This is a genomic window from Citrobacter sp. Cu231 (assembly GCF_030332265.1).
Classification (GTDB): domain Bacteria; phylum Pseudomonadota; class Gammaproteobacteria; order Enterobacterales; family Enterobacteriaceae; genus Citrobacter; species Citrobacter meridianamericanus.
In genome coordinates this window covers 1-85888 of sequence record NZ_JAOWIE010000016.1, presented here as the reverse complement: position 1 = coordinate 85888, position 85888 = coordinate 1, and the positions used below count along the sequence as shown (strand labels likewise).

Here is an 85888-nt window from a genome sequence, read left to right as displayed (position 1 = left end):
GTTTCTACTAAACCAAGGTATTGGATAAGGCCTGCTACGTCTTTTCCGCTCAGGTTCGTTAACGTATTGTCTAACGGCTGCTTCCCTGCCAGCTTATTGAGCATCGTCGTTGCAAAGTTGGGATCATTGCCTAATGCATCAGCTAACTCAGCCAGCGTATCCAGAGCTTCAGGGGATGAGCCAACTAACGCAGCGACCGCAGCCTGAACGTACTCAGTATTCGCAACTTGTTTGTTGCTTACACTTAAAGGCGGCGTGGGTACGGTTGGGATTCCCGTCAGCGCTGGGCTTTCCAGTGGGGCTTTAAGTTTCAAAATAGCGGTGAGCGTATTGAAGAAATCAGGATCATTGTTAATTGCAGCCGCAATTTTCTTCAACGTATCCAGACTCGCTGGCGCACCATCTACCAGTTCTTCAATCTGTTTTTCTGTTTCGTCACGCGCTGCTTTGACTGCTTTTTTTACCGCGTGAGATGATGCCGCAATATGATCGGCATCGCTGTCTATCTCGCTGCTTAGCGTAATACCAACCGTTTTATTCAGGCGGCGAGATACATCGATCATCTCTTCGGTAAGCTCTTGCGCGCCTGCAGGTACGGTAACGGTGCAAAGCTCCAACTGATTTTGACGAAGCGCGGTCCCTTCTTCCAGGAACTTAATTTCGGCCGCTTGAACTGCGGATTTACAGTTAACCTGATATGTTTCTTGTCCCAAAGCATAGGTTGCTTCAAGAACGACAATAACCTTTTTACCTGCGGTCACAGGCATAGTTACGTCAGCCTGTTGGCGAACCGTCATCTGGTAGTACTTATCGATGTTAATCGATGCGGTGCCGCCCTCTTCCCCTGATGAAATTTTTAAATTTAGTCCACCAGCCGGTGACGGTAAGAATCCACCATAAAAGCCGGGATTGACTATCCCTCTAAATTTTCGGTTAAGGGCCGCTGAGCTATACGGCTCGTTGAACTGCAGATCGCTAACGAGCGCCAGACTCGTCGCATCCGGGAACGACTTGATTGAGGAAACTACAACATCAGCAACCATTAGCTCACCATCGTATTGATTTCGGTGACCGTGACATATGATTTACCGAGGTAAAGGCTGTCCTGTTGGCAGCAAAGAACAAGACATGCTTTACCTAAGTTGTCGCAGACTACCAGGGTGTTAAAGGGATAGCTGACGTTCGCCTCCAGTTTCGAAGAGTCCAGCTCTGCGCGCAGCGTTATGATTCCCGAGTCGTATGACGTGAGGAATTTCTTGTTGGAGTTACCGCCAGGATCACCTTCTTTGGTCGACGTGGCCACCTGAGAAGTGAGGTCGGATAGATCAAAGTCTGCTGGGATATCAGCAATGTCATATATCCCTGAAGGATTGCTCGTAACGAGGCTTGAAGTGCCAAAAATGGCAGAGGTCAGCTCGAAGCGATCGCCGATGCCTATAGACGACTCTGCGCGGCGTTGGTAGTAATAATCCAGCAGTTTGACCTTAGATAGTTGGTCAGAAACATTCATTCAGATCCAGCTTCCTCATTAAGGCCCCGGCGCGTATTGCAAGCGGGCGCAGGGGCATGTTGATTCTTAATGCGAGTCTACTGAAAGTTACATTTAGCCTGGGTGCTGTTTTTCTTTCTTACCTGCCCTATTCGATGGGTTTATGGCTGCCTATATCCTCACGGTCGCGAAGCTTGGTAACGATATCAGGAGCCGGGGCCTCGAAATCGAGGTGATAAAGCGTATCGAGTACAGCGCCGTCATGACGGGTATGATCGAAACGTCTGATTCCTCCAGGTACGGTTGATGTAGGCTCAGCCATCAGCGGTGCCATTTCTGTGCCAACACTGACCAATACAGGTATGTCAGCGAGATCCTGACTGGAATAAACCATCTCGGACGTTGAATAGGCATGCCAGCCAATATCCGGCGTTTCATCGATATGCAGTTTCAGCATCAGCTGCATGCCATCGAAAACGATATGTAATGGCAGCAGCGGTTTAACCACTTGCTTAAATTTGTTCAGAGCTATTTCCGTCAGCTCTTCGGTAGTTTTGGCCTCACCTAATATCAGGATCAGCTTCTGCAGGTCGACGATCGACACGCTGATAACGCCGCGGCTCGTCATAAATAATTCCCCGAACGATTCACCAATCGAATTCAGGTCATTTTCAGCTATGAGCTGTGAGCCATAAGGGTATTTTTCAACGTCTACCGGCGCGAACAACGGTTGCCAGGTAACGGGAATCCCATTGAATTCACGATAGAACGTCTGGGTTATTGGCTGCGCTGTGCCCTTAAAGTGGATTTCGTCCAGTCGCTGCTGCAGTAACATGGGTTTACTGGAAGCATCAGATACTCGGATCGTGAAAAACTTGCCCATTTCACCGATACGGGTATCGAGGTCTTCATCTGCCATTGTGAAAAAGGATTTTCGGGCTGATATCCTGGAGAGAATGGGCTCCACGACCTCTTCGAAGATATCCTGGATGATGTCAGCAAGGCTGCCATACATCTCCGATACGCGTTTCGAGGGCGTAAGCTGGTTTTTGAACCAACCGGGTTTCATCAGTTATCCTCCGGCTCCGGGAAAGTAGAGTTTTCGACATCGAGGTAAACGAAATCGTTGAACCCGTTGGATTCCTGCATACCGTTTACCTCGATCTCGAATTTCGAGAAATAGCCCTGCTGGTCGATGAAGGACCAAAGATCCTTCACTTTGATCACCTCGTAGCTGCCTATGTCGTCGGGGTCGAAGTATTTTGAGTCTTTGCCGAAACGCGTTTCCAGAGCCTTTTTGAGTTCAGAAATCACGACGCTCAATGTCAGGTTGCTTGGAATAGTGCCCGAGAGCGTGATGGTGAATGGTTTTTCTGCGGCTTCGACGTAGACATAGCGCTTATTCAGCGGGTTTGGCACATTCTTCAGCGTTGTCATTATCAGTTCGCGGAGCTCCGCCTGGGTTTTCCCCGGGAACCAGCCAGAAATGAAGATCCGGTTGATGAACTTAAGATCCATTTTTCCCGCTATTTTTTCCTGCTGTTCCTCGCCCCAGGCCGCTAACCAGGTGGTGGCTGGCAGGTTTCGCTTCAGGTAAAACGTGTAGTCTTCTGACCAACACACCTGGTTGTCGTAGGACAGGTAATACATCGCCCGATTGCGAGTTGCTTCAATCGACTCAACATCGGTACCGCCGGTGATAGAGGTTTCCGTTTTCGCCGTGATGTAATCAGCCAGGAAAGCATGCTCGTTTGACGGGGTAAGGTCCTGGTTGGCCAGCAGGGTTATATCGCCATTGCTGCACCAGACCTTCAGTTTTATCGTCGCGCCAACGGGTAAGATCATGCCAATAGTGCCATCACCGAAGCGCACACCGAGCTGATCTGTTGGTTTGTAGAATTCGACATAGACTTTACTTGTCGATGTGGCCATGCGGAATTGAGTACTTTTGGTCCACTGAGTTTCAACGCCATCAATAGTGATCAGCACGTCGAGTTTGTAACAGACTTCAGTCAGCGCGCGACTGAGCAACACGTGATAAAAAGCCTTTTCTTCGGTGACAGTAGTAACGACATCAATAATTTCCATTTGGGTCAGACCAACCGTCGCCATCCCGCCTACCGGTACAGTAACGACATCATCAGTCATATACGGGTACTGGTCATCGGATAAGAAAGTTGTGTACTGAGGCAACGACATTGCTTGTGTCGAGGTGTTGGTGACTAGCGCCCTCCCCTTACTGGGAGTTACTCGCGTACCAACATAGTTCCTGTCTTCTGACGCCGCCAGTATGCTGGCGCGCTTTGTCGCTGTAGAGATGAAGCCCTCTGCTAACGATGCGGAAGCGAATTGCAGGCAGCGATATACCATTTGCCAGATAAGAGTGGCCAGCATGTTGACGAACTGAGAACCGGCGAACTGGGACCACCAGCTGTTACCGGCGATGAGCTTGTTAAGCTTATCTTTGATTGTTGAGAGATCGAGTGTTGCCATTATTTTGATACTCCTGAGCTGATAGTTCCCTCGGGAAGGCGAATAGAGATAATGGCAAGGTCAAATTCCTGGCCGGTAAGTGAAATGCCGTTGATCTTGAGCGAGGGTAAGTCTTCGGCCAGCTTTTGAAGGAGTTTGCTCTCTATTGCCACCTGAACATGGTCTGAACCGATGGGATCATGCTTGAACTCTGAAAGGATGTTTCCCCAACCCGGGCGGCCATAAATGGAGCCCATAGGGGTATCGATCCATTCTTTCAGCATGGCGGCCTTCGCTTCGAGTGGGGTGTCGTATGTCCGTAATCCTGTTGATGTGAGCGTCATCAGGTAGTCGATTTCGTTATTCATTGCTTACCCTGAGCGGTAAATTGAATTGCCTGAGTTGACCTGAGCCAACCTAATCCTGGTGTGATTGTATGGATAGTTACTTTTGGATTGTGCGGCTGAGCGGATTTCACGTGATTTAGCAGTGTGAGCAGATGCTATAAAGGCCCCGAAGGGCCTTTAGGATGATGCCGGTGTTAGTTATTCGCGACTGGATCCTTGATAGATAATGGAACGCTCGTTTTCGGGGCTGGCTGTGGCGTATTGGTTTTAGGATACCTATCTCTTAAGCTTTTGCCTTTTACATATACATATCAAAAAAACGATACCATATCTTATAAAACCCACCCTGATTTAGAAAAAAAACCACATTACGTGGCTTTAAAACCACGTAATGCGTTATACTAATGAGCCAGTAATTCCCACTAACGAACCGAAGGAGGCTACCATGACCAACTCAGTTGAAACTGTGCTTGATCGCTATTGGGACAAAATGTTGCCTGTCGATCCGTTAAAAATCGCCGAAGCGTGGGGAGCTCGTGTTAAAGCTCTGGAAGATTCAGACTTTAACAACGAAGGCTTAAGTGGTTTGGCTGTTATTAAAAACGGCGAGCCCCGTATCTATTTCGACTCGAACGAGCATCCTAACCGCCAGCGCTTTACCATCGCGCATGAGCTTGGACATCATGTGCTCGGGCATACAAAGGACGGTGAGTATCACCGCGATCGAGCGAGAGATTATTACACAGGTGCGCCGCTGTTCAGTGAGCGCCAGGCAAACCAGTTTGCTGCCGCTTTGTTAATGCCGCAGAATGCAATTCTGCATTACGTTGAACGTGTAGGCATTGAAAGCACGCTTGAATTAGCTAAGATTTTTAACGTATCTGAAGCCGCAATGCGATGGCGGCTGAAAGAAATCGGAGTGTTTGAATAATCTCCTTTTCTTAAACTGTTTATTGCAATATAAATCACCATCATACAAACAAAATGATGGTGATTTTTTTTATGGCTGATAATGATGACCGAGATGTAGATTTAGCCGCGCCGGGGGCTGGTGAAACGAATGAACCTCCCCAGCCAAGAAGGGAGTCAAACACAAGTTCTGGTAGTGACGGAGGAGGTCGCGGGCCATTACCTCCACCAGAATTGCTTCTCTATCATGAATCTGAATATTTTAAACGATCGCGTCACGATGCTTATGAACGTAGGTGGACGCGTCTCATTATGTACACAGTCGTGATGCTCTTTGCGGTGCTATTTCTTGCTTCAGGGCTGAGTTTTGCCTTAAAAGTAGGTGATGGATTACTTACAGCCAAACAAACTATTGTAAAGGCTCTTACCAGCGACAGATTAAATGAGTGCGTTGTTCCTCTGAAGTGCATTACTGAAGATGTGAAAGCTACGCCGCCTGCTGCTGAACAAGCTAGGAATTCCGCCATTACAGCTAACCTTAACGCTGATTGGCTATCTGCCAGCTCACTGATTGCCATCGTGGCGTTTATCCTTGGTGTCGGATTAACTTTAATCCTAACGCTACTAAAAGCGACTTATCAACATCCAACCGATAAGGATATCAAGCGTAGCGAAGATAGTTCGACGACAGAGCTTGCTACACCATTAAGCCAGTTGTTTGAACGAGCGATAGGTTACCTTAAAGAGAAATTCTCAAAGTAAAACATCCTGATATTCTTCTCGCGCTGAATAACGAGGATATAAGCGTATCTGATAAATATAGAAAAGCCGCCTATTTTTGTAGGCGGCTTCATAGCTAATTGTTAGCGACTTCGTTTATCAGTGGGTCCTCGATAGATAATGGAACGCTCGTTCTTGGGGCTGGTTGTGGCGTATTGGCTTTAGGTGAGCTATCTCCTGTTTTCTCGGCCGTATCTTTAGTGTGGCCAGCTATTTCATCCAGGCGTTTAAGGATCATGTCCCAGGTCTTCGTAAGCGATTTTGGTAATGCCACTTCGTTAGCGACATTCACTGTCGGTTTCATCTGGCTTGCTGTCATATCCTTAACAGACGGAATTTTTGACGGTATGGCCATCGCTGCCGGTTGCACGTTCTGTTTGGATGGTGTCGCTTTTGCAGGTGCAATGCCTAATTGCATATCCTGAATTTCAGAGGCTGACGCCTGGTGACGCAATCCCTCAGCATTAGCAATTTTATCCCCGCCATACTCACTGATGATCTTCCCTATGAACTCACCGCCAGGGATATCTTTTAGCGACTGACTATCTGTAGGGAGTTTTGCCCGGGAGAACATTGAGCCAGTGGCTACGGCAGTGGCCTGCGCTGTGGCTTCTTTTGCCTCCTGAACTTTTTGCTGACTCTGTGGTGTTTGGCCACTTTGCAACGCAAGAATTTCGGCCGCGGAAATCTGGTGACGGTTGCCCTCGGCATTACGAATATTATCTCCACCAAGCTTATCAACGACGGCTCCGATTGGCGTATCGCCGATAAGTGATTTTGCTCCCGCTTCGTCTGTAGGTAACTTACCGGGGGTAAATAGAGGATTATTCCCAGTGGAAGCAACGGGCTGAACCTGTTGAGCTGGTGCTTGCTGTGTGGGATCAGTTGTAGCTGCAGCTACAGTGCTATCGTTGGCGCCAGTCGCCTGAGCATAGTTAATTGCTGTGGATGGTGCAGCCGCGCCAGCCGCCTGCATCGCTGCAAATACTTTAGGTGCGTACTCGCGGGTTTCCTTTGGTGCAGCCCCCATGCCCTTACGCTGGATATTACCTTCGCCCCAGTTGTAGGCAGAAAGCGCCAGGCCAACATCTCCGTTATAAAGCTTAACCAGGCCGCTGAGTTTTTTAGCTGCAGCAGCTGCTGACTTATCAGGGTCGTAAACGTCCTCACCAATTAGGCCGTATTCTGCAGCAGTTTTTGGCATAAACTGGAACATGCCTTTAGCGCCAGCACGTGAAACAGCTCCATTATCTCCGCCTGATTCAGTTGTCGCTACAGCTCTCAACAATCCCGGAGGTAATCCGTGCTGCTGTTCGAGTGCGGCGAACTTGCCAGCCATAGTATCCAGCTGCATCTTGCCGGTCGACGACGGCCTTGGGACCTTAATATCGCCTACAGCGACCGGGCCGTTATTCGGTTTACCTGTGAATATCTGGCGAGTAGCTGAAACTCCGTTGTCCACCAGCCGGTTAATAGCATCGATGGTATCTGATGCACCCTTCTTAACGGTTTCGACGAGAGTCTTGTTGCGCTCATCGGCATTTTTATCTGAATTAGTTATCCCGATAGCATCAGTTACTGACTTAACTACAGAGATTGAATCCCCTACCCCTTTATCAATCAGTTTGGCGATATCTGAGGTGTCAAAGTCCAGTGCTTTGGCAACACCGTCCAGACCGATCGCACTGGCACCGGATGACAGAAGGCCAGCAGCACCTGATACAAGTCCTCCCATATCCAGAATATTGGCAGCGGTGTACTCAGTTTTTTGGCGTGCAGATACCTTCTGATCTGGTTCCAGGCCGAAGGTATTTTGCTGGGCTTCCGTATCTCGCCAACCGGAAACAGCATCAATACCAGCACCAACTAATGGTCCCAATATGGGGATAGACCTGAGCGCTACCTTTCCCGCTGATTTTGCAGCAACTGTAGCCCCAGCCTTAACCGCTAATTTCTCCCCGCCCTCTTCCGCAGCTTTTAACGCGCCCTTTTCAACTGCCTTACTTGTCCCTTCTTTCGCAATTGCAGTCGCCTCTTTACTGGCAACCTTTTCTGTTTTAGCTGCTGTAGAGGCCTCTTTCGCTACCGTTTTTTCTGCCGGTTTAGCCCGTCCAGGTTCTTCCTTCGCTACTTTATTCTCGGTAGTTTTCTTTGGGGCTTCTTTGCCCTCACTCTTGTCTGCAGCATTAAGGTGGTCCATTGCCTCAGAAGCTGCATAGCCGGTTGCTGCGGTGGCTGTTACGCCTGTCGCTATCTGTACTCCTTTGTTTCTAAATAATTTATTTAGTAAACCTGGCTTCTTCGGTTTCTTTGGTGCGCGGGGTTTCTTTTTCTTGCCGTGACGACCGTTACCATCGGGCAAACTGCCATCGGCAACATCAGACAGTGTGCCTGCTGCACGGCTCCTGGTTGCCAGCGCAATGACTTCAAGAAGGATTTTTTTACCCAGCGTAAACGCCGATTTCATGACGGCGGCCGCTACTATGAATGGCGCAGTTATAACCGCACCGAGTAGTTTTCCAACGGTCTTTATTGGCTTGATGAACGCTTTGCCGAACAAGGCTCCCATCGTGCCCCAGATACCCTTACCGCCATTGCCGCCGCCCTGCTTATCGACCAGTTCATCGAGACGGTCAATAATTTCTTTATTGCCTTCCTTAATCTGTTCCGTCTGCTTTTCGGTTGCGTCGACCTGCTGTTTCTGGACCTGACGTTCTATAACATTTTTGCTGCCGTCTTTTTCTTTTCTGGAGAATGCCCGGCGCAATAAACTTGGTTTCTTCTGCCCTTCGTCGTCTTCACCCTCACCCGCGAGAAAGTCTTTCATCTTTTTCCCGGTATCGAGAGTCCCACCGCCGACATTTTTAGCCATTGAGTAGACTTCATGACCGGCTTTCCAGAATGAGCCGCCCGCAGCCGTCCCTGCTGCATTTGTGGAGTCCGCTTCCATGGGGTCGCCCAGTTCGGACATCATCTTCCCTACCCGGGTTAAAAGAGCATTTTCTTTTCGGTCATTCTCTTCCTGGGCCTGGTCTCGGCGCTGGCGGCTACGCGCCTCCTTATCGTCATTTACTTTGTCTTTAGAGGTAAACCGCCCTTTTTGGTCGCGTGTCGCTTCCTGGCGTACTGGTGAACGTAATAACTTCAGCGCGTTCTCACCATCCTGTTTTAAGTTTGTCGAATGGTTGTTATCTGATTGCTCTTTGGTTGGTCTGTCGGTTTTTACTGAGTTTTCTGCTTTTTGGTTGGTTATTGGTTGTTGAATGGTTGTTTTTTGTTTCTCTTTCTGAGGTTTAACCTCAGTTGATTGGTTTTTTTGATTTATGTCTCTCTTATGGTTGTCATTTGCTTGGGTTTTGCCTTTTCTGCGCCTTACCGCATCTTGCTGAGCCTTTCTCTGCTGGTTCAATACAACACTTCGTGGAATATTCGTATCTGGCGCTGGTGCTGTGGTACTGGCTCCATTCTTCGCCAGCCCCTCGGACAGGCTTTTCTCGATGCGTGCAAGTACGGCCAACTCCTTAGAGCTGGCGCCATCAACCGAGTCGATTACTTCTTTAAAGCCGGGTATCTCTGGCTTATCCCCGTTCATACTGCCTCCGGTTTGGGGGTTGGTTTACCTCACGGAGTGTATTGAAAGTTACATCCCAACCCGTCACATTGGCTTGCTGGGCTGCACTGTATTGACAGATACCTAAAGTATGTCCCTTGGCTTTCCATTAGACGTATTAAGTACATCCTTAATACATCCATGGTGCATCTTCAGGATGCCGTGAAATTGACGACTTTTACTGGGCTTAAGCCGATAATCTTTCTGTGATAACGGTTTTATGTGGGATGTACTAAGGATTTACTATGGATATCTAACAAAAACACGATGGATGCCTGTTGTACGCATCATGGATTTATGTAGTATGTACATGGGAAATCAACTAATAAAGCGAGTGTGATAATGGCAATTTACGCTATAGCCCATAACAAAGGCGGCGCGGGTAAGACCACCAGCTCGGTGCATATCCTCGGCGAGCTAGGGGCTGATGAAGTATTGGACCTCGATATTCATACCGGCATTTCTGTTATCAATACCCTACGGCCAGACGATAAAAAATGGTCTGTTACGGTCGTTAAGAGCAAAGAGGAACTGCTGCAGCTACTGGAGCAGTTCGACGGTGAAGGTAAAGACGTCTTTATCGACTGCGGTGGTTTTGACTCTGATTTGAGCCGTACAGCCGTCGCTGTCGCCGACCTGGTTATTGTCCCTGCAAACGACAGCGTTCCTGAGCAAATTGGGCTGGTTACGTTCGATCAGACGCTTGAGGAAGTAAGTCAGCAAATGGGTAAAGACATCCAGGCCTATCTGCTGCTTTGTAAAACTCACCCTAACCAGAAGAACTTCGCTAAGTTGGATGATGTGCTATCCAACATGAAGCACATTAAGCAGCTTGAATCCAAATTGCCGTGGCGTACCGGCCAGCATGGTTTTCAGGATAGCCTGTCCTTTGGGTTGGGTATTACCGAGATCAAACATGGCCGCAGCTCGACCGCCGGTAAGGAAGTTGTTGCCCTGGTTAAAGAACTGAAGGCTTTAGTCAAAGAAAACATGGCTGATTGATAGGATGTATTAAGTACATCCATTGTGCATCCTTTGTGTGTATAATAGATTTACATTAGATGTATTTTGAGAATCTTTGAGGTATCCGTAATGGCTGATAAAAAATCGATATTTGATGCCGTCAGAAACAACAACGTCGGCGGTGATGCCAAACTGAAAGTAAACCAAGCGGCAGCTCCAGCGACGGAACGCAGAACCCGCGCGAAGACCATTAAGGCCATAAATGAAGAACTCTTCGAAGCTCACGCGCGACTGGTTAAGAAGAATAAGACGAACCTGGACGTGTCCAACTACATGAAAGAGGCCTTTCGTGAAAAGCTGGAGCGAGACGGGGCGTTTGAAGAATAACATCAAGTAATCCATAAGGCATACATTGAACCTCCTTTGAATGCCTTATGGATTTCCTTTATACATCCCTTGTATATCCTTTGTATTTCCTATCTTTTCCTCGGATTGTTCTTCGCATATAGCGCATCAGCAAAACGTAACGCATCATCAACTGACATGCGCAGTATATCGCCGCGCGGTTGCGGGCCATATAACGCCAGGTTGGAGACTAATGTCTGCAAGGAGTCCAGTCCCAAGGTTTGGAATGAAGAGTGAATTCCGAAATCGGGTCAGCAGGCGCGTAGTAGGGCGTTCTGCTGACTCCTTATATTTCTCTGAGGTGCATTGGTGTGGCGGCAACACAAGGTCCGATTCGCCTTTGTCGAAACGAATATAGAGGCCGTGCTGCAGCTCTTGCTGCATGATTTTGATGTTGGCGGCCAGCTGCATTAATTCGGTGCCGACTGACATCTGGCCAATGAGTTCGAAACGAGTTTGCGCGGACGTATCAAAGTCAGGTTCGAGGTCATACACGAGTTTTGCCTGGTACGTCAGCTCCCATTTACGCAGTTGGGTTATCGCCTGTTTGTACTCATCCTGTTTGCTGGTAGGGGGGAGGGCGGCGCGCATAATTTCAAGGCGCTCCATCGCGTAACCGTCCAGAGGTGACAGCGACCATTCATAGGGTTTTCCATCGACAGGTATCGTAACCTCCCGGTATGGCTGAGTAGTTAACACGCTCAAGTCTTTAGTCAGTTTGAAGACGTCGCAGTTATACCAGTGGTCCTCTCCGCAATGTTGGCAGGTGTAACAGAAGTCGATCACTGTATCAGCGCGTGAGTTAATGAATATCCACCATAACGCAGTTCGCCGGTCGCTGGCCGTCCACGTCCGGCAGTCGGAAAAGTTTTCTTTCTCCTGCAACATGTTCAGGTATTCGGTAGTGTCACGTTCTTCCGTCGCTTCGGTTGATTTACAGAAGTAGATGGCATCGTCGACTGTTGGCCCTCTGAACGCGATATGTTTACGCGGGCGGGAGGGTAGGGGAAAGGCAGGGATTAACAAGTTTTACTCCTATACCTGCGGAAGGAAAATATCGGAGAAATCACCGAATGTTTTCCGTTGAACGAATGAGAGGGGAAACGACATATACTCGCTGACCTGATCTTTCGAAAAGGTCATTTCACCGCATTGTGTCGGGATGACGCTGAGTGATTCCATCAGTGTTGGTACGCCGGTGGTCTGCAGCCTGTATATGCGAATATCCATTAGATAGGCCGACTGAAGGTTTATCGTTCCGTCATCGTTAATGACGTTCGCCAGGCAGCTTTTAAACGTGTCATAGATAAGACCGGCATTGGTGTCACGGACCACCATGGAAATGGGCTGTGCCGTCCTGGCAATTGGCTGGTTATACTCATTTGCCCCGAACCGCTTAGGCTCCGTCTCGATGGTGTATGTGCCCCAGGTGATGTCCTTCATGAAGAAATCTATCCCCATGCCGCCAATACCATCCACTTCAACGGCAAACATCCATCCCTGAGCAAACAGGATTTTGTTCAGCGCCAATGCTGTGAGCTTGTTTATCTGGGCCTCGCCAAGACCGGCGGCGAACATAAACGACGGCAGCGCGCCAACCATCGACTTTGCCGCAGTGGCGATCAAATCACTTACGGCCATCAGTTAGCCCCAGCTTGAGAAAACGGAAATAGCCTGCGGGATAGCACCGCGCGTCGACATTTCGTTTTCCAGGTCTGTTCTACGCTGCACGAGTGCTGCTTCGTCCGGGATGTTTGAGGCATCAAGCTTACCCGCTATGGAGACGCGGCGATCGAGCTCTGAGTTGGGAATGGCGATAAGGATCTCCAGGTAATCCTTAATGATGCCCACGGCCACCGGCGGAACGGTTCCTTTATCGAGGTCTAATTCCGACAGGTGAACGAGGTATTCCATCCGGAGTGGATACTTAAGGTACTGGTCAGTGCTTATCTCGACGGTACTGTTGAAAACGTCGCAAGATACGTAATTGCCGGTCGCATCTTTGACGACCACCAGCTCAAGATAGTCGTCAGGGCAGGGGATGCTGGTCCCTTCCTTTATCTGAATAGCTTTTATGAATCCAGCGCGGTCCTGGTACTCTGTCAGTGCCTTAATGAGCAGAGAGTCGAGCAGGTCTTTTTGGTTTTCAACCAAGAGGGTGAGGAAGCGTTTCTTCACTTCCTCCAGTAGTTCGCGAGGTGTGGCCATAGTGCCTCCTGTTTAAAGGCACTATGTTAGGGAAAGTTACATCTGAGGTGGCTAAAGAGCTGTTCTTTTACTTCTTTGTTTCCTTAACAATTTTGTGTTTCTTTAATACCCTTAACAGAGCTTGTCCGCGATAGTGCTCGAATATGCCTAATTGATCTGCATGTTCAAATAATTTAATGAAATCTTCTGGCGAGTTGATCCTATGATGATCGTAATATAATTCATCAACTTTTTTAAGAAACTGGTCAAAATTATCTTTTTGTATTTGACGTGCTGCAATATCTTGTACTAATTGATCGTGCTGACTCCTTACAGTATTTAAAGAACCTCTGGCACGCATCAGTCGGCGCACTTGTTTCTGTTGCTCATTAGATACGCGCATTTTAAATATAGCCCATATCTTGTTACCGAAGCTCGTACTATCCTGTTTGATGCTATTAAATAACCCCATGTAAAGATTATATATGGCAACTATGATAGGCATTACGAATGCAGCTGCCATTCCATAAATGATGGGCATCCACAGAAATCTGTAAGCGAAATCTTTTTGTGCATAGATATATATCAAAGTTAACTCAATATCGTTTTTTGACTTAATTATTAAGACAATATTTTCCCAGTTAACGATAAGGAATGAGGCTATTACATATCCATAAAAACCATCTTTAAAACGTTCTGGAGTATTATTTGCTAAAAATTCAATTACTCCATTACCCGCTTCCTTTGTACTCACTTTGTCCCTCCATTCTGATTGTGCAAAACACTCATTCGATAGCTAAGGCGCTGAATCGGTATCTACTTCTGTCATAAGTAAAAACCCGCCGAAGCGGGTTGTTATGATTATGCAGCAAGTATGTGCTGTATGCCTAAAAACATTGGAACAGCGCCATAGGCATTTGGCGGTTCCGGCAACTGGACGAACCCCAACCGCGCATAGAAATTTATGGCATCAGGGTCGGCGTCCAGGTAAACACCTTTGATTGGTAATGACTGGTGAATGACTTTGACGTGCTCGAAAAAATCGCAAAGCAAATCTTGGCCATAACCTTTCTTCTGGTAGTTGGATGCTATTCCAAGCATTACCAATCTCACGACACCGATTTCAGAGGGCAGGGAGCCATGCAGAACACCGGCAACGCGCTGTCGTTCGAGTGAGTACGCTGTGAATGTACACACACCGATAAGCTCACCGCTTTCAGAGTTGATAAGGGCTTTCGCGGCGCAATCGCCGTTGGCCACACTTCTCTTTAGCGAAGAGCGTACAAATTTGTCGATTACGGGATTACCGCACTCGAAGTGCTTCTGACTTTTATAGGTGATGTCTGCTTGATAGTTGCAGGACATCACCTGATTCACTTCATCACTACTGTCATGCTGATCGGCCATGCTGGTTTTTCCTTCTCATTAACGCTTGTAAAGCGAGCGTAGGCTGAGCAGGTTCAGACATGAGCTGATTCATTAATTCCCAACTCTGGTTCGAAAGCTGTCGGCGGCGCTGGTTGTCCAGTACACTTTCAGCTCGTTCCATCGCAGCACTGAGAATGAATGCACTCAGATCTAATCCCACAGCTTCAGCTGCTTCGCGAAGCACGTTTTTGGCGTCCGGGCTGGTTTTTAATTCAACCCTTGCGTTTTTCAGTGCTTTTTCAGCACTAGGCAGTGTTGCTACTTGATTTGACATAATTGAACTCCTGTTGAGTATTTGATGAACCTCCTTTGTTAGTTATAAATGGGCCGGACAGGGGGCTGCGGTACCTACTTGAGGTTTTTCCATTTTTTAAGCTCCGCTTTTGTTTTAGTTGTTATCTAAACTCAATACACATTAGATTATTTGCATTTAAAGACGGCTATTAGCCGTATGCTCAATCTATACTCAATTACTCCTCTCGTCAACTGGTACGGCTATCAGCCGTATGTAAAAAGCAATAAAAAACCCGCCGAAGCGGGTTATCTGCACATCCTCGATAGCGTTATCGAGTTGATTACTCGATAAAGTTATAGATGATACGCAGGTTAGGGCGCACCATGGCGGTGACGTCTTCGGTCGAGAGGTCGGTGCCATCCATGTAGATTTTGCAGTCGTACAGGTTGACCTTCAGAGAGTCCGGAGACTTACCACCCAGTGATTCCGGGGTGGCTTCAACACGAACATCGAAGTAGCTTTTGTTTTTCACCGCGTCCACGATGAATTTCAAAACAGGGCCCTGGATGGTCTCAACAACCTGGCATGGCATCTCACCCCAGTTACGGACCGGACCGTGCTGGTTGAACTTCATGCCATTAGGACCGAAATCTTCGACATCTTCACGAGTGCGCTCAGGGAACTGGGTGGTACGGAACAATACAGAAAGATGCTCAGCACCGATGATCGTTAACTTAAACTCGGAGCCATTGAGCTTTTCACCCATTGAGCGGTTGGCAATGTATTGTTCCTTCAGGAACGCAACGTTGCCAACGGCATTAGCATGACCAGGCATAAGGTATTTTCCTCATTAAATAAATAGTTTCTCGATCTCTGAACGGTTTTGCACCGCCATACCAGAGAGTTGAAGGTTGACTACGTTGGAGATGTAGTTGCCGTCAAAGGCTTTGGGTGCATCGATGTTGTATGAGACATCCTGAATAACGACGTCGGCCAGAATGAGGCGACGGCCAATATTCAGCGTGACAGCGTAAGGGCGGCGTCCACCTGGTGTCGTATCATTGAGCTCCGGGGAGATCATTTGACATAACCGGGTGATTGCGCCGTTTACTTCTATCGCTGGGTTATCAATAGCCAAAAATTCGAGTGGCAGGGTAAAGGCGGGCGGTTGTGATCCTTGCCATACCATAAGGCTGTTCCATCGAGAAACAGAGGTTGTTGCCGTCACGGATTGAGCCATGTTTGCGACGGTCTCTATCCCGGCAATAGAACCTGCGTTATCGCCTTCGAATGGGCTATTCCACGCAGACGCTATCTGCATTGATGCACCCTGTCCGATATAGCCAACCACGCAGTATTTATCTGACGTGATATAAGCTTTCAGAAAAGGGCTCACGCCATCTGGATTAATCGCACCAAAGTACTCCATTGATACCCCAAATAGGCCACCATTGCTGGTGGCCGTATCCGTTAGCCAATGCGCTTGGCGCGCAGTTTCATGGATTTTTTACGGTGCAACTTGCCTTGGGCCGTATTGGCTTTACGCTGAGCTTTCTTAAGAGCCATGCGCTGTGCCGATGTACGACGATGCTTTCTGAATGGTTTGCGGATCAGCTTCACCTTACCGTTGCGCACAACCTTTTTCAGCGCTTCGGTCATGGTGTCGTCGCCGCTTACGGAGTAAGTGGCCACCAGCTCATCCTGTTCATCCGGATCGATGTCGCTCAGTTGGGAAGCAATGCTGGCGCCCATCTCATCATCAGCATCATCAAAGAACGTTGTCACAGCATCTTCATCGATGCCGACGCTGACCATGAAGTTGGCCATCTCAGCCAGGATGGTGTAGTAATCATCCATTTCTTCGTCGGTTGGCTCATCGGTATTGTCATCAATACCGGCCAGAGACTGCGCGAATGCGTCCAGGTTGTCGTAGGACGAATCCTCACTGCTCGCCCAATCAAACACGGCTGTCGCAGAGTCGGCGAGGCTGGCGCTGGTCACCTGAGCTGCAACGGCCTCAAGAATCATCTGGTGGGCCTTGTCCGGAGTGAGTTCAACCGCGGGCTGTTTAGGCTCTTTTCCTGAACCATCAGTGTCGGGCTTATTGCCGCGATTCTCCATCATGATAGAGGTATGAGGTTTGCCACCCATTGCGATAGTAGTCAGTGCATCAGCCTGGCTACCGCCATTTTGAAAGTAATTATTAGCCATAATATGCCTTATCGAATAACAACAGGTTTGCCGAGTAAACGACGTGCCGAACCAGTCGGGCATGCCCACCAAGTGACGGACCAGTAATCGGACTCAACTTGCTTAACAACGAGAATGAATGGAGCGGTACCGTCGGTTTCAGGATCACGCGGAGTGACCAACGCACCGGCAGCATGGAAGCGCTCTAACACTTTCGTCATTTCACGCGTCAGACTGTCCTCGGTTACACCGTCCGGTTGGTGCTTCAGTTTGCGGCCCAACTGGAAGAAGAAGCGGCTGATCGCATCAAAGGTCGAAGGTACATGCTGGAAGCGCAGGTAGTTCTCTTCACTGTAGGTGGTCAGGGCGTCGTCAATAATCATCTGGCCGGTAGAACTGGTGGCCACCTTATTGATGCGTGCGGTGTACATCGCATCGAAATCAGGAGTACCGATACCGTCGATCGGTTCGATCTGGGCACGGTTGATGAGTGCGCGAGTTTCGCCCGCTGGGGAATAGTGCCAGCCACCAACGTCAGTGTTGAGTGCAATACCGCGTGCTTTTGCCGCGTATGCAGCACCAGACAGGCCGTAAGCGATACGGGCTTGTGTCCACTTGTCTTTGCAGGTGAAAGGGAAGTGATACATTGAGCAGGACGTGTAATCGACGCCAAGAAGGCCGGTTGATTCCGACTCGGTCACTGCTTCCGCATAGGTCAGCGTTGGTTTTAAATCGAAGAAACCATCGATACGACGATCTTTGCAGATATCAGCCAGCAACGTATAGGATGGCGTGCTGTAGCAGCCAAGCCCCAGAACGGCGGTATAGTTCACGTTGGCGTTGTTCAGGACTTCGATTGCTTTTGCATACTGCTCGTCAGTGATATTGGCCTGATCACCATTGGTGCCGCCAATAAACTTAACGTCTTGAATGTTGCCGAGGTTAACACCTTCTGCAGCAGTCAGATCACAAGTCGCACCAAGATACGCGGAACGGGATTCCAGTGCCGTAGTAATAAAGCAAGGACGGCCCATTGCATCCATCTCATCAGAATTGAGAGATACAACAATGTTTTCCAGAACGGTCACGGTACCGAGTTTGCTGGTTTCTTTCAGTGTCAGGGTTAAACGGTTTGGGTTGGTTTTATCCGGAGTGAAAGAAATGCTGCGGTTCGTAGATGGATCGCCGTCGACCGGATAGATCATCAGGAACTGTTTATCTTTCAGCTCGGTCTTCTGGCCATATGCTAACGCGCTGTTGGCAGGAACCGCGTTGGTTTCGCCGGAGGATGCGGATTCCTTAGTGAAGCTGATAATCGGGAATTTTGCATCGGTCGGGACCACTCGCACAACATAGCCATCGGTCTGCTGCACAGCTTCATAGACGTGGCGCATTGGCTCGAAGTGACTACCTTCCTGCGGGCGAATAGGATCGCCGAGAACGTCCATATAGTTGGATTTGGTGACTTTTAACGCCTTGAACGGTTTCCCGCGAGCGAACACACCCACGCCAGCCCATAAGGACTGATTGAGGTTAGAACCCACAGTCGCTGTTTTGCTTGCGTCGATAGCGGCAACCGCAACAGCAGAAACGTTAGTCAACGTAAAAGGGATACTGTAGTTAGAATTCATTCAGTACGGTCCTGATTAGCGCCCCAATGGGGCGCGTTGGTTGAAAGCGTTTGATTAGTTGCTGGAAGAGGACTCAATCACGCCGCCGGTGCGGAAGTTCAGGCCGCCAACTTTGAGGCTGGTGAGGGTGAACAACGTGAAGTAGTCCTGGCCGTTTCGCGGATGGATACGGTTGATGGACGAGCCCCAAAGGGTGGTACGGTCCACCAGCGCCGGTGTGGTCGGATGCTTGAACGGAATAACCGGAACGGCATCGCCGGTGATGAAGCCAGCTTTGCCCGGGTTTTCGTCACGGCAGTAACACAGGATGTCGTAGGAATGGAACTCGATACCGCTGGCGGTGAATGCGGTGCAAACGCCAGACGGGATTTCGAACACTTTGATGCCGTTGAACAGCGTACCGATGAAGTGAACGTACGGCACCTGCGTGTAGTTCTCCGCTGCGGTAAACATGGTCGGCGGCAGCATTTTGATGAAACCAGCTGCATCCGCGCCCGCAAACATGCCAACGGAGCCGGTAGTACGAGTACGTTCTGCGATGTCGCGGAATACCTGCTGCACCTTACCTTTGAACATCATGGTCCAGACATCCAGGTTGGTATCCTGCGGGATAGCCACGTCGTAGGTGTCAGTGTGCTTGCAACGGCGGATCATGGTGCGGAGGCGCAGCATGTCCTGTTCGTGGGACAGGTAGTCTTTCAGCGTACGATACTGCAACGAGCCAAGGTCAATGCCGAATTCGCGTTGCGCATCGTATGCTGCCATCACGCTATGTTCTGCAGCCAGAGCATACTGTGATGGGAAAACGGTCCATTCCCGCATTTCCTGGTTGATAACCGGAATGTATTCAGGAGCCGCTTCGATGTTGATCTCAACTTCAGCTTCCAACTCAATGCCTGAATCGAGTGGCTGGGTGAAGGTGAGGGTGATCTGACCTTTGCCGTAGTCGACAACGCCAGTCAATACGTTCTGCTGGCCATCTGCGTTGGCAAAGCTGTAAATGATCTTCCCGGTATTACCGCTAGCGGTATCTACATCAGTTGATTCGTTATTGACGTAGATGACGGAACGGCCCTTACGAATAGGGATTTCTTTACCGTTTTCAAAGTCAGAGATTTTGAAGGTGAAAGAGGTTTTTACACCGTCGCCTTTGGTTTTCAGGACATAGTTACGGCGCATCTGCGCGTACTGGCCAACGGACTGCATGTCCAGCTGGTCGCCCTGTTTGAAATCACCGAAAGTGGTACCGGCTACGTTGATGATTTCATAAATCTTGGATTTATCGCGCGGTACCGGAATGAAGGTACATGCATCACCGGTTTGTGCGCCCAGGGCGACTGGCAGAATCATTGCCAGGAAGATTGGCTGACGGATGATACCGTCCTGACTGGACATCACTTCTGCGTTGATGGATTCCAGCATGATATCGTTCAGCGATTTCTGGCCGGACTGGACGTTTTCCATCAACAGGCAGTTTTCGAGAGTCTGGTGAGCAGCTGCCAGTACTTCAGGACGGGGTGAACAGCGGTGTTTGTTGGAGTATTCCGCGATCGCAGAACCCCACGCAGACAGTACAGAACGCTGTACGGACTCAGGAACCCCTTCGAAGATCGGATCTGCTTTCGCTGCTTCCATCATGGAGGTGATACGCAGCTCAGGGTCCTGGATGTAGCCGTTATGGTCGAATTGCGCATCGGAACAATAGCTGGTTACGAGATGAGCATTCTTCGAGATCTCGGCAATGCGTTGGCGAAACTCTTTGTTGTCGGACATAAATCAAGCCTTTGTGGTTTTCAGTCGGCTCAATTATCCGGAAAGTTACATCTCGATTATCTATTGCTTAGTAGATTCTGTAAGAAAAAGGCGCTTTCGCGCCTTTGGTTTTGCCATGTACCGATTAACGCCTAATGCTTAAGAGAAAGGCGTCTTAATAGACGCCTTGAAGGAACTTGCTACGGTTGCTTCCGCTAGGAAACAGGCAAGAGCTGTGAGAATACTCTAAAAGACATGCAACGAAAGTAATTTAAATTAGTATTTATTGTTTGTCTACTGTGGCCGCTCCATTAAGACGGTTCACTGTGATGTTATGATCGTTTGTGATCTCCAGTCCCAGCCGTATTGCTTCAATGTAGACCGGATAATCGCCATAAAGATTTACATCGTAGGCGGGCATCTGACACATCGAGGCGCTAACACCCGCTGGTGCTGCATTAACGTGAATACTTGGCGTTGAAGGCGTCGATTGATTCCCGCTGCACCCGGATAACATCATCGGAAACAGGAGCATTAGCACATACGTTGTTATCCTGAAGTTCCCGAAGTTTTTGCTGAAGAACGTTACTTTTTTGCTGATATTCTTGAGCATGTTTTGCATTCATTTGACTCTCTTGGTTAAGTATCTCGGTTCTGGCCGCATAGAATTCAGCTTTCTTTTCAGCCGCGAGGCGGGCAGTGTCGAGGGTTGATATCTGCTGATCTTTGCTTCCAATGGTTTTATTGAGGTTATTTATGGCCGTGGTTTGCGTCTCTACAGTAGTGAGAACGTCATCAAGCCAGCGCCATCCTAAATAGGTCGCGATACTCACCATGACGATCAGGACCAACATCGAGACGCTTTTCAGGCTAGGGGTCCCAACCCATCCTTTAATCAAAGCCCACACTATGAACCTCCTTTCAATGCGTTAAGCACAGTAGCCGGTGTAATCGCTGTAATGGCGCTGGCGACCGTGCTGTCATTAACTGATGCGTTTACCAACGCAACGGAAATCGCATTGCTATAGGCTGTCTGAGCCGTATTGCTGCTGCTGGCCACGTCCTCATAGATGGTTTTCAGTTCATCACCTGCAGCAGTGACATTGGCCACTGGAATGGTGAATCCCTCAACCGCATCGTTTAACGCTTTGATCTGGTCATCAGTTACCGTTGGGCTGGTGGTCCCTCCAGTTTCTCCGCTACCAGCTTCTTCACCTCCGGCGCCAGCGGATAATGCCGTATTGATTGCATCCATTGCTTCTTTAAGAGGGGCGGTATTGAGCGCAGAAAGAGCAGACCGGAGGTTTTCCGGATGAGTTTCGTCAGCTATGGCCCGTGATACCGGTAGTTCGGTTGCTGCGAGATCATTAGCGCGGCAATACACATCCCAGCCGATAGATAGCTGAATAAGTGCAGACGGATCGGCGTACTCACGTAAAAGCTTCACGTGCGCGTCAGTGGATTTTGCTAATTCAGAAAGAAGGGAGGCCCAGCCGGTGATCTGCGCTGTGCTTGTGCTGATTGTCTCGGGGTATTCAACGGTCGACAGGAACAGGCCAGCCAGTAAGGTACTAATTGCTGTTGCATTGCTGACTACCTCGACGCTTTTTTCAATACTTGGCGGTGTGGTCATCCCACCGGCAGCGGTGAGCGCTTTGTAGGCATCAAGTTGATTTGTCGTTGAGAGCATAATTTATCCAACCTTAACGAGCGGATCACCGCTGGTGACAGTCGATCCACAAGACACAGGGTCGCCCTCACATACAACCGGCTTGCCTCCGATAGTGAACCAGGGGCGGGTAGAAACGGCATTACCTGGATGAGATGAATTACCGTCTGTATGCGCGGGGTAGGCGTTACCGTCCACCAGCACGCCAATACCGTTTACCTTAACGAATTCGACGGCCTCAGCTGGTGGTCTTGAAGGGAACCCGCCGTGCCCGGAACAGACAGAGTTTTTTACTGCGATGTTCGACATAAAAAAGCCCACAGATTGATGATTCTGTGGGCAGTGTATGGAAAGTTACTTCTCAATTAGGGCGTTATTTCTCGCCGTTAACCCGGCAACCTCGCGCCACGCTTTCGAGATCTGAAACGACAGGGATGAAGCGCGGATCATCATCAATCCAGATGTTAGGTTTCCAGCCGATCTCTTCGCAGAATGCTTCTTTCTGCTTACCTTCGGTGAAAATGACCGGCACATTAAGTCGTTCGCCCCAGGTAATAATGTCGCTGTTATTACCTGTCGAAAAACGGAACGTCACAATGCGCACGTCGGCACCGTATTTAAGCATCGATCCGACCAACTGACAGAAGAGAGCTGTGTTAGCCGTAAAGGTCCCGTCGAAGTCGACCGCGATATTCAGCGTCTCTGTTGCGGGCTCTTGAGACGATTCGCTATCCCTATTTTGCATCATATCTCTACTTTAAATCCCCGCAGCTTCGCCATTGCCTTATCCAGTTCGGCCATTCCATCCACCATCGTATCGAAGGCTTTTGTCACTTTCTGATGTGCCTGGAGCACTTCACGGCGGACAGGTTCCAGCTGTTTGGTGATGGCATCGCGTGCGGTTTGGGCTTCTTTCGCTTCCTTGGCGCGGGATAGTGCCATTTCAGAGATTTTTAGTAACTGCTCAGGCGTAAAACCGGCGAGAGGATCGGATGATTGTTGATGAGTGGAATGTTTAGCTAACATGGTTTCTTCTCTAAGACGTTTAAGGCATTGACTGCAAGTTTCCAGTGGCTTGCCGTAGTTATCAGGAAATTCAGAAAGAGGTTTGCTTGTGCCGCACGACATGCACTGATGTTTAGGGGGAGCTTCCTCCCTCCATGAATTCACGACCTCTGCAACTGTCGGTTGTGCTGGGACGACGCTTGCGGCCCCCTTGTCCTCTGGGATACCGGCGAATCTCATATGCTGGAACCAGAGCTTTTCCTTCCCTGGTTTACCTGAGCGAGTTACATGGAGTGCGCTGGTGGATTCGATAATGCCCACCAGCTGCTGTCGTTCTTTTTTACTTAGTACTGAAAAGGAATCCACCTTATACAGATCGGACTCTTCTACGCCGTTTGGGTAACGCAATACGTATGCTTTTACCCGGCTAAGAGCCCGCTCTAAATGAGGCGGGGTTTTTCTGGCCATGGGTCTCAGTCCTCCACAAATTGAGCAAGTATTTTTATCCGATAATCGCGACTGTCTCTGCCACCATATTCCTTCTGCTTTTTATCAAGATAGGCAGGGTGAACCAGGGGAGAGTCTTCTGCACTTAATGTAATGGCTGTATAAATTCCCCTTGGGTTATTTGGTCCTATTGCTAATTTTTCATGCTGAGAATCGTAAAAGTGACCTTTGTTTTTATCGGGAATTGAGATCAACAAAATCCGGTTATCTGAATTGGTCAGAGTACCTCGGATCGTACCAAGTCCACGCTCAGGCATTCGCGATGCGTCAAGAACGATGAACATCAGATTTTCACTGCATTCACCCGCAAGATTTTCCTCTTTGCCTGTGCGGTACGAAACACTCTTGCACTGCCAAAGATGTTTGTTAGTCCGGGCCTGAAGTTTGCTGATTTTTAATTCAAAGTAGTTATCAAGCCACGGTTCATTTTTTAATATCTTTTTCCAGAGACATTCAATACGTCGCATTATATGCAAGTACGTCTGGCCGATTCCGCTACCCGTAATAATTACTCTGGAATCGCGGTATAAAATAGTTCTCAAAATGGTAATGACTGCTACTAATTCGATATACCCAACACCATTTGTAGCGACAGCTACTGAAGTGCTCGAACTTTTTACTTCTGCACTCAGCAAAACTTTTTCCTGCTGGTGAGTAGCTTCAATACCAAACAAATCTTTCATTGCCTGGGTCCAATTACCCTGGTATTTGTCACTGAGCGCTTGCCAGCGAGGGTCTGTATCTGCTGTAACCATTAATCAAGTACTCCTAAAATATCAGTTGTTGTCTCGCGTGAGCTGCCATTGCTGGCTATCGACTGGCGGCGAGGTATGTGATGAATAGTGAACCCCGCGTCACGGTAAAGCTGTTCAATAGCTGGCGCGCTGGAATTAGAAATGACAATTTTGGCTCCCCGCCGGTGAGCTGCGCGGCAGGCCTCAACGACTCCTAATTGATCTTCCCATTTAAAACCGTCAGGTGTGTAATTGGTGAATCCCGCCTGGCCTGGCATCGGTTCATAAGGTGGATCGCAGTAAACCACGTCACCCTCTCTCGCAAGGCCAATGGTTCGCCGGAAATCACTGAGCATGAACACGTAGTTATGCGCATATTTCGCGAAGGCTTTTATTTCTTTTTCTGGGAAATATGGGGCCTTGTAATGTCCAAAGCTGGTGTTGAATCCACCTGAATTGTTGTACCTCATGAGCCCATTGAAACAATGCCTGTTCAAGAACAGGAATGCAGCGGCGCGCTCAGGACCGGATAACTGCTGCTCGTTGAAGTCACTGCGGATGGCAAAATATCCTCTTTCAGAGTTCATCTTGTCGAACATTACGCGAGCCAGCTGGAGAACAAGCTCCGGCACAACGGTGAGCATTTGATACATGCTGATTAGGTCAGGGTTAACATCGGCCAACAGGAATGAACCGTGCTTATCAGAATTGGTGAATACAGAACCTCCACCAACAAAAGGCTCAATTAAGCGAAGACCTTCAGGCATGAGGGGAAAGATATGCTGAAGCTGACGCTGTTTGCCACCAGCCCATTTCAGGATCGGATTAAGCATGTGGCGCGGTCCTTGTTTGCTTCGAATATCGCTCTTGCGAATCCTTCAGGTGTTTCGCTGCGGAGGTTCGCCCGTTCAGGGCCTGGCGCCGCTGTATGGATACGGTTATCGGGATAGTCTGTGTAACCGGGGAAGGTTACCGGGAGTTTTCCCTTTGGGATCATCCGGCCATATTCAGCGATCACCCCTTCGATCGCTGCACTTACCGCGGGCAAAAGCGCCGGAAAGGGCATTTGCATGCCTTGCCCCGTCCATAAGCAGGTGCGTTTGGTGTAGTTATCTTTGGCTATGTACGCAGTGAATTCATAGGGATCAAACAAATGGTCTGGCTTGCGCCAAAAAGTCGATATTCTGCTGACCGGGTTTTCAATCAGGAAAGGGCATCCAATGAAGCGGGCAAGGTCATAACACTGCCAGACAACCTGCATAGCCTTAAATTGAAAGGCTGGATCTTCCTCTGCCTTTGAAGCGAACCAGCGAGAGCCGGAAGTGGCTAAATTTGTGCAAGGAGGAAAGCCAGCGAGGAATGTAATACGGTTCAGGTTTTCCCTGATAAAAGCATATACCTCAGAGCTATCGATGATGGCGCTGATGCGCGTCAAAGTAGCTCCAGAGGGGTGTAATTCATCGCTCGTGACCTGGTGCTGTGGATCAACTATTACAGCATCGCAACCGGCTTCCAGCCATGGACTAACCATTTTCCCCGTAAAATCGCATAGGCTAACCACCAGCGCGCGATTACTCATCGAGAGGCCTCGCCTCCGAGGGCCGCTACAATTTTAGAGGTCAGGCTATCCAGCTCACCGGCCAGCAGAATGATATCCGCAGAACGGCGCTGCAATTCGTCTTCAACATCGATATCAGAGTTTTGATCAAGTAATTCGTCGGAAAATTTAACCCCGGAGAATCCAGCGCCATCATTAATAGCGAAGTTTACCCTGTCAGTGCAAAGCGACAGTTTTGTGACCAGCTTTCCGGCCGCAATCATTGTTTTAACTTCATCACTGGAAAGATCCTGCTTATTCAGCTTGGCAGAACCTCCGTCCTCCAGGATGGCTTTAAGATCGGCTTTTTCACCCAGGGTGTAACCAGCTGGTGGAGCATCATTACGCACCCATTCGGTCAGCGTCAGTTCAATAGGGTTTTCGAGCGTAAGTGGCACAACCGGGAGAGAACCCAACGCTTTGCGCAGCATAGCCAGCGCATCCTCAGATTTGCGAGGGCCGCTGTTGATATACAGCAGGTTTGTTTCTGATGAATAGAGTATCTGGGTCCGGTCGGTGGCGGTAAAGGCGCGCGGAAGTAGTGAGTGGATCACTTCGTCTTTGAGCGAGTCCTTCTCGGTTTTTTTGAGCTTTCTGCCTTGAGTGGCTTCGAGATTACCAATTTTTTGGTTGAGTTCAGCTTTGATGACATGCCCGGGAAGTAATTTCTTCTCACGCTGAACGGTTAATGCAATGAAGCCGCTGGCCGCAAAATACAGCATGTCGGAACCCAGTGGACTGGTGAAGCCGGTGCGAGCCATATCCTGGCTTCCACATGGTGAGAACTGGTAGTCAGGTAGTGCCGTTTTGAGCGCTTCCTCATCGAGCTTCATATCGCGGCTAAGGCGATAAACACTGAAGTTTTTGTATTGCTTAAACATCAGGAGGACGCCTTAAGGTACTGGACATGGAAGCTGAGAACGCCGCATTCACGCAGGAAATCAGCGGGAGGAATTATGTTGGACCAGGTGCGGCGATCGTAACCGATTGTGCCCAGCACCAGTTCGGTGCCATCAGCGCAGCGGGCGACGATGTAATGCTCTTTTCCTTCAACATAGATTATGTATTCGTCGAACTTCCCGGCTGTCATTTCACGGATGAAGTTCGCCCGATTTAGAACGATTTGGGCCATTTAGCATTACTCCGATAAATAGAATCTACAGAGTATACTAATTTATTGAGAAAATGATATTGATTCAAACGGTAGCTGCTTGCTTTTGCAGGATAATGACGGGTTACTCTCATGGTGGTTAACGGTCATAACGGAAGCTGATTCCAGGTGGTTGGTACGTGTTGTATCGTACTCGGTGATTACTTATGGATGTATAAAGGATTTACCATGTAAGTACAAAGTACACCTTTTGTAAATCTATTGGATGCACTTTGTACGCTATCAAGATTAGCCTTTGTCAATGGCGACTTCTGCACCCTTAATGGATATTTTACCCGCGGCGCTCATGTTGATATTGGCATCTGATTTGATCGTCATATCATTAACAGAGTGTACGAAAAGCGATAGCTGACTACTAATGTATAACTGACCTGAATCATTCACACCCATGGTGGAACCCGAGGCTTTATGAGTGATGGACCAAGATCCGCTTTGGTTCCTAATCTCTAATAACCCGTTCCTGTCGCTCACATAGTCTTTACCCGGTGTAGTTTTACCGGCTGCGGGCGCACCTTCTACAGCTGGTGGTACATAAGGTGAACCTTGCCCGGAGGCTTCTGGGGCTGTGTTAGGAACGCCGCCAGGGGCATCTGTAGCGCGCCCAACAACACGCGGGCGTGTACTATCCCCGCTATATGGGAAGTCCACCCAGACATCATCACCGGCGAGCAACGGAATGAATGCGCCATCATCCGGAGGCATACGCTCAGCCCATGGTAGATCTCCGTCAGGAATGCTATCCCATATGCCCACCAGCCGCACAGACACTCTAAGCAGACCGGCAGGATCGTCGACCGTTACCACCTTCGCCCGCTGCGGGCCGTTAATTGGTGCCGTCATAAATCACCCCTAACAATGCGCGTGTTACATATCCAAATCGGTCTTCCTGATGAGCTGCAAGCTTAACTACTAATTTGGTAGGCACAGATTCATCAAGTCCGCTTTCAGTGTTGTAGTTGTGGATCAGGACCTTCATCGGCAGCCCGGGAGTAATAGCTGAGTTGCCGGTAACCTCGATATCTATTTTGGGTAAAAGGAACGTCGAAAGGTTATTGAGTGCTGTCTGATCATCAACGCTCACCATCTTTACTGGCCATGACTTATCTCCGGACGTCAGGAGGCCTTTAGTTGGGCTGTATGCCATTAGCCGGTATTGGCGTGAGCGGAGGTATTGATCGTCATTGTTTAGCTTGGCGAAGCGGTTAATGCGTAACGCGGCCTTTGGGTTATTCGCTTCATACGTTAGTACCGGTGATTGCCTGGATAACGTGGCCATGCTTTTAACGTTAATCGAACCACGACACACCCAACAAAGGGCACCGGCTTCCTGAGCCATCTGCGCCAGCACTCCGCTGGGTTTTTGCCCCATGTTCAGATGATACGTACCCAGCTTTTTGAAATTGTCAGCGTTAACCGTCAGGCCTGTGGCCAGAGCGCGCACGATATTAGCCGGTTGCTTCTTAACAAAAAACTGAGGCTTTGAAGCCGGAACTTTGAGTGTTTTCACCTTTTCACTGAAAGCAATAATCGTGACGATATCCGCCGACTGGGGGGCTTTCAGGACCTCAAATGTATCGGTCCAGGTTGTGTTGCCTATACCCTGTGGATCACCAAAGCTGCAGGTAAGAATCGTGCCTTTTTTAACGCCTAATTGATCTACTACGTAACTGGAATTATCGCGAACCTCCAGCTGCAATTGCGGACCGGTCAGATCGGCTACCTCAATGTAAAGGCAGCGCGCAATCATGGAGCGGGGGATTTCTGTTTTCCCAATCTTTACGGTCTGTAGGAAGAGCTGGGAACGCTTCTCTGATGAATTGCTATTAGCGGCCATTGGTCACCCTACCTGATTCAGGCATAACGCCAGAATCATTACCAGAGAGGACATCGATGGTTTGCGATAATGGCGTACCTTTCCACGCGGAATAGAGTGGGGCGATAACAGTGAAGGATATCGCCGAGGCGAACACTCTGTTCGACGCCAGCGGTAACGATAAATTGTCGACAATGGCTGACTTGGGATCACGTATCAGGCAATTTAGCTGTAACGCAGCTCCCGCCAGCACGGTCTGGAAGGTGAAATTTGTATTCCCAAAGTTGGAGAACTGGCGGAACCAGGACGCATAAATACCGGTTAACGCGTTCAGGACCTCTTTTTCGTTGGCTAAAACCATCAGAGAGTATGAGATCTCTATGGGGGTGTTGCTGAGTAGAGCTGTAGGCTTCCCATCCTTATCGGTGATATACCCGGCATCATATTCATCTTTCACTATGGTGTTATCGTGTAACTGGAATCCCGGTGTGCGCCCCAGGTTCAGTACTGGCAGAGAATTGGTATTCACGTCCGGTCTGTTCGGGGTGAGGCGACGACCGGCGCCAGCGGAACGGTATGCCCGGAGAAAAGCCTCCACATCATCAAACTCGCCAAATTTAAGCTGATCGCTCTTTTTCCGGGACAGGAATTCGACAAGGGGCTTGGACCACGGCCGTGTGTCGGTTACTTCAATGTCTTCCAGTGCCGATAAAAGAGCATTGCCCAGACCGGCATCCACATCGCTGGTGGATGAGAGTTCACGCTTACCTGTGGGCATCAACATAGCCCTCTTGAAGCGCATCAATAATTTATCGTTATTCACCATCAGATACGGATTCCTCAAAAGTGCGGCATGGTATGCAGACGAATAGCGTGCCCACTGCTGCTGTTCCATAGTTAAATTTGCGATGAACGTACCACCAGCGCCGGACCATTTCTCCGGATGCCAGTTCCTCATTCCATTCGAGGATCGAACCTATTGAGATATCAAGGGCGGCCACACGGAGTATCAAAGAGTCTTCCTGATAGCCGGTGTTGTCGTCCTCTTCGTTCATGCTCAGGAAGCTGTCCATTTCGTCCGGACAGTCCAGGACTTTCACGATTTCAGGCTCGCCGTAGGAAAGCGTTTCCTGGTTTGGATCAAGGCGTTCCGCCTGCATTACCTCAAAACCCTCATCATCAATAGGCGCGTCTATCGAGTTGGCGCGATACAGGAGCGCGTCGAACGACAATGGGTCTTTGATGATGGCTAAAGCCCACGCTTCGCGGTAAAGGTCGTTGAAGCCCTTGTGGCCAAGAAATCGAGCGCGCATATCACTGTTAGCAGGACGGGAAAGCATTGCAGCAGTAATTGAGACAGGCGCTTCAGTAGGCTCTTTGGTTTCGTTGGGTAATTCATGTTTTCCAGATTGCTCATCTATAGGGTCTACTACCGGTTCCAACGTCTCAAACGTGGTAGAGGTTGGGCTTTGAACTGCTACAGTATCAACAGGAGAAGGGACGCCATCAGAAACGCCACCAGCCACTTTGATATCGTCGTTGTTATCGATGAGATCGTCATAAAAACCTGCCATTATTGTTTACCTTGTTGGGAGGCGAGCCATTTCTTGAATGCTGTCTCTGCCTGTTGATCGGTCATGCCGGTTATCTTCATGGCCTGAATGAAGCCTTGTTTCTTCAACTTCAGTTGCTCCTGTAATTGAGCCTTCATCGCTTCCTGCTGCTTTTTCAGCAGTGCGTTCTCTGCCCGGGCGGTTTTAAGCTCTGCTGCTTTGCGCTTAAGTGAGTTACGCGCGGTGGAGGCCTGTTTTCTCAACCTATCGATCTTGTCTTTCTCGGTTCGTTGTACCTTGGCTAACCCGCGTTGGGCGGCTTGGTACTTTTCGAACTCGCGGCGGATCTTCGTCTGGTCTGTTTGATCAGAGCGGTTACGGGCTAAAGCTTTCAGTTCTTTGTCGGTAAAAACCTTTGTCGTGCGTTTCTTGTCATCGCCAAAAGCTACTTGCTCAGCAGCTTTCTTCATCTGTGTGCCCAGCTGACGTTGCCAGGTAGACGACTGAAAACGGGTCATGACATGGAGGACGTGCTTGCAGGCTGCGCCGACGAGATCAGGGTTGCGTATTTTGGGGAAGGCATACTCAGCTGGTGGCTTCAACGCGTAGTTACCGGCTGTGGCCATGTAACGGAACCAATACTGATGGCGCCCGCAATCACAATCGAAAGATACGCGACCTTTAGCGAGGTTTCTTGCCAGCGTGGCCAGACTTACTTTTTCATCGCCGACGTCTTCAACGTAGCGGTCCCACTCTTCAAAGCGCACTCGAACCAGGTGGTTATCGTCGACCGACGCATCAGATGCTGTAACCTTCACATCGGCGATGTTATGGCGTATGCGTATAAACAGCGCCGACTTAATGCCGGTGCCATCATCTACCTTGTTGTTGGCGCGCTTAACATCGATCTGAGTCGACATGGCCACCAGCTGAGCGTAGGTAATCCCCGCCTGTTCGCTGCTGAACTTCGTGCGATGGCCAGCGCGTTTTTCGATGAATTGCTTTAAGTCTTCAGGAGTAAAGAATGTGCCGTCTTTCTTCTTACCGAGCTTAAGAATTTCGTCGACGCTTTTATTACGCAGGCCCGCTGGCGTAAGCGTACGGTGTGCGCCTCTACGGCTTGCGCGCTGACCTTTACGGATTTTGTTGAAGACCTTAAGGAAGTCAGTTGCAGAAAGGCCATGTGTGGCATAGCGGCCGTTCTCTTTCTTTTCAAAGCTCGAAGAGGGCATTAGCTACCCCCTCTTTGTTAAGCGCTGGATAGCAACTGTCATACGACAACCACCCAATCAGTTGCAAGAAGATCACCAACTGACGGCACCCATGGCACGACCACATCTTGGGCATTTTTCAGTGCAAAGTAAGCACCGTATGGGACGATATCTGTCGAGTAATAACCCTTGATTGCTTCCATCCGTGCCGGGTATTGTCCCTCAGGGACCATCCAGCAGAACTGGCCACCAGCATTCCAGCCGCGACGTGCAACACGTTTGCCTTCCTTCAGCCACATTAGGGCGTCTGAGAAGTCGGCTGCGTTAAGATCGATTTCGGCAGGTTCATAAGTAGCATTGAAAATACCTGGCTTACAGGGATAGAACTCACCCTGAACGCCGGTGATGATCCAATCTCCAGGGCATACGATATGCCCGCCGTCCAATGTGTCGATCCAACCGTGAACGCGCATGATTTTGCGACAACGGATACAGAGTTTATCGCCTGATACGTCGGGAGAGCGGAAATAGCGGACTATATCGCCTTCCCAGCCATTCGCTTTACGTTCTGACGGTAAGAAGTTCCGTAACTGGTCGTTGTCTAAGCCTGAATGAACCTTGGTATAATCCAATGGATGATCACCATTCTTGAACCACTGGCTGGCGCTCACTTCGATCGGCTTTCTACGCCAGCGGGTAAGGGCAGGTTGAGGGTTATCATCTATACGTGTGTACCCCTCGGAGAAAGGCTTTTCCGGTGAATATGACATATAGCCGTCTTCATACACGACGATATAACCACCCACATCAACCTTGCTAAGCAGTTCTTCCGGTATTTCCAGCCATGCGTCTGTATTACCGGTGTCCACTATCACAGATGATTGGAATGATTTCACTGCTAGGATCTTTGCTGCCTGAACAACTTTATGGCAACGATATTTAGGTAGTTTTAAATCATTAGTCATTTCATTTTGTCCTGTAAATTGCTGCATCAGATACTCTGTATGGTGCCGTCTAATTCCGGCATGCTGGTGGAATAGATGTTTATTTGCTCGCGAATCCACGCCAGTTCCGGAAGGAATAGGGCTTTTCCCACTGGTAGCGCTTCGCTTTCATCCTCTTGGCCACAAACACGGGTAATAACCCAACGCAGCTCGTCGGTTCCCCACACACGCTGAGCAATGAGGTCAGGGCGATATATCTCGTCCTGAGCAATGTCGTGGGGAATCAGGTCAGAATCGTAGCTGTTGCACTTGGCCACTACGGCTTGGTGCATGTATGCGCGGATGATTGGATCAGATACGTTACGATCGTCGAGTCGGGAGATGCTCACAGGTATCTTCCTTTGCCCGTGAGCGGACTCATAGTGACTGATTTAATAGCTTCAGCTTCAGTAGCGCGAACAATTTTACGCAGAGGATCTAAAGGGTCAGGAGGCATTTCAACCGTCAACGAGCTGTACATTTGCTCGATGTAGGAAGCGCTGGCCACGTTCTGATAGATCGTACCGTAAACGCAAAGCAGCATTAGAAGGTGTTCGCTTTTGAGTCGCTCCCAGTCAATGCGATACACAGCCTGGCCGCGGGTATCATGCTCAACGTCGATAATGTTGTCTGGGATGGTATAACGCTGGCCAGCACCGGTAGTTTTTGGACGGATGATGGCCTTCTGCAGTGAGAGCTCTCGATAGAGGTCCAGTGACTCTACTAGGATAGGTTTTCCGCTGGTTCCCGGGGCCGCAAACTGGATATGCTTTCCGCCGGTCGAGCTGAAAAAACCGCTGCGTTCGTCCACCAGCACATCATCACCGTTTTTTTCTATCTCGTGAATGATGTTGGGAAGGACGTCAAGTAACCCCTTACGATCTGCGGGAAGGGTCTGTTCTGATAACAGGGTGAGGTTTCCCTTATGCCAGACCGCCTCCACCAGCATTGGTTTGGAAGTGGAAAGGGTGATGGCACATATGGCCTTATCCATAGTCGGACTCCGCTGGTAATGAAGCCTCTATAGTATAATTAGTACTTTCTGTTAGGAAGGGCGAAATCTGAACAAGAAAAAGGCCGGTATAAAACCAGCCTTGAGGGATTGGGTAAACCTTAACTATTGAAATGCGAGGCAGCTACCATCATAGCTTCCTTATGACGATAGAACCAGTAACGCTTTCTGTTTATGTTGTGTTTCCTTTTCAAAATAAGCTCACAATTAGTTTTTTAAACGTTCAATTCCAGCACGTCTGTAAGCCTCAGCCAGCAGGTCAAGCTGAGTACCATTCGCTTTTTCAAACTCAGCGGGACCGCCAACATTGCCGTCGGCATGCACTGGTAACAACCATGGATATTGCTCCCGGATATCAGCCGGTGCTGCGTGCTGGTGGTGGAAATTACACAATGGCAAAACGTGAGCGTGGGCGTCAGGTGCTGTTCGGCCATCAATATGGTGCAAACTGATCAGCGGGGACACTTTTCCATGTATCAGGCATGCAACACATGGTAAGGCTCCGAGCTTATCCATGATGCGGCGTTCAGCTGCGGTTGGTGTACGCCCCTTATTACCACGGGACTTTATAGCCTTACGTGGTTTGGCGGATGTGTTGAGTGCCGTGCTTCTTTTGCGCGCAATAATCTCTCTGCGTTTCTCCCAATATTCAGGAGACTGCAACTGAAGGAGCCTCTTCTCGCGTTGGCGTTCTTGTGCTTCGCGAGCTTTATCCATCTGCTTTTGACGATACTCAGGGTCCGCGAGTTTTTCTGCATTGCGGGCTCTTTGCCGCTCAACGGCGGCGCGCTGGCGGGCGAATAGCTTTTCCCGGGCTTCCTGAGTTAATTCCATTAGATTTGGCCCAGCCATTTATAGCGTTCGGCTACTTCGGCCGGGTTCATTTTCCCTGTGCCCAAGAGAGCCAGGGAAATGTACAGCGATCGGAAGTGGCGGCGGGCACGCATTCCAGCAGTTATAAAGCCGCCTGGTTGGTCTGCTGCCAGTTGGGCTATATTCGCTTCCGTTACTCTACGGGTGCAGTATTCATTAAATACAGCCACGGCGACTCGGGAAGGATATTGCAGTGGATTTTTCATGTATTCTCCTTATCGGTGTTTTGTTCGACGCTTAGACTTATTGCGGCGTTTAAGGCCCGCCCGGATAGCTGCCTTGACGAGCTCCAGAGTGCTAAGAGCAAGGATCACAGTCACAGACAACTTGATCGCAATCAGCCACCCAGCAAACGAATAGTCGAGCGCTATATTGATGTAGTGATCAATCATGATGAGTAATAGGGTGATAGTTCATTAGAGGGATACCAGCTGATGCCGTGCTCGGCTGAGCTGAGGATGCGCCAGCGAATAGCGTCATTCACAACTGTTTTCGCGACGTGATACTCCTTCGCTAATTGAATGCTGGCCATCGCTGTAACAGCTTTAATGTCGATTGCCGCGGGTTTATCACCGTAAGCAGGGACGCACGCAGTGCGAAGGAGCTCTCGACAGCGAAACCAACATTGTCCCAGGTGCTCTTCGGGTAAGTTAAATGTGAAACCATGGCCAGCCGGTGCTGTCTGGATATGGTTATGTTTGGCCAGAGAATGAAGGCGAGTTGTCGACAGCCCCGGGAGAATCGCGGAACGCTCCGCTGATGCAATCCGTATGGCTTTATCCATCCAGTAGCCATCATCCGGGGTGAGCGTATAGCCACCATCGACCATTAAGAGAGCCTCCCGCGGAAGCTGCTTAATGGTGGCGCTGAAAATTGCGGTGATGATCTTGTCGTCGGTCAGTCTCATGCTCGTAATAATGACACATAAAAAAATAAATAATTAGTATTATCTGTATTACGGAAGGGAGTTTGCCTTGAAAATACGCGAGTTATTGGGATTTGAATTGCATTGCCTGTCTGGCTTTAGTGCATTAACATCAGCTGGTGCTTTTAGAAATAGTGATTGATTGATAAGAGCATGCAGCCCCTGGTTCGCCGGGGGCTGTTCATTTCAGGCCTGGTCCCTCTAATACACGTTCTTATTCCAGTTTTCGCACATGTAATTACTGCATCCGTCAAAATCATACGGGTTGAGTTGCCAGCTTATCCGACCGCAACACGGGCAGTTCCAGCGAGTTTTACCGGTTGATGTGCGATCGCGTCGTTTCTGACGTTTCAGCCATTCAGGTTGGCGCAGCCCGCGGGCCTGAATCATTTTTCTGCGGTCGAGCTTATTAATGCAGAACGTGCGGCGTTTAACTTTGTTGGCCAGATGGTATGGGAGCCAAATTAGCCCCTCGCTGGTAGTGACGGCGAAGGGATGAATATAGGCTTTCGTGAAATCAGTTGTCGGCAGCTCGGCACCGGCAAGCCAGTAAACGTCGTTGCCATCCCATTCTCCTTTCACATATGCCACATATTGTGTGCAACCTGGCTCTATTAACGTTTCGCTCGGCAGCCGCTGGGAGTCGACATGCCATATAGCCAGTTCATCAATACAGTCGGCCGCAACCGGCAGGTCGATAGGACGGCCTTTATTCCAGCTTTCCTGTGCTTCTTTAAGCGTATAAACATGTGCTGTATCGATGTTACTGCTGTAACCATTTCCGTTCTGGCAATGGAAAGAGGCATTTGTACCGACAGTTTCTCGAAGGCAGAGCATATAAAAGCGATCATTCATTTTCGGCCACCAGCTTTTCGTTGTGTTCGATTAACAAGATCATTTATCCCAAGTTTTGCGTAAGCGATGGATGCCTCGGCATCAGAGGCACCAAATACTCGATTAACACCGGCAATAACTTTCTCTTCTGAGCGGCTTAGGCGGGAAAGGATACTGCGGCATACGAAGCGGTCCGCATGTGTGATGTAAGCATCAGCCGCCTCCATTGATGGCATAGGCCGATCAACCTGAAGAAAGTGCAGTGGGTTATGGGCGCCATAGTTCAGCGTGCAAGCAACAACCGGCGTTCCGTTCCGTAGTCCACTTTGTAGGTGGACGTGAACGCCATTAATCATCATTGATTTTTTCATTTACAAAAATAAGCACATAATTAGTATTTTATGACCAAAACAAATCCGGCCCATGGGACGCCGTGCTATCTTCTTCCAGGATGATTTCCTGTGCCTTAAGCATACCTACTTCTGTCAGTTGATAGGTATGAACTGGTGGTGTTTCATTGAGGGTATGCACTGTTAGCAGGTTTTGCTGCTCCAGCCTGGCTAATGACTGACGCACATTCTGTGTTCTGGCCTTACGACCTCCATAATGCTCATCGATATAAGCAGTTATAGCGAGCAGGGTTACGGGTGTAAAAACATGCTGTTCGATATACCTGCGTCCTATGCAAGATAACGCTAACTTTTGAATTGTTGAAAGCGCCATTGTTGCTTGTCTCCTTGATCTTACCGCTTCATGCGTTGGCTGTTGACAATATCGAGCATCACCGACTTATTGGCATCGATATAACGTATATAGCTCATGACCTGCTCAGGGCGTTTCCACGTCCCCTCATGCATGATCTGAGTGAGCTCTGTTCCTTTCAATGCCATATCCTGCGCTGCGCCCACGCGGGGGCTGTGCCCGGTCCAAGTTCTGTAGCGGGAGGATTCAAGAGGGGCTCCTTTGACCGCCTCCCAGGCTTTGGCAAATATTTTCTCTATATTTTTACCGGCCATGGGTTTTGCTGCTGGATGAGCATTGCCATAGCGGTCTACCTTGCCAAAGATAAAAGTTGAATCATCGGTGAGTCCGCTCGCGTTAAGCCAGTCACGTAGCCAACCGGCAACATCTGGCGCCAGCACCTTTACCACGCCAACCTCGTCTTTAATTGTTTTTGTATAACCAACATCAAGCGTGGCCGAACCATCCCGTTGAAACTGAATATCACCAATTCGTAAGCGTGCGACTTCTGACATGCGCAACAACGTGTTGTAGGCCACACCTAAGAAAGCGAGGTCCCGTAGCTGCTGCAGTTTGCCACTGGCCTGGGTAATTTCGGCCAACTGGAAAAGATCATCGAGGTGGAGAGGGATCGCCTGTTCTACTCGTTCACCACTGAGGACCGCTTGCCGACTTATCTTCTTCATCCCACGCGTTACCAGTATGTGTGATGCAGGTAAGGCGAGACCAGCCTCGCGATGGATCTTGTTAATCATCGATTTGTGCATCGCGATGGTGTTTTTTTTGCGCCCAAGAGTCTCTCGCAGGTAAATCAGGTATTCACGAACGTCGGCGGGCTCGGCCGGAAGCCACACTTTATTGAACTGCTTACACCATAATCCCCAACTGCGGAGGACTGACTTCATTTGCGCCCAGGTGTTTTCTGATGCTGCTTCCCGGTCGACAAAGAACATGTGTAAATTTTCGGCAACCCGTTCATCATATTTGTCCGCAGTAATCAGCAGTGGGGATTCGGTCTGGTTAACCGGCAAATTAGTCATTGGCATATCTCTCAGGTACACGGGTATGAGTAGTGACTCAACACAGAAAACTATCACAACATTAGTATAATCTGTTAGGTTTTTTATGAAATTTACATGGTTTTTTAGAAAACTGCCGTATTTTTCATTTAGCAGCACAATGGCCGCAACAAAACCTCAGATTTCACGTAGCAACGCGAATACTTGAGTTAACTGTAAGGTTATAGTCACAATAAAAACTAGTTCATGTGTTTTGTTAATCGCCCCATTTTACACAAAAACAAAGGTAATATAATGGGTGTTATATTACTTTTGTTAGTTTTTGGGTGGGGTTCAAATCATGAGCGATGATGCGATGAATTATCAGAATAATCTCTATTTTTGGCTTGTTGGTTAAATTACATACAAATCATACTTAATTTCAATGATTGGCTTTCTCAGCCTTTTACCCCAGGCAACAGGATGATATACAAGCCCAATTCGTTAATTTGTATGAATTTAGGATAGAAAATGGCTAATAGTGATGAACTTTTACTAATTAACAGCGAAATAACAACGGCAATTCAAAAACTTCACCTTGATATCACCTCTCACCGTGCAGTTTCAACGCTCACCAGCCATTTCTGTATTGTCAAAGGATTGCATGCCAAGCCCACCAGCGTACAAAAACGTCTTCGAAAAGGCATCCGGTTTCAAATAAACACACACATTTCCTAAAAATTTGCCCAGACTAACTCTGCTTATGGTCGATTTATCTAACGAAATAGACTAAATTCTCCCTTAGTTTTAACTATTGGGCATTACGCCCACAACCGGAGAATACTGATGTCAGATAGCCGTACGGGCGAAGCCGTCTACAAGGAATTTATTGAATTCCGGGACGCATTCCTGACAGATGCTATGGATGAAGCTTCTGCCTGGAGCACGAATAAGTTTGGTGAGCGGTTTAGGCCTGTTGTGCTTGTCAACGCGCGCAGGCTTAAAAAATGGACTGAAGCGATTGACCAATGGAATAAATTCGCGCAAGAACTCAAGAAATACCCTCAGCTGGGCATACCTGTTTCTCTGTACGAGCCAGCCCCGAAATTCATCTCCGGGGCTATACGCGTTCGTTGTTATGAGCTACCCGCTACCGAGGTAACAACAAAGGCGCGCGAGAAGATCCTGGCTGACTATGATCGTGAAATTGAGCGCTTTAAGGCTATAGATAATACTAATCCATACCTTACCCAGTTGCAGGATGAGCGGAAAACATTCGAAGCCTTGCCTCCAAAAACGAAACTGAGATTACGGCGCACCGGCTACACAGATTTGAATTGCGCATATAGCACAACTGAAGAGAGTCAGATCATGGTGCGCGTATCATCCTCTGGCGTGTTCTTTGATGAGCGTACTCTTGGACAGGGTTTCACCTTCGGGCCTAAAACCAAAAACAGTAAAGCATCGATTTACTCAGAATTGAGCCCCATTCCACAATCGCTCTATCAAAGCATAGATATTTACGACATCGATACAGTTGAAAAGGCAAAAGCCGCACGTAAAAAGTATCGAGAAGAGAACGAACAAGAGATCAAGCGTGAGCAATGGTCGCGCTATAACAAAACGCGTGCTGCCAAAAATGCAATCCGGGCTGATGCAGAACATGCGGCAAGCGAGAAAAACCCTTCAGGTAGCAGCCACGATTGATTCGGCCACCAGCGCACAGCTGGTGGTGTGAGTTTAGCTTGCTCTGCGTCTACGCAACCATTCCTCGGCTTCAGAACGAGTCTCTTCTTCATCATGGAAGGTCTCTTCGTTCGCCGGGGTAAAGTCCACCAGCTGCGTGAAGCAATATACATCCCAGTGATCCGGTGATTTGATGTTGAGCTTCTCGCGCATCTGCTCTTTCGGCACCATATACCATTGACCGGCTTCATTTAGGCCGCATGGGATCTTACATGCCTGGTCGACAGCCTTCCCCCCTTTATCAAACTTGAGTCGTCCCTGCTGCACGGCCATTTTGGCCATGATGTTTGCATATGCACGCTGGTTGGTGAATCGTTCCTTGTCTTTCTTGGTGTGCATCCTTTTACCCCAGCGGATTCGCTGGGCGATGATGCCGTGTTTTTCTTCCAGTACATCAGCAGTGGTCGCGCCTACGCCGTCGCCATCGATGGCGATCTGAATATTGGGGTATTTCTCTGGGTCGCATTCACTGAAAATGAAGTCAGCAAAACGTGACGGTGTAACAGTAGCTTCCATCTCCTTAACCAGATGTGGGACTACGCGCCGGTGTTTGCCGTATCCGGACACCCTGAAGATGCCCATCACTGATTTATCGCGGCCGTTACCGACGTCGCAGCAACAGATCCAGCCCCAGCCCATTGCAAGGGGAACCTTACGCCGCTGCGCACGTTCACACTCATCACGGCCAAGCAGATAGCCGGAAAGCGAGCTGGGGAATTCACCGCGTACCTTAATGAGGTATTCCGGTGACTCCCGGCCACCATAGTCCACCAGCTTTTCACGGATGAATTTCAGCGTTACGAGAGGCGATTCTTCAGAGTTAAGCTTAATCGCGTTGTATAGCCCATTCGGGTTGGCTTCTGTGCGCGCCAGTCGATGGTGAGAGTCATAGAATTCACCAGCAGTACGCGTCGGCTGTGAGATGAGCATCAGCCGGTTGTCGTCCTGCGTCAGCGCACCTTTGATAATACCGAATGCCTTATCCGATACGCCTGACGCTTCATCGATGATGTAAAGCAGGTGCTCTGCGTGCTCACCAGCGAGTGCTTCTTCGTTCCCCAGTCGGAAGCCTTTGGCGATAACTTCCCAGCTACCCTTCGACGCGTTCTCGTAAAAGGTAACATCGGCCAGGGTGAAGTATTGGCCTAACCATGGGAACCGCTTCAGGCATTCTTTCCAGTTCTGCCGGATGTACTTAAAGATACCGGTTTTAACCTGCTGCAGTTTGTTGGCCACGATGATGATACGAGACTCTGGGAAGAACATCAGGTAGCACAAGATCATGATGGCGGTCATGTCGGACTTACCCGTACCATGCCCGGAGGAAACCGTCGTCCAGCTGCCGGTTTGCTGAACTGATTCGATAATTTCCTCCTGCTGCCAGGTGGGGATCTTATTGAACAAGACTTCAGCTGCGGTTACCCAGTCATAACGATACAGTTTAACCAGCTCCTGCCAGCGCGGGTCTTCAGTGATTGAGCGCCTAGTTATGGCTGCCATCATCGCCCCCGTACAGCAGGTTATTTACCTCATCATCTGGTATTTCGTCGTCGGCAAATTGTGCAGTTAGGTTGATATCGTTAAGAGAACCGTCAGCAGCGACATCACCAAACCCGCCACCATCCACCAAGAGATTTACAGCCTCGCGTTTCTCCGCCATAAGTTGTTCGTGCTGAGCATGGCGAATTGCGCGCGCCTCCCTGGCCTGGCGGTCCAGTTCTTCTGGGTCATAAGCTACTGCTTTAACCTTGTCGGACTCTCCCTCTTTCACCTCTTTACGTGCCATCTCCATGAGCAACGCCGGAACCTTATAGCCATGCGTCTCGATGTAGATCGCGGTATCAACAGCACTCCAGCCGTTTTTCTTTCGCTGCTGGTACGCTTGCATGATTCGTTCAGGCTCTTCTGTTTTGCGGTCGTGCAGCTCTTGCTCGCGCTTGTTCTTCGCATAGCTCTGACGAATGCCCGCTAACGATCGTGCGGTGTCATTGATGGCACCCGCCGCGGCCGCGGCAACAGAGAGAGCTTTCGTTATTGGGTTCGGTCCGGATTCATCATCATCACCTGATGTCTGTGGTTGTTCGGTAAGGAAGGTAAGGACCGCTTTCACAGTGCGGTTAAGGCAGAACAGGTTAACGAGGGAAGATTCGATGGCCATAGCCTCAATATCATCAACACCGGCTGCAGCTATCAGCTTTCGGGCTTCCTCCATATCTTCATCGCTGGGGATTATGGATGCTTCCAGAATCTGGCTACCGGCCATGTACTGATCACGCGAACGTCCCGATTTCGTTTTGGTCGATACTGCATTGATCAATTTACCGACCAGCACAGCCTCTTCCGTTTGCCCAGCTTCGACGCGCGCGTGTCTTCCGGCCTCTTTAACTTGCAGGCTTAATTCATTGATTTCCTGTGATAAATTTTTATTCTGTTTCGAGGGCTTTTGATCGCTTTTGCGCTTACCTGACTTTTTTTGATCATTTGATCGTTTTAATTCCTTTTTAACGATCTGATCAGCTGATCGCTGGTCTTGAACCTTACCTAACTGAGTTGTGCCTTCCCCCAGATAGCGACGTGCTGTGTTAGGGTTTAAACCATAGGTAAGTGCATATTCCTTAATAGATATTTTCTCGCCAGCAGCGCGCATTTCCGCATAGCGATTTCTATGTTCTGACCAGTCCGTTTTTACTGCCACTGCGATCACCCCTTTACAACGATGATCGCAGTCTACTGATCGTTACATCTCAATTGATCACTTTTGATTGGTATTAGCTGTCATTTCAGCAACCAAAAAACAGACATATTTATGTTATTTACTGGCTGGTTTATTGATTTTCTCGGTGGTTTTTGTAACATGTGACTCGCTATTTCAATCAATCACAAGCAGTTAGCGTTAAACGCAAGGATTAACACTATGTCTAAATCACCAATTTTTGTGGCTGTCGACGGCGGCTCCGGCAATATCGCGCTTCGTTTTGAAAATGAACAAGGCGAGCTGAAAACGCACATCAGCCCTGCGCTGGTTCGTCGTGGCCTGCTCCAGCACGGGACTCAGGAATCATCTACAACCTGGCGTACCGATGAAGACGAAATTTACTCGGTTACCAATGACGCAACCAGCATCGAGCTGGTCAACACCTGTGATCCAGAATACCAACTGAGTCCGGCCAACCGCGTACTGGTGCTTAATGCGCTCAGCCGCGCCGGGTTAGGTGGGCGTGACGTGGTTCTGGCCGATACACTGCCAGCGGATCAGTATTACGGTGATAACGGCATCAACAAAGTACGCATTGAGGCCAAGAAAAACAGCCTGCTGCGTGCCGTCGAGAACTACTCCGGCTCAGCTGCTGCGCCGAATATCAAACACGTGGCCATTTACCCTGAAGCGGTCACAGCGTACGTCAGCGCAACGGTAATGCCAGACGGCAGTGAAAACCCCGCGTTCGAAGGCGTACAGCGCTGCATGATTGTGGATCTCGGTCGCTTCACCTGTGACATTGCTATCGTTACCAACGAGCTGGAAATCCTCAACCGCGTCACTACAGAACACGGTATTCACGTGATGATTAAGCGCCTTCATCATCTGCTGCAGGAGCACCAGGAGGCGCTCAATCTGCCTGAAGCCAAAGAGATTAGCCTGTCTGCCCTCGATGGCTTTATCGAACGTGGGTATGCCGGTAGCCAGGCGGCTTCGCGAGCGCATCTGCGCCGTGATATTCGCCATTTAGTCGAGCAAGCAGCGCGCGAGCTGGCGAACGATATCCGCAATGACATTCGCAGCCTGCACCGCAACATGACTGACATCGATATGCTGCTGTTTGTCGGTGGTGGCGCGAACTGGCTGGGCGGGAAGCTGGACTATCTGCCAGACTTCTCTAAAGAGTGGCACGATTACACGTACATTCCGGATGAACCTCAGTTCGCCGTAGTTCGTGGCGTACACCTTCTGCTCCAGAACGCACAAACGCGCATTCTGCAAGATTTAGCGGAAACTGCGGAGGCTTAATATGTCAGGAAGCGACACCAAGGCGAAACGTGATGTGTTGTCTATCAACATCACCGAGGATTTGAAGCGATCGGCGGCTTCGTGTCGCTTCATTGATGAGTATCGTGCCACCAGCGACCGTAGTGCAAAGCGCATCAAAATTGTCAGTGCTTTGACAGCTGGCCAGATTTTGCAGGAATGCGATCTGATGGCCGTTATTGGCTTTATCGACACAGAGGCATTTGCCAGACTCGATATTGATCAAAAGAGAATGATGCTGCTGGCGAGAATGCAGGAGTTCATGGGGGTCACAGAGTCAGTTGCTGCGCCGGTGGTTACGACACCCAAAGCAGCACCTGTAGCGCAAACTAAACCAGTGGCCCCTGCTGTTAAGGAGCCACCAGCAACAACTACTGAAGAAAAGCAGGAAAAAACAGAGGAACAAGGTTCAGCTAGAGTGAGTCGCTTCGCTAACCGCTTGCCCGGTGCTTGATGTATTTCGCGATGTATACAGCATCAACCGCGTCAAATAAGCACCTGCTCTTTCCTTCTCATCCTCATCCATAAGCATTTTTTCACGGCGGTCCGGAGGGATTCTCTCCGGATTTCTGCAACGCCTGAAGAATGCATCATCTATCCGTGTTAAGTAAAACGTTCGTGGGCGTACAGACAGGTCTACTACGCAATCTGAGTTGTGCGACAAGGCAATAGATCGCATTCTCAGGTAAATATTACGTAACGATGAGTGGTATTGCGGATACTTCAATTTAAGCCCTTCAGCTACTTCTCTTGCTGTGGCCGGTCTACCAAGCTCAATCAGATACTGCGAAATTTCCCACGACGTTAGCCTATTGTGCTTTGCCAAATAGACACCTCGCCGAGACAACAGATTGTACTAATGCAAAGGGGATTCTACTGACGACATGCCTGTTTTTCAAACGACATTAATCACAGACAAGAAAAAGGCGCATTAAGCGCCTTGATTCATGGAATTTTAGTATGCACAAAGATTACCGATGGCTACTCACAAAAGAATCTTGGAATGGACTCGACTAAGCACATTACAAAACCCCTCAGAAGCTATGCCGCACATATCTTATTACAGAACATACTAAGCATTCAATGTATAAACGATCAGTTGCAAGAAAGCCCGCTTGTGCGGGCTGTATCCTGTCAGTCGTCTATCAGTTGGGTAACGCGGCAGTCGTACAGTTTGGCCAGTTTTTCGAGAGTCGCCTTTTGTGGCTTGCTTCGCTTTTCCATGTTCGCTACGCCCGCCTGAGTGATGCCTAGCGCCTCTGCTACGGCCTCCTGAGATAAACCGCGATACATGCGCCAAGCCGCTTGTAAGGTCACGCCTTTTTTAATCTGAAAGCCTACGACTTCATGAGGGATTGTCTCATCGTCGTTCGGGCCTTCTGTGTATGGGACGGCTTCATACAGCTCATCCAGATCAGAAGTGGCCACCAGCTTATTAAACAAATCAATCGGTATCACTACTGATTGACGTGCGCCGTTTTCGTCGGTCAAAAATTGTATGTTTCTCATTCTCACGGGTCTCGTAAATATTGGAGAAAGTCGCTTTCTCGCTGGGTTGGGCGGGTTTCCCCGCCTCGCCTTAGTACGTATTTGACTGTCTGCGCATTACCTCATCAATTCGGATTATTGTCGGTTTGCCGTCTATCACTGTGAACAGCACCCTGTATACTCCCACCCTTACCCGATACTCTTTGTCTTTACTGCCTTGCATCTTCTTTAAGTCTAACTGCACATCGGGGAAGTCCTCTAACTCGCTAACCTTGTCAAAAATCATTTCACGGTAGCGGTTATCTATGCGGGAGAGTTGTTTCTTTGCCTTTTTACTCCATTCAACCTTCGGCACTTTGTATCCCTCTCGTCGAACTTCGAGATTAATTATAACTATATTTGGTTATAATGCAATTTATTTAGTTATGTTTTCGAGGGGTAGTTATATTTTTTCTAAATGGCAGTGACTGCGATTCATACCTTTGACGATTTCATAGCCTTACGTAACTTATGCATTTGGTTCAGCGTATTGGAAAAACCAGAACGGGGGTGACATGCAGAGAACTTCCCATCCTGCTCAGTCGTGTAGCTCTCCACCAGCGCCATCAGTGCTGCCTCTGCCTGTTCCATTAGCGCTATAGCCTCATCACGCTGCATAGTACGAACGTCTTTCAGGGTGGGAACCTTATCATCCACACCACCACGCGTAACGCGCAGTAACGGCTGCGAAATCTCATCTTCAATAACGATCAGCGCCTTCTTAAGCTCGACTTTAAACCCTTTCTTACAGGCTACAGCTTTAAGACTGCTGGATTCCTGCTGATAAGCGCCAATGTTGTATGGGGCTAACAGAATCGATTCCCCAATATCCATGCTTTCAAGCGCAGTAAGCGCTGCGGTACGCGTAGCGTAATTGCGAATGGTCATTTGAATGACTCCATATCAAAGGCGCGGGTAAAAGCTTCCCGCGAGTGGCTGCTGGTGGCTGAAGATAATGCCTGGCGCAAGTGTTGCTCATCGTATCCGTCATTTATGAACACCACGATCTTACTTTCAAGCCGCTGCTTGGCTTCGGACAGTTTGGCGTCTTTGTTATTACGCATGAAGCGCTTCGTGTAATCACAAATTATCCGTAGCGGTGTTGTAATTTCAGTGTTATCACTAGTCTTCATTCCACCACAAAAAGCTTTCTGCACTGGAGTACGGGCTATGTAGGGTTCTGCGGGTTATGGTTCAGTAAATCTCGCCACAGGACCTAGGCAATGTCGGCCATACACATAGGGGCGCCCGGGTGACCGGATTTGGCTTTTTGTACTGCGTCCATGCTGAGTGCACGAATAGCATTGGCAAGCTCTTTACGAGGGGACATAGAAAATCTCCATATTTAAAATCCTGTCAGTAAATTAATTATCTTTTCAGGTAACTGAAACGCAATCTGATTTATTCAATTGGTACGGGCTGTAGTACCAGTTTTGTTTTCAGTACACCAGGCGTGTTTTCCATTTCGTTGCGACCCAAAATTCCTCCCATTCCAGCCCTGTTGATAAAAGATACGTTAATACATTTTGTGTGATTTTCGTCACAAGTTAAATCTGGATTTGTGACGTATGTCAAATAAAATATTCAAGATAGACAATATAGTGTTTTTCATAAAAATAAACCCCACCAAAATATCGATCATCAGGAGTAAACGTAATGGTTAAAATTTTAGTAGTCTGTGGTAACGGCCTTGGTAGTTCTTTAATGATGGAAATGGCAATAAAAGAGGTTTGTAAAAAAATAAACTTCGAGGCAAATGTAGATCATGAAGATTTATCATCAGCAACTTCAAGCTCGGCTGATATTTGGGTAGCCGCAAATGATATTGCAGCACAACTTATTAGCATGGGTAAAAAAAATGTCATTGGTCTGACAAATATTTTTGACAAAGACAATATTGAAGTGCAGTTAAGACAATTTATTTGACTGGAGTTATCGACATGGAATTCTTCAAATTAGCTTTAAATATTTTAAAAGAACCAGCGATAATGGTTGGTTTAATTTCCTTTATTGGTCTCGTTAGTCAAAAGGCACATGTATCAGATATTTTAAAAGGCACCATTAAAACAACAATGGGTTTTTTAATTCTGGGTGCAGGCGCTACATTTTTAATTGGTTCGCTGGATAAGTTCAGCCTGATCTTTACTGAGGCATTTGGTATTCATGGTGTCGTACCGAACAATGAAGCTATCGTAGCTATTGCACAAAATGCATTAGGTACAGAGATGGCATTAATTATGTTTTTTTCGTTTGTTATAAATATAATTGTTGCTCGCTTCACACCATTAAAATTTATATTTCTGACAGGGCATCACATGATGTTTATGTCAATGATGTGCGCCGCAATTTTATCAGCAGCACATATTTCTGGTTATAAGCTGGTTATCATTGGATCTCTGATTGTTGGCATATCAATGGCCTTCTTCCCTGCAATCGGTCACAGATACATGAAAAAAATAACTGGTTCAGATTCAATCGCAATAGGACATTTTTCAACGTTAAGTTATGTCCTGTCTGGGTGGTTGGGAGAAAAATTCGGAGATGTTTCAAGATCAACTGAAGATATCAAAGTTCCTAAAGGTTTAATGTTTTTGCGTGATACACCTGTAGCAATTGCAATCACTATGTGGCTATTCTTTTTTGGTGCAGGCATTATCGCATCTCCGTCTTACGTTGAGTCAATTTCTGCGGGTCAAAACTGGTTTGTCTTCATATTATTACAATCTCTTACTTTTGCAGGTGGCGTATATGTCGTTTTGCAAGGTGTCAAAATGTTAATATCAGAAATTGTGCCTGCATTTAAAGGTATTTCTGACAAGCTGGTACCAGGAGCAAAGCCAGCGCTTGATTGTCCCGTAGTATTCCCCTATGCACCAAATGCTGTTTTAATCGGATTTATTTGCTCATTTACTGGCGGGTTGATTTCCATGGCGATTCAATACGTCATGGGATGGACCATGATAGTGCCAGGAGTGGTACCACATTTCTTTATCGGGGCAGCAGCAGCTGTATTCGGAAATGCAACTGGTGGATTACGAGGAGCTGTTATTGGTTCATTTGCACAGAGTTTTTTAATTTCCTTCTTACCGATGATTCTCCTTCCTATGCTGGGTTCAATTGGACTTCAATCTACGACATTCAGTGATACGGACTTTGGGGTTATAGGATTACTTTTAGGATGGAGCCTTAGATGAGTTTATTCAATTTAATAACTGCTGATGGAATCATAATCTCCGAGGGGAAAAATTTATCTGTCGATGATGCTATTGATATTTCTTGTAATACTCTTATAGAAAGAGGAAAAATTGAAAAAAGATATATCGAATCTATAAAAATTAAACACCATGAAATCGGCCCTTACTATGTCTTAGCTCCAAAAATAGCAATGCCACATGCACGACCAGAAGATGGCGTGATTGAGGGTTCTCTTCAATTAACCATTTTTAAACATGGTGTGGATTTTGGTGATAAAGAGAATGGGAATGTATATCTCTCTGTGACGCTTGCTGCCTCAGACCCTGATAGTCATATCCATACGATTATGTCTTTATCTGAGTTATTTCAGAATGAAGCTGATATTGATGAAATGGTCAACGCCACTTCTATTAATTCAATAATAGAAATATTAAAAAAATATTGAGGGTGTTTATGAGTGACTTAATTCTAAAAGAACTTAATCAAGCCAGTGAAGTTCTTGAAGCGTTTATCGCCAGTAAAGATGAAATCAATAAAATTTCACTTGCTGCAGATCTTATCGTGAACGCCTTCAAAAATAACCGCAAAGTTATATCTTGTGGTAATGGCGGCTCACATTGTGATGCTATGCATTTCTCCGAGGAATTAACTGGGCGTTACAGAAACAACCGAAAAGGGCTGGCAGCGATTGCTATATCTGACCCTAGTTATATGTCTTGTGTCGGTAACGATTTTGGTTTCGACAAGGTATTCTCACGTTTTATTGAAAGCCTGGGTAATGACGGAGATATATTGCTTGCTATCAGCACGTCAGGTTCTGCACTGAATGTAAAAAATGCGATTATTACCGCCCATGAAAAAGGAATGAAAGTTATTGTGTTGACAGGTGGGAATGATAATTCAACCATGTCCAATATGGCTGACATTGAAATTAAAGTCCCACATCTTGGATATGCAGATCGTATACAAGAGGTGCACATCAAAATTATCCACATTATAATCCACTTAATTGAGAATAGATTTTTATAGTAGGTTTGTGATACAATCATAAGGCTCCATAAAGGAGCTTTATGATTTTGGGGGAGTGTCAATGAAGAAGCTTAGTGCGCCACATGACCTTAGACCTGGCGCCAAAATTAAAACCAAGAAATACGGTTATGTAACGGTAGTTGATTATTATAACTGTCATACTGTAATTGTCGCGTTTGACAATACGGGTAATGTCAGGGCAACATCTTCAGTTAAATTAAGAGCAGGGGAACTTGTTGATAAAGATATACCTCCTGAATCTGAAATGGTCGGTGATAAATACGAGTCCGCAAAGTATGGTATACTTGAGGTAGTCAGTGTTGAAGCAGATAATATTGTTGTGTTACGCAAAGAGGATGGCACTGAGGTTCGATTGCTAACTGTTACACTGGCGAAGATGCAAAAAATGAGTGATTCATCGTTCGCTGAAGATAATAAAGATATTAAGTCAGTCTCCCTTTCCTCCCTTGCAAAAACCGATAAAAGCTCAAAAGAAGTAAATCGCCTGCTTAAGAAAATGTTAAAAAATTATGGCGATTAACCTAATGTATTATAGTACTAATCAAATTTCATAAAGCGAAACTTCAACGGAAAATGTTTCTGGTAAATAGTTGTTTACAGAAAAGAGCAAGGTTTCATTTTCAGCCATTACTCTTACAAGTCTTAGAATATTAAGCCCGCTTCGCTCATGCCAACGAGTTAATCCACTATTCAGAATAATCTCCGCCAGTCTGTTTGGTGACACCGTCAATAGCTGATCCATTCGCGACCAGCGCAAAAAGCTGTGTAGGCTGGATGATAGTAAGAGCCGTCGTTATTACGAACCACCAGCTCGGGAAACATGGCCATCAGTTTTGGAGCGTTCACAATGACACCCTCCGCTGCTGCACGCGGCCCAGTAATGAGTTCAACAATGCCTGGTTAGGGCTACCGAAAACAGCACTGTTCTCAAGAAGCTGGTAGTGATTGCAACCATTGATACGCTTACTTTCGACAATTCTCGCCACAACCATTTTTCTTAGCTTCGTACGGACACCGTTAATCGTGGCGCCAATGTGCTTTTGAACATCAATGGCCGTGGCGCCAGGGTTGGCAGACAGGAAGCTAACTACTTCATCATCATTGATAAACTTTCGGGACATAGTTTCCTCCTTATGCGTTAGCCGTGTTAAACGCCTGAGCGACGGTAATACCACTGAGACTGTGCAAAATTGTCTTCAGCAACGCGCTGTTCTTGCCCTCATCTTTCATTCCGACCACTCGCAATACATCCACCAGCTCTATCTCACTTAGTGGTCGGGTTAACTCGTATCCGCCACCGGGACCACGTGTAGAACGAACTAGGCCCCCTCTGCGCAAATCCGCGGCCAAATGCTCTAACAGAGTGAGTGATACGTCGCTCCGCGCGGCTATTGCTCTGAGTGAAACCCGGCCTTCAGCGATCGATGCCAGAAACTCCACTGCTACATTGTGTCTATTTGAAATTTTCATCGGTTACCTGCTTGGCTATAGAGGTTGCGCCGGTGTTGAAGTGATTTAATCAGCAACAACCTATTAATACTAATTTTGTGCTTATTTATTTAGCGCTGAAATAATATTGCGCGCGACAGCTTCCCACGTAAAACCTGCAACCTTCTCAGCATTAGCTTGGCGATCAACAGCGACCAGTGCTTTGGGCCAGTCGATTTTTGATGTTATGACCTGGTGGTTTACCAACAGCAGACGGTCAGGAGCAATGCAACGGTCGGGGGTTAACACCAGTGCGCCGCACATCGCGGCTTCCAGGACTGTGAGGCCCAGGCTTTCCGGATGCGTTACGATAAAAATATCTGTCTGGCGCAGTTCGGCGGCAAACTCGGTAGCTGGTACCCCATTGCGACGATATGGCTTCAGGCTAATGTTCTCCGGATCAACGGCGGTTAACCCATCATCCGTTAGCGTTCTGGCCACAAACGATATTCCCATGGCTGAGAGCTGGCGCAGGTTCATCATAATGGTCAGTGAATGGTCAAAACCGGAAACGTCGAATGCAGCGTGATCGATGAAGATACGCAGCTGCTCGTTCTGTTTCTTTTCGGGGTAAAAGAGAGAGCTGTCAGCCGCCCAGCCAACATATTTGTTATAGCGCTGGTTGCGGAAAAGACGTTGCTTGTTGTCCTGGAATTTCCAGGTATCGTCACGAACAGTGAAGGTTAGATCCACCGGCGCACTGTCCAGTAGCGATCCATCATAGATCTGCGTTACCGGCACACCAGCAAAATTGCGTAAGCGTTCGCCGATAGTAAGCGGTATCCGGGTAAAATCGCGTACTCCAGGCGACAGAATTGCGGCTGGGGTGGTGATTTTAACCAGGCTGATAACGCTATCAGCAAAAGCTACCGGGTCTTCATCGGGAGCATATGCGCGGTGAAATACCAGCTCGACACCAAGCGATTGAAAGGCCGAACAAAGATGATACATCCACATATCGCTGTAGCATTTCACATCTTCCAGGGAATTCTTCTGCGTTCCAATGATGAGCAGTTTCACTATTCACCCCGGGCAGCTTTAAAAGCGGATTGCATGAGGTCATACAAGCCACGGCCATCATTTTCCTGGTACAATTTCTCCCAGCTATCCCAGTGACGCGCAACGGCCATCCACTCAGGCCCACAGTCGTTCATTTTATAAATAATCCCCTTAAACTCAGGGACAGCCTCGACCATTTTCAGACACCGGCCAAAATCATCCGGGTCCCTTGGGTAATTAGGTTCTGGTTGATGTCTTCCCCACCAGTGACCAAAAACCCCGCCACTTAGAATCCAGGCCATGTAAAGGCTGCTACTACCGGTTTCGTCACTGTTTAACCACGCCTCAAGCCCCATATTTGAAGACGCCGGTACATAAGGGCGGCCAAACTCAGTGACAATAATATTTGCAGCTTCAGCTATTTTGCCGAAACGATGATCAACATTAATGCCTGGGTATTGGCGATTTAGTTCACTGCAAATAGCGGTAATCAGATTGATTTGGTTTATCTGATAACTCTTCATAAAGATGTGCTCCTACGAATAGCCAGAAATTTATTGATGGCCGGGGTTAGTAACTTCTGAAGAGCGGGAGTATTCCTCTCTTGGCATTGAGATGCCCTCACCTTTTCCATGTATTCTTTCCCGGCTTCGACATCACATTCACTTACGTTGATGTTTTCAGAGCCAACGAGCCAGGACGCAGATCGTTTACCTCCGGGAAAATTAAAATAAACCCGATGACCTTCATCCCATTCCTTATAGGCATGGACATTAGTGATGCCGGGAAACCGGGTTAGTGCGGTCTGTTTAACCTCAGCTAATTTTTCCGCTGCCTCTGCACGTTCATGTCTCCAGCGTTTTTCCTGGGCCTGATAGTTCTGCTGGCACTCTTTATCGCAAAAGATGCTTTGCCCGTCCCATACACGCTCCTTATTTCCTTCAGCGCTGACCATCGAGGTGCAATATGTGCACTCTTGCCACCAGCTGAACTCTTCAATAAGAACTTTCATCGGGACCTTGTGTTCACCAGCGTATTTGTCCACCCCAGGCATCCTGCGACAGGATGTAACTTGGCCGAATTCAATGCCGAGCTCATTAGCCCCGTTACGACGCGCAACAACATTGCTACGAGCGAACACCACACATCCGTACTCATCGCCCTGCACGCTGTACGCGAGCAGGGGCTTTTCATCCTCGAGAGAGCTTGTATCCATAACACCACCATAAATTAGTATCATCTGTAATGATACATGCAGAGTTAACTCGGTATCCATGGTAATTTTTGCGGGAAATGATATTTTTTTTTAGTACTTATCGCAGATCAATATTGATAGAGGCAAACAGTGAAGTGATAGGAGTAATGTTGCTTCGCTATGAAAACGTGGATATACATAAAACATACTTAGTACATCCCTTGGAAATCCATAGTGTGTCTTATGTAATCCCATAAAAAAGCCCATCACAAAGGATGGGCAAAGACTACACACAGCAATTCAATGTCGTTGCAGCGCTGGGACTCGAACCCAGATAACGTCCGGCCGGACCGCATGAGATACCCCCAGGTTATGATCCTTGGGTAGAGCTCAACTCCCCCTTCAGGGGGCGCTCTGTTCCAATTAAGCTACACCACAACTGGAAGCGCACTTCCAAGTAACAAACCTTCCCCAAAGTTAATAAAAAGGAGTGCGCTTTCATGTTGTGTGCCGGTTACGGTTCCGGCCAGGCCTCTTCCTCAACGGGGTGTTCTCCATACGGACTACCGTTTGTTGGTCGTTCCTGCGGTTATATTGTGGTGGCCCCTGCCGGATTTGAACCGGCGACCTATCGATTATGAGTCGACAGCTCTAACCACTGAGCTAAAGGGCCAAAAGTGCCGGAGCTTATCCCGGCGCGGCCACTCAGGCGATTGGTCTACCTGGCCGCTGGCGTCTTCTCATGGATGACAACTAACCCAACCAAACTTGCGTCACGTTTGCACCGTGAAAGCGCTACAAGGACTGCCGATCTTTTCGCGCCAGCGCTTCGACCATACCCAGACAAAGATCTGCACCAGGCCGGTACTCAGCGCTTAACCCCTCTTCAACAGACTTTTTAAGCTCTGCCAGAAGTTTATCCATACCATCAGCCTCAAATTGACGAATGGCTTTGGTAGTGGTGGTCGCATGGTTACAACCGCGCACTGCCAAAGACAGCCGTTCCTTAATAACCTCCGCACGATCTTCCTTGCCGTGCACAATATTCATCACAACTTCAAACAGGGCGAGTAATCCCGCCCCTTCTGCTGCGAGCTCATTACGCTGGCGACCGAGCTCATCAATACTTTTATGCACACGCGCCAGCGTATCTTCGATTTGGTTTTTACTAATCATTTCCTGCTCTGCGGGCTTCAACGATAGCAACCTTCTTAAGGGTGCTGAGGCGGTTTACTTCGCTTTTAGCCGGTTTATGCGGATAGTAAATAAAATTGTCTTTATGAATCCGCTCATCAAAGAAACGAATACGAAAACGCTCACCATCACGCCAGATAAGGCGCGGAACTAGGGTTTCGTCAGAGGCGTAATTCACATCGCCACGTTCAGTAAAAGAACAATACTCATCAGTGATTCGGCGGGAGCTTGTACCATCGCTTTCAAAGAGATGTACACGGCATTTATTGGTATCAGACAGGTAATGCGCATAGTGCTCAGCAAATTGTTCTTGGGTCGGACGATCCTGAAAGTGAACATAATACGCTTCCATATCTCCATAACGGTCGAATGGCTCAACGCTGATGCGCCATGGATAACCTTCCATCCAGTACTTGCTTTGCGACTTAATGAAGTTTTGAACCTTACGCAACGGGACTTCGATACCTGGAATACTGATTTCTTCAATGGATGGCATCGCGGCAATTTTCACCGGTTCTGATGATGCCTTAGCAACCGGAGTTGCTGGTGTATTAGTTGCGGGTAATTCAGGTGTTACTACGGCCGGTTCAGCTTCGATCGCTACAGCCGGTTGCTCTTCTGGTGCCGTTTGCGCGCCAGCCTTATTAACCATTGTCCAGAGCGTGAGGAACTGGAAGCCCTCTTCTGATGTGAGCGTTTTGTTCGTCATAATCGCGAACATATTCACTGCACGTTCCATTACGTCCAGGGTTGGAGCCTCAAGTTCTGGGGCATACATCTGCTGAGCCATCATGTGAATATCCTTCGGTTAATCTTTGTTTTATGCGACGTTGACTTTAACGCAACGAAAACCAACAGACAATACTAATTAATAGTATATTTTACAGAAGAATGCCTGCGTTTATTCAGCAGGCAATCACGTTATGGACTTACTGAAGTCCTTGTGGAGGGAAAGAGACGCTTAGTTTGCCGTTCTCTTTTTCCCATTCATCCACCAGCTTACGGCACACTTGATGCAACATGGCCGCAGATTTACTGCCGATCCCCTTAACCTTCGCCAGTTCTGGCTCGCTAAACATCAGAACATGTCGCAGATTCTGGAACGGGGTGTCATGGTTATGCAGCGCTTTCAAGACGGCGGCCGGGATGCCTTCAACATCTTCCAGGCTGACACTGTTAGCCCAATCAACACGCTTCAGTAAGTGTGGGTGAGTGGTGGCCATATCATCCCTGAACATCTCCTGAATGTCTTCGTACATGCCTTCTGGCCATACGTCAGCCACCAGCGGATCAATTCGATATTCCGGGCGCAGCCATTCGTTTAGATGCACTGTCGCGCCAATACCAAGCGTGCAGAGTATGTGATAGGTAAAATCCAACGTGTTCACATAGCGCGGATAGTCGTCAGGGTCCTGGTGAATCAGACTGCCACGGAAGAAACGATGCATAGTGAAGCGGATCGGCTGGCCATCAGCTTTTTTAGTGTCATAGCAATATTCCGCTGCCTTGCCGTTAGCTCTCTGCATTCTCCGCTGCAGCTCTTCGATTTCATTACGTGCAGATTCAAGGCCAGCCATTAGTACCGAGTTGTTTTTGGACAGCTCTGAATTGGTAATGCGCTGCTGGTTCAGTTTCTGGCTCGTACTTTTCAGCGTCTCTCGTGTCTCTCGAAGCTCTTTTTTAGCTTCGGCATTTTTCTTTTTGAGCTTATCCGGTTCCATAATTTCGAGCTCTCTGAGACGGCTCGAAATACGCTTTTCACGCAGGGCATAAGTTTCAACCTGCGACCGTAGCTCTGTAATTTTATTTTTCAGAAGTTCGTCAGCATGCTCCAGTTGCTGAATCCGAACGACATGATTCTCTACAGCCGTGTCTACTGCTTCCTGAATTTCCTTATCGAGATTTTCGGCACGTCCTGCGAGGATCTCGTTTTGCTCACGCAATGCGTCGTTATCCAACTGCAGCAGCTTTTGTGCCTCAAGACGCGATTGGGCAAGCTCAAGCGCTTCGTTGTATTGGTCAATGTCGTCACCGGCTGCGTCGGCAATTTCCTGAGCCAGCATACGAAGGCTGTCGATACAATTCTGGATGTAACGGGTAGACATATCGTCGCCCTTTACGCGCTTAATGGCGTAATCGAGCTGGACAATGCTACTTGTGAAGCCCTCATTGATCAGATCAATCAGGTTAGGCGCTTCCTCTTTGATATCGGTATTTACAGACATGGCAATTCCTCGTTAAGACAAGCTTTCGGCTTCTTTAACTGTCATTCGGCCCAGATGAGACGCTGATAGGAGCGGTGTATTAGGGGGAAAGTTCTCTTGCTGGGCAGCGACAGCTATCTCCATGGGTGTTAACCAGCGTTTCTTTCTTTTGCTCTGGTAGATGATGGATTGGAACCCTTGATCTGTGTAAAAACAGAGGGACCAAAAGTGATAGCGACGTTGAAAAAATTGAAACATGCTAAACCCTACAGACCATACTAATTGATTTGTGATGATAACGAAAAATTAGTATGGTTTGTAATGTTATTTGCCTATTTTTATAGATTTATGCCCGGGTTATTTATGATGAAGGGGAGGAATAGTGCAGAAATGGTGGTAACCAGGACTCACCGCAATCGTACGGCCGAGGCTGGCCGTGGAAAACAACCACACTCGCGGTCGCCGGAAGAGAGCCGTTGCCACGAGAATAACGCTCGGTAGCCCACTTACTCTCACCAAATTTAGCAATATCTGCTTTGTAGCTTACAAACAGTTCAGGGTAGAGATCCTGCCAACGTCGGCAATCACCAATAACACCCCGGATAAAACCCTGATCCCCCCATTTAGACGTCACTGTACACTCTGCAACATGACGAGCGGAGTCATTCCAGAACGTATTCCAGAGCCTCGCTTTTACGTTGTTAGGGATATACATGACAGAACTCATCAGGTATTCGGGGTGATAGAAATCAGTGAGCATCACCATGGTGTTGCCGGTAGTCTTCAGCAGTTTGCTAATATTGCCGACGATGACTGTATCGAGGTCAAAATAGAGCAGATCGTCAGTAATATCAGGACGGAAGAGATCTATCTTCGCCCACCAGCCGTGCATACCCCGATAAGAGTTACTCAGTGGGACACACTCCACGCGGTCCATAACAAACGGAGTATCGGTGAAACAGATAATTTTGTAGCCGGTCGGCAGCTGCGCTACCAGAGTTTTAACGTGATCGACGGTATAGTCACCACCGGAACGCAGCACCAGGGCTATCGTTAAGCGTTTTTTAGCCATTGTTTTAAGCTCATTTGTGGGATGGAATTCAGTTTCCCGCACGAGACAACGTTTATCTGCGGGAGAGCGGAGCGGAACAGTAACGGGAGATGAGATAAGTTATTCGGAATCCCTCCACTATGTACCCGCGGTTCCTGTGTGGCATCAACGCCAACAAGAGCGACGTTTTTAAACCCCAAGTGATACGCCAGACCGAGCGCCCCCCAGGCTGAGTTGCCGTTGTGGATCTTGGTCTCATTCTCAGAGAGGGTTTTCTTGGCTGACCACCGCCATAACCACCATTCGGGGCTGCCTTTAATACGCGGCTCAAGTCCCTGCTCCCCTACCCGCTCAAACGAATGAACGTGGTTGGTTACCGGCGCACCAGCTGAGCAATAGTGCACGTTACGACGTCGAATGCGCAGTCGACGTATGTTGTCGCGTGATGGGTCTAACGTGAAGAAATACGAGGCACGTGACAGCCAATCAATAGCGCCATTAACCGCTATAATTGGTACGCCGCGTGGTGGAACAAAACCAGCCGCTGAAGGGCCGGAAGCCACGATGATCACCCGATCACCGCCTCGAGGCTTTTTATAGGAAAGCATGTAAGTTCAGTTCTCCGGGAACAGTTGATTATGTCGATATGCGATAGCTCTTCCCGCACACCGGCGAATTCGCGGTGCCACTTCTTAACACTGAGTTGAGATGGATTACGTAAATTGCCGGTATGGCGCCCGTGAAAATGGACACCCCGGCGTATAGAGCAGTCATATCCGATCAGGTAGATATGTTTTGCTCCAAGACTGGCGGCAAACTGAATGGCCATTGAACCAGAATTGAATTCAACCTCTGGCGCGCCAAAGCGCTGGTATTCGATACCGTAGAGAACGCTTGCCGACCGGGAAGCAGTGCAGCGCCTGATATTCTCAGGAACGATTTTTCCATAACGACGCCACCAGTCTTCATCCCCAGCAAACAATGCATACGGCTGTCTGAACATGCTGTATGCGTTGTTAACTGCAACAACTGGGTATCCCCGTTCTTCTATTCGTTCACAATCCACTTTTTTCAACGATGGTCCTGAAGCGACACAAAAAACTTCATTAAACAACGTGAGCTCCGTGAAGATCAGGAGGATTGTTTTTCACCACCAGCATCGATGGAGATATTCGCTGCAGAGATCTCAACATGCGTCGGGGTCCTGATTTGTACCGGCTTGTCAGACACCACACTTACGCGGCCATCGCCGAAAATGGTGATGCTACTGCCGTTTGCTTCCACGTGAAGAGCTTCACGCTCAGGCACGCGAACTGTGATTACTTCAATCTCTTCCGGGATATCGAGAACAGGATCTTGAGTCATTAGAACCTCATTAGCAGTGATAGCGGTGCGGATTACAGCCGCACCGGTTGGATTAATGAGGGAATTAAAGCATAAGTTAACTCATAAAAATACTAAACATGAGATTAGTTTTAGTCTGTCGAAATTGACTGCCCCGGCTCCAGCAACCAGTACCTCAACGTCATCTTCACCATCATTTCCCAGCCAACAACGATCTCATAGCAATACCCCTGCTCTCTCAATCGCTGTTGCCACTCCAGTTGTTCTGGTGTTGGTCGCCCTTTGCCAAACTTCAACTCAAGACGAAGGCCATGATATACACCGCGGGCGGCATCAAGCGTGGCGTCAGGATAGCCTTTCTTCTGGCCCTCGGCCTTCATGTCAAAACCTACCTTATCCGAACGCGCACCACCATTAGGCGTAGCGTGCAGAAGTTCGTAAATTTCGCGATGCTTCCGATGCATAAAATCGAAGTAACGCACCTGGTCCCAGTGCTCATAGTTGCCCTTGAGTAGCTCGGGCTTGTTCGCCAGCTGCGTCAGCGCTTTTGCATGAACTGACGGAGCAAGATCTTGCTCTAACCGGGCAATCACTGAAGCCATCTTACCCTTTGGTACACTGGTAATATCGGGTATACCGTCAGAACGCTTTTTCCCTAGCTTCTTCAGGCGGCCATTCTTATCCCGACCGGTGGACTCCAGCCAGCGCTCATCAAATCGAAGCACAACTTTTCTCCAGTATGTGAATATTTCTAATAATATTACTTGCTGCATACATATAATACTAAATAATCAGTAAGTAGAGTACATAGGCAAGATCATAACTTGACAATTACTATGTAAATCTATTGCCATAACCACATGAAATTTATAAGTTAATGGTATCGTGCCTATATGTTTACCCGGGATATAACAATGAAAAAACAGCCAACCGACATAAAAAATGAAGAAAACGAAAGTGCAGATGTTACAGATAACCAGGATGAACGACGCATTAGTGATGAATTACGTAAACAGTTGGAAGCATCCGATCCCCAAGGGGCATTGAGTAAAACACGTGGAGAATACCATCGACAAAATAGCTTGAGCGCAATAGTACGCAAACACTCAGAAGAGTTACACAAAACCCAAACTGAGAAATACGAGCACATGCGCAAAGAGCTCATTGAAATGCAGAAACAAGGAAGCTTTGGCGCACTGTATAGACAAATTGAGAATATCCAAAAACAAACAGGACTTGGCGGTTCATTGCATAAACAAATGGAAGAGATCCAAAGAAAAGCTGGTTTTGGTGGACTACTGGAAGGTATTCACAAGCAGGCTAGTTTTAGTGGTTTATTCCATAAACAAATAGATGAAATTAGTAAACAAACTAGTCCAGCTTGGTATCTAAGCAACCAAACCAAGAAGATTCTTGAACAAAATAGTTTGGGCAACTTGGTTCGAAAGCAGCTTACTGATATGCAAAAACAATTAATTTTCGGTAGCCAATTGCGAGATAGATTTGACGTAGAAAAGAAATTATCAGGCTTATATAGTGCCGGTTCACTGCTGAAGGATATACAAAAACAGGCTGGTCTTTTTGACTCAGTTAATTCTTTAAAACAATTTGAAAATATTTTTAATGCTTACGTTAAGGAGAATAACCCTTCCCTGTCTTACATTATGGAGCTAGGGATATCTTCAGTAGCTAAAGCTTACAACGAAGGTGTTTTAGAGACCAATGATGAAGCAGTAACAAAATCAGACACTAGTTCAGTCTCCACCGAAAATAACGATTACGCAAAGTTTCTCAATTTATTTAAAGCACTCCCACAACCTATTCAATTCATTATCTATACAATACTTTCTCAGATTTTTTTAGGCGCTTTCATTGATTACGGAAAAGCTAAAGTTTTAGTTGAAATATACAGAGCTGAAACATATATTCAATCCATTTTTGAAAACAAACCAGTCACCAGAACAAATATATTGAAAGAAAACAAAAATATAGATTGGAACTCACTGAATGATTTTAGAATTATTACGGGTGAGAATATCCGCCTACGTGAAAAGCCCTCCATGAAAAGTGGGGTAATTGAAACCATTGGCAAAAATACAGTTGTTGCCATTTTGGACAAAAGCGGTAGGCAGTGGCTGTATGTTCAGGTGCAATCAGGTGATGAGCTTATAACGGGCTGGATTACTCGTACTTATACCAAACCAATTAAAGGATGAAAATTGCTTTAATTAGAATATAATCCCCATATCTAAATATGGGGATTATTCATATCGTCAACACTCAATGACTCATTTTTAGCCACTAAATGTTGCATAACTGCAATCTTACTCCTGAGTGCGGCCATCACTGTCAGACAGCGGGTTTTCACTCAACTCTTTGGATTTCATGATCAACGTCACTACTGCTCGAGCAGTTGGCTTCAATTCTACGGGAATACCTCCAAATCGTTTGTTAAGTACGGCTAACTCGCCGCGGCTTATTAGCTGCAGGTTCTCTGGCTCACAATTTAGTGGATCGTTATCTTTGAAAGTAACGCAATGACCAGCTGCCAGTTTGCCGTTATGCTTTTCCCAGACAACACGCTGTTTCAGTTGCCATTTATTGGGCTCGGCCACTTTGATTTCTATGTACCCATCGCGATTGATTCGCTCAGCACCTACTGGACGGCTGTTAATCGCCGTTTGCCCCTTCTTAAAAGAGCCAGAGTTTGCTTTCATTACTCCTTTAGTTCCAGCGTTGGCCGGTACATGCCCTTTCTGAAATTGACCGGTTCTACCCGTTTTCAACCCCAACCTTTTGCGGAATGTATGCAGTTCTTTCGGGGTTCTGGCAGTACCAAAACGATTGTTGAACGCTATGGCCAGATTGCCCGCCGGTAGCATGTAATTAACCTTCATCCATGCGCACATCGCTGGTGTATGGACAAACTTCATTTCGATTCCAGCCATTTTTGAACATTTTTAACTCGACCTTCTCCGAGCGCTTTCTGTACCTCAAGAGCAAGTTTGCCGTTCTGAATGATCTGAGTTGCCACACTGGTTATTGCCTTCGTGCGATTCAGCTCCAGCTGGAGTTTCTCTTCTTTCAAATCCTCTTCGCCTAAGCGCTCAATTTGGGCAAAAAGATGATTATTAAGGTCCTCAAGTGAGTTCTTCATGGCTTTACTCCGCTCAACATAGTGGCACGGCAAACATCCCATATCTCCTGCGCACCGACATCACCAACCTCATAGCCGTCGCATAAGTCGATAATTTCATCACGTAAGGTTTCAGGGACCAGCTCTGGCATGTGCGCCTCCAGTTCAGCTATGCGTGTTTTCGCCTCGGTATATGCTTCACACATAACGTCAAACAGGAGTCCATCCTCTAAACAGGCCTTCAGCTCAGGCTTGTACCCTACGCAACCATCGTTTGGATCTTGTATGTTATGAATGTAGGTATCCAGCGCCCCCAAATGACGACCAAAGCCACCTCGATCATCCACCAACACTTGCCAGGCGCGTAACAGGAATAGCTTTTCCTCCCGTGACAGCTCTGTATCTGCCAGCGCATCTGCGATACCTGGCACGGTATTGGTACACCAGCGATCCTCGACTCGCTGAGCCGCGGAATACAGCTTCCAGAAATATTTCATTTCCTCTGCATCCGGGCGCGCCTGGCGGATCTGAATTACTTTTCCGTTACTCATTCATCTTTCCCCTGCTCCTTGCTTAGGAGCGCAATGTCGTAGATGTTCTGTTGAGCCAGCAACCACAGTGGCTCCAGACCACAGAACGGCCCCAACTTCAGAGCCACATCGGCAGTTAATGACTGTTTTTTGTTAATCAGTCGTGAGATGGTCGCAATATTCACACCTATTTCCCGGGCCGCTGCGGCGCTGGAAATGTTGCGTTGTTCAATGACCTTTTTCAGGATTTCCCCAGGGTGCAAATTCGACATATTTTTCTCGTTAAAAAAGCGCCACGAGGGCGCTTAATTGTGCTCAGCTGCTGCTGGCCATCTCGAAAATGGCATTCAAAAAATAGGCAGTGGTGAAAACAACAGGGAAGAGATAGGCCACGGTTTTCGCCATAGTGCCTACAGAGTCTTGAGCGGGTTTATTGGCGCGCTGCGCCTGCGGTTGGGTAACTCGACCAACATAATCGATCATGGTATATTCCTTTTGTTGGCTCAGGGGTCTGGTTTGGCGACTTCGCCCCCTGAGCGACAGAGAGGCTCGCGTATGCGGGCCTTTTTTTATGGAGCTTTTGGCTCCCCGTTATTACGCATTGCGTAACACGTAAGGAATATACCCTGGGAAAAACTTACAGACAATACTAATTTTTTGCTTCTTTATACTCATCTGACATGAGGTACTCAGCAGCCTTAGCTATTGCCACCTTCCATTCATCAACCCCGAGGTCGCGTATACGCTCGATTGGCTCATTCGTGGCAGGGTTGCGGAGGTATGTCCAACGCTCCCCTTTTTTAAGGGTGAAGATGCGCCACACCGGATGGTGTTCAACAAATTCACATCCATGTAACTCAGCCTCAGCTTGCAGCCGTCGCAGGTTCATAAAAAGCGGGGTGTAAGTCATCCATCCTCCTTACCGATTATGATCTGTCTGATTCCTGTTCAAGATCATACGAGTAATATTCATACGCTTCATCATCGGTCACCGGCAGCTGGTGGTATGCAGAATAAAACAGACCATCTTCCAGACGCATATTCTGATAAAGCGATGCGGCTACAACGGTTAACGAATCCTCGTCATAACAATATGTGCTGAGAACATCTTCATCGACTTCGCCGGTGGCGTCATACAGATCATTCTCAATCAGCAGCGATTTAATAGCTGGCCAATAAGGTCCATAGCTGCGGTAGTAGTCGTGACGGTCATCGATGCACTTGGCGATCCCTTTCAAATAGTCGCTAACAAATTGCGACTCAGTTCTACCTGCTAACGCGCCATCACGGATAGCTGAAAGATAGTCGGTGGTAGGTTTTTGAGTTTGGTCTAATGAAGCCATAATTTTATTGCCGGTTTTACCCGGCAATCTCCTTTCAGATTAGTATTTTGCCACAACTTCGAGAATTTCGGCCTGACCATATTTGATAGGGATAAGCCACCAGCTACCAGCAAACTCTTCGCCAGCATCCCTCCCGTTATAATAACGAGCCCCAAAATCAGCCTTTAGTGCCTCTTTAGCGCGGAAGAGAGCCCCTTCCTTCCCTCTCGGGTCCTGCAATCCGTAACAACCACCAGGGGCAAAATTCAGACCATACTTACCGCGAAGTCGGGTAGTGTTAACCTGGATACGGAGGCCAAGTTCGTCCGCTTCGTTCTCAGTATTCCGTTTTTCCTCTTTGCGGGCATCCTCGCGCTTCTGGTATTCCTCGGTAGAAACGCCCAGGCGCTTAGCCTGATAGGTATCGCTAACCCGTTTTTTATCCTCTTCAGACATGTTGTAGTACAGCTTGTCGGCATCCCGGACCAGCTGACGGGCATCGTCTTCATGCACCAGCAACTCAGCTGTAACTTTAGACGGATCAAGCAACCCAATAATGACCATGGCCGCACACGCTTCAACAACCCGGAAGTAATCCTGGCCGTTACCGCCGTATGTGTTCAGGAACGAGCCAGAGCCGTCCAGTACACTTTGTATTTCACGGTCACCAGGCGCATAACCACTCTTAATCGCTCGGCTAAATTCCTCATAACGTTCCTGGGCAACACTCGCCACGCCAGTAATCAGCTCTTGCTGTGCCTGCTTCCTTAACCGTGGTTTCTCGGCCTCCAGAGCACTAATAAAGTCCTGCTTATTAGTGTAGATTGCCGGGACCTCATTGCTCAGCCACGCCAGCCTGTCCAGCTCAACAGAACGAACAAGACCGCTACGGATGTATTCATTGACGGAGATGTTAAAATCACGCGAACTACTCCAAAGAGAGAAGCTGGCGACTTTTTTCGCCACAAGCGCGGCGATTTCATCGGCGCTGGCCACCTCACCAAAACCAGCCATGACAGTCTTGTAATTCTCGCCGTACAACGCCAGCAAAAATCCCTGACATGAATTAGTAAACCGGGCTTGTTGACGTTCCTGAATGGCAATAGCCCGTTTGAGCTGCTCGTCGCTGCGGTCCGGGTAAACCAGCTTATGGCCATTCTGCTGGTACCATGCAATCGACTTGGTATCGGAAGAGCCATATCCGTAACCAGCGCTGCGTATATTGAGCGTTTGTTGGGTGTATTCCCCGCCATCATAGGCAACAGAATAATTATCGGTAAGCACCAGCTGACCAGTCTTTAGGAAGGTATAGAACTGATCTTTACTCAGCAATTCTGCAGCCTTGCGAAGGCTCAGGCCTCCCTGCAGCTCACTTAGCAACTCAAGTTCGCTTTTAGTCACATCACATGGTTCACCCAGCAGCTGAACCGGCACATTCTTGGCATCAGGCGCACTGCTTGTGCCGTTCGCCGAAAAAATACCGCGAAGATTGGCCGTACGCGCGTCAAAGTCCAACCCGACGATCTTAGCGTAGGAAATAGAATCGTATTTCCCACCCCTCGTAGCCGTGTTGAAATGAAAATACTGGCCGACCTTATAGGTTTTTCCTTCAACCAGCAGAATCTCTTTGCCGTGGTCAATCACATCAGGATCAACTTTGAGCAATCCCTCTTTGATAGCCTTCAGGACAACCGGGCGCAGCTGCTTAATGTTCTGCTCGGCTTTAGCCAGGCGGGAGATCTTGCGCTGCTGTTTCATCAATGCAGAACGAGCCGACACATCAGCTTTACTGGCGTCGTTGAGTTGCTCGCGTCTGATACGCAGCTCACGCTCAATTGCACGTGGGCGCCAGCTGTCATTGCTTTTTGATGTGCCAGCGGCTTCCCTTTCTTTAATCGCCTCGCGCTCAGATAAAAGCTCTTCGATTTCGTTACGGACCGATTCGAGATGTTTTGATGTCCGCTCAACCTCTCCCTCCAGGTAGGCAATCCTTTGCTGCTCTTTTTCTAAATCAGAGCCACTGGCATGCTGAGCTTTGATGTAGTTTTGCAGGTCAAGGTTCGCACGCTTAGTAGCGCGTTCCAGAACTGCAGCTTTTGCCTTAGCAACCTGTTCCGCAATACGACGCTCACGCTCTTCCGGGTTGGCCGCCAGCAGCAGCTGCATTTCAACCATGTTTCCGGCATCGGCGTTTTCCATCTCTGCTTTGTCAGAGGTGAGGATCTCGCGAATCCAGTCCTTTTTACGCTTCAGCGTCTGCAGGCGGAATTCATCGAACGATCCACGGCCACAGTAATAGTGAACCTTAACGGAGTCCTGAGTAGAGCCCACACGCGCGCCACGGCCGTTACGCTGGTCGATAGATGCCGGTGTCCAGGGCAAAGTAAGGTGGTGAATATCGGTTGTACCGATATGAAGGTTAATCCCGACCTCAGCCTTTTTATTACAGATCAGGATGCGTGACCGGCCTTCATTGTAGTCGGCCGCGATTTGCTCCAACCCACCAAGGCTAACCTCGTTGATAGCAGCAACATACTCATCGTACGCGGCTTTCTGCTCGTAATAGGCTTTAACCTGCTCTTCGGTAGGTTCGTCCGGGAGGTCCTTCGGCTGTTTTACTTTTTTCGGCTTGCGGCCTTTCTTACCAGCCTCTGCAACCGTAGTGGCGTTCAGGATACCAACGGCACTGTCATCAAGCCCCAGATGCGAGCATATGATGCGTTTGAGCTTACCGTGCTGGCTTTTTTCATCGGTGAAGATGATCTGTTTGCCTTTTTTCAGCCCCTCTTTCAGCCCCTCGATCAGCGCACTATATTTCGGGGTGAGCGGGTGCGAGACCTCTTTGGGATCAATGTCGAACGTTGATAGACGTTTTATTACCTCCTGCTCGTACATCTCCGGGACCACCAACGTGCAGGTATTACCATCAACATCGACGGTAAAACGGCCCTCAGCATCGTAGTCCTCGTCGCTTTCTTCCTTCGCTCCCAGCGAATCAGGAAGGTCGGCCACCAGCTGCTGTACCTTGTCCACGTCCGCGGCAGGCAGCAAGAAAGTGATCTGATGCCGATACAGGTCCATGTCAGTACAAACACGGTCCATATCACGAATGATGCCGAAAATGGTGTCCTTCTCTTCGTCGGCATCTTCCGGTTCAGAGTCGAAATCCCCCATTTTGTCATTCTGTGAGAGCTTCTCGGCGCGCTGGCGCAGGTTCTCGTATTCAATCTCCTGCTCTTCCGACATCGGCGCTTCGACCGTACGTTCGTCGAGTTCCGGAATTTTGACCTGTTCGGAAACATCCTGCGCCGTTTTCAGGGATACCCAGCGATGGAAGATACCGCGCAGCCCTGGGAGGTTTCGGAAGCCAACCAGGCCCAGCTTACTTTCAACCTGACCAGACAGTTTCTGGACAAGACACATCTCTTTCTTGCCGAAAACTTTAACGAAATCATCAGGAGTGTAGATCCCCATGCGCTGCCAGTCGGACATACTCAGGCAGTGGGAGAGCATATTGAACGCATCGATCGGCGAGTTGACCACCGGCGTGGCGGTCAGCAACACCGGCCCACGGCCATTGTTCTTAGCCATCAGGTAGGCGTTTTTGACCGCCATATCGCGCGCAGACTGGGAAACTGATGGAACTGGCAGGTAAGCCAGCTGAGAGGCCTCACGACCGGCGCTATAGCTGTTACGATAGTTATGCCCTTCATCGACGATCACGCTATCGAACTGCATATCTTCGAAATAAGGGAAGTCGTGTTGTTTCTCGGTACCGGTATCGGAGTGCTCGGACAACAGGCGGTTTTTCTTCTGCTGTTCTTTGTAGGTCTCGGCAAGGATTTTCACTCGGCCAGCTTCAGCCTGAGCAAACAGAACATCGTGAGCATGGTCGCGAATGGTTTCTTCGCGCATTGGTATAGCGGCGTATTGCTCTTTCGTCATGACCACAATCGGGTAGTTCGATTGAGGGATCATGTTCATGCGGGCTTTAATGGTAGCGCTGTCTGAAATCTTCAGCGCATCACGCATTACCGGTATGCCGTTATCATCAAACTTAGGTTCGCCGTTCTCACCGCGTACCTGCACCTGGCGAATACCACCGGCATCGTCCAGGATAGTCTCCAGGCCAACAAAGAGGATCTTGTTGAACATCTCTTCGCTGTAGAACGACTTGGCCTCGTAGTACCAGTTCTCATACACCGCCTTGGGCACAACATAAGCCTGTCGCGTGCTGCGGCCGTTCTCGATGTTATACAAACCGAGCGCCAGCGCAGTCGTCGTTTTCCCTAAGCCGGTACCAAAGCCCATGATGCCGCGGCCATCTTCTGACAGGCGGCGAATTTCCTGGTTTTGATAGCCAAATGGAGCCCGACGGCCACTGATACCCTTAAGGCCCAGGGGCGAATCAGATTGTTCGAAGGGGATGAATGAGTTAAAAGCGGCGTTGTACTGATCCACCAGCTTATCAATCTCATCATGCTGACGAATCCAGTCATTGAAACGGCTTTCGAGGTCCTCAATGCGCGAACGATACGCCTCGGTGTTAACGCCAGTTGCTCGGCCACCATTGAGGTATTTCTCCAGCTGCGCGGCAAAAGGATCGCTACTGGTCCTGCGGGCATAGGTCGGCACATTTTCGCCGGTATCTTTATCCTTCTTCAGGACCGTGCCGTAACGATATCCGGCAAACACACCATTGTTACCGCGGTACCCAAGCTCAGAGACTAAAGCACCGTTCTCAACCTTAATTGAATCGACATACGTCAGCTCGTCGTAACCATTTTCACGTAAAAACTCCAGCACCAGGCTACGATCAAACCAGCGCGCATCGAGGGTAAACGCGATATCGTCAACACCGGTCCATTTACGCTTCGACTTAATCTCTTCCAGCTGGCGCAGATAGTTATTTTTCTGCGGACCTTCTTTGATAATCGCCAGCACACCCTGAATCTGCCCGGTGATCAGACCAATATCGCCGCTGGTGGCGCGGTCCATAGGCATAAGGTCACCGGTCGGTGTTATCGCTATGCCGTCAGTATTGGCCAGCAGATCAAGCAATTCCTCATCGCTTTCCGGAAGTTCAGCGGTCGACGTCGCGCGGAACTCCGCCAGGGTGATAGGAATGAGGTCTATCTGGTTAAACAGACTGCGAACTACCTGCTCATGATTGGTTGTGTCGTATTCACCTGAGATCTGCGCCTCGATGCTGCCTTGCAATAAGTCAGAGAGCTCGCCGGTGCTGGTAATCGCCGCACGATATTTCAGCCAGTCCCCGCTATTGTTGCCGGAGATCTTGCTTATCTTGCCGGTGTTCGGATCACCAAAGCGCTTGTATTCCTCATCCACCAGCTGCGCGGCGCTGGTGCGAAGGCTGTCTATATAGTCACCCGGCATTTTGTTGGCGATAGCGTCCTGCAGCACGCCAATCTGAGCGCCAATGAGTGCGCCTCGGAAAAGCCGTTCCTGTAGATCGCCGCGCTGCGTCAGCGCATAGGAGTAGGCTTTTCGCGTTGACTCGCTCATGCTTTCCCAGTAGTTACCGGCCAACGCCTGGACCTGCTTCCAGTCACGAGCCAGTAATGCGCTGTGGTTATCCAGTACAACCTTAATTTCATCGAGAGAAGAAACGCCGTAAATTGCCGGGTCGACTTTGAGTGTGCTGGTGGGCACGCTGATAACCCACTGCCCGTTGATAAACTCGTACCACTGGCCATTCATCAGGCGCTTATCACCTTCTTTGGCGCTCTGATTGACCGGCTCCGGCACGCTGAGTAAATCCCAGTTGATACGACTATCGAAGCGGCGGGCTAACTTCTCTTTAAGGGCGCTCGGGGTGATCTGATCGTTTTTAATGACGATGCGGCCCTGGAAGCCGGTACTGACCTCACCATAAACGAAACGCTTTCCGTCATGCTCAAACCATTTGCCGGTGATGAACTCTGGCCACAGCACATTTGCTTCGACCAATAGATCTTCTTTAGCCTGGAGGATCATGTTGGAAAGAGATTCGGGATGTTTACGCAATACCCAAACGTCGACCGCCGTCGGCGTGCCATTTTCTTTGAATGTCCCAGAAGGTAGGCGATGAGCACCGAGGAACTCCGCTTTACGTGACACTTGTTCTCGGAGCTTTTTCATCCGGGTCCCGCTGGTCATGCCATATGGAACGATGATGCACGCCAGGCCTCCGGGCTTAATTTTGTCGAGCAAACGGAGAATGAAGTAACGGCCAATGTCTTTCTCTTTGGCGTAAGCTTTATCGAGATTCATCGTATCGCCACGAGTCGAACCAAACGGCACGTTGCCAACGCAGTGATCGAAAATGGCATCGTCGGTACCGCTGGCCAGCTTTTCGAACGGCATCACATGAACGGCGTCTTCCGGATGTAAAAGCTGATTGATACGCCCGGATATCGGGCTAATTTCGGTTGCCGTCATGACGGTACCGCGGGGCTTTGTTTCGTTAAAAACACCGGCGCCAGAGGATGGCTCCAGGGTATTCCCCACATCAGCCCCGTAGAGCTTCATGATTTCCCAAATACCCTCCGCAACGAATTGAGGGGTGTAATATTCATCCGTTGAACCGCCGATCCCGCCTTCGCCGGTGTAGCGGGCCAGCGTCTGCCGTTGTTCCGGCGTAAGCTCAGCGCCGTCAGGCAGAGAATTCAGCAGCTCGATAGCTTTCCGATTCGCTTCCTTGCGCTCGCGGTCGACAGATACACCATCTTTTTTCGTGATCCCGTAGATAACCGGCTCACGGGTTAAACCCAGCGATCTGATAAGCCTTATGATTTCTTCGACTGTTCGAAATGAGTCGAGAATTTCCGCGTATTTGCCATCCGGCATCGTCACCTCCGAGAGTGAACTTTTGATAAATTAACCAAACGTACTAATTTATTTCTTAGTTTATCAAAGGTCACATTTCGAATGCCCAAGTTCCGGCAAGACAACATTTTGAAAGCGTTGGACCAACTGCTGCCCGGTGGGAAGGCGAATCACGGAAACGTTATGTCGCTGGGAGCCACCAGCAGCGGCGGCAGCGGTTTCATGAACGTGTTTTCCCGATCCTGCCTGCTGGGCAAAGGTGAAACAGATAAGTATTTCGGCGACTCGATGGTCAGCTCCGGACGCGATGTACTGAATGAGGTGTCGCTACCTGTCGAACGCCTGCAGCGCTATCCGTTCCTGGAAGAAATGGCCACATATCCGACTATCGGCCAGGCACTCTATATTCACGTTTCGTACGCATTTTCTATCAACAAGAGAACCAACCTTTCTTTTGAATTCCAGCCGGTGGCGGATGAGAACGACGAGGAAAATAAAGCGGCTCATGAGCTGTGCAGAGAGTTAACCAACGAAATCGGTCTCAAAGTTAACGCGGAGCTCCCCAGCTGGGGGCTAATTATGGCCATCTTCGGTGTTTGCTACATACGCCCGCACATAGTGCAGAAAGTCGGCATCACCTCGATGGAATGCAACTACTACACCCTTCCCTACTTCATTAAGGAGTATTACGTGGGCGGGGATCTGGCGGGCTTCACCGGCGACTACCTTAAGGATGAATCTGGCGCGCTCATGTTCGCTAAGCCGTGGGATATGGTTTCGATGAAGATCCCACTCTGGCATCCGAGCCGGATGAATATGCCGATATACACCGGTGCCGAGCAGTTCAGCCTCCTGTCTGATCCTACAAAGCGGATGCCGGTCGAAACGCAGAATTACGGTACCAGCCTGCTGCAAAATGCTTATGAGCCTTACCTGAATTTACGCGGAGCCATCCGGGCATTAAAAGCATCACGCTATAACGCCAGCAAAATCGACAGGCTGATTGGCCTGAACATGGACAATCTCGATCCGGCGAAAGCGGCGCTGTATGGCCGAACCGTGTCCGAGCAGCTACAAAAATCCGCCATGCAGATGGAGAAACGCGCGCGCGGGAACAACACTGCGCCGGTGGTCACCAACACCGTATTGCCGATACTGGCAAACGGCAAAGGTCAAATCACCATCGATACCCAATCGATGCCAGCCGATATATCCGGCATCGAAGACATCATGTTCCACATCAAGCAGCTGGCGTCCGCACTTAACCTCGATTACACGATGCTCGGTTTTGCCGACCAGATGACCGGCGGGCTCGGTGAAGGTGGTTTCCTGCGTACCAGTATTCAGGCGGGTATGGTCGCTGGCTGGCTGCGCGGCGGCGCGGCCGAATGCATTTACCGTCTTTGCGATATTCACCTCGCGGCCAAATACGGGAAGGTTTACCCCTCCGGAGAGCGTCCCTACAAAATCGAATTCAACTCGATGGCCACCAGCATCGAGATGGAAGAAAGCGCCGCAATGGACAGTCACGCCAACTATGCAAGCGTGTTCGTCACCATTGCTGACGCCATCTGCAATAACCCCGCCCTGGCAAAATCCAACACCTTTAAACAGATCGTGTTGGGCGACGTTCTGAAGATCCCAGCAACCAAGCTCGAAACCCTGCTGACTGAACTTAAAGCATCTCAGGATGAGGACCACGAGAACGACTTCGGCGGTGGCAATAAGAAAGGCATGTTCGAGAGTGTCACTCACAGGCCGGATGCCGCTATGTGCGATTTCATCAGGTCGATGGATAGGCATGAACTGCAAGACATCATCATCAAAGCGTTTGAAGAATGAGGACCAATATGGCACCTAAATACAAAACCCTGCTGACGCACACGGACCGTTTTTCACTGTTCGACAAGGTGCGTAAAGGTAAACAAAACAACCGCAAATATATGCTTGAAGCGGTGAAAAGAATGATCAACAGCCAGGAGACGCAGGAAGGCCTGCGCCTGGGTGAGCTCTACGGCTATTACGGCCACACGCGCCGTGAGCTGGCTAAGACACCTGAATTGCCAGAAACATCCGTCATCATGGTGGAGGGCAAACCGGTTGTTATAGAGAACGTACCAGCCAGCCGGACCATCGCTATTTCAGTCGACGATGATGGCGTCGTCACTCATACCGAAGAGATTTTTGATACCGCACCCGGGCGCATCGTTGCCAGTATGCTGGAATCCCGCGCTGGTGGTTGGTCATGGGTGACAACTGGCCGCGACTCCCCCGCTATTTCTATTCCAACGGGCTACTACGGCATGGATTATGTGACCATGCCCAACTTCATCAGCATGGACCATCCGGCCGCCATGCGCGAGAGCACAGAAGACCGCAATGCTGTCATGACTGAGGCCCTTATCAAGCAGAACTTCACTGAAGAAGACGCCGACGGAATCATCAAACATTACACCGCACTGAATGAGTACGAAGTGATGTTTGAAAGTATCCAGCGTATCGAGGACCTGGAAGTTGCCCGACTGGCAGCTGCAGGGGAGCTGCTTGATAAGGATCGCCAGCTGGAAGAACAAAGCGTCATGCTGGAATCCTTGAGGAAGGGGGAAGCTGAGCGTGCGGAGAAGGCCTCTTTACGTACGGCCATGTTTGAACGCGTGCTCGACAAGCTGCCGGTGTTCACTAACCAGCGCCAGCGCGATGCTATTGCCAACATGCAAACGGAAGAGGATTTAGCCATCGTCGATAAGCTGTTTGAATCACTGGCCAGCCCTTCTATCCGCACGCTGCCGGTGGATCAGATCTCCACCAGCAGTCAACCTGCCAAACGCCACCATTCCGAGCCGGTCGACAAGTCCAGCATCATTAACTTTGAAAGCACCACACGCCACTTCGGCTAATAGCTGCAATGCCAAGCCCCGAAAGGGGCTTTTTTATGAGCATCAGTAGCGACATTACGCCTTCAATAAATTAGTATTTTCTGTATCGTCGATAACAAAGGTAAAAACGGTGGAAACCACAACCCCTGTAACACACCACGCCAGTAAAGCGACAACCCGAAAAAACCGGGCTCAGCGACTCCTGATCAAAGAACTATTCCCTGCTCTCTTCCAGGGTAACCATCCGCTGCCGATGAAGAACGGCATCAAAGACGACATGCTCACACAAATCGTCAGACGCGGCCTGGATATCTCCGAGGAAAAATTACAGCAGTCTTTACGCGCCTGTTGCTGCTCCCAGGTTTATCAAATGCGGCTCATAAATAGCCGTGCCCGTCGCGATATCGATGGTAAGCCGGTTGAGCCGATCAGCCTTGAAGACAAAAAGCATGCCTGGCGCCGTATCTGTAAGTACCGTAAGGAAAATGGACTGAAACCCTTACAGAATCCAATGAAGAGCAAAAAGAACCAGCACGCGGCAACTAAGAAGAAAGGACCGGGTATAACCCCCCAAAAGACAAACGCGTAGTAGCGTTAGAGATCTCGTGTCAGCTGGCCGCTGGGGGTTAACCTAGCGGCCTTTTTTCATATTGGTACAAACTTTTGTCAATTTTTTGAGCCTGGACAAATGAACTTTGAGGACAGCAGTAGTATTGTAACCACTCGTTTTTATTAATTATTTACGACTACAATATGAAAAAAATAATAAGCATGGGGATTCTATGCGCCTCTATTGCCTCTGGGGCAATGGCTGCAGAGATCTCAAATACAGGCATAACCGGTATTGCCCCTGTTGACTCTGGTTGTACAGTAAAAACCGACACAATGGGGGTCGTAGCTGTACAGTTCTCCAAATCAGGCATGACACTGGATCTGATTCAGTTCCTCAATGCAGACAAAAGCATAATGGCTATGCCTACTGATTTTGAGAACGCAGGTTTTTCAACGCTCCAACAGTCACAAGCCAATAACTTCATTAAGCTTGGCAACTTCTACAAAGTGCATTACCAACTTTGTGGGCAAGCAGGATATCCAACCCTTTTAGACATCCATTCAGTAAAGTAAAAAATAGCCCCAATTAGGGGCTATTTCCTCAATTCACTATTCACTGAGCATTTAGGTCAATTAAGTCATACTGTAAAAGACCATTCCAAGAAGGAATAACTTGAGCTGGTTGCGTAATACAAGCTATCACCATGAAATCATATTGGTCCTTGTAATACTTCTCAGTAGAATTAAGAGAGTTCTTTTTAGACAACTTCTGCCCACTAAAAATAGTAGAAGCATTTGAAGCATCTTTTCTATTCGTGGAAATTGCTTTCAATATGTAATCAACATAATCAGTCGAAAGACCTATGTTTTTAGCGTGCTGGATAGCAGAAACAAGATAGTTTTCGTCTTTCGTTGACAGATACCCATAAGAATCACCAGTAACCCCCATATACTGTTCGCAAGCCATCCGGACAGACATTTTTCCTTTCGAGGGCTTACGATGCTCCGGTTTTGGAGTTGTTTCCGCCGTCACAGCTGGTGGCGGAGCGTTAGGATCTTCGGTAGTAATATCTTTTACGTCCAGTAATAGCGGCGTATGTTCCTCGGCTTTCGTGGAGTAAAATAGATGACCTATAGCAAATACATCCTTCCCTTCAAATGCTTTCGCCTTTTCATCATCAACAGCTAACTGAATCTTTGTTTTATCTCCATCAGGTGCATTTTTGGCACAAACTTCATTGTTTTTTGCTTCAGTGAAGAGTACCCATTTCTGGCCTGGTGCAGTACCTGTATAAGTTACTTGCCGTAAAACCCCATGGATAGCCAAATAATCACCAGGTGACATACATTCGGCACGCACGACAGATGACAAAAAAATCCCTATTGCACCAACAATGAGAAAACCTTTCAAAATAAAACCCTGTTTTGTTAATTAGAGCCTGTTGACGTTACCAAATAGGGTTATTCATTCATATGATCTATCTCACTGAAACCGATAACCTATATAAAATAATTTCATATTTTCCAAACCAATAGCACCAAGCAAACAGAAAATACTAAATAATTACTTTGTTTATTTTCACATTTAATGTACCGTTTTATACCGGACGTGTTGACGCGTGCTGGTGGTTCAGAGTAAGGTTTTACTGTCGTAGCAAAATCTGCGGCCGGGATTGGAACCCCGATTACCTTTGATGAGCACTCAACACGCGCTCGCGTGTTTTTTTGTGCAAGCGTCCGTGCGCGCCAGAATAATGGTGGGCTGGATGGGGGAACCGAGAGGTTCGCCGGGTTCATCGAAGGCCGGTAGTTCCAACCCCATTCAGTTCACCACCAAATAGAGATTGGAACCTCTCGGTGGTGTTGTTTAACCTTCGATGAGGATGCCATTCATGGCTACTACCCCTACCCGAGCTCAACCACAGTTCATCTGGCGCTTTTATTCCTGCCAGCTGCGCCGTTGCCACATCGTTATCGCCTCCTGCGAATCTGATGCCCGCTCACTGCTTCCTGACGCCCCCTGCCTTTTTGTTGCCCGATTTCCTTCTCCCTGCCCAACTCTCTCCTACTGGAGGGCTCGCCCATGAATTTTCTGACAGAAGAAGCGATCGCCGCTGCGGCCAAAAAACTGCATGTAGACATCACTGGCATCAATGCAATTTCCACGCTGGCCAGCCACTTTATGATTACAGAAGGCTTTTACTTACTCAGGAATAAATCTGCCATTAAGCGCCGTCTGGTTGGTGAAATTAAGGCTTTTTTATGGCAATCACAGGGAATGAAGGTGGCTAAATGAACACAACTAAAAATGAAATTGCAGCGCCGGTGATTTGCGGTGTTGAGATCACAACTGACGCCGAAGGCCGTTTCAATCTCAATGCGTTGCACAGGGCTGGTGGTGCAACGAAAGAAAAGCTCCCCAGTGAATGGTTACGTCGGAGAACCTCGAAGGAATTAATTGAACAGCTAACCGTAAATTTACGGTTAGCTCATGATTCAACCAATGTGCAGATTTGCACATCACCTATTTCAACAATTAAAGGCGGTAAATCCCCAGGTACCTTCGCTCACGAGCTGCTGGCCATAGAGTACGCCGGTTGGATCTCTCCAGCCTTCCGTCTGCAGGTAAACCAGACATTTCTGGACTACCGCACCGGAAAACTGACGCTACCAGCAAAGCAATCAGCATCCCATCAACTGATACAGTCGCAGCAACGTCAAATAGAACTGCTGGAACAGCTGCTCATGCGCGAGCGCGAAAACTCACAACTCCGCGCCAAACTGGAAGAGAAAAACAATCACCACCAGCCGTTAACGAACCAGGAACTACTGCGCGAACGTGACGAGCTGGCGGAACGGCTCGGCCGGAGTCGCAACTATGCCACCCTCGATGCTGTTGAAAGGAAAATGGGACGAGAATATCAATGGCACCGGCTGCGTAACTGGTGTCTCAGGAATAACGTCGAGCCGCTCGTGCTACGCAAATTTCAGTGCGTCCACGCCTGGCCTCGCGGCGCATGGCTAGATGCGTATGGGGTAGATCTGGAAGAACTGTTTGGATAAGGAGCAAGGACCGCTGCGGCGGTCTTTTTTTTACAGCCAGAACAGCGACAAGTGATCTCAGTTAATCTTGCGCCGAAACGGGGGCAATCGCGCCCTTGTACATGCTTAAAGGGAAATTAGCATGAACATTTTTTTTCTGGTTTTGAAAATACTGGATCACTTTTTAGAAATCGTTTTGTGGGTTTTGAACAACTGGCCTGACATCCATTCCGTCATCCTCCAGCTCATTCAGTAGTCAACACAAGACAGGCCGCAACGTCGGCCTGTCGATATTAGTCGGCCTCAGCAAAAGGTATGCACTTTCATAAACCCTCCACACCTTTTCCTCAAAAGGTGGACAGCTTCATAAAAGGTGACTCGCCTCTTTTTAAAGGTGACCACTTTCATAAAAATGTGACCTTGTAACGCATCAAAACCCCTTCCGTTTTATGGAATGTGACCACGTAACTATCAAAAAGGTGGCTGCTTTCATAAGTGGGTAAAAACACAGTTATGAAAGTGGTCACCTTTAGCCATTTTTTTATGAAACTGCCCACCTAATTACCGAATACACACCCGCCTCTTTATGAAAGTGGTCACCTTTTTATGATACCAGCCACCCCAAACAAAAAAGGTGGGCATCTCTTATGAAAATGCCCACCTTTTTTATGAAAGTGACTACCTTTTTACTCTATCACTGCTCGCCACCATCTCCTTCATTTTCCTCATTTTTTCCTTTAGATGAGGTCAACTTAAGGTTTGGTCTGCGTGCGAGGATCGTGAACTGAATTTCACGCCCCTTCTTCACCTCTTTGTACTCCAGGTATCCGATCTTCTCTAAGTCAGCCAGTGCCTTTCTGATTGTTTGGTTTTGAGTCTTCACCGGCGAGTCCAGTAGCAGTCGCTCACGGAACCGCTTCATTGTCATAAACAAAGGGCCGGTGTTAGATGGGAGGCTTTCAAGATAGATATACAGAGCCTGTGCAGCTTCCTTTCGAGAGAGGTTTGACAGCGGTTTCAGACTTAGCAGGATTTTATGATCCCAGCGATATAACTCCCACAAATCCTTATCGCCTACCAGTTCAACGACATCTTCATTTTCATCCAGCTTTGCTTTCTGTACCAGGTGACTGACCATGTTCTTGGTGCCATCTTTACTGGTAAATCCGAGCGTTACACTCGCGATATTGAATAACGACTCTTTCAGGCGAGTACGCGCGCGGCCGTTCAGGTCTGTTGGCCGCAGGCCGCACATACGCCCGAACTCAGAGAATGAGAGAGTAATCTTCTCACTTTCAAAGCCGTATTTAGAGAAAGCTGATACTATCCCTATCCATGCTTTGAAATCCGTGGACATGTTGAGCTTGGCACCCTGGATTCTGATCTTCGTGTAGCCCTCGCGACGTGCGATTTCCAGCGTTGATAGCTCTTCAGACGCATCAATAAGGAAATCACGCTTACCACGTTCCTTCGGTGCGACAGGCGTGAACACGCTAAGGCGGAGCAACGCCCTTGGCTGAACACTTTTGTCGTCACTTGGCACAAGCATGTAATCTTTACCAGTTTCACGGTGAACTACGAACGGATGTTCTGGGTTTAAACCGTCATCTGTCTGATTTTCAGTCGATTCCATCGTCTACACTCAGATTTTACCGATTACGAGCCTGTGAATAAGCGTGTGCATAATCGGTGGTTAAAAATTTCACATCACGTAGAGGATCTACATGAAAAATATTGATAACAAAGATGTTTTTTGAGTTATTCACAAACCTGTGGATAAAAAGCACCAATTTTATGAAAGTGCCCACCTTTGATTTATGAAAGTGTCCACTAAAATTATGAAACTGTCCACCAAAATTATGAAAGTGCCCACTTTTTTTATGAAAGTGTTAACCCAAAGTGCCGTTTTCATTTTTAGAATCATGAAGTTACAAGCGAGGTGATCTTTATTGATCTGTATATTGATCTATATATTGATCTAAAAGACTATGATCTGTGGTGTGGATAATAATAAAAGGGCACCCCGAAGAGTGCCACGTCAGTTAGTTGGTTTCTGCCACCTTACCACCAAAGTTCTTGTAGGCCTCGATCAGAACTTCAACCTTATGCTCTCTCTGGCCGTACCCCGCGCCCGGAAAGCTTGCCCAGATATTCGCGCACTTGGCGATCGCCCGTCGGATATGTCCAGCTTCAATATCGGCAATAGCGCGCTGTTCCTTCAGCAATTGCAGACAAAGCCTGTCCTGGCTCTCTGGGCTAAAATCTTTCAACCCCAGCTGCTCTTTGTACGTCGGCCAATATTTGTAAAGCTGCTGGTAGCCGCCAGACGCAGTAGAACGCTGCCCAGCTTTGTTAAAAACTTTCCCCGGACGGCCCTTGGCAAAAGGATGATCGCTGAAATCAGTAAAAACCTCTGGTTTGCCATCGATGCCCGTGACGATCACATCGTAGCCATCATTCACTGTAAGCGGATGATTTAGCGTCCCCTCAGAAAAACGGATCGTTTTCATAAACGCTGGTATGTTCGGATTCATGTCTACTCCAGATGTAACTTATGGAAAAATGCAGCAGACAAGTTAGTAGTACTCACAAGGACGCCATCAGGTGTCCTTTTTCTTTTGAGGGATGCTACGGAAAGTTACATCCCGTTGGGGATAAAAAAACAGGCGGCAAGTACCGCCCGTCCAGACGACTCAGGAAACTGAATCACTCTCAAATTCTTCATAGCTCTGCTGCAGCTCTGCTTCCATTTCCTCCTGCCAGGCTTCAGGTACGCCAGTTGCTGTTACTGCAGTGAGCTCAAATACTCGAAGCATTTCGTACGGCGCGCACATTGGACCGTTGATCGGGTAAATACCCTGCCCAGTACCTTCTGCAGTAGCAGTGATTAACCAGAACAAGTTCATGATGGACTCGACCGAGAAATCACCGGTTACACTGAAATCACACGGTTCAAGGGCTTCGTCCCCATAGAACGTTACTACTCCGGTGCGGGTACCGTCTGAAATTTGTATATCTACCATTAGTGACCTTCCTTCAGCACACCAGTGACAAACTCGATGAGACCATCACTGTTTACCAGAGATATGGCGCCAGAGTTAGGCTGCGCCAGATATTCAAAACCAGAGGAAAAGACTTCTGTGAACGTAGCGGTATCGATATGGTAGCCACCATAGATTTTTCCGATGTAGGGAGATGAGAGATGATCAGCTATCGCAACCTCTTTGTCGCCGTAAACTCCATTCCGATAAAAACGGTTCAATGACGCTACAGCAGCGTTTTCCCCGTTGGTTCGTTCCGCAAGATAGGCGCGCGCCATCAGCAGATAATCAGGGTTTGAAAACTCAAAGTGATGGCCCACTTCATGCCAGAGTGCTCGTTTACCACCGCGAGGATTCAGGGCGATTTGTTTCTTTTGAATGTTGGCAAACGACCGGCCACGCAGGATATCGATGTTTTTTAGTGTCCGGATGCGGCCGCGAGCAAGTTTAAAAACAGCTTTAAGATCCCGCAGAAAACTACCATCCGCGCCGCTGTAAATGTCATACTCGCTTATAAGCGCACGGCTAATCTTGATGCCGGAGATCCACTCATCAGCTTGGCTATCGTTGATTTCGGCGTCGTTTAACAACTCTTCCCTGATTAGCTCCACTTGAGGGATCACTTTTTTGATCGAAGTTTGGATCACGTCTTTTAACCACTCAGCGCCATGGCTGGGACCTGAGTTGATAAAATTGGCGCACCCATCTTGCTCGCCCGGGCTACCGAAACCAAATTTCCCACTCAGCAATGCAGTACGAACGGCTTCAGCTCGTTCCCCAAACAAATTACGTACGTTAATCCACTCCAGCGATTCAGGGTTTTTGCTATCCAGCATATTGGCTATCTCAGCCTTTGCCTCTTCGATCCTTCCTGGTACTGACATGGATCGTAAAAAATCGGTGCCAGTCGTTTTCCGTTGCTGGTAAGCGTCTGATGCGCTCTCTGATGTAAGTGTCTGGCTGGCCGGTTCCTCTGTCCCGACACGTAGCATCTGGAAGATATTAAACATCTGGTCATTCAGTAAATCACCGATACGTGACATAACCGCCGATATGGCCGGGAACTTAAACTTTATGTTGTCGACCATGATGGGATAGAGAATTTCTCGCATACGTAGTGCTGCGGAATCCCTTTCTTCAGGGGTTTTAGCGTTCTTCCACTCTGACGCAACACTGCGTAGACGAAAGAAATCACCGGTGACGAACATGAAGCGCCAGATCTTTTGGTTCTCAATTGCTAACGGATGAACTCGGGTTATTTCCCCGGCTTTAGTCAAAAAGATGCTTTTCCCGTAGCCAAGTTCTTTCTTTGCAGCAGTGAAAGTTTTCCCCAGTACAGCGCTGGCCAAGTTGGTGAATGCGGTGATATCGCTTTCGCTAACATTCGTCTTAAGGGATAACGCAGAAAGTCGATCGAGGATGAAAGAGTAGCTGCTACCACTAACACCTTCACGATCCCAGAAACTGAGGATCGCAGCTGATAGCTCATCAACGGAATTGCACATACCGATGATGACCTTCGTTTTTTTGTCCGTTTTAGGGGCTTTAAGAGTGGTTTTTAACATAGATCCAGATCCGCACCGCCCGGATCGTTGGATCCTCCGGGCGGCTAATGTCGTTAGGCTGCCTGTAAGGCGTTCTCGTTAATCCAGGTGAGCGCGCCAGCCTTGATATCATCGAAGGTGAGAAAAACGCTCTGGAAGGGCTCCAGTGCTCTCAGCGTAGCGACAAAATCAGTGGCGCTCTGTTTGTTGAATTCACCAGCGAGGAAATCAGTAACGATCTTAGGTGGACCAGCTGGCGCGTCGGGGTCGCCGGTCGGCCCGTAACCCAACTTCACTAATACCTCATCAATTTGGTCGTTGAGGTCCAGTAAGGCTATGCCGGTTGCCGATTTTGCCTGTCCCAGAAGTTCATCAAGTTTGTCTGAGAGATCTAAGCGTTCAATCGCGCTGAGTTTCATGCAGCAGCGCCTCCCTGCGCTATGTTGGCCAGCAGATCAGACAGGTGCTGTACTGCTGCGTTTACCAGCTCTTCGTTTTCGTCATAAATACCGGCAGCGGTTAGTGCAGATATGGCTTCACGTACAGAACCACGTGCATTTCTGATCTCGACCAGATCAGAGCTTTCCAGCTCTGCAATACTGTTGAGATAAGCAATTGCCTTTTGTGCTTCGGTGTCAGCTTCCGGAGGGGGGGCATCGGGTTCAGATTCCAAAATTGTTGGTATATCCTCACCAAAATCAATTGCTGACTTCATCTTCTCGATGTTTTGAGTCGTGGGATGCGCTGAGAGCTTCTCTGAGAGCTCTGTAAGCTCCGCGGAGCTAAACCCTTTGGTTTCTGCCCAATGCGTTACCTGGTCTTCTGTGTGGCCTGTATGCGCGGCGATCGCACCGGCTGCAACCACAAACGGTGATGGCTCATTGTCGACAGGAGGAACTGGCTTCTGTTTTCTCGCTTCGGCTTCTGCCTCTGCGATCTCGATTTGCTTACGCAGCTCATCATTCAGATCTTCCTGCTCTAAGGCCTGAGCGTTCAACGAATTGAGCTGCTGAGACAGAGTGATCAGCCCGGCTTTTATTTCATCACCACTTTCAACGAGGGCCAGTTGCTGCTGCTCCAGCTTATCTCCCTGATCCTGGAGGTTGGCTATTTCGCTTTTTACTTCTGCCTGGCGCGCCTGTGCCTTTTGGAATTTCGCGGTATTTCGCTCAATCAGGTTTGAAAGTGCCATGGTTACCTGTTTCAGCGAAATATCACGTCCGTTTGCGGGCGATACGACGTTTGTCACATCTCGCTTATTCAGCAGGAAACGGAAAGCAACCAGTGTGTCGGTGGTTGTGATCGTTCCGACATTGCCGCTTGGACTATGGAAAATCAGAGTTATGCTCTGGCCGTCAGAGAGTGGAATTTGCGCGGGCATAACCGCGATCCCCTGCACCTTACGCGCCCTGCCGATATTGGCCCCGCCAATAGATTTTGTTCCGTCTTCCGCTTCACCCGCGGTGTCGTTTCCAGCAGTAATCCCGGTACCATTAAGTGACTGGTTTAATGCTCGAACGAACGCGCGCATAGTTGCGGCCAGACGCGATCGGGTAGAGGTAATTGCTTCAAGCATCAGGTCCTCTTCCGGCAGCATCGGAACATCGTAAAAATAAGTACTGGTGAATTCTTCAAGTGAGAGCGATTCCAGCATGAAGTATTCACCGTCTCCGGCGTACAGCTGCTGCACTGCCTGCTCGGATATTTGGATTGCGGGTAGATCCTGCCGATTGGACAAAACTAGTCCAGAATGGTGGTTAATGGTTTTAAGCATCTGGGTTCTCCAGTTTTTTAAGCTGATCTTCAAGCTGAGCCGTTACTGCTTTTGCTGTCGTCAGGCGCGTTTGGGCATCCTGTACCCGCTGAGTGAGGTCTGATTTCTGCTTGGTGGCTGTGTTGACGGTTTCCTGAAGGGTTTGAACATTTTTATTCAGCTTATCCCGGCGATCTTTGGCTTCTTTTAGTCGCTGGACATTAGATTTTACCGCTGGTTTTGTACTCGAAATATCAATGACTCGCTTGGCCTTGCGAGCCAAACTTTCACTGAATTTTTTAGCGTTCTGCTTCACAGTCGTCGCGAGGCTATCTGCAATTTTGGATAACGTATCAGCGCGAACTGCCGGGATTGGCTTCCCGTTTAATTTGAAGCCAGAAAAGTCACCAGAATCGTTAATTTCAGTTTGAAGTTCTTGGCTATCTTCGAAGCGCAAAGTTGCGGTCTTCACATTGAGCCCATTTTTCTTGGTAACTCGGTTGCTGGCAGCTACGTTCTCGACAGTGAGACCGGCCTTTTTGAGCGCATCAAGGAAAGGTTTTAATCCCTTCTCGGTTACCTGGTCAAAATTGACCTGGGCGTATTTTTTCCCGTTCTTTGAGGTGAGACCATTTGGGGCTGGCATTAATGCGTTCCTCCCGGAAGAATTTCGAACTCTTTCTGTGCATCAAGGTGAAGCGGAAAAATGCGGTAAAGAGGGTTGTAGAATGAATCACCGTGCAGAATTTTAATGTTAATGATCCACTTCCCCGCAGGGATGATTAGACGGTCGAGAGGAATATCAAGGTATTCGCAGTTTTCCCCTTTGGATGCGTGCTCCAGCGTGCGACGGCGGTACGCTACAACGGTTGTTGGGCAACTTTTATCCCTCAGTGTAAACTCGATAGTCGCCCCGATAAGACGGGATGATCTTACGTTGTAATACACAGGGACGCGTAAGTGCCCTTGCTCGATTTTATGTTCACCGACGAAAAGGTTTTTTACCGTCGCGCGCCGTAGCGCCCAACGGTCTGCTGCCATTGTTATGCTGGCCCCAACGACCAAAATCAAAGCAATCATTATTTGCCACCCTTTGTGAAGATTTGAGTTATTACTCTCGCAACAGATTCGGTATTTATCTTTCTGGCCATGTGGACGACCTCGTACCCGTTGTTACTGGAGAGCAGTACGGAAAAGTAGATGATTGGCTCATCGAATTTCTGGTGCCGCCCAATGTAGTAAGCCATTAGCCCTGCTGTTACCGCATAAGAAATCGTGGTGAGGAAATCCACTACAGTTCCTTTGACCTTGCCTTCCCTCAGTTCCATCAGGAAAACACCTGTACCGCTAAGGAGAGATAGGCCGACGGCGATGGCTATCGGCAAGATGTCGTTGCTGATCAGCACCTCGGACCTCGTTTCAAGTTATTTCAAGGTCCGATTTTATTGAAAGTTACATTTGGCGGGGGGATGCTTGGACTTGCTGAGTGGTTTAATCTTCCTCCAGGGCCTGCTCCCATATCGGTCGCTTGTTGAACTCGGCTTGTTCATCGGCATCCGTATACGCATCGTCCAGACTTTCCATCTGTGATGCCGGAAACTTTTTATAGAGCGTCGAGACACCAACATCGAAAATAATGGCGACCTGATGACGGCTCATGCCGTCAAGGATCAGACGCCCCATCTGCGCCCAATCTTCCTGTGAGTATTTGGGGGGGCGACCACCGATTCGGCCTTTTTTACGTGCAATAGCCAGGCCCGCGCGCGTTCGCTCAATGATCATGTCACGCTCCATTTCCGCTAGCGCCGACATAATATGGAATGTAAAACGACCCATTGATGTATCGGTATTTATGCCTTCGGTCAGAGACAGAAACTTGATATTTTTCTGTTTAAATGTTTGTAGCAGATCAGCCAGGTTTATGAGTGAACGCCCCAACCGGTCCAGCTTCCATACAACAACCGTATCGCCAGGTTTTAATTTTTTGAGTAAGCGGTTTAACCCTGGTCTTTTAGCTTTCGTGCCGGTCATTTTATCTTCGAAAATTAGCTCACAATTTGCACGTTCAATAGCTTCGCGCTGAAGTTCTGTGTTTTGGTCAGTTGTTGACACCCGAATATAGCCAATTCGCATATTTTTTAACCTATTTTCTGTGAGAAAAAAACGGCGAATTGTATCCGATACTTATGAGGGGAATATCAGAAATGTTGGTTTAGTAGAAAC

The 85888-nt window shown here is 48.4% G+C and carries 101 protein-coding genes, 2 tRNA genes and 2 pseudogenes; 21 read left to right on the top strand and 84 right to left on the bottom strand.

Annotated features, from left to right (window positions below; all coding sequences use genetic code 11):
- The 5 genes and pseudogenes from OGY15_RS00750 to OGY15_RS00730 form a co-directional block, all read right to left on the bottom strand.
- Window positions 1–1043, bottom strand: a pseudogene (locus OGY15_RS00750) (hypothetical protein); the annotation flags it as partial.
- Window positions 1043–1510, bottom strand: coding sequence for a hypothetical protein (locus OGY15_RS00745; protein ID WP_071667140.1), 468 nt, complete (start codon window positions 1508–1510; stop codon window positions 1043–1045). The pseudogene OGY15_RS00750 and the gene OGY15_RS00745, both read right to left, overlap by 1 nt.
- A 127-nt stretch (window positions 1511–1637) precedes the next feature.
- Window positions 1638–2558: a phage tail protein gene (locus OGY15_RS00740; RefSeq protein ID WP_286537420.1), complete on the bottom strand. Its 921-nt coding sequence runs from the start codon at window positions 2556–2558 to the stop codon at window positions 1638–1640.
- A complete protein-coding gene (locus tag OGY15_RS00735; protein ID WP_286537418.1) occupies window positions 2558–3982 on the bottom strand; it encodes a baseplate J/gp47 family protein in 1425 nt (474 codons plus the stop codon). The genes OGY15_RS00740 and OGY15_RS00735 overlap by 1 nt, the downstream gene beginning before the upstream one ends.
- On the bottom strand, window positions 3982–4329 hold the full coding sequence (locus OGY15_RS00730; RefSeq protein WP_071667143.1) for a hypothetical protein: 348 nt from the start codon (window positions 4327–4329) through the stop codon (window positions 3982–3984). Before OGY15_RS00730 ends, OGY15_RS00735 begins: the two co-directional genes overlap by 1 nt.
- 424 nt (window positions 4330–4753) lie before the next feature.
- Between OGY15_RS00730 and OGY15_RS00725 the strand changes: the two genes are divergently transcribed.
- On the top strand, window positions 4754–5239 hold the full coding sequence (locus tag OGY15_RS00725) for an ImmA/IrrE family metallo-endopeptidase (RefSeq protein ID WP_185656585.1): 486 nt from the start codon (window positions 4754–4756) through the stop codon (window positions 5237–5239).
- 71 nt (window positions 5240–5310) lie between these two features.
- Complete coding sequence (locus tag OGY15_RS00720; RefSeq protein ID WP_286537410.1) at window positions 5311–5979, top strand: hypothetical protein; 669 nt, start codon at window positions 5311–5313, stop codon at window positions 5977–5979.
- A 94-nt stretch (window positions 5980–6073) separates the two neighbouring features.
- Here the strand turns inward: OGY15_RS00720 and OGY15_RS00715 are convergent, their stop codons facing one another.
- Window positions 6074–9589, bottom strand: coding sequence for a transglycosylase SLT domain-containing protein (locus tag OGY15_RS00715; RefSeq protein ID WP_286537408.1), 3516 nt, complete (start codon window positions 9587–9589; stop codon window positions 6074–6076).
- A 360-nt stretch (window positions 9590–9949) separates the two neighbouring features.
- Here OGY15_RS00715 and OGY15_RS00710 point away from each other — a divergent pair, with 360 nt between their 5' ends.
- Window positions 9950–10609 (top strand): ParA family protein, encoded by a 660-nt coding sequence (locus tag OGY15_RS00710; protein WP_071667145.1) that lies wholly within the window; start codon window positions 9950–9952, stop codon window positions 10607–10609.
- A gap of 90 nt (window positions 10610–10699) precedes the next feature.
- On the top strand, window positions 10700–10957 hold the full coding sequence (locus tag OGY15_RS00705) for a chaperonin (protein WP_286537406.1): 258 nt from the start codon (window positions 10700–10702) through the stop codon (window positions 10955–10957).
- Between the two features lie 147 nt (window positions 10958–11104).
- On the opposite strand, the gene OGY15_RS00700 is transcribed toward OGY15_RS00705, so the two are convergent.
- From OGY15_RS00700 to OGY15_RS00530, 35 genes are all read right to left on the bottom strand, one after another.
- Window positions 11105–12001, bottom strand: a complete 897-nt coding sequence (locus OGY15_RS00700) for a morphogenetic protein (protein ID WP_286537404.1) — start codon at window positions 11999–12001, stop codon at window positions 11105–11107.
- A 9-nt stretch (window positions 12002–12010) separates the two neighbouring features.
- On the bottom strand, window positions 12011–12616 hold the full coding sequence (locus OGY15_RS00695; protein WP_185656589.1) for a phage tail protein: 606 nt from the start codon (window positions 12614–12616) through the stop codon (window positions 12011–12013).
- A gap of 3 nt (window positions 12617–12619) precedes the next feature.
- The gene (locus OGY15_RS00690) at window positions 12620–13183 is read right to left on the bottom strand and encodes a hypothetical protein (RefSeq protein WP_213733763.1); all 564 of its coding nucleotides are present in this window, start codon (window positions 13181–13183) and stop codon (window positions 12620–12622) included.
- Between the two features lie 67 nt (window positions 13184–13250).
- A complete protein-coding gene (locus tag OGY15_RS00685) occupies window positions 13251–13916 on the bottom strand; it encodes a hypothetical protein (RefSeq protein ID WP_213733762.1) in 666 nt (221 codons plus the stop codon).
- A 107-nt stretch (window positions 13917–14023) separates the two neighbouring features.
- Window positions 14024–14569 (bottom strand): GNAT family N-acetyltransferase, encoded by a 546-nt coding sequence (locus OGY15_RS00680; protein ID WP_286537398.1) that lies wholly within the window; start codon window positions 14567–14569, stop codon window positions 14024–14026.
- Window positions 14553–14864, bottom strand: a complete 312-nt coding sequence (locus OGY15_RS00675) for a type II toxin-antitoxin system TacA family antitoxin (protein ID WP_286537397.1) — start codon at window positions 14862–14864, stop codon at window positions 14553–14555. Before OGY15_RS00675 ends, OGY15_RS00680 begins: the two co-directional genes overlap by 17 nt.
- Before the next feature lie 301 nt (window positions 14865–15165).
- Complete coding sequence (locus OGY15_RS00670; RefSeq protein ID WP_181553334.1) at window positions 15166–15660, bottom strand: baseplate protein; 495 nt, start codon at window positions 15658–15660, stop codon at window positions 15166–15168.
- 15 nt (window positions 15661–15675) lie between these two features.
- Window positions 15676–16254 (bottom strand): hypothetical protein, encoded by a 579-nt coding sequence (locus OGY15_RS00665; RefSeq protein WP_071667155.1) that lies wholly within the window; start codon window positions 16252–16254, stop codon window positions 15676–15678.
- 41 nt (window positions 16255–16295) lie between these two features.
- Window positions 16296–17036 carry a hypothetical protein gene (locus OGY15_RS00660; protein ID WP_185656594.1) on the bottom strand — a complete coding sequence of 247 codons (741 nt, stop codon included), beginning with the start codon at window positions 17034–17036 and terminating at the stop codon, window positions 16296–16298.
- An 8-nt stretch (window positions 17037–17044) separates the two neighbouring features.
- Window positions 17045–18646 (bottom strand): hypothetical protein, encoded by a 1602-nt coding sequence (locus OGY15_RS00655; RefSeq protein ID WP_185656595.1) that lies wholly within the window; start codon window positions 18644–18646, stop codon window positions 17045–17047.
- 54 nt (window positions 18647–18700) lie between these two features.
- Window positions 18701–20419, bottom strand: coding sequence for a DUF8615 domain-containing protein (locus OGY15_RS00650; RefSeq protein ID WP_286537394.1), 1719 nt, complete (start codon window positions 20417–20419; stop codon window positions 18701–18703).
- Window positions 20420–20856: 437 nt separating this feature from the next.
- Entirely contained in the window at window positions 20857–21306 is a 450-nt protein-coding gene (locus OGY15_RS00645) for a hypothetical protein (RefSeq protein WP_286537393.1), read from the bottom strand.
- Complete coding sequence (locus OGY15_RS00640) at window positions 21306–22088, bottom strand: hypothetical protein (RefSeq protein ID WP_286537391.1); 783 nt, start codon at window positions 22086–22088, stop codon at window positions 21306–21308. Before OGY15_RS00640 ends, OGY15_RS00645 begins: the two co-directional genes overlap by 1 nt.
- 352 nt (window positions 22089–22440) lie before the next feature.
- Window positions 22441–22815, bottom strand: coding sequence for a hypothetical protein (locus OGY15_RS00635; protein ID WP_286537389.1), 375 nt, complete (start codon window positions 22813–22815; stop codon window positions 22441–22443).
- Complete coding sequence (locus OGY15_RS00630) at window positions 22812–23540, bottom strand: hypothetical protein (protein WP_286537386.1); 729 nt, start codon at window positions 23538–23540, stop codon at window positions 22812–22814. The genes OGY15_RS00635 and OGY15_RS00630 overlap by 4 nt, the downstream gene beginning before the upstream one ends.
- A gap of 5 nt (window positions 23541–23545) precedes the next feature.
- Complete coding sequence (locus tag OGY15_RS00625; protein ID WP_185656601.1) at window positions 23546–24334, bottom strand: hypothetical protein; 789 nt, start codon at window positions 24332–24334, stop codon at window positions 23546–23548.
- On the bottom strand, window positions 24334–25146 hold the full coding sequence (locus tag OGY15_RS00620) for a DNA adenine methylase (protein ID WP_185656602.1): 813 nt from the start codon (window positions 25144–25146) through the stop codon (window positions 24334–24336). Before OGY15_RS00620 ends, OGY15_RS00625 begins: the two co-directional genes overlap by 1 nt.
- On the bottom strand, window positions 25128–25892 hold the full coding sequence (locus tag OGY15_RS00615; RefSeq protein ID WP_286537383.1) for a hypothetical protein: 765 nt from the start codon (window positions 25890–25892) through the stop codon (window positions 25128–25130). The genes OGY15_RS00620 and OGY15_RS00615 overlap by 19 nt, the downstream gene beginning before the upstream one ends.
- Window positions 25889–26791 (bottom strand): recombination-associated protein RdgC, encoded by a 903-nt coding sequence (locus tag OGY15_RS00610; RefSeq protein ID WP_211924568.1) that lies wholly within the window; start codon window positions 26789–26791, stop codon window positions 25889–25891. The genes OGY15_RS00615 and OGY15_RS00610 overlap by 4 nt, the downstream gene beginning before the upstream one ends.
- A complete protein-coding gene (locus tag OGY15_RS00605) occupies window positions 26791–27042 on the bottom strand; it encodes a hypothetical protein (protein WP_139239846.1) in 252 nt (83 codons plus the stop codon). Before OGY15_RS00605 ends, OGY15_RS00610 begins: the two co-directional genes overlap by 1 nt.
- 267 nt (window positions 27043–27309) lie before the next feature.
- The gene (locus OGY15_RS00600) at window positions 27310–27921 is read right to left on the bottom strand and encodes a baseplate protein (RefSeq protein ID WP_275150408.1); all 612 of its coding nucleotides are present in this window, start codon (window positions 27919–27921) and stop codon (window positions 27310–27312) included.
- Window positions 27905–28915 (bottom strand): phage tail tape measure protein, encoded by a 1011-nt coding sequence (locus OGY15_RS00595; RefSeq protein WP_286537378.1) that lies wholly within the window; start codon window positions 28913–28915, stop codon window positions 27905–27907. The genes OGY15_RS00600 and OGY15_RS00595 overlap by 17 nt, the downstream gene beginning before the upstream one ends.
- Complete coding sequence (locus OGY15_RS00590) at window positions 28905–29678, bottom strand: hypothetical protein (protein WP_286537375.1); 774 nt, start codon at window positions 29676–29678, stop codon at window positions 28905–28907. Before OGY15_RS00590 ends, OGY15_RS00595 begins: the two co-directional genes overlap by 11 nt.
- Before the next feature lie 31 nt (window positions 29679–29709).
- Window positions 29710–30468 (bottom strand): phage tail protein, encoded by a 759-nt coding sequence (locus OGY15_RS00585; protein WP_286537372.1) that lies wholly within the window; start codon window positions 30466–30468, stop codon window positions 29710–29712.
- Entirely contained in the window at window positions 30468–31679 is a 1212-nt protein-coding gene (locus OGY15_RS00580) for a phage tail protein (RefSeq protein WP_286537368.1), read from the bottom strand. The genes OGY15_RS00585 and OGY15_RS00580 overlap by 1 nt, the downstream gene beginning before the upstream one ends.
- Before the next feature lie 38 nt (window positions 31680–31717).
- Window positions 31718–32428 (bottom strand): DUF2829 domain-containing protein, encoded by a 711-nt coding sequence (locus OGY15_RS24770; RefSeq protein WP_502755928.1) that lies wholly within the window; start codon window positions 32426–32428, stop codon window positions 31718–31720.
- A 221-nt stretch (window positions 32429–32649) separates the two neighbouring features.
- Window positions 32650–32991 (bottom strand): baseplate protein, encoded by a 342-nt coding sequence (locus OGY15_RS00570; RefSeq protein ID WP_257664038.1) that lies wholly within the window; start codon window positions 32989–32991, stop codon window positions 32650–32652.
- Window positions 32988–33635, bottom strand: coding sequence for a hypothetical protein (locus tag OGY15_RS00565; RefSeq protein ID WP_247799577.1), 648 nt, complete (start codon window positions 33633–33635; stop codon window positions 32988–32990). The genes OGY15_RS00570 and OGY15_RS00565 overlap by 4 nt, the downstream gene beginning before the upstream one ends.
- A gap of 225 nt (window positions 33636–33860) precedes the next feature.
- Entirely contained in the window at window positions 33861–34487 is a 627-nt protein-coding gene (locus tag OGY15_RS00560; RefSeq protein WP_286537358.1) for a Ref family recombination enhancement nuclease, read from the bottom strand.
- Window positions 34487–34732: a hypothetical protein gene (locus OGY15_RS00555; RefSeq protein WP_286537355.1), complete on the bottom strand. Its 246-nt coding sequence runs from the start codon at window positions 34730–34732 to the stop codon at window positions 34487–34489. Before OGY15_RS00555 ends, OGY15_RS00560 begins: the two co-directional genes overlap by 1 nt.
- A gap of 182 nt (window positions 34733–34914) precedes the next feature.
- On the bottom strand, window positions 34915–35433 hold the full coding sequence (locus OGY15_RS00550; protein WP_286537353.1) for a hypothetical protein: 519 nt from the start codon (window positions 35431–35433) through the stop codon (window positions 34915–34917).
- A gap of 219 nt (window positions 35434–35652) precedes the next feature.
- A complete protein-coding gene (locus OGY15_RS00545) occupies window positions 35653–36306 on the bottom strand; it encodes a hypothetical protein (protein ID WP_211924558.1) in 654 nt (217 codons plus the stop codon).
- Window positions 36303–36644 carry a hypothetical protein gene (locus OGY15_RS00540; protein WP_286537349.1) on the bottom strand — a complete coding sequence of 114 codons (342 nt, stop codon included), beginning with the start codon at window positions 36642–36644 and terminating at the stop codon, window positions 36303–36305. Before OGY15_RS00540 ends, OGY15_RS00545 begins: the two co-directional genes overlap by 4 nt.
- Window positions 36645–36684: 40 nt before the next feature.
- Window positions 36685–37008, bottom strand: a complete 324-nt coding sequence (locus OGY15_RS00535) for a helix-turn-helix transcriptional regulator (protein ID WP_257664030.1) — start codon at window positions 37006–37008, stop codon at window positions 36685–36687.
- 20 nt (window positions 37009–37028) lie between these two features.
- Window positions 37029–38066: a tyrosine-type recombinase/integrase gene (locus OGY15_RS00530; protein ID WP_211924555.1), complete on the bottom strand. Its 1038-nt coding sequence runs from the start codon at window positions 38064–38066 to the stop codon at window positions 37029–37031.
- Between the two features lie 489 nt (window positions 38067–38555).
- Here OGY15_RS00530 and OGY15_RS00525 point away from each other — a divergent pair, with 489 nt between their 5' ends.
- Both OGY15_RS00525 and OGY15_RS00520 read left to right on the top strand, forming a co-directional pair.
- On the top strand, window positions 38556–38762 hold the full coding sequence (locus tag OGY15_RS00525) for a hypothetical protein (protein ID WP_286537346.1): 207 nt from the start codon (window positions 38556–38558) through the stop codon (window positions 38760–38762).
- Window positions 38763–38870: 108 nt separating this feature from the next.
- A complete protein-coding gene (locus tag OGY15_RS00520; RefSeq protein WP_286537344.1) occupies window positions 38871–39731 on the top strand; it encodes a hypothetical protein in 861 nt (286 codons plus the stop codon).
- A 33-nt stretch (window positions 39732–39764) separates the two neighbouring features.
- On the opposite strand, the gene OGY15_RS00515 is transcribed toward OGY15_RS00520, so the two are convergent.
- Both OGY15_RS00515 and OGY15_RS00510 read right to left on the bottom strand, forming a co-directional pair.
- A complete protein-coding gene (locus tag OGY15_RS00515; RefSeq protein WP_286537341.1) occupies window positions 39765–41270 on the bottom strand; it encodes a terminase in 1506 nt (501 codons plus the stop codon).
- Window positions 41254–42465: a hypothetical protein gene (locus OGY15_RS00510; protein ID WP_286537339.1), complete on the bottom strand. Its 1212-nt coding sequence runs from the start codon at window positions 42463–42465 to the stop codon at window positions 41254–41256. Before OGY15_RS00510 ends, OGY15_RS00515 begins: the two co-directional genes overlap by 17 nt.
- Before the next feature lie 219 nt (window positions 42466–42684).
- On the opposite strand from OGY15_RS00510, the gene parM reads away from it, so the two are divergent.
- Both parM and OGY15_RS00500 read left to right on the top strand, forming a co-directional pair.
- A complete protein-coding gene (gene parM, locus OGY15_RS00505; protein ID WP_071667183.1) occupies window positions 42685–43776 on the top strand; it encodes a ParM/StbA family protein in 1092 nt (363 codons plus the stop codon).
- 1 nt (window position 43777) lies between these two features.
- The gene (locus OGY15_RS00500; RefSeq protein WP_211924553.1) at window positions 43778–44248 is read left to right on the top strand and encodes a hypothetical protein; all 471 of its coding nucleotides are present in this window, start codon (window positions 43778–43780) and stop codon (window positions 44246–44248) included.
- On the opposite strand, the gene OGY15_RS24765 is transcribed toward OGY15_RS00500, so the two are convergent.
- The 6 genes and pseudogenes from OGY15_RS24765 to OGY15_RS00475 form a co-directional block, all read right to left on the bottom strand.
- Window positions 44204–44620 carry a hypothetical protein gene (locus OGY15_RS24765; RefSeq protein WP_446661403.1) on the bottom strand — a complete coding sequence of 139 codons (417 nt, stop codon included), beginning with the start codon at window positions 44618–44620 and terminating at the stop codon, window positions 44204–44206. The two genes, OGY15_RS00500 and OGY15_RS24765, sit on opposite strands and share 45 nt — an antisense overlap.
- 308 nt (window positions 44621–44928) lie before the next feature.
- Window positions 44929–45303 (bottom strand): helix-turn-helix domain-containing protein, encoded by a 375-nt coding sequence (locus tag OGY15_RS00495; RefSeq protein WP_071667185.1) that lies wholly within the window; start codon window positions 45301–45303, stop codon window positions 44929–44931.
- 70 nt (window positions 45304–45373) lie between these two features.
- A complete protein-coding gene (locus tag OGY15_RS00490; protein WP_071667186.1) occupies window positions 45374–45637 on the bottom strand; it encodes a type II toxin-antitoxin system RelE family toxin in 264 nt (87 codons plus the stop codon).
- A gap of 119 nt (window positions 45638–45756) precedes the next feature.
- The gene (locus OGY15_RS00485) at window positions 45757–46209 is read right to left on the bottom strand and encodes a hypothetical protein (protein WP_286537333.1); all 453 of its coding nucleotides are present in this window, start codon (window positions 46207–46209) and stop codon (window positions 45757–45759) included.
- Entirely contained in the window at window positions 46206–46385 is a 180-nt protein-coding gene (locus OGY15_RS00480; protein ID WP_286537331.1) for a hypothetical protein, read from the bottom strand. Before OGY15_RS00480 ends, OGY15_RS00485 begins: the two co-directional genes overlap by 4 nt.
- Window positions 46386–46540: 155 nt before the next feature.
- Window positions 46541–46651, bottom strand: a pseudogene (locus tag OGY15_RS00475) (thiamine pyrophosphate-binding protein); the annotation flags it as partial.
- A 326-nt stretch (window positions 46652–46977) separates the two neighbouring features.
- Between OGY15_RS00475 and OGY15_RS00470 the strand changes: the two are divergent.
- From OGY15_RS00470 to OGY15_RS00450, 5 genes are all read left to right on the top strand, one after another.
- Entirely contained in the window at window positions 46978–47247 is a 270-nt protein-coding gene (locus tag OGY15_RS00470; RefSeq protein ID WP_286537329.1) for a PTS sugar transporter subunit IIB, read from the top strand.
- A gap of 14 nt (window positions 47248–47261) precedes the next feature.
- A complete protein-coding gene (ulaA, locus tag OGY15_RS00465; protein WP_286537326.1) occupies window positions 47262–48515 on the top strand; it encodes a PTS ascorbate transporter subunit IIC in 1254 nt (417 codons plus the stop codon).
- Window positions 48512–48961, top strand: coding sequence for a PTS sugar transporter subunit IIA (locus OGY15_RS00460; RefSeq protein ID WP_286537324.1), 450 nt, complete (start codon window positions 48512–48514; stop codon window positions 48959–48961). Before ulaA ends, OGY15_RS00460 begins: the two co-directional genes overlap by 4 nt.
- A gap of 8 nt (window positions 48962–48969) precedes the next feature.
- Window positions 48970–49545: a D-sedoheptulose 7-phosphate isomerase gene (gene lpcA, locus OGY15_RS00455; RefSeq protein ID WP_286537322.1), complete on the top strand. Its 576-nt coding sequence runs from the start codon at window positions 48970–48972 to the stop codon at window positions 49543–49545.
- A 61-nt stretch (window positions 49546–49606) separates the two neighbouring features.
- Window positions 49607–50086, top strand: a complete 480-nt coding sequence (locus tag OGY15_RS00450; RefSeq protein WP_286537320.1) for a hypothetical protein — start codon at window positions 49607–49609, stop codon at window positions 50084–50086.
- A 21-nt stretch (window positions 50087–50107) separates the two neighbouring features.
- On the opposite strand, the gene OGY15_RS00445 is transcribed toward OGY15_RS00450, so the two are convergent.
- The 16 genes from OGY15_RS00445 to OGY15_RS00375 form a co-directional block, all read right to left on the bottom strand.
- Window positions 50108–50308: a hypothetical protein gene (locus tag OGY15_RS00445; protein WP_286537318.1), complete on the bottom strand. Its 201-nt coding sequence runs from the start codon at window positions 50306–50308 to the stop codon at window positions 50108–50110.
- 100 nt (window positions 50309–50408) lie between these two features.
- Window positions 50409–50687 carry a hypothetical protein gene (locus tag OGY15_RS00440; protein WP_286537316.1) on the bottom strand — a complete coding sequence of 93 codons (279 nt, stop codon included), beginning with the start codon at window positions 50685–50687 and terminating at the stop codon, window positions 50409–50411.
- 10 nt (window positions 50688–50697) lie between these two features.
- On the bottom strand, window positions 50698–51036 hold the full coding sequence (locus OGY15_RS24655; RefSeq protein ID WP_211924536.1) for an RrF2 family transcriptional regulator: 339 nt from the start codon (window positions 51034–51036) through the stop codon (window positions 50698–50700).
- Window positions 51037–51117: 81 nt separating this feature from the next.
- Window positions 51118–52074 carry a glycosyltransferase gene (locus OGY15_RS00435; RefSeq protein WP_286537314.1) on the bottom strand — a complete coding sequence of 319 codons (957 nt, stop codon included), beginning with the start codon at window positions 52072–52074 and terminating at the stop codon, window positions 51118–51120.
- Window positions 52074–52577 carry a hypothetical protein gene (locus OGY15_RS00430; RefSeq protein ID WP_286537312.1) on the bottom strand — a complete coding sequence of 168 codons (504 nt, stop codon included), beginning with the start codon at window positions 52575–52577 and terminating at the stop codon, window positions 52074–52076. Before OGY15_RS00430 ends, OGY15_RS00435 begins: the two co-directional genes overlap by 1 nt.
- On the bottom strand, window positions 52574–53269 hold the full coding sequence (locus OGY15_RS00425; protein WP_286537310.1) for a hypothetical protein: 696 nt from the start codon (window positions 53267–53269) through the stop codon (window positions 52574–52576). Before OGY15_RS00425 ends, OGY15_RS00430 begins: the two co-directional genes overlap by 4 nt.
- A 288-nt stretch (window positions 53270–53557) precedes the next feature.
- Window positions 53558–53686 (bottom strand) — tRNA-Met (locus tag OGY15_RS00420).
- A 159-nt stretch (window positions 53687–53845) separates the two neighbouring features.
- Window positions 53846–53921: transfer RNA gene (locus OGY15_RS00415), tRNA-Ile, on the bottom strand.
- Window positions 53922–54043: 122 nt separating this feature from the next.
- A complete protein-coding gene (locus tag OGY15_RS00410; RefSeq protein ID WP_286537308.1) occupies window positions 54044–54424 on the bottom strand; it encodes a hypothetical protein in 381 nt (126 codons plus the stop codon).
- Window positions 54417–55235: a hypothetical protein gene (locus OGY15_RS00405; RefSeq protein WP_286517520.1), complete on the bottom strand. Its 819-nt coding sequence runs from the start codon at window positions 55233–55235 to the stop codon at window positions 54417–54419. Before OGY15_RS00405 ends, OGY15_RS00410 begins: the two co-directional genes overlap by 8 nt.
- 136 nt (window positions 55236–55371) lie before the next feature.
- Window positions 55372–56667 carry a hypothetical protein gene (locus tag OGY15_RS00400; RefSeq protein WP_286537305.1) on the bottom strand — a complete coding sequence of 432 codons (1296 nt, stop codon included), beginning with the start codon at window positions 56665–56667 and terminating at the stop codon, window positions 55372–55374.
- A gap of 340 nt (window positions 56668–57007) precedes the next feature.
- Window positions 57008–57718 carry a hypothetical protein gene (locus OGY15_RS00395; protein ID WP_286517522.1) on the bottom strand — a complete coding sequence of 237 codons (711 nt, stop codon included), beginning with the start codon at window positions 57716–57718 and terminating at the stop codon, window positions 57008–57010.
- Window positions 57700–58305 carry a hypothetical protein gene (locus OGY15_RS00390; protein ID WP_353655347.1) on the bottom strand — a complete coding sequence of 202 codons (606 nt, stop codon included), beginning with the start codon at window positions 58303–58305 and terminating at the stop codon, window positions 57700–57702. The genes OGY15_RS00395 and OGY15_RS00390 overlap by 19 nt, the downstream gene beginning before the upstream one ends.
- Window positions 58266–58811 (bottom strand): hypothetical protein, encoded by a 546-nt coding sequence (locus OGY15_RS00385; protein ID WP_275377569.1) that lies wholly within the window; start codon window positions 58809–58811, stop codon window positions 58266–58268. The genes OGY15_RS00390 and OGY15_RS00385 overlap by 40 nt, the downstream gene beginning before the upstream one ends.
- Before the next feature lie 17 nt (window positions 58812–58828).
- A complete protein-coding gene (locus OGY15_RS00380; protein ID WP_211924526.1) occupies window positions 58829–59062 on the bottom strand; it encodes a hypothetical protein in 234 nt (77 codons plus the stop codon).
- Window positions 59063–59172: 110 nt separating this feature from the next.
- Window positions 59173–59766: a PDDEXK family nuclease gene (locus tag OGY15_RS00375; RefSeq protein WP_502872253.1), complete on the bottom strand. Its 594-nt coding sequence runs from the start codon at window positions 59764–59766 to the stop codon at window positions 59173–59175.
- A gap of 189 nt (window positions 59767–59955) precedes the next feature.
- Here OGY15_RS00375 and OGY15_RS00370 point away from each other — a divergent pair, with 189 nt between their 5' ends.
- Window positions 59956–61257 (top strand): SH3 domain-containing protein, encoded by a 1302-nt coding sequence (locus tag OGY15_RS00370; protein WP_286537301.1) that lies wholly within the window; start codon window positions 59956–59958, stop codon window positions 61255–61257.
- Window positions 61258–61365: 108 nt separating this feature from the next.
- Here OGY15_RS00370 and OGY15_RS00365 read toward each other — a convergent pair whose 3' ends face one another.
- From OGY15_RS00365 to OGY15_RS00330, 8 genes are all read right to left on the bottom strand, one after another.
- Entirely contained in the window at window positions 61366–61989 is a 624-nt protein-coding gene (locus tag OGY15_RS00365) for an HNH endonuclease signature motif containing protein (RefSeq protein WP_286517526.1), read from the bottom strand.
- Window positions 61971–62198, bottom strand: a complete 228-nt coding sequence (locus OGY15_RS00360; protein ID WP_071667216.1) for a hypothetical protein — start codon at window positions 62196–62198, stop codon at window positions 61971–61973. Before OGY15_RS00360 ends, OGY15_RS00365 begins: the two co-directional genes overlap by 19 nt.
- Window positions 62195–62728, bottom strand: a complete 534-nt coding sequence (locus OGY15_RS00355; RefSeq protein ID WP_286517527.1) for a hypothetical protein — start codon at window positions 62726–62728, stop codon at window positions 62195–62197. The genes OGY15_RS00360 and OGY15_RS00355 overlap by 4 nt, the downstream gene beginning before the upstream one ends.
- Entirely contained in the window at window positions 62725–62979 is a 255-nt protein-coding gene (locus tag OGY15_RS00350) for a HigA family addiction module antitoxin (RefSeq protein WP_181553293.1), read from the bottom strand. The genes OGY15_RS00355 and OGY15_RS00350 overlap by 4 nt, the downstream gene beginning before the upstream one ends.
- Window positions 62980–63022: 43 nt before the next feature.
- Complete coding sequence (locus OGY15_RS00345) at window positions 63023–63190, bottom strand: hypothetical protein (RefSeq protein WP_175540298.1); 168 nt, start codon at window positions 63188–63190, stop codon at window positions 63023–63025.
- Window positions 63191–63356: 166 nt separating this feature from the next.
- Window positions 63357–63617, bottom strand: a complete 261-nt coding sequence (locus OGY15_RS00340; protein ID WP_185656558.1) for a hypothetical protein — start codon at window positions 63615–63617, stop codon at window positions 63357–63359.
- 16 nt (window positions 63618–63633) lie between these two features.
- Window positions 63634–64050, bottom strand: a complete 417-nt coding sequence (locus OGY15_RS00335) for a peptide-binding protein (RefSeq protein WP_185656559.1) — start codon at window positions 64048–64050, stop codon at window positions 63634–63636.
- Between the two features lie 39 nt (window positions 64051–64089).
- Window positions 64090–70878 (bottom strand): helicase-like domain-containing protein, encoded by a 6789-nt coding sequence (locus OGY15_RS00330; protein WP_286537297.1) that lies wholly within the window; start codon window positions 70876–70878, stop codon window positions 64090–64092.
- Window positions 70879–71040: 162 nt separating this feature from the next.
- On the opposite strand from OGY15_RS00330, the gene OGY15_RS00325 reads away from it, so the two are divergent.
- The 4 genes from OGY15_RS00325 (at window position 71041) to OGY15_RS00310 (ending at window position 74858) form a co-directional block, all read left to right on the top strand.
- On the top strand, window positions 71041–72699 hold the full coding sequence (locus OGY15_RS00325; protein WP_211924606.1) for a phage portal protein: 1659 nt from the start codon (window positions 71041–71043) through the stop codon (window positions 72697–72699).
- An 8-nt stretch (window positions 72700–72707) separates the two neighbouring features.
- Window positions 72708–73754 carry a head processing protein gene (locus OGY15_RS00320; protein ID WP_257663990.1) on the top strand — a complete coding sequence of 349 codons (1047 nt, stop codon included), beginning with the start codon at window positions 72708–72710 and terminating at the stop codon, window positions 73752–73754.
- A 109-nt stretch (window positions 73755–73863) separates the two neighbouring features.
- Window positions 73864–74322 (top strand): ProQ/FINO family protein, encoded by a 459-nt coding sequence (locus tag OGY15_RS00315; RefSeq protein WP_286537293.1) that lies wholly within the window; start codon window positions 73864–73866, stop codon window positions 74320–74322.
- Window positions 74323–74486: 164 nt separating this feature from the next.
- Window positions 74487–74858, top strand: coding sequence for a hypothetical protein (locus tag OGY15_RS00310; RefSeq protein ID WP_286537291.1), 372 nt, complete (start codon window positions 74487–74489; stop codon window positions 74856–74858).
- 40 nt (window positions 74859–74898) lie between these two features.
- On the opposite strand, the gene OGY15_RS00305 is transcribed toward OGY15_RS00310, so the two are convergent.
- On the bottom strand, window positions 74899–75696 hold the full coding sequence (locus tag OGY15_RS00305; protein ID WP_286537289.1) for a DUF4431 domain-containing protein: 798 nt from the start codon (window positions 75694–75696) through the stop codon (window positions 74899–74901).
- A 481-nt stretch (window positions 75697–76177) separates the two neighbouring features.
- Between OGY15_RS00305 and OGY15_RS00300 the strand changes: the two genes are divergently transcribed.
- Genes OGY15_RS00300 through OGY15_RS00290 form a run of 3 tightly spaced genes read left to right on the top strand, consistent with a single transcriptional unit; the run spans window position 76178 to window position 77348 of the window.
- Window positions 76178–76372, top strand: a complete 195-nt coding sequence (locus tag OGY15_RS00300; protein WP_286537287.1) for a host cell division inhibitor Icd-like protein — start codon at window positions 76178–76180, stop codon at window positions 76370–76372.
- Window positions 76369–76581 carry a hypothetical protein gene (locus tag OGY15_RS00295; RefSeq protein WP_286537284.1) on the top strand — a complete coding sequence of 71 codons (213 nt, stop codon included), beginning with the start codon at window positions 76369–76371 and terminating at the stop codon, window positions 76579–76581. Before OGY15_RS00300 ends, OGY15_RS00295 begins: the two co-directional genes overlap by 4 nt.
- A complete protein-coding gene (locus OGY15_RS00290; protein WP_286537279.1) occupies window positions 76578–77348 on the top strand; it encodes a KilA-N domain-containing protein in 771 nt (256 codons plus the stop codon). The genes OGY15_RS00295 and OGY15_RS00290 overlap by 4 nt, the downstream gene beginning before the upstream one ends.
- A gap of 673 nt (window positions 77349–78021) precedes the next feature.
- On the opposite strand, the gene OGY15_RS00285 is transcribed toward OGY15_RS00290, so the two are convergent.
- From OGY15_RS00285 to OGY15_RS00240, 10 genes are all read right to left on the bottom strand, one after another.
- Window positions 78022–78960 (bottom strand): RepB family plasmid replication initiator protein, encoded by a 939-nt coding sequence (locus OGY15_RS00285; RefSeq protein WP_286537277.1) that lies wholly within the window; start codon window positions 78958–78960, stop codon window positions 78022–78024.
- A gap of 409 nt (window positions 78961–79369) precedes the next feature.
- Window positions 79370–79861 (bottom strand): glycoside hydrolase family 24 protein, encoded by a 492-nt coding sequence (locus tag OGY15_RS00280; protein ID WP_247799616.1) that lies wholly within the window; start codon window positions 79859–79861, stop codon window positions 79370–79372.
- A gap of 159 nt (window positions 79862–80020) precedes the next feature.
- Window positions 80021–80350: a hypothetical protein gene (locus OGY15_RS00275; RefSeq protein ID WP_286537274.1), complete on the bottom strand. Its 330-nt coding sequence runs from the start codon at window positions 80348–80350 to the stop codon at window positions 80021–80023.
- Window positions 80350–81933: a hypothetical protein gene (locus tag OGY15_RS00270; RefSeq protein WP_286537272.1), complete on the bottom strand. Its 1584-nt coding sequence runs from the start codon at window positions 81931–81933 to the stop codon at window positions 80350–80352. The genes OGY15_RS00275 and OGY15_RS00270 overlap by 1 nt, the downstream gene beginning before the upstream one ends.
- Window positions 81934–81986: 53 nt before the next feature.
- A complete protein-coding gene (locus OGY15_RS00265) occupies window positions 81987–82331 on the bottom strand; it encodes a ddrA (protein ID WP_257663981.1) in 345 nt (114 codons plus the stop codon).
- Window positions 82328–83686, bottom strand: a complete 1359-nt coding sequence (gene darA / locus OGY15_RS00260) for an antirestriction phage head protein DarA (protein ID WP_286537268.1) — start codon at window positions 83684–83686, stop codon at window positions 82328–82330. The genes OGY15_RS00265 and darA overlap by 4 nt, the downstream gene beginning before the upstream one ends.
- Window positions 83679–84311 carry a defense against restriction DarA-related protein gene (locus OGY15_RS00255; RefSeq protein WP_275377595.1) on the bottom strand — a complete coding sequence of 211 codons (633 nt, stop codon included), beginning with the start codon at window positions 84309–84311 and terminating at the stop codon, window positions 83679–83681. The genes darA and OGY15_RS00255 overlap by 8 nt, the downstream gene beginning before the upstream one ends.
- Window positions 84311–84745, bottom strand: a complete 435-nt coding sequence (locus tag OGY15_RS00250) for a lysis protein (RefSeq protein ID WP_185656576.1) — start codon at window positions 84743–84745, stop codon at window positions 84311–84313. The genes OGY15_RS00255 and OGY15_RS00250 overlap by 1 nt, the downstream gene beginning before the upstream one ends.
- A complete protein-coding gene (locus tag OGY15_RS00245; RefSeq protein ID WP_071667238.1) occupies window positions 84745–85071 on the bottom strand; it encodes a hypothetical protein in 327 nt (108 codons plus the stop codon). The genes OGY15_RS00250 and OGY15_RS00245 overlap by 1 nt, the downstream gene beginning before the upstream one ends.
- A gap of 85 nt (window positions 85072–85156) precedes the next feature.
- On the bottom strand, window positions 85157–85798 hold the full coding sequence (locus tag OGY15_RS00240) for a recombinase family protein (protein ID WP_211924592.1): 642 nt from the start codon (window positions 85796–85798) through the stop codon (window positions 85157–85159).
- Window positions 85799–85888 lie beyond the last annotated feature (90 nt).

Coding starts and splice junctions, on each gene's coding strand:
- OGY15_RS00745 (WP_071667140.1), bottom strand. CDS start 1,510: ATGAATGTTTCTGACCAACTATCTAAGGTCAAACTGCTGGATTATTAC.
- OGY15_RS00740 (WP_286537420.1), bottom strand. CDS start 2,558: ATGAAACCCGGTTGGTTCAAAAACCAGCTTACGCCCTCGAAACGCGTA.
- OGY15_RS00735 (WP_286537418.1), bottom strand. CDS start 3,982: ATGGCAACACTCGATCTCTCAACAATCAAAGATAAGCTTAACAAGCTC.
- OGY15_RS00730 (WP_071667143.1), bottom strand. CDS start 4,329: ATGAATAACGAAATCGACTACCTGATGACGCTCACATCAACAGGATTA.
- OGY15_RS00725 (WP_185656585.1), top strand. CDS start 4,754: ATGACCAACTCAGTTGAAACTGTGCTTGATCGCTATTGGGACAAAATG.
- OGY15_RS00720 (WP_286537410.1), top strand. CDS start 5,311: ATGGCTGATAATGATGACCGAGATGTAGATTTAGCCGCGCCGGGGGCT.
- OGY15_RS00715 (WP_286537408.1), bottom strand. CDS start 9,589: ATGAACGGGGATAAGCCAGAGATACCCGGCTTTAAAGAAGTAATCGAC.
- OGY15_RS00710 (WP_071667145.1), top strand. CDS start 9,950: ATGGCAATTTACGCTATAGCCCATAACAAAGGCGGCGCGGGTAAGACC.
- OGY15_RS00705 (WP_286537406.1), top strand. CDS start 10,700: ATGGCTGATAAAAAATCGATATTTGATGCCGTCAGAAACAACAACGTC.
- OGY15_RS00695 (WP_185656589.1), bottom strand. CDS start 12,616: ATGGCCGTAAGTGATTTGATCGCCACTGCGGCAAAGTCGATGGTTGGC.
- OGY15_RS00690 (WP_213733763.1), bottom strand. CDS start 13,183: ATGGCCACACCTCGCGAACTACTGGAGGAAGTGAAGAAACGCTTCCTC.
- OGY15_RS00680 (WP_286537398.1), bottom strand. CDS start 14,569: ATGGCCGATCAGCATGACAGTAGTGATGAAGTGAATCAGGTGATGTCC.
- OGY15_RS00675 (WP_286537397.1), bottom strand. CDS start 14,864: ATGTCAAATCAAGTAGCAACACTGCCTAGTGCTGAAAAAGCACTGAAA.
- OGY15_RS00670 (WP_181553334.1), bottom strand. CDS start 15,660: ATGCCTGGTCATGCTAATGCCGTTGGCAACGTTGCGTTCCTGAAGGAA.
- OGY15_RS00665 (WP_071667155.1), bottom strand. CDS start 16,254: ATGGAGTACTTTGGTGCGATTAATCCAGATGGCGTGAGCCCTTTTCTG.
- OGY15_RS00660 (WP_185656594.1), bottom strand. CDS start 17,036: ATGGCTAATAATTACTTTCAAAATGGCGGTAGCCAGGCTGATGCACTG.
- OGY15_RS00655 (WP_185656595.1), bottom strand. CDS start 18,646: ATGAATTCTAACTACAGTATCCCTTTTACGTTGACTAACGTTTCTGCT.
- OGY15_RS00650 (WP_286537394.1), bottom strand. CDS start 20,419: ATGTCCGACAACAAAGAGTTTCGCCAACGCATTGCCGAGATCTCGAAG.
- OGY15_RS00640 (WP_286537391.1), bottom strand. CDS start 22,088: ATGCTCTCAACGACAAATCAACTTGATGCCTACAAAGCGCTCACCGCT.
- OGY15_RS00635 (WP_286537389.1), bottom strand. CDS start 22,815: ATGATGCAAAATAGGGATAGCGAATCGTCTCAAGAGCCCGCAACAGAG.
- OGY15_RS00630 (WP_286537386.1), bottom strand. CDS start 23,540: ATGGCCAGAAAAACCCCGCCTCATTTAGAGCGGGCTCTTAGCCGGGTA.
- OGY15_RS00625 (WP_185656601.1), bottom strand. CDS start 24,334: ATGGTTACAGCAGATACAGACCCTCGCTGGCAAGCGCTCAGTGACAAA.
- OGY15_RS00620 (WP_185656602.1), bottom strand. CDS start 25,146: ATGCTTAATCCGATCCTGAAATGGGCTGGTGGCAAACAGCGTCAGCTT.
- OGY15_RS00615 (WP_286537383.1), bottom strand. CDS start 25,892: ATGAGTAATCGCGCGCTGGTGGTTAGCCTATGCGATTTTACGGGGAAA.
- OGY15_RS00610 (WP_211924568.1), bottom strand. CDS start 26,791: ATGTTTAAGCAATACAAAAACTTCAGTGTTTATCGCCTTAGCCGCGAT.
- OGY15_RS00605 (WP_139239846.1), bottom strand. CDS start 27,042: ATGGCCCAAATCGTTCTAAATCGGGCGAACTTCATCCGTGAAATGACA.
- OGY15_RS00600 (WP_275150408.1), bottom strand. CDS start 27,921: ATGACGGCACCAATTAACGGCCCGCAGCGGGCGAAGGTGGTAACGGTC.
- OGY15_RS00595 (WP_286537378.1), bottom strand. CDS start 28,915: ATGGCCGCTAATAGCAATTCATCAGAGAAGCGTTCCCAGCTCTTCCTA.
- OGY15_RS00590 (WP_286537375.1), bottom strand. CDS start 29,678: ATGTTGATGCCCACAGGTAAGCGTGAACTCTCATCCACCAGCGATGTG.
- OGY15_RS00585 (WP_286537372.1), bottom strand. CDS start 30,468: ATGGCAGGTTTTTATGACGATCTCATCGATAACAACGACGATATCAAA.
- OGY15_RS00580 (WP_286537368.1), bottom strand. CDS start 31,679: ATGCCCTCTTCGAGCTTTGAAAAGAAAGAGAACGGCCGCTATGCCACA.
- OGY15_RS24770 (WP_502755928.1), bottom strand. CDS start 32,428: ATGTCATATTCACCGGAAAAGCCTTTCTCCGAGGGGTACACACGTATA.
- OGY15_RS00565 (WP_247799577.1), bottom strand. CDS start 33,635: ATGGATAAGGCCATATGTGCCATCACCCTTTCCACTTCCAAACCAATG.
- OGY15_RS00560 (WP_286537358.1), bottom strand. CDS start 34,487: ATGGAATTAACTCAGGAAGCCCGGGAAAAGCTATTCGCCCGCCAGCGC.
- OGY15_RS00555 (WP_286537355.1), bottom strand. CDS start 34,732: ATGAAAAATCCACTGCAATATCCTTCCCGAGTCGCCGTGGCTGTATTT.
- OGY15_RS00550 (WP_286537353.1), bottom strand. CDS start 35,433: ATGAGACTGACCGACGACAAGATCATCACCGCAATTTTCAGCGCCACC.
- OGY15_RS00545 (WP_211924558.1), bottom strand. CDS start 36,306: ATGAATGATCGCTTTTATATGCTCTGCCTTCGAGAAACTGTCGGTACA.
- OGY15_RS00540 (WP_286537349.1), bottom strand. CDS start 36,644: ATGATGATTAATGGCGTTCACGTCCACCTACAAAGTGGACTACGGAAC.
- OGY15_RS00535 (WP_257664030.1), bottom strand. CDS start 37,008: ATGGCGCTTTCAACAATTCAAAAGTTAGCGTTATCTTGCATAGGACGC.
- OGY15_RS00530 (WP_211924555.1), bottom strand. CDS start 38,066: ATGACTAATTTGCCGGTTAACCAGACCGAATCCCCACTGCTGATTACT.
- OGY15_RS00525 (WP_286537346.1), top strand. CDS start 38,556: ATGGCTAATAGTGATGAACTTTTACTAATTAACAGCGAAATAACAACG.
- OGY15_RS00520 (WP_286537344.1), top strand. CDS start 38,871: ATGTCAGATAGCCGTACGGGCGAAGCCGTCTACAAGGAATTTATTGAA.
- OGY15_RS00515 (WP_286537341.1), bottom strand. CDS start 41,270: ATGGCAGCCATAACTAGGCGCTCAATCACTGAAGACCCGCGCTGGCAG.
- parM (WP_071667183.1), top strand. CDS start 42,685: ATGTCTAAATCACCAATTTTTGTGGCTGTCGACGGCGGCTCCGGCAAT.
- OGY15_RS00500 (WP_211924553.1), top strand. CDS start 43,778: ATGTCAGGAAGCGACACCAAGGCGAAACGTGATGTGTTGTCTATCAAC.
- OGY15_RS00495 (WP_071667185.1), bottom strand. CDS start 45,303: ATGAGAAACATACAATTTTTGACCGACGAAAACGGCGCACGTCAATCA.
- OGY15_RS00485 (WP_286537333.1), bottom strand. CDS start 46,209: ATGACCATTCGCAATTACGCTACGCGTACCGCAGCGCTTACTGCGCTT.
- OGY15_RS00480 (WP_286537331.1), bottom strand. CDS start 46,385: ATGCGTAATAACAAAGACGCCAAACTGTCCGAAGCCAAGCAGCGGCTT.
- OGY15_RS00470 (WP_286537329.1), top strand. CDS start 46,978: ATGGTTAAAATTTTAGTAGTCTGTGGTAACGGCCTTGGTAGTTCTTTA.
- ulaA (WP_286537326.1), top strand. CDS start 47,262: ATGGAATTCTTCAAATTAGCTTTAAATATTTTAAAAGAACCAGCGATA.
- OGY15_RS00460 (WP_286537324.1), top strand. CDS start 48,512: ATGAGTTTATTCAATTTAATAACTGCTGATGGAATCATAATCTCCGAG.
- lpcA (WP_286537322.1), top strand. CDS start 48,970: ATGAGTGACTTAATTCTAAAAGAACTTAATCAAGCCAGTGAAGTTCTT.
- OGY15_RS00450 (WP_286537320.1), top strand. CDS start 49,607: ATGAAGAAGCTTAGTGCGCCACATGACCTTAGACCTGGCGCCAAAATT.
- OGY15_RS00445 (WP_286537318.1), bottom strand. CDS start 50,308: ATGGATCAGCTATTGACGGTGTCACCAAACAGACTGGCGGAGATTATT.
- OGY15_RS00440 (WP_286537316.1), bottom strand. CDS start 50,687: ATGTCCCGAAAGTTTATCAATGATGATGAAGTAGTTAGCTTCCTGTCT.
- OGY15_RS24655 (WP_211924536.1), bottom strand. CDS start 51,036: ATGAAAATTTCAAATAGACACAATGTAGCAGTGGAGTTTCTGGCATCG.
- OGY15_RS00430 (WP_286537312.1), bottom strand. CDS start 52,577: ATGAAGAGTTATCAGATAAACCAAATCAATCTGATTACCGCTATTTGC.
- OGY15_RS00425 (WP_286537310.1), bottom strand. CDS start 53,269: ATGGATACAAGCTCTCTCGAGGATGAAAAGCCCCTGCTCGCGTACAGC.
- OGY15_RS00410 (WP_286537308.1), bottom strand. CDS start 54,424: ATGATTAGTAAAAACCAAATCGAAGATACGCTGGCGCGTGTGCATAAA.
- OGY15_RS00405 (WP_286517520.1), bottom strand. CDS start 55,235: ATGATGGCTCAGCAGATGTATGCCCCAGAACTTGAGGCTCCAACCCTG.
- OGY15_RS00400 (WP_286537305.1), bottom strand. CDS start 56,667: ATGTCTGTAAATACCGATATCAAAGAGGAAGCGCCTAACCTGATTGAT.
- OGY15_RS00395 (WP_286517522.1), bottom strand. CDS start 57,718: ATGGCTAAAAAACGCTTAACGATAGCCCTGGTGCTGCGTTCCGGTGGT.
- OGY15_RS00390 (WP_353655347.1), bottom strand. CDS start 58,305: ATGCTTTCCTATAAAAAGCCTCGAGGCGGTGATCGGGTGATCATCGTG.
- OGY15_RS00380 (WP_211924526.1), bottom strand. CDS start 59,062: ATGACTCAAGATCCTGTTCTCGATATCCCGGAAGAGATTGAAGTAATC.
- OGY15_RS00370 (WP_286537301.1), top strand. CDS start 59,956: ATGAAAAAACAGCCAACCGACATAAAAAATGAAGAAAACGAAAGTGCA.
- OGY15_RS00365 (WP_286517526.1), bottom strand. CDS start 61,989: ATGGCTGGAATCGAAATGAAGTTTGTCCATACACCAGCGATGTGCGCA.
- OGY15_RS00360 (WP_071667216.1), bottom strand. CDS start 62,198: ATGAAGAACTCACTTGAGGACCTTAATAATCATCTTTTTGCCCAAATT.
- OGY15_RS00355 (WP_286517527.1), bottom strand. CDS start 62,728: ATGAGTAACGGAAAAGTAATTCAGATCCGCCAGGCGCGCCCGGATGCA.
- OGY15_RS00350 (WP_181553293.1), bottom strand. CDS start 62,979: ATGTCGAATTTGCACCCTGGGGAAATCCTGAAAAAGGTCATTGAACAA.
- OGY15_RS00345 (WP_175540298.1), bottom strand. CDS start 63,190: ATGATCGATTATGTTGGTCGAGTTACCCAACCGCAGGCGCAGCGCGCC.
- OGY15_RS00340 (WP_185656558.1), bottom strand. CDS start 63,617: ATGACTTACACCCCGCTTTTTATGAACCTGCGACGGCTGCAAGCTGAG.
- OGY15_RS00335 (WP_185656559.1), bottom strand. CDS start 64,050: ATGGCTTCATTAGACCAAACTCAAAAACCTACCACCGACTATCTTTCA.
- OGY15_RS00330 (WP_286537297.1), bottom strand. CDS start 70,878: ATGCCGGATGGCAAATACGCGGAAATTCTCGACTCATTTCGAACAGTC.
- OGY15_RS00325 (WP_211924606.1), top strand. CDS start 71,041: ATGTCGCTGGGAGCCACCAGCAGCGGCGGCAGCGGTTTCATGAACGTG.
- OGY15_RS00320 (WP_257663990.1), top strand. CDS start 72,708: ATGGCACCTAAATACAAAACCCTGCTGACGCACACGGACCGTTTTTCA.
- OGY15_RS00310 (WP_286537291.1), top strand. CDS start 74,487: ATGAAAAAAATAATAAGCATGGGGATTCTATGCGCCTCTATTGCCTCT.
- OGY15_RS00300 (WP_286537287.1), top strand. CDS start 76,178: ATGGCTACTACCCCTACCCGAGCTCAACCACAGTTCATCTGGCGCTTT.
- OGY15_RS00295 (WP_286537284.1), top strand. CDS start 76,369: ATGAATTTTCTGACAGAAGAAGCGATCGCCGCTGCGGCCAAAAAACTG.
- OGY15_RS00290 (WP_286537279.1), top strand. CDS start 76,578: ATGAACACAACTAAAAATGAAATTGCAGCGCCGGTGATTTGCGGTGTT.
- OGY15_RS00285 (WP_286537277.1), bottom strand. CDS start 78,960: ATGGAATCGACTGAAAATCAGACAGATGACGGTTTAAACCCAGAACAT.
- OGY15_RS00280 (WP_247799616.1), bottom strand. CDS start 79,861: ATGAATCCGAACATACCAGCGTTTATGAAAACGATCCGTTTTTCTGAG.
- OGY15_RS00275 (WP_286537274.1), bottom strand. CDS start 80,350: ATGGTAGATATACAAATTTCAGACGGTACCCGCACCGGAGTAGTAACG.
- OGY15_RS00270 (WP_286537272.1), bottom strand. CDS start 81,933: ATGTTAAAAACCACTCTTAAAGCCCCTAAAACGGACAAAAAAACGAAG.
- OGY15_RS00265 (WP_257663981.1), bottom strand. CDS start 82,331: ATGAAACTCAGCGCGATTGAACGCTTAGATCTCTCAGACAAACTTGAT.
- darA (WP_286537268.1), bottom strand. CDS start 83,686: ATGCTTAAAACCATTAACCACCATTCTGGACTAGTTTTGTCCAATCGG.
- OGY15_RS00255 (WP_275377595.1), bottom strand. CDS start 84,311: ATGCCAGCCCCAAATGGTCTCACCTCAAAGAACGGGAAAAAATACGCC.
- OGY15_RS00250 (WP_185656576.1), bottom strand. CDS start 84,745: ATGATTGCTTTGATTTTGGTCGTTGGGGCCAGCATAACAATGGCAGCA.
- OGY15_RS00240 (WP_211924592.1), bottom strand. CDS start 85,798: ATGCGAATTGGCTATATTCGGGTGTCAACAACTGACCAAAACACAGAA.